Origin of the sequence: Rahnella sp. BIGb0603 (genome assembly GCF_024808755.1) — a bacterium.
GTDB lineage: Bacteria > Pseudomonadota > Gammaproteobacteria > Enterobacterales > Enterobacteriaceae > Rahnella > Rahnella contaminans.
Window position 1 is genome coordinate 461,372 of sequence record NZ_JANUEX010000001.1, and the last position, 115,343, is coordinate 576,714.

General features: G+C 51.8%; 112 protein-coding genes and 1 riboswitch (2 of these 113 running past the window's edge). Of the genes, 48 read left to right on the top strand and 64 right to left on the bottom strand.

Features of this window, described 5'->3' with window-relative positions:
* Positions 1–589 carry the final stretch of a M20 aminoacylase family protein gene (locus tag M2403_RS02110; RefSeq protein ID WP_259228493.1) on the top strand. Its footprint begins 593 nt before the window's first position, so the window shows 589 of its 1,182 coding nt (coding positions 594–1,182); its start codon lies beyond the left edge, outside the window; the stop codon is at positions 587–589.
* Here the strand turns inward: M2403_RS02110 and M2403_RS02115 are convergent, their stop codons facing one another.
* Both M2403_RS02115 and adhP read right to left on the bottom strand, forming a co-directional pair.
* Positions 590–1,288 carry an extensin family protein gene (locus M2403_RS02115; RefSeq protein ID WP_208951461.1) on the bottom strand — a complete coding sequence of 233 codons (699 nt, stop codon included), beginning with the start codon at positions 1,286–1,288 and terminating at the stop codon, positions 590–592.
* 361 nt (positions 1,289–1,649) lie between these two features.
* Complete coding sequence (gene adhP / locus M2403_RS02120; RefSeq protein ID WP_259228494.1) at positions 1,650–2,663, bottom strand: alcohol dehydrogenase AdhP; 1,014 nt, start codon at positions 2,661–2,663, stop codon at positions 1,650–1,652.
* A 262-nt stretch (positions 2,664–2,925) separates the two neighbouring features.
* Between adhP and M2403_RS02125 the strand changes: the two genes are divergently transcribed.
* The gene (locus M2403_RS02125) at positions 2,926–3,534 is read left to right on the top strand and encodes a phosphatase PAP2 family protein (RefSeq protein ID WP_259228654.1); all 609 of its coding nucleotides are present in this window, start codon (positions 2,926–2,928) and stop codon (positions 3,532–3,534) included.
* 345 nt (positions 3,535–3,879) lie between these two features.
* On the opposite strand, the gene M2403_RS02130 is transcribed toward M2403_RS02125, so the two are convergent.
* The 4 genes from M2403_RS02130 to ftnA all read right to left on the bottom strand — a co-directional run bounded on the left by M2403_RS02130 (position 3,880) and on the right by ftnA (position 6,173).
* The gene (locus M2403_RS02130; RefSeq protein WP_152325663.1) at positions 3,880–4,215 is read right to left on the bottom strand and encodes a YebY family protein; all 336 of its coding nucleotides are present in this window, start codon (positions 4,213–4,215) and stop codon (positions 3,880–3,882) included.
* 37 nt (positions 4,216–4,252) lie between these two features.
* Positions 4,253–5,137 carry a copper homeostasis membrane protein CopD gene (copD, locus tag M2403_RS02135; protein ID WP_152325662.1) on the bottom strand — a complete coding sequence of 295 codons (885 nt, stop codon included), beginning with the start codon at positions 5,135–5,137 and terminating at the stop codon, positions 4,253–4,255.
* A gap of 3 nt (positions 5,138–5,140) precedes the next feature.
* Complete coding sequence (gene copC / locus M2403_RS02140) at positions 5,141–5,527, bottom strand: copper homeostasis periplasmic binding protein CopC (RefSeq protein WP_371819742.1); 387 nt, start codon at positions 5,525–5,527, stop codon at positions 5,141–5,143.
* A 139-nt stretch (positions 5,528–5,666) separates the two neighbouring features.
* Positions 5,667–6,173: a non-heme ferritin gene (gene ftnA, locus M2403_RS02145; protein WP_095921401.1), complete on the bottom strand. Its 507-nt coding sequence runs from the start codon at positions 6,171–6,173 to the stop codon at positions 5,667–5,669.
* Positions 6,174–6,580: 407 nt separating this feature from the next.
* Between ftnA and M2403_RS02150 the strand changes: the two genes are divergently transcribed.
* Complete coding sequence (locus M2403_RS02150; protein WP_152325660.1) at positions 6,581–6,811, top strand: DNA polymerase III subunit theta; 231 nt, start codon at positions 6,581–6,583, stop codon at positions 6,809–6,811.
* A gap of 37 nt (positions 6,812–6,848) precedes the next feature.
* Here M2403_RS02150 and pip read toward each other — a convergent pair whose 3' ends face one another.
* The 4 genes from pip to dbpA all read right to left on the bottom strand — a co-directional run bounded on the left by pip (position 6,849) and on the right by dbpA (position 12,440).
* A complete protein-coding gene (gene pip / locus M2403_RS02155) occupies positions 6,849–7,805 on the bottom strand; it encodes a prolyl aminopeptidase (protein ID WP_259228495.1) in 957 nt (318 codons plus the stop codon).
* A 555-nt stretch (positions 7,806–8,360) separates the two neighbouring features.
* Positions 8,361–10,400, bottom strand: a complete 2,040-nt coding sequence (locus M2403_RS02160; RefSeq protein WP_259228496.1) for a S9 family peptidase — start codon at positions 10,398–10,400, stop codon at positions 8,361–8,363.
* 129 nt (positions 10,401–10,529) lie between these two features.
* Positions 10,530–10,895, bottom strand: coding sequence for a protein YebF (gene yebF / locus M2403_RS02165; protein ID WP_152325657.1), 366 nt, complete (start codon positions 10,893–10,895; stop codon positions 10,530–10,532).
* A gap of 162 nt (positions 10,896–11,057) precedes the next feature.
* Complete coding sequence (dbpA, locus tag M2403_RS02170; protein WP_152325656.1) at positions 11,058–12,440, bottom strand: ATP-dependent RNA helicase DbpA; 1,383 nt, start codon at positions 12,438–12,440, stop codon at positions 11,058–11,060.
* Between the two features lie 259 nt (positions 12,441–12,699).
* Here dbpA and purT point away from each other — a divergent pair, with 259 nt between their 5' ends.
* Positions 12,700–13,878 (top strand): formate-dependent phosphoribosylglycinamide formyltransferase, encoded by a 1,179-nt coding sequence (gene purT, locus M2403_RS02175; RefSeq protein ID WP_259228497.1) that lies wholly within the window; start codon positions 12,700–12,702, stop codon positions 13,876–13,878.
* Between the two features lie 83 nt (positions 13,879–13,961).
* Here the strand turns inward: purT and M2403_RS02180 are convergent, their stop codons facing one another.
* Positions 13,962–14,141, bottom strand: coding sequence for a YoaH family protein (locus tag M2403_RS02180; RefSeq protein WP_101077138.1), 180 nt, complete (start codon positions 14,139–14,141; stop codon positions 13,962–13,964).
* A gap of 160 nt (positions 14,142–14,301) precedes the next feature.
* Here M2403_RS02180 and pabB point away from each other — a divergent pair, with 160 nt between their 5' ends.
* From pabB to M2403_RS02200, 4 genes are all read left to right on the top strand, one after another.
* Positions 14,302–15,675, top strand: a complete 1,374-nt coding sequence (pabB, locus tag M2403_RS02185) for an aminodeoxychorismate synthase component 1 (protein WP_259228498.1) — start codon at positions 14,302–14,304, stop codon at positions 15,673–15,675.
* Positions 15,672–16,274, top strand: coding sequence for a CoA pyrophosphatase (locus M2403_RS02190; protein WP_208951454.1), 603 nt, complete (start codon positions 15,672–15,674; stop codon positions 16,272–16,274). The genes pabB and M2403_RS02190 overlap by 4 nt, the downstream gene beginning before the upstream one ends.
* Positions 16,275–16,442: 168 nt before the next feature.
* The gene (locus tag M2403_RS02195) at positions 16,443–17,807 is read left to right on the top strand and encodes an L-serine ammonia-lyase (RefSeq protein WP_152325652.1); all 1,365 of its coding nucleotides are present in this window, start codon (positions 16,443–16,445) and stop codon (positions 17,805–17,807) included.
* 455 nt (positions 17,808–18,262) lie between these two features.
* The gene (locus tag M2403_RS02200) at positions 18,263–19,855 is read left to right on the top strand and encodes an EAL domain-containing protein (RefSeq protein WP_152325651.1); all 1,593 of its coding nucleotides are present in this window, start codon (positions 18,263–18,265) and stop codon (positions 19,853–19,855) included.
* Between the two features lie 70 nt (positions 19,856–19,925).
* Here the strand turns inward: M2403_RS02200 and M2403_RS02205 are convergent, their stop codons facing one another.
* Positions 19,926–21,485, bottom strand: coding sequence for a TerC family protein (locus M2403_RS02205; RefSeq protein WP_259228499.1), 1,560 nt, complete (start codon positions 21,483–21,485; stop codon positions 19,926–19,928).
* A 593-nt stretch (positions 21,486–22,078) separates the two neighbouring features.
* On the opposite strand from M2403_RS02205, the gene manX reads away from it, so the two are divergent.
* From manX to mntP, 5 genes are all read left to right on the top strand, one after another.
* Positions 22,079–23,041, top strand: coding sequence for a PTS mannose transporter subunit IIAB (manX, locus tag M2403_RS02210; RefSeq protein WP_152325649.1), 963 nt, complete (start codon positions 22,079–22,081; stop codon positions 23,039–23,041).
* Positions 23,042–23,132: 91 nt separating this feature from the next.
* Entirely contained in the window at positions 23,133–23,930 is a 798-nt protein-coding gene (locus M2403_RS02215; RefSeq protein ID WP_101077145.1) for a PTS mannose/fructose/sorbose transporter subunit IIC, read from the top strand.
* A gap of 11 nt (positions 23,931–23,941) precedes the next feature.
* A complete protein-coding gene (locus M2403_RS02220; RefSeq protein ID WP_120506051.1) occupies positions 23,942–24,784 on the top strand; it encodes a PTS mannose transporter subunit IID in 843 nt (280 codons plus the stop codon).
* A gap of 108 nt (positions 24,785–24,892) precedes the next feature.
* Positions 24,893–25,351: a DUF986 family protein gene (locus M2403_RS02225; RefSeq protein ID WP_152325648.1), complete on the top strand. Its 459-nt coding sequence runs from the start codon at positions 24,893–24,895 to the stop codon at positions 25,349–25,351.
* 218 nt (positions 25,352–25,569) lie between these two features.
* A riboswitch (yybP-ykoY riboswitch) is annotated at positions 25,570–25,764 on the top strand.
* A 7-nt stretch (positions 25,765–25,771) separates the two neighbouring features.
* Positions 25,772–26,344, top strand: coding sequence for a manganese efflux pump MntP (mntP, locus tag M2403_RS02230; protein WP_165059747.1), 573 nt, complete (start codon positions 25,772–25,774; stop codon positions 26,342–26,344).
* A gap of 20 nt (positions 26,345–26,364) precedes the next feature.
* Here the strand turns inward: mntP and rlmA are convergent, their stop codons facing one another.
* Entirely contained in the window at positions 26,365–27,186 is an 822-nt protein-coding gene (gene rlmA, locus M2403_RS02235) for a 23S rRNA (guanine(745)-N(1))-methyltransferase (protein ID WP_208951217.1), read from the bottom strand.
* Between the two features lie 149 nt (positions 27,187–27,335).
* Between rlmA and pgeF the strand changes: the two genes are divergently transcribed.
* Positions 27,336–28,037, top strand: a complete 702-nt coding sequence (gene pgeF, locus M2403_RS02240; RefSeq protein ID WP_165059662.1) for a peptidoglycan editing factor PgeF — start codon at positions 27,336–27,338, stop codon at positions 28,035–28,037.
* A 72-nt stretch (positions 28,038–28,109) separates the two neighbouring features.
* On the opposite strand, the gene cspE is transcribed toward pgeF, so the two are convergent.
* From cspE to M2403_RS02255, 3 genes are all read right to left on the bottom strand, one after another.
* Positions 28,110–28,319 (bottom strand): transcription antiterminator/RNA stability regulator CspE, encoded by a 210-nt coding sequence (gene cspE / locus M2403_RS02245; RefSeq protein WP_002221949.1) that lies wholly within the window; start codon positions 28,317–28,319, stop codon positions 28,110–28,112.
* A gap of 41 nt (positions 28,320–28,360) precedes the next feature.
* A complete protein-coding gene (locus M2403_RS02250; protein ID WP_071823629.1) occupies positions 28,361–28,477 on the bottom strand; it encodes a DUF2627 domain-containing protein in 117 nt (38 codons plus the stop codon).
* A gap of 1,127 nt (positions 28,478–29,604) precedes the next feature.
* Positions 29,605–30,594 (bottom strand): MBL fold metallo-hydrolase, encoded by a 990-nt coding sequence (locus tag M2403_RS02255; RefSeq protein WP_208951215.1) that lies wholly within the window; start codon positions 30,592–30,594, stop codon positions 29,605–29,607.
* Positions 30,595–30,783: 189 nt separating this feature from the next.
* Here M2403_RS02255 and M2403_RS02260 point away from each other — a divergent pair, with 189 nt between their 5' ends.
* Entirely contained in the window at positions 30,784–31,074 is a 291-nt protein-coding gene (locus M2403_RS02260; RefSeq protein WP_152325643.1) for a hypothetical protein, read from the top strand.
* A gap of 60 nt (positions 31,075–31,134) precedes the next feature.
* On the opposite strand, the gene M2403_RS02265 is transcribed toward M2403_RS02260, so the two are convergent.
* From M2403_RS02265 to mgrB, 4 genes are all read right to left on the bottom strand, one after another.
* Positions 31,135–31,371 carry a DUF4060 family protein gene (locus M2403_RS02265; protein ID WP_104922655.1) on the bottom strand — a complete coding sequence of 79 codons (237 nt, stop codon included), beginning with the start codon at positions 31,369–31,371 and terminating at the stop codon, positions 31,135–31,137.
* Between the two features lie 135 nt (positions 31,372–31,506).
* Positions 31,507–31,809 (bottom strand): phage protein NinX family protein, encoded by a 303-nt coding sequence (locus M2403_RS02270; RefSeq protein ID WP_112291072.1) that lies wholly within the window; start codon positions 31,807–31,809, stop codon positions 31,507–31,509.
* A 114-nt stretch (positions 31,810–31,923) separates the two neighbouring features.
* Positions 31,924–32,196 carry a YebO family protein gene (locus tag M2403_RS02275; RefSeq protein WP_165059658.1) on the bottom strand — a complete coding sequence of 91 codons (273 nt, stop codon included), beginning with the start codon at positions 32,194–32,196 and terminating at the stop codon, positions 31,924–31,926.
* 137 nt (positions 32,197–32,333) lie between these two features.
* A complete protein-coding gene (mgrB, locus tag M2403_RS24910) occupies positions 32,334–32,462 on the bottom strand; it encodes a PhoP/PhoQ regulator MgrB (protein WP_370530260.1) in 129 nt (42 codons plus the stop codon).
* A 799-nt stretch (positions 32,463–33,261) separates the two neighbouring features.
* On the opposite strand from mgrB, the gene M2403_RS02285 reads away from it, so the two are divergent.
* Both M2403_RS02285 and M2403_RS02290 read left to right on the top strand, forming a co-directional pair.
* Positions 33,262–35,967: an autotransporter outer membrane beta-barrel domain-containing protein gene (locus M2403_RS02285; RefSeq protein ID WP_259228500.1), complete on the top strand. Its 2,706-nt coding sequence runs from the start codon at positions 33,262–33,264 to the stop codon at positions 35,965–35,967.
* A 185-nt stretch (positions 35,968–36,152) separates the two neighbouring features.
* Entirely contained in the window at positions 36,153–36,389 is a 237-nt protein-coding gene (locus M2403_RS02290) for a YobH family protein (RefSeq protein ID WP_152325640.1), read from the top strand.
* A gap of 52 nt (positions 36,390–36,441) precedes the next feature.
* Here M2403_RS02290 and M2403_RS02295 read toward each other — a convergent pair whose 3' ends face one another.
* Positions 36,442–36,687, bottom strand: coding sequence for a DUF2766 family protein (locus M2403_RS02295; protein WP_104922661.1), 246 nt, complete (start codon positions 36,685–36,687; stop codon positions 36,442–36,444).
* Positions 36,688–36,888: 201 nt separating this feature from the next.
* Here M2403_RS02295 and M2403_RS02300 point away from each other — a divergent pair, with 201 nt between their 5' ends.
* The 3 genes from M2403_RS02300 to M2403_RS02310 all read left to right on the top strand — a co-directional run bounded on the left by M2403_RS02300 (position 36,889) and on the right by M2403_RS02310 (position 39,201).
* Positions 36,889–37,080 carry a YebW family protein gene (locus M2403_RS02300; protein ID WP_152325639.1) on the top strand — a complete coding sequence of 64 codons (192 nt, stop codon included), beginning with the start codon at positions 36,889–36,891 and terminating at the stop codon, positions 37,078–37,080.
* A 127-nt stretch (positions 37,081–37,207) separates the two neighbouring features.
* Entirely contained in the window at positions 37,208–38,848 is a 1,641-nt protein-coding gene (locus M2403_RS02305) for an ABC transporter substrate-binding protein (RefSeq protein ID WP_259228501.1), read from the top strand.
* A gap of 137 nt (positions 38,849–38,985) precedes the next feature.
* Positions 38,986–39,201, top strand: a complete 216-nt coding sequence (locus tag M2403_RS02310) for a hypothetical protein (RefSeq protein WP_152325637.1) — start codon at positions 38,986–38,988, stop codon at positions 39,199–39,201.
* A 67-nt stretch (positions 39,202–39,268) separates the two neighbouring features.
* Here M2403_RS02310 and M2403_RS02315 read toward each other — a convergent pair whose 3' ends face one another.
* A complete protein-coding gene (locus M2403_RS02315) occupies positions 39,269–39,556 on the bottom strand; it encodes a hypothetical protein (protein WP_165059650.1) in 288 nt (95 codons plus the stop codon).
* Positions 39,557–39,877: 321 nt separating this feature from the next.
* Between M2403_RS02315 and M2403_RS02320 the strand changes: the two genes are divergently transcribed.
* On the top strand, positions 39,878–40,090 hold the full coding sequence (locus M2403_RS02320; protein ID WP_371819734.1) for a hypothetical protein: 213 nt from the start codon (positions 39,878–39,880) through the stop codon (positions 40,088–40,090).
* A 44-nt stretch (positions 40,091–40,134) separates the two neighbouring features.
* Here the strand turns inward: M2403_RS02320 and M2403_RS02325 are convergent, their stop codons facing one another.
* Positions 40,135–41,715 (bottom strand): sensor domain-containing diguanylate cyclase, encoded by a 1,581-nt coding sequence (locus M2403_RS02325; protein ID WP_244370333.1) that lies wholly within the window; start codon positions 41,713–41,715, stop codon positions 40,135–40,137.
* Positions 41,716–42,015: 300 nt separating this feature from the next.
* Between M2403_RS02325 and M2403_RS02330 the strand changes: the two genes are divergently transcribed.
* Positions 42,016–42,342 carry a DUF2623 family protein gene (locus M2403_RS02330; protein WP_152325635.1) on the top strand — a complete coding sequence of 109 codons (327 nt, stop codon included), beginning with the start codon at positions 42,016–42,018 and terminating at the stop codon, positions 42,340–42,342.
* 74 nt (positions 42,343–42,416) lie between these two features.
* Here M2403_RS02330 and icd read toward each other — a convergent pair whose 3' ends face one another.
* Entirely contained in the window at positions 42,417–43,670 is a 1,254-nt protein-coding gene (gene icd, locus M2403_RS02335; RefSeq protein ID WP_259228502.1) for an NADP-dependent isocitrate dehydrogenase, read from the bottom strand.
* 132 nt (positions 43,671–43,802) lie between these two features.
* Between icd and rluE the strand changes: the two genes are divergently transcribed.
* The 6 genes from rluE (at position 43,803) to M2403_RS02365 (ending at position 49,321) form a co-directional block, all read left to right on the top strand.
* Positions 43,803–44,429: a 23S rRNA pseudouridine(2457) synthase RluE gene (gene rluE, locus M2403_RS02340; protein ID WP_217152307.1), complete on the top strand. Its 627-nt coding sequence runs from the start codon at positions 43,803–43,805 to the stop codon at positions 44,427–44,429.
* Positions 44,422–44,868, top strand: a complete 447-nt coding sequence (locus tag M2403_RS02345; protein ID WP_259228503.1) for an NUDIX hydrolase — start codon at positions 44,422–44,424, stop codon at positions 44,866–44,868. Before rluE ends, M2403_RS02345 begins: the two co-directional genes overlap by 8 nt.
* Positions 44,869–45,089: 221 nt before the next feature.
* The gene (gene mnmA, locus M2403_RS02350; RefSeq protein ID WP_195822875.1) at positions 45,090–46,199 is read left to right on the top strand and encodes a tRNA 2-thiouridine(34) synthase MnmA; all 1,110 of its coding nucleotides are present in this window, start codon (positions 45,090–45,092) and stop codon (positions 46,197–46,199) included.
* Between the two features lie 191 nt (positions 46,200–46,390).
* Complete coding sequence (gene hflD, locus M2403_RS02355) at positions 46,391–47,017, top strand: high frequency lysogenization protein HflD (RefSeq protein WP_165059645.1); 627 nt, start codon at positions 46,391–46,393, stop codon at positions 47,015–47,017.
* Positions 47,018–47,040: 23 nt separating this feature from the next.
* Positions 47,041–48,411, top strand: a complete 1,371-nt coding sequence (purB, locus tag M2403_RS02360; RefSeq protein ID WP_217152306.1) for an adenylosuccinate lyase — start codon at positions 47,041–47,043, stop codon at positions 48,409–48,411.
* A gap of 148 nt (positions 48,412–48,559) precedes the next feature.
* Complete coding sequence (locus tag M2403_RS02365) at positions 48,560–49,321, top strand: GntR family transcriptional regulator (RefSeq protein ID WP_152325630.1); 762 nt, start codon at positions 48,560–48,562, stop codon at positions 49,319–49,321.
* Positions 49,322–49,328: 7 nt separating this feature from the next.
* Here the strand turns inward: M2403_RS02365 and M2403_RS02370 are convergent, their stop codons facing one another.
* The 3 genes from M2403_RS02370 to M2403_RS02380 all read right to left on the bottom strand — a co-directional run bounded on the left by M2403_RS02370 (position 49,329) and on the right by M2403_RS02380 (position 52,635).
* Positions 49,329–50,300, bottom strand: a complete 972-nt coding sequence (locus M2403_RS02370) for a PfkB family carbohydrate kinase (protein WP_259228504.1) — start codon at positions 50,298–50,300, stop codon at positions 49,329–49,331.
* Positions 50,297–51,316: an ADP-ribosylglycohydrolase family protein gene (locus M2403_RS02375; RefSeq protein ID WP_259228505.1), complete on the bottom strand. Its 1,020-nt coding sequence runs from the start codon at positions 51,314–51,316 to the stop codon at positions 50,297–50,299. Before M2403_RS02375 ends, M2403_RS02370 begins: the two co-directional genes overlap by 4 nt.
* A gap of 65 nt (positions 51,317–51,381) precedes the next feature.
* Positions 51,382–52,635, bottom strand: coding sequence for a nucleoside permease (locus M2403_RS02380; protein WP_259228506.1), 1,254 nt, complete (start codon positions 52,633–52,635; stop codon positions 51,382–51,384).
* Positions 52,636–52,931: 296 nt separating this feature from the next.
* On the opposite strand from M2403_RS02380, the gene phoP reads away from it, so the two are divergent.
* From phoP to M2403_RS02395, 3 genes are all read left to right on the top strand, one after another.
* Positions 52,932–53,606 (top strand): two-component system response regulator PhoP, encoded by a 675-nt coding sequence (gene phoP, locus M2403_RS02385; protein ID WP_095921366.1) that lies wholly within the window; start codon positions 52,932–52,934, stop codon positions 53,604–53,606.
* Positions 53,607–53,636: 30 nt separating this feature from the next.
* The gene (gene phoQ / locus M2403_RS02390) at positions 53,637–55,091 is read left to right on the top strand and encodes a two-component system sensor histidine kinase PhoQ (RefSeq protein ID WP_152325626.1); all 1,455 of its coding nucleotides are present in this window, start codon (positions 53,637–53,639) and stop codon (positions 55,089–55,091) included.
* 159 nt (positions 55,092–55,250) lie between these two features.
* Entirely contained in the window at positions 55,251–56,372 is a 1,122-nt protein-coding gene (locus M2403_RS02395) for a cupin domain-containing protein (RefSeq protein ID WP_152325625.1), read from the top strand.
* 95 nt (positions 56,373–56,467) lie between these two features.
* Here the strand turns inward: M2403_RS02395 and pepT are convergent, their stop codons facing one another.
* From pepT to lolC, 5 genes are all read right to left on the bottom strand, one after another.
* On the bottom strand, positions 56,468–57,703 hold the full coding sequence (gene pepT, locus M2403_RS02400) for a peptidase T (RefSeq protein ID WP_152325624.1): 1,236 nt from the start codon (positions 57,701–57,703) through the stop codon (positions 56,468–56,470).
* A 232-nt stretch (positions 57,704–57,935) separates the two neighbouring features.
* Positions 57,936–58,763 carry a Sir2 family NAD+-dependent deacetylase gene (gene cobB / locus M2403_RS02405; protein ID WP_152325623.1) on the bottom strand — a complete coding sequence of 276 codons (828 nt, stop codon included), beginning with the start codon at positions 58,761–58,763 and terminating at the stop codon, positions 57,936–57,938.
* A gap of 51 nt (positions 58,764–58,814) precedes the next feature.
* Positions 58,815–60,065 carry a lipoprotein-releasing ABC transporter permease subunit LolE gene (gene lolE, locus M2403_RS02410; protein ID WP_152325622.1) on the bottom strand — a complete coding sequence of 417 codons (1,251 nt, stop codon included), beginning with the start codon at positions 60,063–60,065 and terminating at the stop codon, positions 58,815–58,817.
* Positions 60,065–60,769, bottom strand: coding sequence for a lipoprotein-releasing ABC transporter ATP-binding protein LolD (gene lolD, locus M2403_RS02415; protein ID WP_152325621.1), 705 nt, complete (start codon positions 60,767–60,769; stop codon positions 60,065–60,067). Before lolD ends, lolE begins: the two co-directional genes overlap by 1 nt.
* Entirely contained in the window at positions 60,762–61,964 is a 1,203-nt protein-coding gene (gene lolC, locus M2403_RS02420; RefSeq protein ID WP_165059640.1) for a lipoprotein-releasing ABC transporter permease subunit LolC, read from the bottom strand. The genes lolD and lolC overlap by 8 nt, the downstream gene beginning before the upstream one ends.
* A 239-nt stretch (positions 61,965–62,203) precedes the next feature.
* Here lolC and mfd point away from each other — a divergent pair, with 239 nt between their 5' ends.
* Complete coding sequence (mfd, locus tag M2403_RS02425) at positions 62,204–65,647, top strand: transcription-repair coupling factor (protein ID WP_217153348.1); 3,444 nt, start codon at positions 62,204–62,206, stop codon at positions 65,645–65,647.
* Positions 65,648–65,719: 72 nt separating this feature from the next.
* Here the strand turns inward: mfd and M2403_RS02430 are convergent, their stop codons facing one another.
* Genes M2403_RS02430 through M2403_RS02440 form a run of 3 tightly spaced genes read right to left on the bottom strand, consistent with a single transcriptional unit; the run spans position 65,720 to position 70,295 of the window.
* Positions 65,720–66,961, bottom strand: coding sequence for a cytochrome c (locus M2403_RS02430; RefSeq protein ID WP_259228507.1), 1,242 nt, complete (start codon positions 66,959–66,961; stop codon positions 65,720–65,722).
* A complete protein-coding gene (locus M2403_RS02435; RefSeq protein WP_259228508.1) occupies positions 66,961–67,509 on the bottom strand; it encodes a (2Fe-2S)-binding protein in 549 nt (182 codons plus the stop codon). Before M2403_RS02435 ends, M2403_RS02430 begins: the two co-directional genes overlap by 1 nt.
* Positions 67,506–70,295 (bottom strand): xanthine dehydrogenase family protein molybdopterin-binding subunit, encoded by a 2,790-nt coding sequence (locus M2403_RS02440; protein WP_259228509.1) that lies wholly within the window; start codon positions 70,293–70,295, stop codon positions 67,506–67,508. The genes M2403_RS02435 and M2403_RS02440 overlap by 4 nt, the downstream gene beginning before the upstream one ends.
* Positions 70,296–70,513: 218 nt before the next feature.
* On the opposite strand from M2403_RS02440, the gene M2403_RS02445 reads away from it, so the two are divergent.
* Positions 70,514–71,122, top strand: coding sequence for an NTP transferase domain-containing protein (locus tag M2403_RS02445; protein ID WP_152325615.1), 609 nt, complete (start codon positions 70,514–70,516; stop codon positions 71,120–71,122).
* Positions 71,109–72,092: an XdhC family protein gene (locus tag M2403_RS02450; RefSeq protein ID WP_152325614.1), complete on the top strand. Its 984-nt coding sequence runs from the start codon at positions 71,109–71,111 to the stop codon at positions 72,090–72,092. The genes M2403_RS02445 and M2403_RS02450 overlap by 14 nt, the downstream gene beginning before the upstream one ends.
* Positions 72,093–72,165: 73 nt before the next feature.
* On the opposite strand, the gene M2403_RS02455 is transcribed toward M2403_RS02450, so the two are convergent.
* The 22 genes from M2403_RS02455 to yceD form a co-directional block, all read right to left on the bottom strand.
* Entirely contained in the window at positions 72,166–72,702 is a 537-nt protein-coding gene (locus M2403_RS02455; RefSeq protein ID WP_152325613.1) for a glycine zipper 2TM domain-containing protein, read from the bottom strand.
* Positions 72,703–73,042: 340 nt separating this feature from the next.
* On the bottom strand, positions 73,043–74,347 hold the full coding sequence (locus M2403_RS02460) for an NAD(P)/FAD-dependent oxidoreductase (RefSeq protein ID WP_152325612.1): 1,305 nt from the start codon (positions 74,345–74,347) through the stop codon (positions 73,043–73,045).
* 310 nt (positions 74,348–74,657) lie between these two features.
* Positions 74,658–75,200 carry an alpha/beta hydrolase YcfP gene (ycfP, locus tag M2403_RS02465; protein ID WP_152325611.1) on the bottom strand — a complete coding sequence of 181 codons (543 nt, stop codon included), beginning with the start codon at positions 75,198–75,200 and terminating at the stop codon, positions 74,658–74,660.
* Between the two features lie 51 nt (positions 75,201–75,251).
* Positions 75,252–76,280 (bottom strand): beta-N-acetylhexosaminidase, encoded by a 1,029-nt coding sequence (gene nagZ, locus M2403_RS02470; protein ID WP_208950253.1) that lies wholly within the window; start codon positions 76,278–76,280, stop codon positions 75,252–75,254.
* Positions 76,281–76,324: 44 nt separating this feature from the next.
* Complete coding sequence (locus M2403_RS02475; protein WP_405047801.1) at positions 76,325–77,227, bottom strand: phosphotransferase; 903 nt, start codon at positions 77,225–77,227, stop codon at positions 76,325–76,327.
* The gene (gene lpoB, locus M2403_RS02480) at positions 77,193–77,795 is read right to left on the bottom strand and encodes a penicillin-binding protein activator LpoB (RefSeq protein ID WP_208950236.1); all 603 of its coding nucleotides are present in this window, start codon (positions 77,793–77,795) and stop codon (positions 77,193–77,195) included. Before lpoB ends, M2403_RS02475 begins: the two co-directional genes overlap by 35 nt.
* Positions 77,796–77,816: 21 nt before the next feature.
* The gene (locus M2403_RS02485) at positions 77,817–78,185 is read right to left on the bottom strand and encodes a YcfL family protein (protein ID WP_165059627.1); all 369 of its coding nucleotides are present in this window, start codon (positions 78,183–78,185) and stop codon (positions 77,817–77,819) included.
* Between the two features lie 8 nt (positions 78,186–78,193).
* Positions 78,194–78,547 (bottom strand): purine nucleoside phosphoramidase, encoded by a 354-nt coding sequence (gene hinT, locus M2403_RS02490; protein WP_152325607.1) that lies wholly within the window; start codon positions 78,545–78,547, stop codon positions 78,194–78,196.
* Between the two features lie 200 nt (positions 78,548–78,747).
* Positions 78,748–80,181, bottom strand: a complete 1,434-nt coding sequence (ptsG, locus tag M2403_RS02495) for a PTS glucose transporter subunit IIBC (RefSeq protein ID WP_095921346.1) — start codon at positions 80,179–80,181, stop codon at positions 78,748–78,750.
* A gap of 338 nt (positions 80,182–80,519) precedes the next feature.
* Positions 80,520–81,314: a metal-dependent hydrolase gene (locus M2403_RS02500; RefSeq protein ID WP_165059624.1), complete on the bottom strand. Its 795-nt coding sequence runs from the start codon at positions 81,312–81,314 to the stop codon at positions 80,520–80,522.
* 39 nt (positions 81,315–81,353) lie between these two features.
* Positions 81,354–82,373 (bottom strand): DNA polymerase III subunit delta', encoded by a 1,020-nt coding sequence (gene holB, locus M2403_RS02505; protein ID WP_259228510.1) that lies wholly within the window; start codon positions 82,371–82,373, stop codon positions 81,354–81,356.
* Positions 82,370–83,020, bottom strand: a complete 651-nt coding sequence (gene tmk / locus M2403_RS02510) for a dTMP kinase (RefSeq protein WP_152325604.1) — start codon at positions 83,018–83,020, stop codon at positions 82,370–82,372. The genes holB and tmk overlap by 4 nt, the downstream gene beginning before the upstream one ends.
* Entirely contained in the window at positions 83,010–84,035 is a 1,026-nt protein-coding gene (mltG, locus tag M2403_RS02515) for an endolytic transglycosylase MltG (protein WP_152325603.1), read from the bottom strand. The genes tmk and mltG overlap by 11 nt, the downstream gene beginning before the upstream one ends.
* Positions 84,036–84,049: 14 nt before the next feature.
* A complete protein-coding gene (pabC, locus tag M2403_RS02520) occupies positions 84,050–84,847 on the bottom strand; it encodes an aminodeoxychorismate lyase (RefSeq protein ID WP_152325602.1) in 798 nt (265 codons plus the stop codon).
* Between the two features lie 219 nt (positions 84,848–85,066).
* A complete protein-coding gene (gene fabF, locus M2403_RS02525; protein WP_152325601.1) occupies positions 85,067–86,308 on the bottom strand; it encodes a beta-ketoacyl-ACP synthase II in 1,242 nt (413 codons plus the stop codon).
* 100 nt (positions 86,309–86,408) lie between these two features.
* Positions 86,409–86,645 (bottom strand): acyl carrier protein, encoded by a 237-nt coding sequence (gene acpP, locus M2403_RS02530; RefSeq protein ID WP_015690190.1) that lies wholly within the window; start codon positions 86,643–86,645, stop codon positions 86,409–86,411.
* 153 nt (positions 86,646–86,798) lie between these two features.
* Entirely contained in the window at positions 86,799–87,533 is a 735-nt protein-coding gene (fabG, locus tag M2403_RS02535; RefSeq protein ID WP_013576245.1) for a 3-oxoacyl-ACP reductase FabG, read from the bottom strand.
* A 14-nt stretch (positions 87,534–87,547) separates the two neighbouring features.
* Positions 87,548–88,477, bottom strand: coding sequence for an ACP S-malonyltransferase (gene fabD, locus M2403_RS02540; RefSeq protein WP_259228511.1), 930 nt, complete (start codon positions 88,475–88,477; stop codon positions 87,548–87,550).
* 18 nt (positions 88,478–88,495) lie between these two features.
* Positions 88,496–89,449 carry a beta-ketoacyl-ACP synthase III gene (locus M2403_RS02545; protein WP_259228512.1) on the bottom strand — a complete coding sequence of 318 codons (954 nt, stop codon included), beginning with the start codon at positions 89,447–89,449 and terminating at the stop codon, positions 88,496–88,498.
* A 6-nt stretch (positions 89,450–89,455) separates the two neighbouring features.
* Entirely contained in the window at positions 89,456–90,490 is a 1,035-nt protein-coding gene (plsX, locus tag M2403_RS02550) for a phosphate acyltransferase PlsX (RefSeq protein ID WP_259228513.1), read from the bottom strand.
* A 48-nt stretch (positions 90,491–90,538) separates the two neighbouring features.
* Positions 90,539–90,706, bottom strand: coding sequence for a 50S ribosomal protein L32 (rpmF, locus tag M2403_RS02555; RefSeq protein ID WP_013576249.1), 168 nt, complete (start codon positions 90,704–90,706; stop codon positions 90,539–90,541).
* Positions 90,707–90,718: 12 nt separating this feature from the next.
* Positions 90,719–91,243, bottom strand: coding sequence for a 23S rRNA accumulation protein YceD (yceD, locus tag M2403_RS02560; RefSeq protein WP_152325597.1), 525 nt, complete (start codon positions 91,241–91,243; stop codon positions 90,719–90,721).
* 149 nt (positions 91,244–91,392) lie between these two features.
* On the opposite strand from yceD, the gene M2403_RS02565 reads away from it, so the two are divergent.
* Positions 91,393–91,989: a nucleoside triphosphate pyrophosphatase gene (locus tag M2403_RS02565; RefSeq protein WP_259228514.1), complete on the top strand. Its 597-nt coding sequence runs from the start codon at positions 91,393–91,395 to the stop codon at positions 91,987–91,989.
* A 54-nt stretch (positions 91,990–92,043) separates the two neighbouring features.
* On the opposite strand, the gene rluC is transcribed toward M2403_RS02565, so the two are convergent.
* Positions 92,044–93,006 carry a 23S rRNA pseudouridine(955/2504/2580) synthase RluC gene (gene rluC / locus M2403_RS02570; protein WP_152325595.1) on the bottom strand — a complete coding sequence of 321 codons (963 nt, stop codon included), beginning with the start codon at positions 93,004–93,006 and terminating at the stop codon, positions 92,044–92,046.
* 600 nt (positions 93,007–93,606) lie between these two features.
* On the opposite strand from rluC, the gene rne reads away from it, so the two are divergent.
* Entirely contained in the window at positions 93,607–96,897 is a 3,291-nt protein-coding gene (gene rne / locus M2403_RS02575) for a ribonuclease E (RefSeq protein ID WP_259228515.1), read from the top strand.
* 85 nt (positions 96,898–96,982) lie between these two features.
* Here the strand turns inward: rne and M2403_RS02580 are convergent, their stop codons facing one another.
* The gene (locus M2403_RS02580) at positions 96,983–97,270 is read right to left on the bottom strand and encodes a putative quinol monooxygenase (RefSeq protein ID WP_152325593.1); all 288 of its coding nucleotides are present in this window, start codon (positions 97,268–97,270) and stop codon (positions 96,983–96,985) included.
* A gap of 224 nt (positions 97,271–97,494) precedes the next feature.
* Between M2403_RS02580 and pyrC the strand changes: the two genes are divergently transcribed.
* The 6 genes from pyrC to M2403_RS02610 all read left to right on the top strand — a co-directional run bounded on the left by pyrC (position 97,495) and on the right by M2403_RS02610 (position 102,251).
* Positions 97,495–98,544: a dihydroorotase gene (gene pyrC, locus M2403_RS02585; RefSeq protein WP_259228516.1), complete on the top strand. Its 1,050-nt coding sequence runs from the start codon at positions 97,495–97,497 to the stop codon at positions 98,542–98,544.
* 82 nt (positions 98,545–98,626) lie between these two features.
* Complete coding sequence (gene dinI, locus M2403_RS02590) at positions 98,627–98,881, top strand: DNA damage-inducible protein I (RefSeq protein WP_013576257.1); 255 nt, start codon at positions 98,627–98,629, stop codon at positions 98,879–98,881.
* A 346-nt stretch (positions 98,882–99,227) separates the two neighbouring features.
* Positions 99,228–99,482 carry a biofilm formation regulator BssS gene (gene bssS, locus M2403_RS02595; protein ID WP_013576258.1) on the top strand — a complete coding sequence of 85 codons (255 nt, stop codon included), beginning with the start codon at positions 99,228–99,230 and terminating at the stop codon, positions 99,480–99,482.
* A 143-nt stretch (positions 99,483–99,625) separates the two neighbouring features.
* The gene (solA, locus tag M2403_RS02600) at positions 99,626–100,741 is read left to right on the top strand and encodes an N-methyl-L-tryptophan oxidase (protein ID WP_259228517.1); all 1,116 of its coding nucleotides are present in this window, start codon (positions 99,626–99,628) and stop codon (positions 100,739–100,741) included.
* A 146-nt stretch (positions 100,742–100,887) separates the two neighbouring features.
* Positions 100,888–101,616, top strand: a complete 729-nt coding sequence (locus M2403_RS02605) for a LuxR C-terminal-related transcriptional regulator (RefSeq protein WP_235937373.1) — start codon at positions 100,888–100,890, stop codon at positions 101,614–101,616.
* A 170-nt stretch (positions 101,617–101,786) separates the two neighbouring features.
* The gene (locus M2403_RS02610; protein ID WP_152325590.1) at positions 101,787–102,251 is read left to right on the top strand and encodes a MarR family winged helix-turn-helix transcriptional regulator; all 465 of its coding nucleotides are present in this window, start codon (positions 101,787–101,789) and stop codon (positions 102,249–102,251) included.
* Here M2403_RS02610 and M2403_RS02615 read toward each other — a convergent pair.
* The 3 genes from M2403_RS02615 to M2403_RS02625 are packed head-to-tail and all read right to left on the bottom strand — an operon-like array spanning position 102,248 to position 107,563.
* Positions 102,248–103,288, bottom strand: coding sequence for an AI-2E family transporter (locus tag M2403_RS02615; RefSeq protein ID WP_259228518.1), 1,041 nt, complete (start codon positions 103,286–103,288; stop codon positions 102,248–102,250). The genes M2403_RS02610 and M2403_RS02615 overlap by 4 nt on opposite strands.
* Positions 103,289–103,315: 27 nt before the next feature.
* On the bottom strand, positions 103,316–106,411 hold the full coding sequence (locus M2403_RS02620) for an efflux RND transporter permease subunit (protein ID WP_259228519.1): 3,096 nt from the start codon (positions 106,409–106,411) through the stop codon (positions 103,316–103,318).
* A 9-nt stretch (positions 106,412–106,420) separates the two neighbouring features.
* Positions 106,421–107,563 carry an efflux RND transporter periplasmic adaptor subunit gene (locus tag M2403_RS02625; protein WP_259228520.1) on the bottom strand — a complete coding sequence of 381 codons (1,143 nt, stop codon included), beginning with the start codon at positions 107,561–107,563 and terminating at the stop codon, positions 106,421–106,423.
* Between the two features lie 554 nt (positions 107,564–108,117).
* On the opposite strand from M2403_RS02625, the gene M2403_RS02630 reads away from it, so the two are divergent.
* Positions 108,118–108,663, top strand: coding sequence for a cytochrome b (locus M2403_RS02630; RefSeq protein ID WP_101077222.1), 546 nt, complete (start codon positions 108,118–108,120; stop codon positions 108,661–108,663).
* 46 nt (positions 108,664–108,709) lie between these two features.
* Positions 108,710–109,288, top strand: coding sequence for a YceI family protein (locus M2403_RS02635; RefSeq protein WP_152325586.1), 579 nt, complete (start codon positions 108,710–108,712; stop codon positions 109,286–109,288).
* Between the two features lie 71 nt (positions 109,289–109,359).
* Here M2403_RS02635 and M2403_RS02640 read toward each other — a convergent pair whose 3' ends face one another.
* Positions 109,360–110,415 (bottom strand): rhodanese-related sulfurtransferase, encoded by a 1,056-nt coding sequence (locus M2403_RS02640; RefSeq protein WP_101077224.1) that lies wholly within the window; start codon positions 110,413–110,415, stop codon positions 109,360–109,362.
* A 231-nt stretch (positions 110,416–110,646) separates the two neighbouring features.
* Here M2403_RS02640 and M2403_RS02645 point away from each other — a divergent pair, with 231 nt between their 5' ends.
* From M2403_RS02645 to mdtG, 4 genes are all read left to right on the top strand, one after another.
* On the top strand, positions 110,647–111,744 hold the full coding sequence (locus M2403_RS02645) for an NADH:flavin oxidoreductase/NADH oxidase (RefSeq protein ID WP_259228521.1): 1,098 nt from the start codon (positions 110,647–110,649) through the stop codon (positions 111,742–111,744).
* A 350-nt stretch (positions 111,745–112,094) separates the two neighbouring features.
* Positions 112,095–113,030, top strand: a complete 936-nt coding sequence (locus tag M2403_RS02650; protein WP_259228522.1) for a Kdo(2)-lipid IV(A) acyltransferase — start codon at positions 112,095–112,097, stop codon at positions 113,028–113,030.
* A gap of 199 nt (positions 113,031–113,229) precedes the next feature.
* Positions 113,230–113,664: a DoxX family protein gene (locus M2403_RS02655; RefSeq protein ID WP_152325583.1), complete on the top strand. Its 435-nt coding sequence runs from the start codon at positions 113,230–113,232 to the stop codon at positions 113,662–113,664.
* A 290-nt stretch (positions 113,665–113,954) separates the two neighbouring features.
* Entirely contained in the window at positions 113,955–115,193 is a 1,239-nt protein-coding gene (gene mdtG / locus M2403_RS02660; protein ID WP_152325582.1) for a multidrug efflux MFS transporter MdtG, read from the top strand.
* A 23-nt stretch (positions 115,194–115,216) separates the two neighbouring features.
* Here the strand turns inward: mdtG and M2403_RS02665 are convergent, their stop codons facing one another.
* Positions 115,217–115,343: the end of a hypothetical protein gene (locus M2403_RS02665; protein ID WP_152325581.1), read on the bottom strand. The gene runs 230 nt beyond the window's last position; 127 of the gene's 357 nt are visible here — the last part of the coding sequence; its start codon lies off the right edge, out of view; its stop codon occupies positions 115,217–115,219.

Below are 115,343 nucleotides of genomic sequence, written 5' to 3' on the forward strand. Positions count from 1 at the left end.
CGGCAAAGGCGGTCATGCTGCGCGCCCTCATATGACCGTCGACCCGATTCTGGTCGCCAGCAGCCTGGTTGTGACGCTCCAATCCATTATTTCCCGGAACATAGATCCCAATGAAACAGCCGTTGTCACCATCGGCTCTTTACATTCAGGGCATGCGGCCAACGTGATCCCAGAAACAGCTCGCCTTGAAATGAGCGTTCGTTCATTTGATGCAGATGTGCGAAAAATACTGGAGGAACGTATTCGCACCCTGGTATCTAACCATGCCGCTGCCTATGGAGCACGTGCTGAGATTGAATATGTACCAGGATATCCGGTGCTGGTTAATCATGATAAAGAAACGGCGTTCGCACTGGAGGTCGCAAAAGAGCTGGTCGGTGAAGAGAATGTGGTCGAAAATCTGGTCCCTATTTCCGGCAGTGAAGATTTTGCGTATTTCCTTCAACAAAAACCCGGCTGCTTCCTGCGCCTTGGGAATGGCGACAGCGCCGTTCTCCATAACCCTGCCTACAACTTTAATGATGAAAGTTTAAGTTTCGGTGCTGCGTACTGGGCACGTCTCGCCGAACGTTATTTAGCCGATGAATAACTAGCGGCAAAAACCAAACAAGCGCATGCCAAAGTGAAAGTGATTGGCATGCGCTGCGTTATATTCGGGTCCGATGGAATTGCCAAAATATCCGCAGCTTTCAGCAAATATGGTATGCATATAGTCCGCTTCCGCGCCCTCCTTAGGCCACTGTTTCAGCACAGTCAAATGCCGTCCATCCATCAGCTGGAATCCGGAAACATCCAGTGCTTCTGCCGTAGCGTGTTCGCTCAAACGGGCATCCGGTTTGTTATACATGTTACGACAGGCATAGCTGCCCAGATGCTCGATACGAATTAACGGCGTTCCCAGTTTTTGCTGCGCCAGCGGTTTTGCGACCTGCGAGACAAACATCGCGCTACTCAGCGCAAGGCGACAACTCGCCAGAAAGCTCGAACTTAAAGCGACGCCACCCAATGCCCTAACTCTTACTGGATTATCCAAAGGGCATTTACCGCTCATCTTGCCTGGATTACTGAATATTAATCCGCCATCTTGCTGAACCCTCTCAAGTACCGCCATACAAGCCTGCGGGTTCTTGTCCAGTTTCCACATTTTATAGCGGGTAATTAACGTTGGAGGGTCATTAAGGGCAATTGGCGCGAACGGATTATATTCAGCGGGAATATGACGGTTTATCCACGGACCGTTGATTACAATAATCAGCATAATGACGACAGAACCTAACCAATATTTCATAAAGCTCCTTGTCATGCAGGGCTCTGGTGTCTGTATCTCGCTTGATGGCGCAGAAATGTCAGGGTTGAGTATAACGTTTTATGTAAACCTGTATTGGTGGGAGTTACATGTTGCAGAGTAAACTTACTCTGGTTTTACATAAATCGACATTAGGTTTGTTACCTTTATTCCCGAGGAAGACATTCCTTCTCCTGTGTCCACTATGAACTGTCCTTCATAGTGTGTAAGACCCTCGTAATACCCCTTTCAGCCCGCCCCGAGCGGGCTTTTTTTTATCTGCAGAATCACTGACATTATCACGATGATATGCCATGAGTGACGCCCTAGTATTTCCAGCAGCGCCACTCACCTGATGGAAATTTTACTTATGCGTAAAATCGATCACCATTCTGCCTTTAATTTTGCCTTGTTCCATTTCGCGGAAAATAGCATTGATATCACCCAATGGACGTTTAGTGACTTTTGGTACGACTTTACCTTCTGCGGCAAACTGGAATGCTTCCGCCAAATCCTCACGTGTGCCAACCAGCGAACCGACAACCTGAATACCGTCCAGAACCAGACGCGGAATGTTCAGACTCATGGATTCAGGAGGCAACCCCACTGCGACGATACGTCCACCGGCACGCATGGCATCAACGGCAGAATTGAATGCCGACTTCGCTGTTGCCGTGACAACTGCGGCGTGAGCACCCCCCACTTTTTCCTGAATGATCTTTGCAGCATCGTCTTTTAGCATATTGATGGTCAAATCTGCGCCCATTTCGGCAGCAAACTCTAATTGCAGATCGTTCACATCAATTGCAATAACTTTTGCATTAAACACATTCTTAGCATATTGCAATGCCAGATTTCCCAGGCCACCCAATCCATAAATGGCAATCCATTTACCCGGTTGGATACCTGAAACTTTCACAGCTTTATACGTTGTTACGCCTGCGCAAGTCACACTGCTGGCTGCAGCGGATTCCAGACCATCCGGCACTTTCACTGCATAATCTGCTGAAACGATACATTCTTCAGCCATGCCACCGTCCGCGGTATAACCCGCATTCACAACCTGACGACAGAATGTTTCATTGCCGGTGGTACAGTACTCGCAATGTCCGCAGCCTTTAAAGAACCAGGCGACGCTCGCGCGATCACCCACTTTCAGCGCAGTCACACCCGGACCAATTTTCTTAACGATACCAATGCCTTCATGGCCAAGGATCACGCCAGTCTTGTCACCAAAATCCCCATTTTTTACATGTAAATCCGTATGACAAACACCACAGCACTCCATCTGTAAAAGTGCTTCACCATGCTCCAATGCACGCAGAGTTTTCTCAACGACATCAACAGAATGGTCTTTATTGACAACAGCAGCTTTCATTTTCCTTTCCTCTCATTGTGGTGGAATATCAAAGTTAAAACGGTCACTCCCTAACTGCAATACAAACAATAATTATTTCAAGTAATACAATAAATTAGGGCTGTATTACCAGGTTTACAAAGCGTGTAATCCTGTAAAAATCGGGTTGCAGTCTGAAAATGGAGTGAGAGAAGCTAATCCCTTTTGGTTAAAAACCCTCTGCTGATACACTTTCTGATTGATTCTTTTGAAGAATTTATTATTTATCGTCGAGGGCTATGTCTTGCTTTGGAATATCCTGACCTATTTTGGCGACAGTATGCTCATTTTACCGACCGGAATAACCCTCGCTTTATTTATGCTGTGGAAAGCTGATGGCCCGGCCACGGCATTAATCTGGCTGATTACCTTGGGGATTTCGGGTCTTGCAGTGAGCATTTCAAAACTACTGTTTCTCGCCTGGGGCATTGGCAGCAGTACATTTAATTTTACAGGCTTCAGCGGACATACCACGATGTCTGCCACTTTATGGCCGGTGATGTTCTGGCTGATAAGCCAACGTTTTCAATCCGACAGACGCAGGCTGATGATTGCTGTTGGGTATTTCATTGCCATTATGGTGGGTATCAGCCGGATCGCACTGCATGCTCATTCCGTCAGTGAAGTGATCTCAGGGTTAATCCTCGGCAGTCTTTGCAGCGGAATCTTTTTGTATACACAACGCAGCCGTGACATGCGCTATTTCACATTCACTCCATTAGTTATTCTTCTTATTCTTCCTCTGTCCCTGATGAGCTTTGGCAAGAAAGCATCCACGCAGCAATTCATCGAACATATCGCCACGCAAATCACAGGTAAACAACCCTGGACGCGTGCAAAACTGCTTGAATGACTGGCGAAATCCACTGGGAATAGGCTACGGCTAAAAGAGCTCATTTGCAGTTATGGAAGAAGCAGGAAGAGGTGCAACTTACTGATTTATAAAACAGGCAAAAAAAAGACCGAATACGATTCCTATATTCGGTCTAGGGAAATGGCTCTTGGGAGAGAGCCGTGCGCTAAAAGTTGGCATTAATGCAGGCGGTTAAGCCGTACAACTTAAAGAGTAGCCGAGGCCTGACTATTTTCCACTCAGTTTGAAACATAGTGATAATAACAATGATGTATTATTCTCATTGTGTGACAACATACGCAAAACATAGGATTAACATCAGGCAGTTACCGGCTGCACGGCGATTCAGCAAAGCGTCTCGGCTTTGGCGATAAACGGCGCGAGGCTCATTTTTTGCCCCGGATTAGCCGGATCGTCTAGCCAGATTTTCTCCAGCGGCACGGCCTGAACCTGGCGGTTTTTAACCTGCTCTTTGGCGACGTCGTTCAGAGGATATTGCGCCAGTGTACTGTCGTTAATGATATATAGCGCGTTACCGGGACGGCATTGCAGCATGACTTCTTCACGCGTAAAAGCCCAGGCTTTGCCATATTGCAGGCGACTGATCGTTTCAACCTGCGGCGCCGCAAAACTGCTGGCAGATAAGGTTAGCAACACGCAGGCGAGCAGTGTTTTCCTCATGATTTTTCCTCAGTAAATAGTAAATTCTTCATGCTTTTCAGCCCGGTGCAAGTGTTGCAAACCAGCTCACCGCCAGTAAAACCAATAACGCCAGCCCCCATTCGAGCCACGTCATCATGATGAAATGGCGCTGGGCCAGCTCCGGCTGTTTACCCATTAACGGCACCAGCCGGTAACGGTTGAAAATGGCGATGCCGCACATGATCCCGACCAGCGCCACTTTAATGACCAGAAGACGCTGATAAAGCGAGGTCATATCGACCGGCCAGCGTTGCAAAATAATCGCGGTATTCAGAATACCGGTCAGGATAACCAGCGCGACGGCGGCGTGGCCCCAGACCGAAAACCGGATAAGCGTGGCAATCGCATAAGGGCGTGTCGCAGGTTGTCGCGTATATAACATGCAGGTCAGCAGCGGGTATAAGCATCCGAACCAGTAGGCCGCGCTGAGCAGATGCACGACATGATTAGTCCGATGTAACAGCCCCAGCGCGCCATCATGCATCGCCGCATGGCCGATCAGCGCCTGGCTCATCAGTAAACCGAGGGCGCACAAAAAGATGATCACGTTGCGTCCCGGCAACCAGTCCATCAGCATGACCAGTAATAATGCTGCCGTCAGTAACAGATGCCACCGCCAGACGTCACCAAACGACGTCGTGAGCACCAGCAGCCAGACGTTCAGGTTCAGCCCGTCACCCCAACCGTTTCCCATCTGCGCGGCCTGAATTGCGAGCATTCCCACCGACGTCACCGCCGCCAGAATGCCGGACCACATCATCAGAGACTGATTTTTACGCAGCAATACGGCAGAAAAGCCCTGCGGTGCCAGTAAGGAGCAAAAGACGCTCAAGCCAAAAATTTGCATCAGTGAAGCAAAGTGGACAAACCGGCACAGGACAAACATGGCAGTCAGGCTCATCGTTTATTTAACGGTGAAGCTGTACTGACCGTGTGTTTTATGACCATCAACGGAGACAACGCTCCACGTTACCAGGTATTTACCCGACTTCAGCGTTTCCGTAAGCGGGAGAACCGCCTGAGTTTTGTCATTCGCCGCGAGCGTCATAGAACCGGTTTTAACGGTTTTATTTTCTGCGTCGGTCAGCGTAATTTTGCTGAAATTAGGTTCGATGCCTTCGCTAAAGCCCAGTGACAATTCGGACGGGCTGACGGTGACAACGGTGTCGGCGGCGGGCGTTTCTGTTTTCAGGTGTGCGTGGGCAGAAGCCTGCTGTGAGATAAATCCGCCCAGCAAAACAGCTGAGACTGCCAGTGCACGGCAAAGAGAAGTGGTTTTTTTGAACACGATAATTCCTTGGCTTGCTTAACGATGAATTTATAACGCCGTCACTTTATCGCAAACCGCTCCAAAACGTTTGTCAAAAAAACATAAAAAAACGCAGAGGCCTGAGCACTCTGCGTTTTTATGAACCACAACCACAGGAAAATTAGCCTGCCGGAGCCTGTGCAACCATGTTCTTCAGGTCTTTATCCACGAAGAACAGGCCGTTACCGGTGTTGCTGACCAGAGCCAGTTTATCGAGAACGGATTTGAACAACGTTTCTTCTTCATGCTGTTCAGCAACGTACCATTGCAGGAAGTTGAAAGAAGAATAGTCTTTCAGCGTCATGGACAAATCGGCCAGTTCGTTGATTTTCTGGGTGATCAGTTGCTCATGCTCATAGGTTTGTTTGAACAAATCAGTCAGAGATTCAAACGACACCGGCGGAGCAGCAATCGCGCCCAGCAGAGGTAATGCGCCGGTATCGCTGACGTATTTGAACAGGCGATGCATGTGATCCATTTCCTCCATGGAGTGCTGTTTCAGGAACGCCGCTGCGCCTTCGTAGCCTTTATCGCTGCACCATGCACTCATCTGCAAATATAAATTGGCAGAGTAAAACTCGAGGTTCAGCTGTTCGTTCAGCTGGTCGATCATTTCTTTTTTAAGCATGATGCGGCTCCATAAAATAAATTAAGGCAGATGAATGGGGTTATTTACCCGCATTATGCCCGCATCAATACAAAATAAAAACACCCGATTCACATTATTAATCATGCAGGCAACAATATAAATTAACGCATTGAATTTAATGAAATTTATTTTCATTAAAATATGCACTAATGATAATCATTAACATAAAGGATGTTATTAAAAAGAATCATTCTTATTTAAATACCCTGCTTTACTCTTTCCGTTGAATATAATTATCACTTAGATTTCGGGAATAATTCTTATTTACTCAATAACACCAGGGTATCGCGCCAACAACACAGGGGATAATAAAATTCTAAAGACAACATTCACCCTGCGCAGGGTGTCGGGTACAATGCGGCGAAATGGTTTAGCAGGAAACAACAATGAGCATCAATCTGGCCGAAATCAGCAAAGACGAGATGGACCGCATTAACGTCGATCTCGCCGCATCAGCTGTCGCTTTTAAGGAACGTTACAATATGCCTGTTGTGGCTGAGATGGCTGAACGCGAGCAACCTGCGCATTTGCGCACTTACTTTCGTGAACGGGTCATGTTTTATCGCGGGGAATCACATAAATTTTCCCGTTTACCTTACGAACCTAAGCAAAAATAAGCGACGGCTTTGCGGGTAAACGGGAGCACAGAAAACGTTAACGCCGGGTGGCGAAACGCTGGTTAGTACGGATCAATTGATCGAGGATCCCAGGCTCGTCAAACGAATGCCCTGCCCCTTCGATGATGTGCAGTTCCGCTTCCGGCCAGATCTGTGCCAGGTCCCAGGCGTTTTGCACCTGACAGGCCATATCGTAGCGGCCGTGGACAATAACGGCGGGAATATGGCGGATGCGATCTACATTGCGCAAAAGCTGATCGTCGCTGTCCAGAAAACCCAGATGCGTGAAGTAATGGTTTTCGATGCGGGCAAACGCCAGCGCGAAGTCATCCTCGCCGAAAGATGACGAATCTTCCGCAGGCAGAAGCGTCACAGTCTCCCCTTCCCACAAGCTCCAGATTTTCGCGGCTTCCAGCTGAACGGCGAGATCTGCCGACGTCAGGCGTGCACGATAGGCGGCGATGACATCCTTGCGTTCCTCATCATCTAAAATCGACAAAATACGCTGCCATTTTTCAGGGAAGAAACGGGATGCGCCATCCTGGTAATACCAGGTCAGTTCCTGCTTACGCAGGGTAAAAATGCCGCGCAGAACCATTTCGCTGACACGTTCAGGATGCGTTTCAGCATAAGCAAGTGCGAGCGTTGATCCCCACGAACCGCCAAACACCAGCCATTTCTCGACACCCGCTAATTTACGCAAGCGTTCAATGTCTTCGACCAGATGCCAGGTCGTGTTGTTGTCAAGACTGGCGTGAGGTTTTGAACGCCCGCAGCCACGCTGGTCAAACAGCATGACGTCATAATCATTGGGATCAAAAAGTTGCCGGTGAACCGATGAGCAGCCCCCGCCCGGCCCGCCGTGCAGAAATACCGCTGGTTTACCTTCCGGGTTTCCGCTGCGTTCCCAGTAAATCTGGTGTCCATCGCCCGTATCAAGCATGCCGCTGGCATACGCTTCCAGAGGCGGATACAACCCTTTTAATTTTGGCATGACATTTCCTGTTCTATTCGGCCAGTGTATTGATTGATGTGCTCGCCTGTTAATAACAGCGCATCGGTTCCGCCGCGACAAGTTGTTATGACCAAAAATCGTTATTTCATATGCTGTTCGCATACTTATCACGCAATTTAGCTTGCAAGCTTGCTGCCCGTGAAACGAAAACGGCGAAGATGACAAAAGAAAAACGTGCAAAGCTGCTTGCAACTGACACGAAATAGGCAGTAAATAGCTGAGCAACCCAATCCACCAGCTTTAAAGAGAGGCGATTATGAGTAAAGGAATGGATAGCAAAAAAAATGCGAAGAAAAAGCCACTGAAGACCCCTGCTGAGAAGAAGGCTGAGAAAAAAGCCAAGAAAGCAGCTGCCTGATAAAGTTCCTTCGTAGAATAAACCCGCTGAACGCGGGTTTTTTTATTCCCCCGTCATACTTCAAGCCGCAGATGCGTTAGCTGCGCTCACTCATCCGAATCACTGACCCACGTCAGCTCATCGGGATTCGCTCACTTGCCGCCTTCCTGCGACTTGAATTATTTCGGGGGAACCTGTTATTTTTTCGCTGCCAGCGACAGAACAAAGGCATATTCCAGCGCGATATCTTCGTAAGCCTTGAAGCGCCCAGATTTACCTCCGTGGCCGGAATCCATATCCGTGTGCATCAGCAGCTGATTGTCGTCAGTTTTGACATCACGCAGTTTCGCAACCCACTTCGCCGGTTCCCAGTATTGCACCTGTGAATCATGCAAACCGGTAGTCACCAGCATGTGCGGATAAGCCTGCGCACGCACCTGATCATACGGGCTGTATTGCAACATATAGTCGTAATACGCTTTGTCGTTAGGATTACCCCACTCGTCATACTCGCCGGTCGTCAGCGGAATTGACTCATCGAGCATGGTGGTGACAACGTCGACAAAAGGAACCTGTGCAACGATGCCGTGGAATAAATCTGGAGCCTGATTAATTACCGCGCCCATCAGCAAACCACCGGCGCTGCCGCCCATCGCGTAAACCTGCCCTGCATCGCCGTAACCTTCAGCCACCAGTTCTTTTGTTACATCGATGAAATCGTGGAACGTGTTGAGTTTGTTAAACAGTTTGCCATCGTCATACCATTGCTGGCCCAGTTCTGCGCCGCCACGGATATGGGCCAGTGCGAAAACAAAGCCTCTGTCGAGAAGGCTCAGGCGGCTGCCGCTGAAAGCCGGATCCATGCTGCTGCCGTAGGAGCCGTAGCCGTAAACCAGTAACGGATTTGTGTTTGGCTTGAACAATTCACGGCGGTAAACCAGTGAAACCGGGACTTTCACGCCGTCGCGCGCTGTGACCCAGACGCGTTCGCTGCGGTAATTCGTCGCATCAAAATCTTTCACTTCCTGCTGTTTGAGCAACGTACGGTCATGCGTGTCAAGATCCAGCTCAAAGAGCGAACTTGGCATGGTCATCGACGAGTAGCCGTAACGCAGCAACGATGTATCCGGTTCCGGGTTGTACGCCAACCAGGTGGTATACGTAGGGTCATCAAATGCCAGTGATTTTTCCTCACCGCTGGTCCAGTGGATCTGGCGTAGCTGCGTCAGCCCCTGATGGCGTTCTTCTACCACCAGCCAGTCGCGGAACAAACTAAAACCTTCGAGCATGACTTCAATGCGCGGTGCAATCAGCGTCTGCCACTGCGCCTCGGTGGCGTTTACACTTTTATAGAGACCAAAGTTTTTACCGTCTTTGTTCGAACGGATATAGAAGTGGCCCAGATAATGATCGAGCGCGTATTCATGATCTTTACGGCGCGACAGGAACACTTTCGGCGTCGCCTGCGGATCATCGGCATCCAGCAGCAGGATCTCGGACGTCGTGGTGCTGTCGAGGTGGATCAGGATGTATTTTTCTGAGGTGGTTTTATCCAGCCCGACGTAAAACGTGTCGTCTTTTTCTTCGTAAACCAGTTTGTCCGTTTTCGGATCTGTGCCGACGACGTGGCGGTAAACCTGATACGGCAGCAACGTTTTCTTATGCTTACGAACGTAATACAGCGTCTGAGAATCGTTTGCCCATTCGCTGCTGCCGGAAGTGTTTTTCAGCAGATCGTCAGTCCAGGTTTCATCATCCAGATTTTTAATGCGAATGTCGTACTGGCGGCGGGACAGGAAATCTTCGGCCACGGCCATGAGTTTATTGTCCGGGCTGATGTCTAAGCCGCCCAGCGTATAAAACTCGCCATCGCTGGCACGTTCATTTCCGTCGATCAGCGTCTGCCATTGTTCATGTTCGGCGGCGGGCTGACGCAGATAAATTGCGTATTCGTTGCCCGGCTCGTAGCGGGTCTGATAACGGTAGCCGTGTTTGACGTAAGGAACGGAGTGATCCTGCTGCGCAATGCGCGCGACCATTTCCCCGTAAAGCGTTTCACGCAGCGCCTGATGGGGCTGCATCGCCTGATCGGTGTATTCGTTTTCTGCCGTCAGATACGCCAGAACCTGAGGATCGGCGCGGTCATCGTCACGCAGCCAATAGTAATTATCGACACGGTCGTCCCCGTGTACGCTCAGTGTTTGCGGGCGTTTTTCAGCCTTTGGAGGTGTCATCATCTCGGATCTCTTTGTCCTCTTTGTGGTGTGACAAGAGTGACAGGTTTAGACGGGGAAACCAAGAGACGGAATGTGGGGGAATTAGCGGGAATGTGCGCCCGTCAGGGGTTTCGGGCGCAGGGGAAAAACTCAGACCGGCGTGCTGTAACTGATTTCACCGAGCTGGCAGTTAAGCGTGACGTCGTAGGTCTTGTCGGCATGATCACCGCGGACTTTCAGCGGGATATCCCATTTCTTGTTATCACCGGTGATGCTGCCGGCATCAACCCATGCAACCGGCGTTGAGGTGCCGAGCGCTTTTTTATCAGCATCCCAGCGCGGAATGCGGTTTTGCAGAAAATCGCGTTTCACCAGCGCCGCGAGTTCATCTTTCGTCGCATTCGCGCAAGGTGTGACCGTCGCCGTTCTCACTTCAGGCTCATCGGCCTGAGCAGTCTGGACCAGACCGCTCATTCCTGCGACTGCCATTACCGCGCTCAAGATTATCTTTTTCATCGTTCGTCTTCCCAGTCTTTGTCTTTTATTACGCTGACCTTGCCGGAACAATAACCACACACACCGAAAGGTCATCACTTGTGTCAGACAATATAATCATCAACAAGCCAATAACACAACATTAACAATCAGACGAACAATGTAAAACGCGACATAACTCTTTTAGCGTAAAATAATCGCTTTGCAGTTTTTGCCTTTAATTTTCCCTTCCAGCAGGCGTTGCAGGGCTTTCTTCGCACTCTTCTGACGGATAGCAACGTAAGCGTGGATCGGGAACATATCAATTTTACCGACTTCTGCCGCGGTCAGCCCGGCATCGCCGGTCAGCGCGCCGAGAATATCGCCGGGACGGATTTTGGCTTTACGACCACCGTCGATACACAGCGTGGCCATTTCAGCATCCAGCGCCACCGGCGTTGCCGCTAGCGCCTGCGCGGCAGGTTGCCAGGTGAACCGCTGACGGGTGTAATCTTCCAGCGCCGTCACGCGTGGCATTTCCTGCGGAGTCACCAGACTGACCGCCAGACCGCTGGTTCCCGCACGCCCTGTACGGCCTACACGGTGAACGTGAACTTCCGGGTCGAAAGACAGTTCATAGTTGATGACCAGACCTAACTGTTTGATGTCCAGCCCGCGCGCCGCAACGTCGGTTGCGACCAGCACACGGCAGCTGCCATTGGAGAAACGCACCAGTACGCGGTCACGGTCACGCTGCTCGAGGTCGCCGTTCAGCGCCAGCGCACTGATCCCTTTGGCCGCCAGCGCGTCACACACTTCCTGGCAGTCACGCTTGGTATTGCAGAACACCACGCACGATGTCGGCTGATGCTGGTACAATACCGCCGCCAGCAGGGATAAACGCTGATGTTTATCCGCTTCGATAAACACCTGCTTGATGTCTGCCACATCATCTTCGCCTTCAATTTCCACTTTCAGCGGTTCGCGCTGGAATTTGGAGCTGATGCGTTCAATGCCGTCCGGATACGTCGCGGAGAACAGCAGCGTCTGGCGGGTTTGCGGCGTATAGCTGACCACATCTTCGATATCTTCACTAAAACCCATGTCCAGCATGCGGTCGGCTTCATCGAGTACCAGCACTTTCAGATCATCCAGCTTCAGCGTGCCTTTGCGCAGGTGTTCCTGAATACGGCCCGGCGTGCCGACCACGATGTGTGGCTGACGGACCAGCGATTCGTTCTGAGGGCCGATTGACTGGCCACCGCAAAGGGTCAGGATTTTGATGTTCTGGGTAAAACGCGCCAGACGACGTAATTCTTTACTGACCTGATCGGCCAGTTCGCGCGTCGGACAAAGCACCAGCGCCTGCGCCACAAACTGTGAAACGGTGATGCTGTTCAGCAAACCAATGCCGAAAGCGGCTGTTTTACCACTGCCGGTTTTGGCTTTGGCGCGGACGTCCTGACCTTGCAGGATAGCGGGCAAAGAGGCTTCCTGAATCGGGGTCATTTCGGTGTAACCCAGTTCATTCAGGTTGGAAAGTTGCTCAGCGGGCAATGTCAGGACAGAAAAGGAATGCGTGCTCAAGGCGATAACTCTTTATGTGAGGCAAAAATCGGGGCAGCGGCAGAAGATCTGGCGCCATGGTTTGCTAAATGATAACAGAGACGCCCGCAGACTGCCTTAAACAGCAGAAAACCGGCTTAAAAAATCCTGTAAATCCCCTTCTGACGTACGCAGGGAATTTTTCAAACACACTGCGCAATCGTTTTCGTCCCCGATAATTTCAGATATACTGCGGCCCGAAATTCTTACTTTCCTTCATCAAAGATCTGGGTACGAAGCTATGTTAACCATTGGTACTGCACTGCGCACCGGCGCCACCCGCGTCATGTTGTTAGGCTCTGGCGAGCTGGGTAAGGAAGTGGCGATCGAATGTCAGCGCCTGGGTCTGGAAGTGATCGCTGTCGATCGCTACGCGGATGCACCCGCCATGCAGGTCGCTCACCGCAGCCATGTTATTAACATGCTCGATGGCGATGCGTTGAAAGCCGTTATTGAAAACGAACGCCCTGATTTTATCGTGCCGGAAATTGAAGCTATTGCCACCAGCATGCTGGTCGAGCTGGAAAAACAGGGCCATAACGTAGTGCCGTGCGCCGAAGCGACGCGTCTGACCATGAACCGTGAAGGCATCCGTCGTCTGGCCGCGGAAACCCTCAAACTTCCGACATCGACGTATCAGTTTGCTGACGACGAAGCGTCTTTCCGTCAGGCCGTAGACGCAATCGGTTACCCGTGCATCATCAAACCGGTGATGAGTTCATCCGGTAAAGGCCAGAGCCTGATCCGCAGCGCTGAGCAGTTACAGACAGCCTGGGATTATGCCCAGCAAGGTGGCCGTGCCGGTGGCGGACGCGTCATTGTTGAAGGTCTGGTGAAGTTTGATTTTGAAATTACGCTGCTGACTATCAGCGCCATTGACGGCATTCATTTCTGCGCGCCAATCGGGCACCGTCAGGAAGATGGCGATTACCGTGAATCCTGGCAGCCACAGCAAATGACCGAACTGGCATTGCAGCGCGCGAAAGATATCGCAGAAAAAGTGGTGAAGGCGCTGGGCGGCAAAGGGCTGTTTGGCGTTGAGCTGTTTGTCTGTGGCGATGAAGTGATTTTCAGCGAAGTGTCACCGCGTCCGCACGACACCGGAATGGTCACACTGATTTCTCAGGATCTGTCCGAGTTCGCCCTGCACGTTCGCGCATTCTTAGGTCTGCCGGTCGGGAAAATCCGCCAGTTCGGCCCGTCGGCTTCCGCGGTTATCCTGCCGGAACTGACCAGCAACAACGTTTCTTTCAGCGGGCTGGAAAACGCGCTGACGGGTTTCAATCAGATCCGTCTGTTCGGTAAACCGGAAATCAGCGGCAAACGCCGTCTGGGCGTGGCGCTGGCGATTGCCGAGAACGTTGAAGACGCGGTTGAGCAGGCGAAACAAGCCGCAGCGGCGGTTACAGTTCAAGGTTGATGCCTGAATAAAGATGAAAAAAAACCGGACTCCGCAAAGGGTCCGGTTTTTTATGCCTGATATGTGCTTATCAGAGCGGAAATTTACTCGTCTTCGTCATCAAAGATAACGGTCACACGATCGCCTTTGTGCGTTTCACGGATTTCTTCCGCAACGGTTGCAATGGCTTCGCCGCTGCTCATTCCGGTTTCCATTAACTGGCGGATACGATCGGCGGCCTGTTCTTGTTCGGAATGTGATAATGAAGGCATACCTGTCAGCATGGGAGATTCCTGTTGTACGTTAAATCGGCCCGCAGGCTGCGGGGTTGCACAGTATACGCCTTATTGCTGCAAATCGCCTGTGCTGCTTTCAGGCAGCCGAATCTATGTTAGGATCGGCGCTATAATACGTTTTAATTGCGCCCGGAAGCTCTTACCTGCCATGCAACCCACCCGTTCCGTAAATTTTCATACTTTGCCTTATCATCCCGATGCGCTGTCCGAACAATTTTCTGCGCTCTCAGTTTTGCCGTGGGCCATGCTTTTGCATTCCGGCTCTGCGCAGCATCAGCATAACCGCTTTGATATTCTGGTGGCGGATCCGCTGATCACACTGACGACGCGCGATGAGATCACGCAGGTTGAGCAAAACGGTGAAGTGACGTCACGGAAAGACGATCCGTTTGCCCTGCTGGAGGAATACCTATCGGCATCCGGTTTGCAGGCGGAAAGCTCGCCTGATTTTCCTTTTCTGGGCGGCGCGCTCGGGTTGTTTGGCTATGATTTAGGACGGCGTATTGAGGCACTGCCCGACACGGCAGAACAGGACATCGCCCTGCCGGATATGGCGGTGGGTATTTATGACTGGGCGCTGATCGCCGATCACCATCTGCAACGTGTGACGCTGATTTGCCACCATGACGTTTCCGTCCGCCTGCACTGGCTGGCTCAACAGAAGGCCACGGCCGCGCAACCTTTCCGGCTGAAAGCGCCGTGGCAGTCCAACATGAGCCGCGGGGCATACGGTGAAAAATTCCGCCAGATTCAGGAATACATTCACAGTGGTGATTGCTATCAGATTAACCTCGCGCAGCGATTTTCGACACACTATTCCGGCGACGAGTGGCAGGCATTTTTGCAGCTGAATAGTGCAAATCGAGCCCCCTTCTCGGCGTTTCTGCGTTTACCTGAAAATACGGTGATCAGTCTGTCGCCTGAACGCTTCATCTGGCTGAAAGACCATCAGATCCAGACGCGCCCGATTAAAGGGACGTTGCCGCGCAGCGAGGATCCCGCAGAAGATGTGCGTCAGGCTGAGCGTCTGGCGGCATCGGAAAAAGATCGTGCGGAAAATCTGATGATCGTCGATTTATTGCGAAATGACATTGGCCGCGTTGCAACGCCGGGCAGCGTGCGCGTTCCCGAATTATTCATAGTCGAGCCTTTCCCTGCGGTTCATCATCTTGTAAGTACCATCACCGCAGAACTGCCGGAAGCGTGCCACGCCAGTGCGTTGCTGCGCGCCTGTTTTCCTGGCGGCTCAATTACCGGTGCACCGAAAGTCCGCGCAATGGAAATCATCGAAGAGCTTGAGCCACAGCGACGCAACGGTTACTGCGGCAGCATTGCATACATCAGTTGCTGCGGCACGATGGACAGTAATATCACCATCCGCACGCTGCTGACGGCGAAAGGGAAAATTTACTGCTGGGCAGGCGGCGGGATTGTGGCTGACAGCCAGGAACAGGCAGAATATCAGGAAACGTTCGATAAAATTGCCCGCATACTGCCTCAGTTAGGAGACGTTCAGCCGTGACTTTGCTGGAACAACACGCACCCGTGCAGACTTTTTCCCCCGCGGTGGAAGATTTCATCCTGCGTTTTCAGTTGCAGCAACCGCGTATGCCTGCCCCCGCATTGCGCGGAACCCGTCACGCCGCCGTCTTAATTCCGATTATCTGCCGGAAAGAGCCGACAATCTTACTGACGCGCCGTTCCGATCAGCTGCGCAAACACCCCGGTCAGGTCGCCTTTCCCGGCGGCGCAGCCGATGCAACGGATACCTCAATTATTGCCACCGCGCTGCGGGAAGCTCAGGAAGAAGTCGCCATTGAGCCGGAACAGGTACACGTTTTAGGCACGCTTTCACCGCAGGACAGCAGCAGCGGTTTCCAGGTGACGCCGGTTGTCGGACTGTTGCCGGTCGATGTAACGTTCCATCCGGCTGAGGATGAAGTCGCCGAGCTGTTTGAAATGCCCTTGCAGGAAGCGTTTGATCTTGCCCGCTATCACACTCTGGATATTCATCGCAGAGGCATCCATCACCGGGTGTATTTATCCTGGTATCAGCAGCAATTTGTCTGGGGACTCACGGCGGCGATCATCCGCCAGCTCGCCCGGCAGGTTGAAGCCTGAGCCCGCTGATTACATTCCGATCACACTTTTGCATCAAATAAGTTTATTTCATGCGAAAAATGAAACTTTTGCCCCTCAGGCCTTTTAAACTATAGATTGAGCCACAAGTTGAGTTGTGGCTGTCAGGGATCCCGTTCCCTGCCGTAATTCATTACAGGAGTATTCGACGTGATTAGCGTTTTCGACATGTTCAAGGTCGGGATTGGCCCTTCCAGTTCCCATACTTTGGGCCCGATGAAAGCCGGGAAACAGTTCGCTGATGACCTGCTCGAAAAGGGCATGATGCCTGCCGTTACGCGTGTCGCCGTGGACGTTTTTGGTTCCCTGTCTCTCACAGGCAAGGGCCACCACACAGATATCGCCATTATTTTAGGTCTGGCGGGTAACCAGCCAGATACCGTCGACATCGACGGCATTCCCCATTTTATTCGCGACGTTGAGCAGCGTCAGCGCCTGCCGCTGGGTGAAACTCAGCATGAAGTCGATTTCCCCCGTGACACCGGCATGGTGTTTCGCGGTGAGAATTTACCGCGCCATGAAAATGCGATGCAAATTCATGCCTTTGCGGGCGACAAAATGATTTACAGCAAAACCTACTACTCCGTCGGTGGGGGTTTTATTGTCGATGACGAGCATTTCGGTCAGCCGGTGCTTGATGAAGTGACGGTCCCTTACAGCTTCAATTCCGCCAGCGAAATGCTGGCCAAATGCAAGGAAACCGGCCTTTCGTTGTCAGGTTTGATGATGAAAAATGAGCTCGCCCAGCACAGCAAACAGGACATCGAACAGTATTTCGAGAAAATCTGGCACACCATGCAGGCCTGTATCGACCGTGGCCTGAATACGGAAGGCGTTCTGCCTGGCCCGCTTCGCGTTCCGCGTCGAGCGTCTGCCTTGCGCAGAATGCTGGTGTCCAACGATAAACTGTCTAATGACCCGATGAACGTGATCGACTGGGTGAACATGTTTGCCCTGGCCGTGAACGAAGAAAATGCGGCCGGCGGGCGTGTGGTGACGGCGCCGACGAACGGCGCCTGCGGGATTGTTCCGGCGGTGCTGGCGTATTATGACCAGTTTATTCAGTCAGTCAGCCCGGATATTTACCTGCGTTATTTCCTGACCTCCGGCGCGATTGGCATTCTTTACAAGATGAATGCGTCGATTTCGGGTGCGGAAGTCGGCTGTCAGGGCGAAGTCGGCGTGGCCTGTTCTATGGCCGCGGCGGGCCTGACAGAACTGCTGGGCGGCAGCCCGGAGCAGGTGTGCGTGGCAGCGGAAATTGGCATGGAACACAATCTGGGCTTAACCTGCGACCCGGTTGCCGGGCAGGTTCAGGTTCCGTGCATCGAACGTAACGCGATTGCTTCCGTAAAAGCCATCAACGCCGCACGCATGGCCTTGCGCCGGACCAGTGAGCCACGCGTTTCGCTGGATAAAGTGATCGAGACCATGTACGAAACGGGCAAAGATATGAACTCGAAGTACCGCGAAACGTCCCGCGGCGGTTTAGCCATTAAGGTTCAGTGCGACTAATCATTTGCAGGATTTTTCGTCTCCAGGCGGCTGGCGGGTTGCATCATTTTTGGCCCGCTTGCCGCAGGAAATACCACTCCGGTGGGAGCCGGTAGCAATAAAACCTTCGCTAACAACAACCTGTTGTATTATCAATACATAATGGTAGTGACACTTGCATTATACCCTGCAGGTACGGCATGCTGATTTCCGCCTGATTTTCCCGTTCAGAGAACCTCTCTATACACTGAAGATACATGCAAAAAATGTACAGAAAAACATACGTGACAACGTCACCGATACGGATTTTCTTTGATTTTTGCCGGGAAAATTAGGGAGTTTTCCATAACTCAGGGAGAGCGTCCGGCGATTTACAGCTACTATCAATAATAACAACACGGCTGTTACGCATCGGTAAACCTTTAATAATAATAATTTTGAGCCTGCATTTAACACGGGATAAAAGGATTAGAACGATGCTGTTCTCCCAGACCGGTCTTGCGAAGTATCGTTACTATCGCATTGCGCTTGCCTGCGCAATGGGGATATGTACATTGCTTCTGACTCTTGGCATTCGCATTTACGAACAAGCTCAGGTCATCGCAGAAGATCAACAACGCGTGGCTATCCACACCGTTGAAAAATTGGAGAAATTACTTGAACCTGCGTCACCCGCAGGAAGAGCGATTCCTATCGACCAGACGCTAAGCTGCAACGCGCTGCAACCGGTCATGCAACAAACTGTCGCCCGTATGCAAACGCTGCGATCCATCAGCCTGGTCAGTAATGGCACCATCATCTGTTCGAGCCTGATCGGGGCTTTAGATCTTAATTTCAACAAAACACTGCCTAATCTGGCACAGGGTAAAACTCAGCTAGATCTGCGTGCGTCAAAATGGAGCAAGGTGGATGCGCCGACGCTGGTTCTCTGGCAACCGACCACGCCGGATAATCTCAACGGCGAGCTGTTTGTTTATAACATCGGTGTCCTTTCGAACTTTCTGCTTGAGCCGCAACCCCCCTACGCCAGCCACATCGTATTAAATGTCGGAAGACAAAATCTCGAATACGGCAGTGACGAGATTGTGGAAAGCAGTCACCTCCCGCAGCCAGCATTGCTGAGCGTCAGTTCTGATAAATACGATTTTTCCGTATCGCTTTATGGCGAAGAAGCCAGCGATTTAGCCTGGAGTGAACTGTTATCTCATCTGCCCCTTTCTGTATTAATCAGCCTGCTGACCGCCACCGCGGTTTATCTGCTTTCCGGCAGCCGGATCAGTCTGGCTTATCCGATCAGTCACGGGATTTCGCACCGCGAATTTAAGGTCTACTGCCAGCCCATCATTAACAGTACCGATGGCCGCTGTATCGGCGTAGAAACCCTGATGCGCTGGAAAAATCGCCGTCAGGAATGGGTGTCGCCCGATGTCTTTATTCCGCTTGCTGAACAGCACGGGTTGATCATTTCGCTTACGCGATATCTGATTCAGACGGTTGCGAATAACCTGGAAGTGTTCCCTGCCACACCCGGTTTTTACGTCAGTATTAATGTCGCAGCGCAGCATTTTAATAACATGGAAATTGTGGATGACATCCGCAAAATCTGGCTTCCGGCGCAGCCTTCGGTATCCCTGATGCTGGAACTGACCGAACGAACACGTTTGCAGGAATTACGCGCGGCAGAAATTTCACAGCTGAAAGAAATGGGGATCCTGCTGGCCATTGACGATTTCGGCACCGGTCACAGTTCGCTGAGTTATCTCAAGACACTGAACCCTGACGTACTCAAAATTGATCAGGCCTTCACAGCGTCGATTGGTACGGACGCGATTAACGCGACGGTCACCGACACCATCATTACGCTGGCGCAACGCCTGAATCTGAAGCTGATTGCCGAAGGGGTGGAAACGCGTGAACAGGTGGAATACCTGCGGCAGCGCAAGGTTGATTCTTTGCAGGGTTACTATTTTGCCCGGCCAATGCCGATTGAAGTGTTCCCTGTCTGGCTTGAGCGCTATAAAAAATCGACTCAAATCATCACGCCGCCGAACGAAACCAAACCGGCCTGATAGCCTGCCACTGAATTCAAACCATAAAAAACGGCGACCGGAGTCGCCGTTTTCACTGAAGCAGAACCGGTTACTGTTCCTGTTCCCAGTCATTCTCTGACTTCAACCGTGTAATGCGAACGCGCTCGATGCGGTATTCCGACACGTCCAGAATTTCAAAGCGCAGCGAAGCCATTTCAATCACCTCACCCGCCACCGGCATCTGCCCGGACTTCGACAGCAGTAACCCCGCCAGCGAAGCGAAATCATCGTCAGTGCTGACCAGCGTGTTCACGTCGAGAATTTGCTGTAGCAAATGCAAATCCGTCCCGCCTTTGGCTATCCATGATTCACCGTCAGCAATAACGTCCGGCGTTTCATCTTCGTCCGGGAACTCGCCTGCAATGGCTTCGAGCACGTCGAGCGGCGTCACCAGCCCCTGAATCACACCAAATTCATTACTCACCACGACCAGGCGGCCTTTCGCTTTACGCAGAACGGCAAGCAGATTGATGACGTCCATGGTTTCAGGCACCACAATCGGCGGCGTTTTTTCTGCAAACGCCACGATGTTTTCACCGTTTTCCAGCGCAACCAGCAGGTCCTTCGCACGAACGACCCCGATGACATCATCCAGAGAGTGGCGGCAGATAGGGAATAAACTGTGCGGCGTGTCGAGCAGCTGGCTGCGAATTTCGGCGGGTGACTTTTCACAATCGACCCAAGAAATTTCAGTTCGCGGCGTCATTACACTGCGCAGCGTACGCGAGGCCAGCGTCAGTACGCCGGTGATCATATGCCGTTCTTCTTCAGCAAACGTCTCACCCGCCGGTAACACATCGCCCGTCGGTTCATCTTCATTCTGACTCTGACGTTTCCCGCCCATCAGACGCTGAATCGCCTCGGCGGTACGTTCACGCATAGGACGGTTCGACTGGCTTTTCAGGAAGTTGCGGCGCGCAATCTGGTTGAACAACTCAATCAGAATCGAGAAACCAATCGCAGCGTACAGATAGCCTTTCGGAATATGGAAGCCAAATCCTTCTGCAATCAGGCTCAGGCCGATCATCAGCAGGAAGCTCAGACACAGGACGACCACCGTCGGATGGTTATTCACGAAACGCGTCAGCGATTTAGACGCCAGCAACATCACACCCATGGCGATCACCACCGCCGTCATCATGACAGCCAGGTTGTTCACCATGCCGACTGCCGTAATCACCGCATCGAGCGAGAATACCGCATCAAGTACAACAATCTGCGCCACTACTGACCAGAAACTGGCGTAGCCACGGTTTGGCGTTCCCTGTTCATCGTGCCCTTCCAGCCTTTCATGCAGCTCGGTTGTGGCTTTAAACAGCAGGAACAGGCCACCGACCAGCAGGATCAGGTCACGCCCCGAGAAACTGAACTGTGCGATGCTAAACAGCGGCGTGGTCAGTTTGACCATCCACGAGATCAACGACAGCAGGCCTAAACGCATAATCAGTGCCAGCGACAGGCCGATGATTCGGGCTTTATCTCGCTGTTTAGGCGGCAGTTTATCGGCAAGGATGGCGATAAAAACAAGGTTGTCGATACCCAGAACAATTTCCAGGACAACAAGCGTCAATAAACCGACCCATATTGAAGGGTCCATCAGAAATTCCATGTCAGACTCCGCAATGAGTTAAAGAAAAAAGACGCAAAGAAACGCATTTCGCTGAGCTTTCAGAGGCCCGGCAAACTTTTTTTACTGCAAAATTAACAGATGAAAGCGGTTTCAGTGCGGCAAAAATCAGGCCCATTGGGGCGGATTTGCCGGTGATCATGAGGTGAAAAAGCGAAGAATAGTGACGTCGGTGACAGTCCATAGGGAGGGCTGAGGCCCGGTACTCCTGTTCAATTATTGGGAAAATTACTCTATCAGGAATGATTATATGAAGAAAGTATGATTTTTTACCTTCAGCATCATCCTGTAACAACTATGCTGTTTTATTGCCCACGTGAAAGCGTATTCACATTACGTCGTTGAATAACGGACAGTCGTCACAAAAATTATTTTTTCGCACACTAAAATAAATCACGTCGCACAACCTGTTGAGGTTCTGCTGTTTTACTGTTTAGCAGTCTTATCAGAAATTAAGGAAAGATTAGTTACGCAGGGAGTGCCCTGTTCGCCTCAGGAATAAAAACGGGCGGACATCATCAGCACCATTACTTATGTGCATAACTCTTTCCCAGAGTTAACAGAGGAGGTAGCGAGTGAGTATTGCTATTATCATCGGCACGCACGGGTCAGCAGCTGAGCAGTTGCTGAAAACAGCGGAAATGATTTTAGGTGAACAGGATAATGTCGCCTTCATTGATTTCGTTCCCGGCGAAAACGCCGAAACCCTGATCGAAAAGTACACGGCAAAGTTGGGTGGTTTAGACACCAGCAGCGGCGTTCTTTTCCTGGTCGATACATGGGGCGGCAGCCCGTTCAACGCCGCCAGCCGCATTGTTGTCGATAAAGAAAATTACGAAGTTGTCACCGGTGTTAACATCCCGATGCTGGCAGAGACTTTCATGGCACGTGATGATAACCCCTCTTTCGCAGAGTTGGTTGCCATCGCAGTAGAAACTGGCCGAATCGGTGTGAAAGCACTGAAAGCGCCGGAAGCTGCGCCTCAAGCCCCTGCTGCCGCGCCTGTGCCAAAAGCAGCAGCCCCGGCGAAACCTGCCGGTCCGAACGACCATATGAAAATCGGCCTTGCCCGTATCGATGACCGTTTGATTCATGGCCAGGTAGCGACCCGCTGGACCAAAGAAACCAACGTAACCCGCATTATTGTTGTCAGCGATGAAGTCGCTGCCGATACCGTGCGTAAAACGCTACTGACTCAGGTTGCTCCTCCTGGTGTTACCGCACACGTTGTCGACGTCGCGAAAGCCATTCGCGTCTGGGACAACCCGAAATATGCCAACGACCGCGTCATGCTGTTGTTCACCAACCCAACTGACGTGTTGCGTCTGGTTGAGGCTGGCGTGAAAATCACGACCGTAAACATCGGTGGTATGGCTTTCCGTCAGGGCAAAACGCAGGTGAATAACGCCGTGTCCGTCGACGAAAAAGATATCGAAGCATTCAAGAAATTGAATGAAAAAGGTATCGAGCTTGAAGTGCGTAAAGTCTCTACAGACTCGCGCCTCAAGATGATGGATCTCATTAATAAGATGAATTAATAAGCACATCGAATTTGTGCAGATTCCCTCAACGTTATCTGCCTGATGCGCCTGTTTATACTCAGCGTCCTTTGGTCATAGGAGAAGTGCAATGGAGATCACCACACTACAAATTGTGCTGATATTTATTGTTGCATGTATTGCGGGGATGGGTTCGATCCTGGATGAATTCCAGTTTCACCGTCCGTTAGTAGCTTGTACCTTAATCGGTTTTGTTCTGGGTGATGTTAAAACCGGGATCATCATCGGGGGTACTCTGGAAATGATCGCTCTGGGTTGGATGAACATCGGTGCTGCTGTTGCACCCGATGCCGCTCTGGCTTCGATTATTTCCACCATTCTGGTTATCGCAGGCGGACAGTCTGTTGGTGCAGGTATCGCACTGGCAATCCCGCTGGCTGCGGCCGGCCAGGTATTAACTATCATCGTTCGTACCATCACCGTTGCCTTCCAGCATGCTGCCGATAAGGCCGCTGAAAAAGGTAACCTGAACGCGATCAGCTGGATCCACGTTTCAGCGCTGGTTCTGCAGGCAATGCGTATCGCAATCCCTGCCGTCATCGTTGCGGTTTCTGTGGGCACTGCCATCGTTCATGATTTGCTGGCGTCTATCCCTGAAGTGGTCACCAACGGCCTGAACATCGCCGGCGGTATGATCGTCGTTGTCGGTTACGCCATGGTCATCAACATGATGCGCGCTGGCTACCTGATGCCGTTCTTCTACCTTGGTTTCGTTACTGCTGCATTCACCAACTTCAACCTGGTTGCACTGGGTGTGATTGGTGTGGTGATGGCGGTTCTTTACATCCAGTTGAGCCCGAAATACAACAAGTCTGCGCAAGCAGCGGCTGCACCGGGTGTTAACGATCTCGACAACGAATTGGATTAAGGGTGAAGGACATGGTTGATCAAACTGCAGTTAAAAAACTCACGGCCAGCGATATTCGCGGTGTGTTTATGCGCTCCAACCTTTTCCAGGGGTCATGGAACTTCGAACGTATGCAGGCTCTGGGCTTCTGCTTCTGTATGGTGCCTGCAATTCGTCGTCTCTATCCTGAAAATAACGACGATCGCAAAGCGGCTATCAAACGCCACCTGGAATTCTTCAACACTCATCCTTACGTTGCAGCGCCTGTTCTGGGTGTAACGCTGGCGATGGAAGAACAGCGTGCTAACGGCGCACCTATCGACGACGCGGCCATCAACGGCCTGAAAGTCGGTCTGATGGGGCCGCTGGCCGGTGTGGGTGACCCGATTTTCTGGGGTACTGTTCGTCCTGTATTTGCGGCACTTGGCGCAGGTATCGCGATGACCGGCAGCCTGCTGGGGCCACTGCTGTTTTTCGTTCTGTTTAACCTTGTACGTCTGCTGACCCGTTACTACGGCGTGTCTTATGGCTACAAAAAAGGTGTCGATATCGTTAACGATATGGGCGGCGGCTTCCTGCAAAAACTGACTGAGGGGGCGTCAATTCTCGGCCTCTTTGTCATGGGGGCCCTGGTTAACAAGTGGACGCACGTAAACATTCCGCTGGTGGTCTCCAAAATCACCGACCAGACGGGCCATACCACGGTCACCACGGTACAGACGATTCTGGATCAGCTGATGCCAGGCCTGGTGCCCTTACTGCTGACCTTCGGCTGTATGTGGCTGCTGCGTAAGAAAGTGAATGCCTTGTGGATTATCGTTGGCTTCTTCGCCATCGGTATCTTCGGTTACTGGATTGGTCTGTTAGGTCTCTGATAACCTTGAAAACCGGGGGAGCAATCCCCCGGTTTTTTTATCGCTGTCGTTTGCCGGTTTCTGTGTTTCTATCTTGTTTTGCCTGATGGCTGTTTGCTGGAGTTTTTCATGTCTGTCACCGATATTGTCCTCGCCCTGTTTACCCTTCTGTTGCTTGCCTACGCCATCTACGACGAATTCATCATGGGTACCCGGAATGGCAAAACACAGCTGCGGGTGAACCTGCGACGCCGCAACAGACTGGATTCCATCATTTTCATTGGCCTGCTGGCGATCCTTCTGTACAACAATATCCATTCAAACGGCACGGTGATAACGAATTATCTGTTAATTGGTTTAGGCCTGGTTGCCTTCTATTTGTCGTTTATTCGCTGGCCAAAAATGCTGTTCAAACCGCAGGGGTTTTATTTCGCCAATACATTCATCACCTACGACAGGATCAGAAGCATGAATCTTTCCGAAGATGGGGTACTGGTATTTGAGTTAGAGCAGAAAAAGTTACTCATTCGCGTCAATGAACTGGACGATCTTGAAAGAATTTATAATTTAATGGTTAATAATCAGTAGGTTGACCTTTGACACTCGTATATTAGTTATAGCCTGATGCATATTAACGATAACATTGCTTAACCTTATTAATAACAATGTTGTTTAATTCCACATCAACGCCGTTGTTATTTTAGTCAGTTTGATAATTATTTATTCTTTGTGGGAATAATTCTCGGCTCCATTTGAAACCCTTATTTTATTTGTTGTTGTCCCGAATAAAAATATTATGATAAGGTTGCGCCGTCATTTGGGGAGTAGCCGGTTTTTGAATCAGTTTTAATAATGTGTATTCAAAAACGCCCGTATCAACATACTCGTTTTATATTCTGAAACGTGGTGCGGGCATCCGTAAGGTTGGCGAGACCATAGACACGTAGCGCTGCCGGGAGGTTGGGGGTGGGTTACGTGTATATGGAATACCCGGCCGGGACTCTTCTCGTGAACTTATCCGCCACACTGATTCTTGCTTTCGGCATGTCTATGGACGCTTTTGCCGCATCCATCGGTAAAGGGGCAACCCTTCATCGCCCGCGCTTTCGCGAAGCCTTGCGTACCGGTCTCATTTTCGGTGTCATTGAAGCCATCACCCCGCTTATTGGCTGGTGTCTGGGCTTACTTGCCACCCGATACATCATGGAATGGGACCACTGGGTCGCCTTTATTCTGCTGTTCATTCTCGGCTCACGAATGATTATTCAGTGCCTGAAAAAAAAACCTGAAGAAGAGACCACTTTGGCCAGCCGCCACAGTTTCTGGATCCTCGCAGCCACGGCCGTAGGCACCAGTCTGGACGCGTTAGCCATCGGGGTCGGTCTTGCGTTTCTGGAAGTGAACATCATCCATACCGCGATCTTTATAGGTATGGCGACGATGATCATGTCTACGCTGGGAATGATGCTGGGGCGGTTTATCGGCCCGTTGCTGGGTAAATGGGCCGAAGTGCTGGGAGGCGTAGTGTTGATCGGTATTGGCCTAAGTATCCTGCTAGAACATCTCGGTTACTTAGGCTGATATAGCAAAAACCGGCTCTGTTAGTCAGACTGGCGCTGGTGCAGTCTGATCACAAAATCAGTCTCACATTCGAACGCAGGCTGAGATTTTAAATTCGCCATCACCTCTTCCGTCGCCCGCCATGCAAACGGCGTCATTTGCAGCAAATCAAACGCTTCAGCGCCTGACAGGCGCATATTGTAAGCCAGCGTTTCTGTACTGACGCGCTCAAAACCTTCAAGCTGTTCATCCAGTTCAGCATGGAGCTGAACATCCTGATAAATCATGCCCTTCATCTGATATAAATGACGCGGACCAGGTGCGACGGTCAGCACCACGCCACCGGGCTTAATAGCACGGTAAAGCTCCTGCGCTTTGCATGGCGCATAGATGCGTACCACCGCGTCCAGAGAGTTATCGGCGAACGGCAAACGATGGCTGGAGGCGACGCAAAATGACGCATTGTGATAGCGTTTTGCCGCGTAGCGGATCGCCACTTTCGCCACGTCCAGCCCGAAGACATTCATCTTGCGATGATGAGACAGGCGTTCCGCCAGCGCGGTTGTGTAATACCCTTCTCCGCAGCCGATATCAAGTAGCGTTTCCGCGGTTTCCGGCAGCGCGTTATCCAGAATGTCCGCCAGCCGGTCACGTAATGGCTGGTAATGCCCGGCGTCGAGAAATGCACGGCGCGAAACCATCATTTCTGTGCTGTCCCCGGGCTGTTTCGAGCGTTTATGCTGCACCGGCATCAGATTAACGTAGCCTTCTCTGGCGTTATCAAACTGATGATTCGCGGCACACCGCCATTGCTGGCCTGTCAGCTCAAGCGGCTGGAAACAAAGTGGACATTGATAAGTCATGCGGAAAACCTGCAAGGAAAGTCTGAAAAGGGCGAAAATTCGCAACAAGGCTAAGTCTAAAGAAGGCGTACTGTTGTTGCAACTGCTGGAAAATCCGGTTCAAAGACGGCTACACTGAGTCGATAACATTTTTCTAACCGAGAAACGAGATGAGTGACAACTCAGCTTTACTCAGCCCTATCCCCGGGATCCTGCATGGATTCGGCGACAAAGAAAATCTGCTCCCTGTACACCTGCAAGCTTATGAATCTACCCGCCCTGAAAAGAAACAGGTTCACGGCACACATATTGTAGATGTCGTACAGCCCGGACAAGACTGCGGCGAGGCCGATGGTTTTATCACGTCAACGCCCGGAATTCTGCTGGCGGTTTTCACGGCTGACTGTTTACCGGTTATTTTTTGCCGCAAGGATGGTAAGCAAGTCGCGGCGATACATGCCGGCTGGCGCGGGCTTATCGACGGCATTCTTGAAAAAATGGCTGAGCGGATTAATGAGAACGGCGATACGTCAGACTGGTTTGCGGCGATTGGTCCGGCGGCAGGAAACTGCTGTTATGAAGTCAGCCAGGAATTGGTCGATGATTTTATGCAACGCCTCGATTTGCCTGCTTCACTGATTTCGCCCCGGCACCGGCATCTCGATCTGGCGGCAATCGCCAGTACCAAACTATATTCCCTCGGCTTTGCGGGCATTGATCATGCCGGTAGTTGTACAATCTGTACCGAAGCGCCTGGCGGAAACGGGTTCAAATACACCAGTTTTCGACGCAACAGTCATCAGCGCGCGAAAGACCCGAGGCATCCGGGGATCAGTGGCCGCAACCAACAATCGGGCATTATGATCTTATAAACCTGAGAAACACCGGATATACAGGCACAAAAAAACCCGCGCATGGCGGGTTTTTTTACAGCTAAGCGCTGCTTAGATTGCAGTTACGTTAACTGCTGACGGGCCTTTCTGGCCGTCTTGGATTTCGAACTCTACGTTCTGGCCTTCAGCCAGAGTTTTGAAGCCGTTACCCTGGATTGCAGAGAAGTGTACGAACACGTCTTTGCTGCCGTCAGCAGGAGTAATGAAACCGAAACCTTTAGACTCGTTGAACCACTTAACTTGACCTTTGATCTTTGCCATCTTGAGTATTTCCTTTGGATTGTTTAAACCGCCCGAGGGCGTTACATAGACAAACTAGAGTCGTTACTGCTTGAGGCACTAAGATTAGAATCGGCAGAGAAGCGGTATTCAACGTGAACGTCTTTACTCAGAACTTCTATACTGAAAATGCCACACATATACAGAACTGTACCTCGTTTTACCCAGATGCGTTATCACATACTCTGAATTCGATGGCAAGCCATTTTTAATCAGTGATGGACATGTCGCACATATTTGAGCCGGTTAAAGGCACTTCGTGTTCAGTTATGCTGAAATATGTTGATAGACATGCTTTTTTCTGCTTTGCAGTTTTACCTGCATATCAAACAAAACAATAACGACCTGTTTCGATTATTGATCATTTAATGCAGAACCGTAAGCGTAAAACACATGTTTATTTGAATTTTTATTGCGGTGCGCATTCCAGACTTCTTCAGGAAGCAGGGATTCTTCGTGACAGTCGGGCATCTCCCGGCAGGCAATACTTGGGTGATAGCCTGTCTGGCGGGTGAGTTGCACACTTGTCAGACAGAACGGGCACCCCGACAAGAACATATCCGAACGGTATGACTGGTTATGCAATAATCAATTACGCCATAGACGGATAAAATGGTGCAAAACAAAGGAGGATAAAGGAATAAATGCACCTAAACTGTGCGCCTTTATCTCCGGGAGATAATACAACGAAACACAGCAGCCCGGGAGAATTCAATTCCACACCGGTACCTATATAAAGCCATTTTTTCGACATTCCGGATTTTGACATTATAATGAATTAAAGTTTGCGAGTTGGTTAAACCGAGATAACAGTTAATAAACATCCGCCCCCAGCCTTATTCAAATATTAAATATCGATATAAAAAATAAATATTAAATTCCGTGATCGAAATCTCATCTTAGATTTATCACTTAAAGATATGAGTCACATAACTCTTCCGATCTTTCATCGGGAAAACGACAAAAAGGGTTACTGATTCCTGCACGCGGGTCTCTGGTATAGCGCCCTATAATCCACTGTATAACCTGAAAAAATTGCAGTTAACGCTCAAAACAGCGCATTTGGGATATTCTTACGAGCCATTATTCTGAACAAATGCACGCTGCTGACAGGAGAATTAAGCGTCAGCGGGATTGTAATTAACAACTTTATAACCCCTCATCTTTGTGAGTGTTAAGAGGGGTTATTCACTTTAACTGATAATACTTCTCATTTAATGGCGTGCCATTTACTTTCACCACCTGTTCGCGCCCTGAAAAATGAAATTCAACCTTTAGATATGCTTGCACCTATTTTTAAAGGTTTGAATTCCATTTCAGGCAAGTCGCTCTGACTCACAGCCTGAGATAATTCGCGTAAAGGCTCATCGAGTGATTCATCCGCTAATTCAAAAACGCCCCAGTGAATGGGCACCGCTTTGTGACAACGCAATTCTTTAAACACTTCGACAGCCTGCTGCGGGTCCATGTGCTGCGCACTCATGAACCATCTTGGTGCATACGCGCCAACCGGAATCGCTGCCAAATCAAATGGCCCCAGACGCTGCCCAATTTTTTCAAACTGGTCGCTGTAACCACTGTCCCCGGAGAAGTAGAATTTTAATAAAGGATGGGCCACCACCCAACCGCACCACAGAGACCGGTTGCGATCCCATAGCGTGCGCATACTCCAGTGACGCGCCGGTACTGCAGAAATCGTGATTTCACCGAACGTTCGTTCTTCCCACCAGTCGAGTTCCTCAACATGCTTTGCGCCACGCCGCGTCAGCCAGGATTTCATTCCCAGCGGCACCATAAATTGCACATCGGGGAAGCGGCGCAGGAGACGACGAACCGTCATACGATCCAGATGATCGTAGTGGTTGTGCGAAAACAGCACGACGTCTATTTTTGGCAGCTTATCGACGGAGGCCGCGACGGGCGTTTTCCTTTTCGGTCCGTAAAAACTCAGAGGCGAAGCACGGTCAGAAAGCGCCGGATCGGTCAGAATGTAACGACCCGACACCCTAAGCAACAGGCAGGCGTGGCCTAAAAACCATAACCGGTCATCGGTTCCACTGAAATCAGCCGCCTGCCACCACTGGCTGACAAAATGTTCATACCCTTTTTCAGGAGGAACCGGCAAACCCTGCTCTTTGCGTTCTTTCCTCCAGCGTTTTAGGTCGCCTTCCTGCCGGTTTTGCGGTTCGGCATTGGTGAACCCCTCAGGCGTATGATGTGCTTTTGAAGGATCGTAATAGGGATTTTTACCTGGCATAAGGCTCCTGTGAGATGACGACGGTTCCGGAGAGCAGTTCAGGCCTGCAATATTGAATAATTATCATAATTGCCGGTCACACCACAGACAGAAAGTGCAAAATAATGTGGCAAATGAACGTTTAGCGGACATTAAGAAAATCTTAATAACTCTATGTTGTACTAAAGATGTTCTGAAAGGAGACGCTTTATGACAATGAACACAACGAAAAACCGCAAGTCGTTTACTGCGCGGCTGACGCACATTATGCAGATCCAAACACAATATGGACGTCTATGGCTGCGCTCTCGCTTTCGCCGGTTCACTCTGCCACCGGCGCTAAAACTCATCATCCTGACATTGGCCGGGTTTATGATTCTGGCTATTACGGGCACATTGCTGCTGATGATGGATCTTATCTCCCTGATGCTCAGGCTGATAAAACGCCCCTTCCCTCGCGGCAGCTTGCATCAGGTTCGCCTGCCAGCGAAGGCGGTATAAAGAAAAACCGTGTCGGAGAATCCGGCACGGTTTTAAGTTTGAGACTCGTCGCTCTGCTTATCAGGCAGGCATACCACAAAGTTTGGTCAGATTTCTGGCGCCGATCATGAGAGTTGCCACATAGGATTGTCTGCGGGTCACGACTTCGACCGCAACACGCGCATCTTTGTATTTAATGAGGTAGGTAGAAGGCCAGCCCTGACGACGTTTGCCGTAGGCTTTTTCATGACTGTCGATAGCTGCATGAGCAACCACCAGATGGGAAAGATTTTTATCACCTTTAATGATGCGCTTCATAATGGACTCCGCCTTAGACACAACTGTCAAAATGAGGAAACATTAATCACTTGATACGCATCGCTTTATGCGATGCTTATTCGAATCACTTCTCTGCAAAACCTTGTCACAATCTGAGTATCTCTGCGCTTTTAATTATGCGCAAGTTTTACTAAGCAGGAAACATACCATTGCTGCACGAAGCGGCCGTTTGCTCTGCGCCTGCCACTGACCGTGCGGGCTGCTGATTTCTGCCAGCCAGAGGGGATCGCTCTGCAACTCTTTAAAATTTATGCTGATTTTGTTGGCGCAAATAATCGGCCACGCATCGGAGGGGTTGTTGCAATAATCTTTGCCTTTCATGCCGCCATAGGGATACCACTTCTCAGGCTCCTCTCCGGTCAATAAGGCAATGTTGTGGTTTACTTCACTGTCGTTTTCTTCAGACCATTTGATCATCTGTTCTTCCATCCTGCAGGGCACATGCGTGGAGACTACCGGAAGAATAAGACACTTTTGTGAATGAATGGCGTAAATGAAAAACCCGCCAATTGGCGGGTTAACAAAACGGAATTATCGTTCAGGAATAAATCCGCGCAGGCTGAGAGCAGAATCATCGTCTGCCTCAACGGAGGGCGCATTGCCTCTTGCCTGTGCAGCCAGAACCTTGAGCAACTCGGTTTGCTGGCGTTGCAGCTCAGCTATCTCGTGCAACAAAGCAATTTGCTCATTTGCCCTGACGCTGGCGCGGCTGACGAAAAACCAGACCAGAAGGAATAACAGCACTGAGAGTGCACACAGCACCAATGAAGCCAGGCTGCTTTGGCCCACTGCGAAATCAAACATTGACTACCCTACCACTGAATGTTCAGAGCAAGCATCTTACCATCCCCGGCAGGTCAGGGAAGCCATTCACAAAAAAACAGGGTTTTCTTACCGGTTTGCAAATCCCAAAGCTCGCAGATTCGTCTGGCGGGCATTACTCAGAAAGGAATAAAGGAGGTGATAGAGCAAACACCAAGGTCAAAGTTGCCGCCCTGATCGCAATAGCTGTTGAGGGCAAGCAAGTACAGACCGATACAGATGAGCAGGAAAAGGACGAACATCACGATCCTCCTGACACTGAAAACAGGCTTTTTCAATTTGATGGCAGGTCTCTTTTGGTTTAAAAAGCGTCTATCAGGGCTCAAAGGGATAGTCCAAACATAGCAGAACAGAAACCCATAGTACGACGTAAATCCTAAACAACGATATAACGAAGTATCGCCTTTTACTCTCAGCGCGCCCCGCAATTATCACATACAGAAATCATACACGATAATGCATAATTCTTATCAATGAATATCGAATAACTCCCGTTGATCTGCATCAAATAAATAAACATTTGGTGCATGCCTATTCCCCCTGTTATCCATCAAAACAGTTTCCGATAAATAAATATTTTTAACCAACACATTGCATAATGTAAGAAACTAAACCACTAAGTAATATATTCACCCTAAAAATGCACCTTAGCGATTTTCACAAAAATAAATATGGCCAATATCCTGAAAAACCCTTCACCACGTGGGATTTAGCGGATTACCACGCATTAAAACTCCGCTGCAGAGCCTGCCAGGCAAGGGTCTGCACAGAATCATAAGTTCTAATATGTCGTCATCATTCAGAAACCATAAAGGAAAACATTATTTAAAAGATTCCAAATAAATTAAATTCAGAACTTTAAATCACAAAAATAATTCAGCTTTCTTTCAGATTTGTGTGAACTTCTTTGTTGAATAACACCATGCATTAAAATATCATCCCGCCGTCGAACAGTTCTTCTGTCTCTTCTGTAATATAAATCAAAGCATAGTAACTGGAATATTTCAGTTGATTCATGCTGACTATTTTTTGTTGAGGGATTAATAAATGCATGCATGGAATAAAAAGTTCTTCGTTTCTAAAATAGCGCTGGCCTGCGCTGTTGCAGTAACAGCACCTGCGGCGATGTCAGCAGACATCTCCGGCACCGTATACGATACTTTCTACAGTGACTCGATTCAGTCTGGTTATATTGGCTATCACGGCTATGTTGATAATGATGGTGCCAATAACAGTTACACTGGCGGAGACATCTACTCTTCAATCAATAATGCAGTCGTAAACGGCGTTATCTCTACGCATTACCTGGGTTTTGATAGCAATGCCAACAATGTCCTGAATATCACCAATACCACCGTGAATGGCATGATCACTTCCCGTTGCGTGGGTTCTACGGATTCTACTTGTGGCTCTACAGCCCGCAATGAATACGACCAGTCACCATTGCAGCTTACCATTGATAATTCCACCATCAATGATACTTACGAAAACTTCGGTTATGACGTCGTTGGCGCAGACAATAAAACTACGCATCAGCAATACCCAACTTCTGCTTTGGGTGTTGCCGTAACACTTGAGCAAGAAAGCAACATCGTTATCCAGAACAATTCCCATGTTGCTGGCATTGCGCTGACGCAAGGTTATGGTTGGGCTGATACCACTGTTAATAATGGTAATACCTACGATACGAATATCACCGTTAATGATTCTGTTCTGACTTCAGGTTCATACAGTGAACTGAATAGTAATAGTTTTTATGGTCAGTCAGATAAACCTAGCGATTACGGTTCAAGAACCGACGGCGCAACAAATCCTGGCGATGATGTTGCGCTATCTGTAGCAGCAACTGCGCAAGATAACTCAATGAAGACTAACGCCGTCTTTAATAATTCCACGATTAAAGGCGATGTGACTTTCGCAAGCACATTTGACAATAATTATTATAAGGGTGGCCATGACAGCAATGGCGACGGCAATCTTGATACTAATGGTTGGGATGACACCGACGAACTGAATTTGACCCTGGATAATGGCAGTAAATGGGTTGGTGCAGCGACTTCAAACGTCGACAAAGATTATACTTTGTATGACCGCTCGGCTAACAGCATCTGGCCGGATTCACTTTACAGCAACACAACCAACCTTTTAATCGGCGACAGCGTCTATCAGAGCGGTCTGTTCAATGTTGCTCTGAACAATGGTTCTGAGTGGGATACCACAAAGGTATCCAACATTGACAATCTGACCCTGAATAACCAGTCACAGCTGAATGTTGTTGATTCGACTCTGCTTGCAGACAACATCTCTCTGACAAATCAGTCAAGCCTGAAAATTGCAGCACACGGCGGCGTTGCAACTGACGCACTGAACCTGAACTCAGGCAGTAAAGCCACTCTGACTGAAGAAACCGCTTCTTTGTACGCGAACACCATTACCGTAGGTAATGGTTCTCAGCTGAACTTAGGCGCTGGTGAGGTTGATACTCACAATATGGTGCTGACTGATGACGGTACCTTCAACGTTGGCAGCCGTGAATATGTTCTGAACTCCGACATGAACAACGCCCGCGACAAAACTGCTGCGGATTACGTTTACGATCGCGGTACTATCGGTATGAATTCCGATGGCCACCTGGCGGTTAACGGCGTGACTAACGGTAACTATCAGGTTCGTATTGATAACGCAACCGGCGCAGGCCGCGTTGCAGATTATCAAAACAAAGAACTGATCCGAACTTACGGTGGCAACGCATCCTTCACTCACGCAAATACCGCTGATCTGGGTGCTTATAAGTATCAGGCAGAACAAGTTGGCGATACCGTTGTTCTGGCTAAACAAGGCATCACTTCTACCGCTAACGCGGCGCTGAGCCTGCCTTCTTCTAACGCTGCAACCTGGCATATGGAACAGGATACTCTGAGCAACCGTATGGATAGCTCGCGTCACACCCAGGGTGATGACAAAGGCGGCGTATGGGTTAACTACTTTGGCGGTCAACAAAACGGCGACAATGGCGTTGTTGATTACGATCAGGACGTTAACGGCATCATGGTTGGTTTGGATAAAGTCACTGAAGGGGGTGGCGATCGTCAATGGCTGGTCGGTATGGCGGCGAGCTTCGCGAAATCCAGTCTGTCTATGGATAACGCAGATGCGGATACTGACAGCCAGTCAGCACGCGTTTACTCCAGCCTGGACTTCAAAAACGGCGTATTCTTTGATACCTCTCTGAGCTACAGCCACTTTAGCAACTCCACTGACAGCACCATGAGCGATGATCAGCAGGTGTCGGGTGATAACTCAACAGATGCATGGGGCTTCGGTCTGAAAGCCGGTTACGACTGGAAATTCGCACCACAAGCTTACCTGACGCCGTATGCAAGCATCACCGGCGTCTTCATTGGCGATGATGACTACAGCATGAGCAACAACATGCGCGTCAGCGATCAGGCTTATGACAGCATGCGTTACGAGCTGGGTACCAACATCGGTTACACCTTCGACCTGGGTGCCGATCAGGCCATCAGCCCTTACGCAACACTGGCATACGTTTATGAAGATGCCAACAATGATGCAGATATCAACGGCGACCGTATCGATAACGGCATCGACGGTTCAGCAGTTCGCGTTGGTTTAGGCGGTCAGTTCGATATGAGCAAAAACTTCACCGTTTACGCGGGTGCTAACTACCTGGGCGGCAGCGATGTTGACCAGCCGTGGGCAGCAAACGTGGGTATGAAATACCGCTGGTAATTTCTGCCTGATCTCTGTCTGACGCAGAGTTAAGTAATCAAATGGCCCCTTTTCAGGGGCTATTTTTTTGCTTTCAGCCCGAATGCCGCGATTCAGAATTGGCTGGAATGACATTTACCCGGAAATAACTTCTACTAGACTTATCAATATCCTGAAGCGTCAGGATGAACATGGGGAGTTGTGGGATGAGTGTGATTAAAACGATTATTGTTTTGGCCGTTATTTACGCCGTTTTTCTTTTTTCCGGCTATGGTGTGACCGTCGGCAGCAGTGAAAATGCAGCGGGTCTTGGACTGAAATGCCAGTATCTCACCGCGCGCGGCATTGTCAGCTCGCAGTATATCCATTCCGACAGCGGCGTAATTGGCGTGGCTAACTGCCCGATTTTCAAGCAGGTCGGCGAAGTGGTTGATAATAAGTAGAGAAAAAATGTGGGTTGTTATGCCCGTCCCGGCGGCGGGCATAACAAAAGCATCAACTGTCGTGTCGGGTGAATTTCAGCTCAATGAGTGAAATAGCCTTTTCGATAGCGCGCTTAGTGACCGGATCCGCTCCGGCAGGATGTTTACTGAAATCAATGCTCTTCAGTTGGTGAGACATTTTCTCGCGAACTTCCGCTGGCGCAATAATTTCGATCACATCCAGAATTTGTTTGATAACCAGCTGGCACGCCACCAAATCAGATTCAATTTCCTGTTCTCTGTTTAAAGAATCGGACATCAGATACTCCTCCCACAAAAGCCATTCGTAAAAATTATGGTCGCGAGAATATCACGCACATGGATGAAATTCTCTATCCTCGCCTTTCTTGTATTTCGCCTCGCTATAACTGGACAAAGAATCAGCAAACGAATCCCGTTTTGTGTCGCTACCCGGACATTCCTTCTATGCTTAATCAGGTGACAACAAAGGAGGAGCACGATGTTCGCACTTGTTTTGACCATCTGTTATCTCGGCGGTGGATGCGAAGATTTGGTCGTGGATGCCTTTAATACGAAGGCGCAATGCACTGTCGCCATGCACCAGCAAGGTTTGCGCCAGGCCGGCTGTTACCCTATTGAAGATTTTATTGATGGTTACTGGATCCCGGCACATGAGAATGCCGGATATTAACCCTTGTGCCCGCTTTCACAACGTGGCAATAAAATATTTCATAAAGATTGCTAAAGTGTCAGAAGAGCGGTATCAATACCCTGTTACTCATTGATATTTAACCATATTGACAGGGCAGGAAATGGCAATGACGATACGTAAAACTTATGGCTGCTTTCAGAAACTTCCCCTCGCAGTCCTTCTTTCCAGTGCCTTTCTGGCACCGTTTACCAGCTACGCTGCGACCGTTCCCGCAGGAGTTGAGCTGGCAGCAAAACAAGAAATCGTGCGCAATAACGGAAGTGAACCCGCCTCTCTCGATCCGCATAAAGTGGAAAGCGATGTTGAATTCAATATTCTGAGTGATCTGTTTGCGGGCCTGATTACCATTGATAACAAGGGCGATGCACAACCCTCGCTGGCCGCAAGCTGGGAAACGAAAGATCAGAAAACCTGGGTATTCCATTTACGCCCCGGCATTGTCTGGTCTGACGGTTCTCCGATTACCGCACAAGATGTTGTTTTCAGCTGGCGTCGTTTGATCGACCCTAAAACCGCTTCACCTTACGAAAGTTATCTGGGCAGCATGCACGTCCTCAATGCCAGTGAAATCATCGCGGGCAAAAAAGCGGCTGACCAGTTAGGGATCAAAGCGCTGGATAAAAATACGCTGGAAGTCACCCTCGACCAGCCGCTTTCTTACTTCCTCGGCATGCTGGCGCACCCTTCACTTTCGCCAATCAGTCAGGCAGATGTCGAAAAATTCGGCGATAAATGGACTCAGCCCGGCAACCTCACCAGCAGCGGTCCTTTTAAACTGGATACCTGGACGGTTAACGAACGTATAACAGCAGTCCGTAATGCAACCTACTGGGATAACGCGCATACCGTCATCAATAAAGTGACCTATCTGCCAATTGCTTCCGGCACGGCGGATGTTAACCGTTACAAAGCCGGTGAAATAGACATTACCAATACCATTCCGGCACCCTTGTTTGCCTCGCTGAAAAAAGAACTGGGTTCACAGGTTCATGTCAGCCCGTATCTCGCGGTTTATTACTACGCGATGAACACACAGAAACCGCCATTTAACGATGTCCGCGTGCGTAAGGCGCTGAATCTGGCAATTGATAAATCAATTATTGCCGACAAAGTGCTGGGTCAGGGACAGACGCCAGCCTGGCATCTGACACCGGATAACACCGGTGGATTTACATTTACCAAACCGAAAGATGCCAGCCTGACGCAGGACCAGCGTAACGAAGAAGCGAAGAAATTGCTGAAAGAAGCCGGTTTTGGTCCGGATCATCCGCTGAAATTCAATCTTCTGTACAACACGTCAGAAGCCCATCAGCGTATTGCCATCGCGGCGGCGTCTATGTGGAAAAAAAATCTCGGCGTGGATGCCGTTTTGCAGAATCAGGAATGGAAAACCATGCTGGATACCATGCATCAGGGGACCTACGAAGTGGTTCGTTACGCCTGGATTGCGGACTACAACGAGCCGTCCACGTTCCTGAATACGCTGCGTACCGGCAACAGCGAAAATACACCTAAATTCAGCAATGCCACTTACGATCAGGCGCTGAACGATGCATTAAAAGCGACGGATAAAGCGGATGTTGGCAAAGCGTATCAGCAGGCAGAGCAGGTTCTGACGGACCAATCTCCGGTCATCCCGCTGTACCATTATGTAAGCACCCGTCTGGTGAAACCTTACGTCGGCGGCTTCAACGACAGCCTGCTCAATTACGTCTACACCAAAGATTTGTATGTGATTAAGCACTAACGCATTGCGCTACCCCCCTTCCGGCCCACGTGCCGGAAGGAACTCATTTTCGCCCTGCCACCCGATCTCAGCCCGCGCACTTGCCACACGCCACTCAGATGGTAGATTGTACGTAAATCACACAAACGGGAGCTGTCATGAAATTCTCGCAAAGTGAGATCCAACCGCTTTGGGATGAAGTGGCGCGTATTATCGGTGATGGCGTGATTCAGATGCGTCACAGAGGGGAGCCTCTGAGTGCCGATGCGCTGATTGGTTATCTCGACGAGCAACTGGCCTGCGCCACCGGCGTTCAGCGTCGTATTTTACTTGGCGCGGCCATCAATATGTTAAAAGCCGACCGCCGTTCCTGAACAGGGGATAAACAAACCCTCGTCGCCTTTTCAGGAAACGAGTCACGAATAAATCCTGCAATTGCGTTCACTTAGGCTGCGATGCACGCCCCTGCGCGAATAAGAAAATGCGCTGAGTGATGTCATCCGCGCCGAGAATATTCCCTTTCTGCTCCAGATTTGCTTTGGCATAAGCCACATCGTGAGCCTGGTCTACCATGCTGATCACCCGATCGCGCGTAGGTTTATCCAGAATGCCCAGTAACGTGGTCAAAATTGCCTGATAAGCATTTGAAGCATAAGTCAGTTGTCTTTCACGTTGTTCCAGCGCGTCAATGCGAACCATCAGGGCCTGCAATTGTTCTTGATGCGTCATAGCGGCATCCTTCTTCACGGGGGAAAATAACCGGATACAGCGAAGAAAGGGATCTTCGCCGGTTACTGATATTAAGTTTAGCAGACTTAAAAAAAGTGAAGACCCCGACCAGCGGGATGCAAAGTAAACCGTTGTTCAATGAGCCGTTAACCGCTTCAGCAGTTGTAACCCGTCCTTATCCCAAACTCCCTCACGCCAGCAGGATTTTGCAGCACAAGGCGTAACATCAGCAGCACCTGCTTACAGATAGAAAAATGACAAACCAGCACCTGTTATGACATTTTCTGCCACAGCACTAATTGTTCATTCAGGGGAAATCAGGTGAAAAAAACAATCTTCGGCGCGGTCATGTGCAGCATATTACTGATGAGCTCATTTGCCCATGCAGCAGGTTGCCTTAAGGGCGCAGTCGTGGGAGGCGTTGCAGGGCATTTGAAACACCACGCGGTCATCGGCGCGGTGGCAGGTTGCGCTATCGGGCACCATCTTGCCGCGCAGGAAAAGAAACAGCAGGCCGCCGCTGCTGCGAAATAACCGGTAAAAACCAGGGCAGTTAATGCCCTGATATCACGTAGAAATTACGGCTCAGAGACCACCACGCGGTTACGTCCATCCTGTTTCGCTTTATACAGCGCTTCATCGGCTCTTTTCAACGACGTATCAGGATCGCCCTGCAAATAGTGCCAGTGCGCCACGCCCAGCGAAATCGTGATTGGCCGGATACCCGGCAGTTCCAGACTTTCAACATTTTCGCGAAGACGTTCAGCAATCATTTCCGCTTCAGCCAGCGCCGTGCGCGGCAATAGGACAAGAAACTCCTCTCCGCCAACCCTGCATAAAATGTCTGTTTCGCGCGCGTTATGGCGGATCTGCTCCGCCATTGATTTAATCACTTCATCGCCAACATCGTGGCCATAAGAATCGTTGATAGATTTGAAGTGATCGATATCCAGCGCAATGACTGAAAACTGCTGGCGCAGCTGCGCCACGGATTCCAGCGTCATGGCCAGCCCGCGCCGGTTAAACAGGCCGGTCATCGGGTCGGTTTGCGCTTCAAATTTCAGCTTACCGATTTTTTTCTGCAACAGACTGATACCAATCAGCAGCGCACGTTTCAGCTGGTTGGATTCAAAGTACCACGACGGAATTTCGCGGATATTAACCGAAACATCCGGGTTATCCATTTCGTTCGCATTGCGCGCCAGCAGCCACAGCGGACGGGCGATCAGCCGCGAGAACAACCAGACGGCAAGCAGTGTCAGGACGGCCAGCGGTGTCAGATGTTTAAGCACTTTAACCATCAGCCCTTCCAGCGGTTTCAGCGTGGCGTCGGTCGGACGAAGCGTCACAATCTCCCAGCCGGAAGAAGGCACAACCGCGTAACCGGCCAGCATCTGATCCCCGCCGACGCCTTCCACCATCAGGCTGCCGTTGGTCGCCGTTCGGACAATTTCTGTCATCGGATGTGGCTTCATCACCTCGCCGATACGGCTGGCGTCACGGTGATAAAGGATGCGCCGGTCTTCGTCGAGCACCGTGATGTAGGAACCGTCACGATAGAAATGCTCGCCCAGCAGTTCATTCAAAATGCTTTTTTGCTTCAGGTAAATGGTGCCGCCGATATACCCAAGGTACTTTCCGTCGGCGGTAAAAACCGGCGTCGAGATAATGATGACCAGGTTCTGCGCCGCAGAAATATAAGGTTTGCTGATCAGCGGGCGCCGTTCTTTCAGGGCTTCCACCGCGCCTGGCGTCGTCAGCACATGTCCGACAAGCTGTAAGCTGTCCGGCGATGTCGCCAGCACTTTTCCACGGGCATTGGTGATCACCACTGAATTGAAGCTGTCCGTCTGGTATTTGAGGCGAGCGGTTTCGGACTGAAGAATGGCAGGATCGTCAAAGTGGCCTGCCGCAATCACTGCGCTGTAGGCCAGTTGCTTTTGCATGCTTTTGATAAACTGTTCGGTGCTGGACGCAAGCTTCGTCGCATAAACGCGATTTTCTTCAAGCGTATTGTCGATCAGCAACTGGCGCTGTACGCGATAGCTGGCATAAAAGCTGTTTGCAAGCGTCACGAAGGCGCTCATTACGGCTAAGATCAGAATCAGACGTCGCAGATCGATGCGAAACAGTGAGCTGGAGAGGAGTGAACGTAACAAAAGGTCCGTCCTGTGGCAAAAAGTCGCTCATATTTAACACCGCTGCCTGCGATGCACAATAAGACCGGTGAAATAAACCCTTATCCTGCTGAATCTCCGGTGAAAAAATTCAAAGCGCCGACAAAACTTAACGCAAATTAATTCTCTCTTTCTCTTCTAACTGAAATTCTTTTTTCTTAAACATGCCCGCTTTGCCCGGGAGCGACCTTTTCACAAACCTCAATTCTCTTGCTGTAAGTCATTGCCTGAATAATCGCTATATGATTTATTATACAGCGCTTGTTCGACGAGGATTTTGAAATGCAAAACCATTTTGGGAAAGGGCTAAAAGCGGGCCTGACCGCCGAAAGCGCGTGGCCTGCTGCGCAAGTATCAGGCTATTGCAAAGAGTATTTACGGGGCTTTGTGCTGGGATTTGCACACACCCGGGCACAGATCACCGGTGATGATAACAATGCCGCATTCGAGGCGGGCGTTTTGTCGCGTAAATACAGTCTGGATAAAGATCTGGTGGCCGAGTTCTTTTCCGCCAGTGCGAAACATCCGTCCAGGGCATTTTTTCTGGTGGGCTACGAAGGCAAGCTGCAGGACAAGGACGATAATCAGCCGCAAAACCCGCTCAGCTAAACTGCCCCTCATACCCGTCAGCCATAAAAAACGGGAGCACCAGGCTCCCGTTATTCTGTTTCAGCGAACTGAAATTACATATTTGCGATCATGTCGGCGGCAAACTCGCTACATTTGCGCAGCTTAGCGCCTTCCATCAGACGTTCAAAATCGTAAGTCACAGTTTTGTTGGCGATAGCGCCTTCCATGCCTTTGACGATCAGGTCTGCGGCTTCGAACCATTCCATATGACGCAGCATCATTTCTGCGGACAGAATGATTGAGCCCGGGTTCACTTTGTCCTGACCGGCATATTTCGGTGCAGTACCGTGAGTGGCTTCGAACAGTGCGCAATCAGAACCGATGTTTGCGCCCGGTGCGATACCGATGCCGCCAACCTGCGCCGCCAGGGCGTCAGAGATGTAGTCACCGTTAAGGTTCATACACGCGATAACATCGTATTCAGCCGGACGCAGCAGGATTTGTTGCAGGAATGCATCAGCAATAACGTCTTTAATGATGATGTCTTTGCCGTTGTTCGGGTTCTTAATTTTCACCCAAGGCCCGCCGTCGATCAGCTCACCGCCGAACTCTTCACGCGCCAGCTGGTAGCCCCAATCCTTGAAGGCACCTTCGGTGAACTTCATGATGTTGCCTTTATGAACCAGCGTCAGGGAGTCACGATCATTGGTAATGGTGTATTCAATCGCCGCACGAACCAGACGTTTGGTGCCTTCTTCGGAGCAAGGTTTGATACCGATACCACATTCCTGTGGGAAACGGATTTTCTTCACGCCCATTTCGTCTTGCAGGAATTTGATGACTTTGTCCGCTTCAGCAGAACCGGCTTTCCACTCGATACCTGCGTAGATATCTTCGGAGTTCTCACGGAAGATCACCATGTCGGTATCTTCAGGACGTTTTACCGGGCTTGGTGTGCCGGTGTAATAACGAACCGGACGCAGACAGATGTACAGGTCGAGTTGCTGGCGAAGTGCCACGTTCAGGGAGCGAATGCCGCCGCCAACCGGAGTGGTCAGCGGGCCTTTGATGGCAACACGGTAATCACGGATCAGGTCGAGAGTTTCTTCTGGCAGCCATACGTCCTTGCCGTACAGTTCTACGGATTTCTCGCCGGTGTAGATTTCCATCCAGGAGATTTTACGCTCGCCTTTGTAGGCTTTCTGAACAGCCGCATCAACGACTTTGATCATGGCAGGCGTCACGTCAACACCGATACCATCACCTTCAATGAATGGGATAACAGGATTATTAGGAATGACCAGTTTACCCTGAGCGTCTACTGTAATCTTTTTACCTTCAGCCGGAACAACTACTTTGCTTTCCATTAACCTCTCCTTCGAGCGCATTTTTGTTAAAAATTTGTAAGATGCCGGTCGATATTACTCGAATATTTCTCGCTAGCCAATCCGAAACATTTTTCAAGTATAATGCGCTAATTCTCTCTAACTTCAATGCCTATGAACCCGCTATCTTTTAAAAATCACAACGTTAAACGTTTCAGCAAAAGGCCAGCCAAAGAACAATCTGCCCCAAAAGGGCCGGGAAAGGTGATTCTTTTCAATAAACCGTTTGATGTACTGCCACAATTCACTGATGAGGCGGGTCGGGCCACACTTAAAGATTACATTTCATTAACAGATGTTTATGCTGCCGGGCGCCTCGACCGGGACAGCGAAGGTTTACTGGTGCTGACCAACGATGGCAAACTGCAAGCTGCACTGACACAGCCAGGTAAACGCACCGGCAAGATTTACTACGTGCAGGTCGAGGGAGTGCCGGATACCGCCGCCGTCGAAGCATTGCGCCACGGTATCACGCTGAAAGATGGCCCCACCCTGCCCGCCGGTGCTGAAATTGTCGGTGAGCCGGAATGGCTCTGGCCGCGCAATCCGCCAATTCGCGAACGTAAAGCGATCCCGACGACCTGGCTGAAAATCACTTTGTACGAGGGAAGGAACCGTCAGGTTCGTCGCATGACGGCACATGTCGGGTTCCCGACGTTACGCCTGATCCGCTACAGCATGGGCGAATTTTCCCTCGGCGACTTACAACCCGGCCAATGGAAGGAGATCCCGCATGTATAAACCGCACGTCACCGTCGCCTGCGTCGTTCAGGCGCAGGGAAAGTTTCTGGTCGTTGAAGAAACCATTCACGGGAAAGTGACCTGGAATCAACCGGCTGGCCATCTCGAAGCTGACGAAACGCTGGTCAGCGCAGCAAAACGCGAGCTGTACGAAGAAACGGGTATTCACGCCGAACCGCAGTCTTTTCTCGGATTGCATCAGTGGCAGGCGCCGGACGGCACGCCGTTTCTGCGCTTCGCGTTTGTGATTGATTTACCGGAAATTCTGGACACCGCGCCACAGGATGACGATATCGATCAGTGCCGCTGGGTCAGTGCCGAAGACATTATCGGGTCGTCTCAGTTACGCTCACCGCTGGTGGCGGAAAGCATCCGCTGTTATCAGAAATCCCCGCGTTACCCTCTGGAAATTCTGCACAATTTTAATCTGCCGGAGTAAGCGCGCAGAAAAAGTCTTTCGCACCGGTTGTTGCCTCCTGTGAATCAGCAATGCAGCAACCGGCCTGACGTGATAAAATTTCGCGCTTCAGTATTTACGTAGTACCTCTCTGTTCGGGTTTCTGTGGTGTTTTTGTTGCGCGCGGCCTTCATCCTCGTGGGACAAGCATCAGAAAAACACCGTCAGTACCGGACAATTAATTCATGTGTTTCGGGACAATTATGTCTGACAACAGCCAGAAAAAAGTGATCGTCGGGATGTCCGGCGGTGTCGATTCCTCAGTCTCTGCGTACCTTCTGCAACAGCAGGGTTACCAGGTTGAGGGCCTCTTCATGAAAAATTGGGAAGAGGATGACGACGAAGAATATTGCACAGCAGCCACCGATCTTGCCGATGCGCAGGCCGTGTGTGACAAGCTGGGTATCGAACTGCACACCGTGAATTTCGCGGCGGAATATTGGGACAACGTGTTCGAATTATTCCTCGAGGAATATAAAGCCGGACGCACGCCAAACCCGGATATCCTGTGCAATAAAGAGATCAAATTCAAAGCCTTCCTGGAATTTGCCGCAGAAGATTTGGGCGCGGATTACATCGCGACCGGTCACTACGTGCGCCGCCAGGATATCGACGGCATCAGCCACCTGCTGCGCGGTGTCGATGGCAATAAAGATCAAAGCTATTTCCTCTACACGCTGGGTCATGAGCAGGTTGCACAGAGCCTGTTCCCGGTCGGTGAGCTGGAAAAACCGGAAGTGCGCCGCATTGCCGAAGAGCTCGATCTCATCACCGCGAAGAAAAAAGACTCCACCGGCATTTGTTTTATCGGTGAGCGTAAATTCCGCGATTTCCTTGGCCGCTATCTGCCGGCGCAGCCTGGCGTGATTAAAAGCGTTGATGGTCAGGTGATGGGGCAACATCAGGGGCTGATGTACCACACGCTCGGCCAGCGCAAAGGTCTGGGCATCGGCGGCCAGAAAGAAGGCAGCGAAGAGCCGTGGTACACCGTTGAAAAGGATGTGGAAAACAACATTCTGTACGTTGCTCAGGGCCATGAACATCCGCGTCTGATGTCCGTCGGGCTGATTGCGCAACAGCTTCACTGGGTTGATCGCAAACCGCTGACCGCACCGCTGACGTGCACCGTCAAAACCCGTTACCGTCAGGAAGACATTCCGTGCGTCGTCACACCGCTGGGCGAAGACCGCATTGAAGTGCGCTTTGACGCGCCGGTTGCTGCCGTCACACCGGGCCAGTCTGCCGTGTTTTACCTTGGCGAAATCTGCCTCGGCGGCGGCGTCATTGAACAGCGCCTGCCGCTTCAGGCCTGATACAGCGCCAACAGGTGTATGAAATCGGGACGCTTTCGGGCGTCCCGCTTTTTTTCTGCCCGCCTGTGACGATCTGCACTGATTCCGAACTGTGTTTAGGGTCAGTTTTATGGCATGATCTGTCGCCATTAGTTTGGGCTATCTTCTTTGTCACTGCGTCTCATCGTTTCAAAACGCTTACAGGAGTAAACGTGGCTAAAAATTATTATGACATTACGCTGGCGTTGGCGGGGATCTGTCAGGCAGCGCGCCTGGTCCAGCAACTTGCCCATGAAGGCAATTGCGCTCAGGAAGAAATGTCAGTGTCACTGCGCAGCCTGCTGGAGATGAATCCGGCATCCACGCTGGCGGTATACGGTAATAATGAAGCTAACTTGAAGATGGGGCTGGAAACGCTGCTGGGCGTGCTGAACGCCAACCGTCAGGGGCCGGGCGCTGAGTTAACGCGTTACGCATTAAGCCTGATGGTGCTTGAGCGTAAGCTCTACGCCAATAAAGCCGCCATGAATCAGCTCGGTGAACGTATCGATCAGCTCGACCGCCAGCTGGCGCATTTCGAGCTCGAATCCGACACGATGATTAGCTCGCTGGCCTCAATTTATGTCGACGTCGTCAGCCCGGCAGGCCCGCGCATTCAGGTCACCGGTTCACCGGCAATTTTGCAAAATCCGCAGGTTCAGGCGAAGGTCCGCGCCATTTTACTGGCTGGCATCCGTTCCGCCGTGCTGTGGCACCAGGTGGGCGGTGGACGCCTGCAACTGATGTTTTCCCGTAATCGCTTGTTTGAACAGGCGAAAAGTATTCTCGCTCATTGTTAATAAGACCCCAGGAGTTGCTACCGATGGAATTATCCTCACTGACCGCCGTTTCCCCCGTTGATGGACGCTACGGTGATAAAGTCAGCGCGCTGCGTACTATTTTCAGCGAATTTGGCCTGCTGAAATTCCGTGTGCAGGTTGAAGTACGTTGGCTGCAAAAACTGGCAGCCTGTGCAGAAATCAAGGAAGTTCCTGCTTTTGATGCCGACGCAAACGCTTTCCTCGACCAGTTAGTGGCCAATTTTGATGTGAATGACGCTCAGCGCATTAAAGACATCGAAAAAACCACCAACCATGACGTCAAAGCGGTTGAGTATTTCCTGAAAGAAAAAGTGGCCGGTATCCCTGCCCTTCACGCGGTGTCCGAGTTCATTCACTTTGCCTGTACGTCTGAAGACATCAACAACCTTTCCCACGCGCTGATGTTGCAAACCGCGCGTCAGGACGTGGTGCTGCCGTACTGGAAACAGATCATTGATGGGATTAAAGATCTGGCGCACAAACACCGTGACATTCCGCTGCTGTCGCGCACCCACGGTCAGCCTGCTACGCCATCTACTATCGGTAAAGAGCTGGCTAACGTCGCCTACCGTATGGCTCGCCAGTTCAGACAACTGCAAAACGTCGAAATCCTCGGCAAAATCAACGGTGCCGTTGGCAACTACAATGCCCACATCGTGGCGTACCCGGAAGTGGACTGGCATAAATTCAGCGAAGAGTTCGTGACTTCTCTGGGCATTAACTGGAACCCGTACACCACACAGATCGAGCCGCACGACTACATCGCTGAGCTGTTTGACTGCGTGGCGCGTTTCAACACTATCCTGATCGACTTCGACCGCGACATCTGGGGTTACATCGCCCTGAACCATTTCAAACAGCGCACTATTGCTGGCGAAATCGGTTCTTCTACCATGCCGCACAAAGTGAATCCGATTGACTTCGAAAACTCCGAAGGCAACCTTGGCTTGTCCAACGCGGTGTTGCAGCACCTGGCCAGCAAACTGCCGGTTTCCCGCTGGCAGCGTGACCTGACCGACTCCACCGTGCTACGCAACCTCGGCGTGGGTCTGGGTTATGCGCTGATTGCGTATCAGGCCACCCTGAAAGGCGTCAGCAAGCTGGAAGTGAACGAAGCAAATCTGGCGAACGAACTGGATCACAACTGGGAAGTGCTGGCGGAACCAATCCAGACCGTGATGCGTCGTTATGGCATCGAAAAGCCATACGAGAAGCTGAAAGAGCTGACCCGTGGTAAACGTGTTGATGCGGCAGGTATGCAGGCCTTTATCGATTCTCTGGAATTACCGGAAGAAGAGAAAGTCCGTCTGAAAGCCATGACGCCGGGCAATTACATTGGGCGCGCCACCACCATGGTTGATGAGCTGAAGTAAGTCTTTGCTCAGGCATTACATGTGGCCAATCTCAGGCGACCTCCGGGTCGCCTTTTTTTATGTGACTGCGGCGCGCAAAATGTCACTGCAAAAAATCTCTGTCCTTCTAAAATAGAGCCCATTCCCTCCGCATTGGAAGACCGACTTCATGAGCATGGACACCAACCAGCAGGTACTGGAAAAACTGAAAACCGATCTGGCTCAGGCGGGCACAATGCCCCTGTATTTGTGCTTTAACGAATCGGTGCGCCATGCACTGGAAACCGGAATTTTACAGGACGGCGACTTTCTGCCGAGCGAACGCCAGTTCACTGAAATTCTGGGCATTTCGCGTATCACCGTGCGAAAGGCGCTCGCCAGGCTGGAAGAAGACGGCCATATCGGGCGCTCGCGGGGTTACGGCACCTTTATCAAAAAAGCGACCGATGCCCGTCTGGCTTATTCGCTGGCCGGAGTGAAAGGGTTTTCCCGCGAAGTCATGCTTCAGGGGCGCAAGCCTGATACGCTGTGGATCAGCCGCGATCAGGTGCCCGCTTCGGCGCTGATTGCCAGCAAACTGGCGATCACCGAAAACACACCGGTCTACATGCTCAAACGTATTCACTACATTGATACGCGCCCGATGTCGGTAGCAGTTTCCTACGTCATCATGGACGCCATCCGCGACGTCGGGGAAATCGGCGTTTCGCTCTATGACTATTTCGGTCGCAATAATATTGAGCTCGGCGCGCTGCAAAGCCGCGTCAGTGCGGCGATGAGCGACGCGGAAACCTTGCAGGCATTGCAGCTGAAAGAGGCGATGCCACTGCTTATCATCAAACAAACGCTGTTCGACGGGCAAAACCGCCCGATTGAGTACAGCGAAAGTTTTTGCCGCAGTGACATGTACGAATTCGTCAGCGAAGACTGACTGTTTTCTAACTGACGCTGTCGAGTGAAGAAATCAGCTGCGACAGCGTTGGCGCACAATCTCCGCCTGGTTTTGAAACCACGTAAGCCGCCACACAGTTCGCCAGCATCATGCTTTGCCAGTGCGTCAGCCCCAGCGAAAGCCCGGCCAGTAAACCGGCGCAGTGGCTGTCGCCCGCCCCGATGCTGTCGGCCACGGTAATTTTCCGCGGCGCAATCCACCCGCAATCATCCGCTGAACCATAATAATAACTGCCTTGCTCGCCGCAGCGTAAAACCACCAGTTCACGGGTTTTCTCGTGCAACTGACGGCAGAAACTTTCTGCGTCACCAGCAAAACCGAGCATGGCCGCTTCGCGCTGATTCAGCGTCAGGATCACACCGGGGCGGATCAGACGTTCGACGCGCTCTTTGGGCATAACATCCAGACGCGGGCCAAAATCCACCAGCACGCGCACGGCGTCCGGTAAAGTATCGAGCCAGTCCGTCAGCACCGTGCCCTGCTTTGCGCCCAACTGATAACCGGAAACATACACCAGCCCGTTTTGCGGTGTTGCCTGCGCCAGCCATCCAGGCTGCCACTGATTTTCGATACCGTCGACGGAGATAAACGTGCGCTCGCCGTCGGGTTCCACCAGCGCCAGACACCAGCCGTTGTCCGCCCCTTTCACCTGCAAATCAGACACAATTTCGCGTGCAGCCATCTCCTTGCGCAGACGGTCGCTCCACATCCCTTCGCCGACGGGCAAAAGATTCTGGCTGTGAATCCCCAGCTGTTTCAGCCCCAGCGCGATATTCAGTGCGCAGCCGCCGAGATGAAACCCGGTCACATCGGCGGCAATGTCACCACCGCGCTCCGGCAACGTATCGGCGCGCGCAACCATATCCATCACGGCCGCACCGATGACGAGAACCGGCGATTGCTGGTGCCAGTCGCCCTGCGTCAGGGTCAGCAAAAGTTCACGGTGCGTCTGGCTCATCCAGCCTCCTGTGCATTGCGGCGAAAACGCTGAAATGCGTCGCTGTAGCGGGTCATGTCCTGCGGATTCACCCGTTTCAGTTCATCCAGCCACTCTTTTTTGAATGCTTCAATGCCGTTTAACGCACCGCAAATGGCCGTCGCCATCGCACCGATGGTATCGGTGTCGCCGCCAAGATTGGCGCATAAAATAGCGCATTGATTCGGGCAGGTTCCCGCCAGTTCCACCATCGCCAGCGCCGCAGGTACAGACTCAATGGTGCTGACGCCCGCCCCAACCCGCTGATACACCGCTTCCGATGCCTGTTCCGTGCCTTCGGCTTTCGCCACCGTATCAAACGCCAGTTCGATACGCGCCGCCAGCGACGCGCTGAACGTGGTGGATTCCCGTGTCTGTGCGTATTTAGCGATGTCCGGCAGCGCCAGACGGATTTCCGCCCAGCTCGCCCCTTCAATGGCGCGTGACACCGCCCAGGCAATCACCACCGCACCGGCAACGGCAATATCCGATTTGTGCGTCGGGCTGGAGGCCAGCCAGACCTGCTCACAGAAATGTTTTAGCGGAGCCGAAGGCAGCACGCAGCCCAGCGGAGAAACGCGCATTGCCGCGCCGTTAGTCACGCCGTTGTTTTCCAGTGCGCCGATCGCCACGCTTTTCTTCTGCTCCGCCAGCGCCAGCCTGGAACTCGGGCCAAGGATGTTTTTATTGAACGCATCGAAACTGTCGACCCAGCGGATAACGTTGCGGGCAATCAGTTCCGGCACCACTTTACCGTCGGCTTCCAGCAAAGCGTCGGCCAGCGCCAGCGCCATCGAGGTGTCGTCGGTAAACTGCGCGGCTTTGAAATAACAGGCCGCATTGTTTTCCGCCGGACCATCCAGAAAACGGTCGATCCAGCCGAAATGCTTTTTGACGCGCTCACGCGGCCACAGTTCCGACGGCATGCCCAGCGCATCGCCCAGCATTTGTCCGTACAACGCCCCGAGCATGCGGCTCTCAAGTCCTGGTTGTGTCATCGTTAAATCTCCCGATATAAAAATTGCGGCGGGCTGCCTGCCCGCCAGAAATGAAAATGTGTCGTTTAAGAAGAGGCGCTCAGGCTGACCGGCGTAATCGTTTTACTGCGTTCACGGAAGAACAGCAGGAACAGCAGCATCACGCCCGCCACCATAATCGCGCCGACGCCCCAGACAGCAAACCAGTCGAAGGTCATGCCATTTTTTGGCGCACTCAGCGCAAAGGTGGTCATCGCCCGGCCACCAAGCCAGTTACCGATAAAGCTGCCTAGTCCCTGACAAATCAGCGTGATCAGACCCTGCGCGGCGGTGCGCATATGCGGCGGCGCTTTTTTATCGACGTAGATATAGCCGGTGACGAAATAGAAATCGTAACTGACGCCGTGCAGCAAAATGCCGAGGAATAGCATGCTGTAGGCCCAGACGTCAGCCGTGCCGCCGTAGATGAAGAAGACGTAACGGATGGCGGCGGTGATGAAGCCCAGCATCAGCACTTTTTTGATGCCAAAGCGTTTAAGCAGGAACGGCAGCGCCAGCATTGCAAAGATTTCCGACACCTGCCCGAGCGTCATCCAGCCGGTAGCATTTGGCAAGCCAACCTGTGTCAGATAGCCGTTGGCAAACTGGTAATAGAACGCCAGCGGCATGCAAAACAGAAATGAACATAAGGCGAAAATGGCGAACGACCGGTCTTTCAGCAAACCCAGCGCATTCAGGCCAAACAGGGCTTTGATGTCCACCGGCCCTTTGCCTTTTGCCGGTGTATCCGGCAGCCAGAAGCTGTAAATCCCCAGTGCAAATGATGCAATCGCCGTGATCCACAGCGGCTGGCTGGTATCAGAAATATTGCCCATGCCAAGCATCGGCGGCAGTACAAAACCAATCACCAGACCGGATGCAATCCACCCCAGCGTGCCGAGCACACGAATACGCGGGAAATCCTTTTCGGTGTCATTGATGTTGGCGAACGCAATGCTGTTGGTCAGTGCGACCGTCGGCATATAAGTAATCGCGTACACCACCAGCAGCGGGAAGAACGTCGAAAATTCGGTTTGCAGCGCGATGAATCCCATCAGCACGCCACCGGCCAGCAACAGCCAGGCCAGAACTTTTTGCGCAGCAAAGTAGCGGTCAGCGATGACCCCGACCAGCACCGGCGAGAGAATGGCGGCAATCGCGGTACTGCTGTAAGACCATGCTATTTCCGACGGACTAAAACCTAATTTATTGAGGTATTGCCAGAGCGGCACAAACCAGGCGCCCCAGATAAACCACTCAATAAACATCATAACGGACAGCTTCAGATGGGTACGTTTCATTATTATATCCTTGCTGAGTAAGGGATCCGCGCGGTGCCCTGGCACCGGAAGCAACGGATGAAATCAGGCATTCAAGATACCTTTAAAATACCTTAATGATACCTTTGATATTAATCAGCGATCTGCCTCACAATTTATGTTTCTCCCGGCTCAGGGCGTTTATAATTCGTTTATGTTTTGTTGAGGTTTCTCTACCCGGCGTTGAGCTAGGGTTGATTAAAATATTTCAGGATCATTTAGACTTAAGCGCATCAAATTAGTCATCATTTTCCGCGTACTGAGAACAAGGAATCACCATGCGAATTTTAGTCATTGAAGATAACGCACTGCTACGCCACCACCTCTCGGTACAACTGCGGGAAATGGGTCATCAGGTTGATGCAGCGGAAGACGCCAAAGAGGCGGATTACTTCCTCCACGAACATGCGCCTGATATCGCGATTGTCGATCTCGGTCTGCCGGGCGAAGACGGCCTGAGCCTGATCCGCCGCTGGCGTAGTCATCAGACCAATCTGCCGATTCTGGTGCTGACCGCCCGTGAAAGCTGGCAGGACAAAGTCGCGGTGCTGGAAGCCGGTGCCGACGATTACGTGACCAAACCTTTCCACCTCGAAGAAGTGCTGGCCCGCATGCAGGCGCTGATGCGCCGTAACAGCGGTCTGGCCTCGCAGGTCATCACCCTTCAGCCGTTCCAGATTGACCTGTCGCGTCGCGAGCTGACCGTCAACGAGCAGCCGATCAAACTGACCGCTTTCGAATACACCATTATTGAAACCCTGATCCGCAACGCCGGTAAAGTCGTCAGCAAAGATTCCCTGATGCTTCAGCTTTACCCGGACGCCGAGCTGCGCGAAAGCCACACCGTCGACGTGCTGATGGGACGCCTGCGTAAAAAGCTGCAAGCCGAACATCCGGTTGATGTTATTACCACCGTGCGCGGCCAGGGTTATCGTTTCGATATCCGCCCATAATTGTCTGTTTTCCCTTCAAAAGGACGCGCCATGAAAGGACGTACCAAGAACCCTTTTTCTCTTCGCGTCCGCTTTATGATGGCGACCGCTGCGGTCGTGCTCGCACTGTCACTGGCTTACGGGCTGGTGGCGGTGGTGGGTTATATGGTGAGTTTCGACAAAACGGCTTACCGCCTCCTGCGCGGTGAAAGTAACTTATTCTTCAGTCTGGCGCAGTGGCGTGACAACAAACTGAGCATTAACGTGCCGCCCGATCTGGATCTTAATTCCCCAACGTTGGTGTTTATTTACGACGGCGAGGGCAATCTGCTGTGGGCAGAACGCCGGATCCCCGAACTCGAAGCGCATATCGATAAAGCCTGGATGAATAAACCGGGCTTTTATGAACTGGATACCGATACGCAAATCAGCAGCGAAGTGCTGGGCAATAACCCGAAAGCACAGGACAAGCTGAAAAGTTACGACGACACCGACGCCAACGCGATGACCCACTCCATTGCAGTCAACACCTACAACGCCACGTCGCGTTTACCGGCACTCAATATCGTGGTGGTCGATACGATTCCGCAGGAATTACAGCGTTCAGATCTGGTCTGGGAATGGTTCAGCTATGTGCTGCTGGCGAACCTTTTGCTGGTGGTTCCGCTGCTGTGGCTGGCAGCGTACTGGAGCCTGCGGCCAATCAAACAGCTGATTCATCAGGTCGCCGAGCTGGAGACTCATGAGCGTGAATCACTCGATGAAAATCCTCCGCGGGAATTGCGCGGGCTGGTGCGAAACCTCAATATTTTGCTGCACGGCGAGCGCGGACGATATGACCGTTACCGCACCACGCTGGCCGATCTGACACACAGTCTGAAAACGCCGCTGGCGGTGTTGCAGTCCACGCTGCGCGCGCTGCGAAATGGCAAACAGATGACCATCGAAGAAGCCGAGCCGGTCATGCTGGAACAAATCAGCCGCATTTCTCAGCAGATTGGCTATTACCTGCACCGCGCCACGCTGCGCTCGGAACAGAATTTACTGATCCGCGAAGTGCATTCCGTACCCGCAATTCTTGACGGATTATGTTCTGCCCTCAACAAAGTTTATCAGCGCAAAGGCGTGGTGATTACGGTCGATATCTCGCCGGAAATTACCTTTGTCGGCGAGAAAAATGACTTCATGGAAGTCATGGGCAACGTCATCGATAACGCCTGTAAATACTGCCTTGAGTTCGTGGAAATCAGCGCCGTTCATACCGAGAACGAACTGGTGATATTGATTGAAGACGACGGCCCCGGCATTCCGGAAAGCAAGCGTGAAGTCATCTTCCAGCGCGGCCAGCGTGCTGATACCTTACGTCCGGGACAAGGTCTGGGGCTTTCACTGGCCAACGACATTATCGAGCAATACGACGGTAAAATTGTCATCGGCGACAGTCCGCTTGGCGGCGCCAGTATGCGTGTCTGCTTCGGCCTGCAACAAGGCATCGAACTCGAGTAACCTTTACCCGACCATTTCGCCAGCACATTTCGACGCAATCTTAACCATAGTGCGAAATTTGCTGGCAATTGCCCAACTCAGCCGCAACACCTTCCGTTATAATCATTTACAGACCGTCCTCTTCTTTATCCACCCTCCATTTAATGCAAGGGAAATACTATGGATTACCAACTCGACCTCGACTGGAACGATTTCCTTCAGCGTTACTGGCAAAAACGTCCTGTCGTGTTAAAACGCGGCTTTAAAAATTTCGTCGATCCTATCTCGCCTGACGAACTGGCAGGACTGGCGATGGAAAATGAGGTGGACAGCCGTCTGGTGAGTAATCACGACGGTAAATGGAACGTCAGCCACGGGCCATTTGAAAGCTACGATCATCTGGGAGAAAACGGCTGGTCAGTGCTGGTTCAGGCGGTTGATCACTGGCACGAGCCATCTTCCCACCTGATGACACCCTTCCGCCATATTCCTGACTGGCGGATGGATGATCTGATGATTTCCTTCTCTGTTCCCGGCGGCGGCGTTGGCCCGCATCTGGATCAGTACGACGTCTTTATCATTCAGGGTACGGGCCGTCGCCGCTGGCGCGTGGGCGAGAAAGTCGCCATGAAACAGCATTGCCCGCATCCTGATCTTCTTCAGGTTGAGCCGTTTGAAGCTATTATCGATGAAGAACTGGAACCGGGCGATATCGTATATATTCCGCCGGGTTTCCCGCACGACGGCTATTCACTGGAAAATTCCCTCAACTATTCTGTCGGATTCCGCGCGCCAAATGCGCGTGAAATGGTCAGCGGTTTCGCCGACTTCGTGCTTTCCCGTGAACTGGGCAGTCACCGTTACAGCGATCCGGAACTGACTGAACGTGAACATCCGGCGGAAATTCAGCCTGCCGAACTGGATAAACTGCGCGGCATGATGCTGGATCTGATTGGCAACCCGACGCACTTCAACAGCTGGTTTGGTGAGTTTATTTCCCAGTCGCGCCACGAGCTGGATCTGGCCCCGCCGGAACCGCCATATCAGGCCGGTGAAATTTACGAACTGCTCGACTCCGGCGAAACGCTGGAACGTCTGGGCGGGCTGCGCGTATTGCGCGTCGGCGATGTTTGTTATGTCAACGGTGAAGCGATGACTACCGAACATATCGGTGCGGTGGACGCGATTGCCCGCCACAAAACCGTGACCAAAGAAATGCTCGGTGATGCGCTGGATGACCCGTCATTCCTGGCGTTACTTTCCGCGCTGGTGAACAGCGGCTACTGGTACTTTAACGATTAACCGTCGCGGCTGATTCAAATACAAAAGGGGCAATGTCATCAGACATCGCCCCTTTTTTTGCCGCCAGTTTTACCCGATTTTTGTTTGCGGGATTTTTAGTGTTTCAGCGCTTCTTTCGCCGTTAACTCGGCGATACGCATGATCACGGATACCGCTTTTTCCATGCCTTCCAGCGTCACAAACTCATGTTTGCCGTGGAAGTTATAGCCGCCGGTAAAAATGTTCGGGCACGGTAAGCCGCGGAAAGATAACTGCGCGCCGTCGGTTCCGCCGCGGATCGGCTTCATGATCGGTTCAATATCGCAGTCTTTCATCGCCTGCTGCGCCAGCGCAATAATGTGCGGATGCTGGGCCACTTTCTCGCGCATGTTGTAGTAGTGATCGTCGAGCGTCACTTCGATATAGCAATCACGATGCAACCCTTTGCCGACCACATGGGCGATATCAATAATTTTTTGCTTACGGGCTTCGAACTGCGTTTTATCGAAATCACGGATGATGTAGTGCATTTCCGCACGTTCAACGTTGCCCTTGATGGTGGTCAGGTGATAGAAACCTTCGTAACCATCAGTATGTTCAGGTGTTTCTTCCACCGGCAGTTCATTGTGGAAACGCGTCGCCAGTGACAAGGCATTCACCATCACGCCTTTCGCGCTGCCAGGGTGAACGTTGTTGCCGACAATCTTAATGGTCGCCGAGGCGGCATTAAAGTTTTCAAACTCCAGCTCACCCACGCCACCGCCGTCCACGGTATACGCCCATTCCGCGCCAAAGGCCGGAATATCAAAACTCTGCGCGCCCTTGCCGATTTCTTCATCCGGCGTAAAGGCAATACGCACCGGACCGTGCGCGATATTGCTGTTTTTCAGCCGCACCATCGCGGTAATAATTTCGGCAATGCCAGACTTATCGTCAGACCCCAGCAGCGTTTTGCCATCGGTGGTAATGATCGTATGGCCAAGCAACTGGTGCAGAACCGGGAACATCACCGGAGATAAAATTTCATCGCCATTTCCCAGTGCAATATCGCCACCACGGTAATTTTCCACAATCTGCGGATTAACGTGTTTCGCGGTGAAATCGGGGGCGGTATCCAGATGAGAGATGAAGCCAATGACCGGCACTTTCCAGGCCACATTGCCCGGTAACGTCGCCATCACACAGCCTTTATCGCTGAGCGTAACTTGTGAAAATCCCAGTTCAGTCAGTTCATTACGCAGTGCCTGCGCCAGCTTCAGCTGACCGTCGGTGCTCGGCGTATGTTTAACATTGGGCTTAGATTGGGTATCGAAAGAAACATAATTCAGAAAACGATCAAGCAACTTATCCATATAGGTATCCTCTGGCGGCTGGGTTTTATTATGCGCAGCATGAAAACCGTGAATATTGCGTCAGGTCATTTTTCACCAAGTTTAACGGGATAACTCTTCGGGGCGGGCGCAATTTTAGCGATAAAGATGAATAACGCTTAAGTTACCGGCGTTGCAACTGGCGATGAACTCCCGATGAATACGGGAAACAGGCATCGCCAGTTCGGCTGCAACGTCAGTTCTGGCGGGTTTATTACCAGGCTTCATCTTTTTTGGTCAGGAATTTATGCACAAATTCGGGCACCACTTCACTTGCCAGCCCGTAATGCTTCATGTCGAATTCACTTTCAACCTGGCTCGGTTCCAGATTCAGCTCAACGGCACAGGCACCGCCAATCCGTGCTTCATGTACAAATCCGGCAGCCGGATAAACATGCCCGGACGTGCCGATAGCCACAAAGAAATCAGCTTTCGCCAGCGCGTCATAAATTTCGTCCATGCCCAGCGGCATTTCGCCAAACCAGACAATGTGCGGACGCAGCGGCGCAGGAAACTGGCAGCAATGGCACCGGTCATCGACGGTTAAATCGCCCGGCCAGTCCAGAATCTGCCCTGACTGCGTACAGCGCACTTTCAGCAATTCGCCGTGCATGTGGATCACGCGGGAGCTGCCTGCGCGTTCATGCAGGTTGTCGATATTCTGTGTCACCAGCAGGAAGTTATCGCCGAGCGCTTCTTCCAGCGTCGCCAGCGCATAGTGCGCGGCGTTCGGTTTGAGATCTTCCGACTGCAACTGGCGGCGGCGTTCATTATAAAAACGCTGCACCAGTTCCGGATCACGGCGATACCCTTCCGGCGTAGCCACATCTTCCACGCGGTGTTCTTCCCACAAACCATCGGCGGCGCGGAAAGTGCGGATCCCCGATTCAGCGGAAATCCCGGCACCGGTCAGCACCACCACAAACGGCTTTTTCAGTGAAGCTGCCGCCATTGAATCACGGTGGAAAATATTCGACCGGAAACGCTGATGCCGGATACGTTTGTTTTTGCGAAACCGACACAGACGATGACGTGTGCGCATAAAGTGCTCCTTACTCTCTGTGTCTGAAAGATTGTGTTGCGTAAACCATGGTTACTGGCCGCCGCTGAGTACGCGGGCGGGATCAATACGGCTGGCGCGGCGTGCCGGATACCAGCTCGCCAGCAAACTCAGCACCAGCGCGGTTAACAGTACGCCGCCGACGTCCAGCCAGTGAACTTCAGAAGGCAGGAAGTCGATGAAATAAATGTCCCCGGACAGGAACTGATGGCCGGTAAGTTTCTGCAAACCGTTGACGATATTGGTGAGCTGGAACGACGCAATCACACCAATTACCACGCCCGCGACGCTGCCGACCAGCCCCGCCAGTAAACCGTACCAGATGAAGACAGCGCGGATAAGCCCATCTTTCGCGCCCAGTGTGCGCAAAATCGCAATATCGCTGCTTTTATCTTTTACCGCCATCACCAGCGTCGACACGATGTTGAAGCAGGCCACGCCGATCACCAGTACCATCGCCATGTACATAATGGCGCGGACCATCTGGATATCGCGGTACATGTAGCCGTAAGTACCAATCCAGCTACTAATGTAGACGTAAGCGTGGGTGACTTCACCGGCGTCGTGCACCAGTTTTTGTGCGGCAAAGACATCATTCACTTTGATATCAATGCCCGTTACGCTGGTTCCCATATCCTGATATTGCTGCGCATCGGCCAGCGGCACCATGCCGAGACTGTGATCAAGCTGTCCGCTGAGTTGTAATATCCCGGCGACCTGTAAACGGATGCGTTTTGGCTGCAACAGTTTCATTTCAGGGTCACTGTTAGGGATCATCACGGTCACCCAGTCACCCTGTTTTACCCCTACCGCGTCCGCCACGCCCTTGCCGAGGATCAGCTGTTGCTGCCCGGCTTTAAAGTTTTGCCAGGCGTTATTCTGCACAAATTTCGGCGCGGCGCTGACACGCGGTTCGCTCTGCGGATCCACGCCTTTCAGCTGGATTGCACGCAGTTTGGCACCGTGTTCAATCAGTCCGTTGAACTGAATGTACGGCGCAGCGGCCACAATTCCCGGCACTTTTTCAACACGGTCGAGCACGCCCTGCCAGTCGTTAAACGGCTGATTCACCGGACGGATTTCACCGTGCGGCACGACGGCCAGCACACGCTCTTTCAGCTCGCGCTCAAAGCCGTTCATCGCACTCAGCCCGACGATCAGCACGGCCACGCCCAGCGCGATACCCAACGTTGAAATCACTGAAATCAGTGAAACCATGCCGCTGCGACGACGGCCACGGCTGAACCGCAGGCCAATCAGTAAAGAAAATGGAATGCCTGACATTACTTCGCTCCCAGCAACATCGAATCCTGCTGCAGCTTGCCGTCACGCATTTCCAGCTGACGTGTCAGACGGTTCGCCAGATGCAAATCATGCGTCACTACCAGAAATGCCGTGCCCTGACGCACATTCAGCTCACCCAGCAGTTCAAAAATACTGTCGGCGTTGCGCTGATCCAGGTTACCGGTCGGTTCATCCGCCAGCACCAGAGAAGGATTATTGACCAATGCGCGGGCAATCGCCACACGCTGACGTTCGCCGCCGGAAAGCTCAGAAGGACGGTGATTGCTGCGATGTTGTAAACCCACGGCTTCCAGCATCGCCATCGCGCGTTCCTGCACTTCAGCAGATTTCTTTTTGCCGATCAGCAGCGGCATCGCCACGTTTTCCAGCGCGGTGAAATCCGGCAGCAAATGGTGAAACTGATAAATGAAGCCCAGTTCGCGGTTGCGCAGTTCTGATTTCGCCGAAGAAGACATCGCGTTCAGCGACTTGCCTTTAAAAATCACTTCGCCAGACGTCGGGGAATCCAGGCCACCCAGCAAATGCAGCAACGTACTTTTGCCGGAACCGGACGTCCCGACAATCGCCATCATCTCACCCGGTTGCATCGCGAAACTCACGTCACGCAATACATCGGTGTGCATTTTGCCTTCCTGATAAGTCTTACAGAGGTTGTCACACTGCAATAATAAAGAATTACTCATAACGTAAAGCCTCTGCGGGGTGGGTGGCAGCAGCGCGCCAGGAAGGGTAAAGCGTTGACAATAAAGCGATAGCCATCGCAACAATCGCGATGACCACCACCTGAACCGGTTCAATATCGACCGGCAGCGAACCGCCATCCAGCATTAGACCGAGGGCTGGCATAATCGAGTTGAGCTGCGTGGCGAGCAGCACGCCGAGCAAGGCACCGAGCAGTGCGCCAATCACACCGGCACTCGCGCCCTGCACCATAAACAGCGCCATAATCTGGCGGCGGCTCAGGCCCTGCGTTTGTAAAATCGCCACTTCGGCCTGTTTCTCCATCACCAGCAAACCCAGCGACGTAATAATGTTAAACGCGGCAACGGCAACAATCAGGCTGAGCAGCAGGCCCATCATATTTTTTTCCATGCGCACGGCCTGAAACAGCTCGCCGCGGCGCTCGCGCCAGTCTTTCCAGCTGGCACCGTCCGGCAGTTTTTGCTGGCTCAGGGTATCGACGTCCAGCGGTTTATCGAGGAATAAACGCCAGCCTGTGACGTTACCTTTCGGGTACAACATCAGCCGCGATGCGTCCTGAATATTGACCAGCATCTGGTAACCATCGACTTCGCTGTTGGCGGAAAAAGTTCCGATCACAGTAAACAGGCGCTGGCTTGGCACACGCCCGACCGGTGTGAACTGGCTGACGCTGGTCACCATCAGACGCAACTGATCGCCCCGACGGACTTTAAGCTGTTGTGCCAGCTGGTCACCGAGGATGATGTTGTATTTGCCCGGTTGCAGTTCCTGCTGGGCGACGCCAATCAGGTATTTCGCCAGCGGATCTTTCTGGTCAGGATCGACGCCGAGCATGACGCCCACTGCCACGCTGCCGGGGCTTTGCAGCACCACATCACCGGTGGTCAGCGGCACGGCGCGGTTCACGCTTTTCAGCGCGGAAACCTGATCGTGGGTGATTTTCTGCGGGTCGACTGAACCGTTCGGTGCCGTGATCAGCGCCTGAGGCATCAGACCCAGAATGTTACCTTCCAGATCCTTCTCAAAACCGTTCATCACTGACAAGACGGTTACCAGCGCCATCACCCCGAGAGTGATGCCAATGGTGGATAACCAGGAGACAAACCGCCCAAAGCGGTCCGAAGCACGCCCGCGCATGTAGCGCAGGCCTATAAATAACGCGACAGGTTGATACATGACTTCCGTTTTAAGTGCTTGGCCGCAAATAAGTGCATGGCGCAGACTAAAGTGATCAAGGATAATAAAGGCTAGCACCGCTTTATGGAACCACTAACCCAAAGTAATCGGTTTAAGTTTGTGACGCCGTTGACCATTTTATACAGACAACGGGTTGACCCCGGTTACCCCTGCAAAGCAAGATACGGTCTGCTAATTGGCCTCCGACAGCCGCCAAAAACGAGAACGCAAAACAGCCTATGTCTCAAGATTATCGTTATTCGCTGCCTGAACGCCCGGGCGATACCCGCCAGTTAGGGCAGCTTACCGGCTCCGCCTGCGCGCTTGAATGCGCCCAAATCAGTGAACGCCACACGGGCCCGATCCTGCTGATTGCGCCGGATATGCAAAATGCCCTGCGCCTGCGCGATGAAATTCAACAATTTACCGATCATAAAGTCCTGAGTATTTCGGACTGGGAAACGCTGCCTTACGACAGTTTTTCACCGCATCAGGAAATCATTTCGTCGCGTCTTTCCAGTTTGTATCAGCTTCCAACGATGGAACGCGGCATTATCATTCTGCCGGTGAATACGCTGATGCAGCGCGTCTGCCCGCATGAGTTCCTGCACGGCCATGCGCTGGTGATGAAAAAAGGCCAGCAGCTTTCGCGCGACAAACTGCGCTCACAGCTGGAACAGGCGGGTTACCGCAGCGTCGATCAGGTGATGGAACACGGTGAGTTTGCCACCCGTGGCGCCCTGCTAGACTTATACCCGATGGGCAGCGAAGAGCCGTACCGCATCGATTTCTTCGACGATGAAATCGACAGCCTGCGTATTTTTGACGTGGATACCCAGCGTACGCTGACCGAAGTGGACCATATCAATCTGCTGCCTGCGCACGAATTTCCGACCGATAAAAACGCCATCGAACTGTTCCGCAGCCAGTGGCGCGAGAAATTCGAAGTGCGCCGCGATGCCGAGCACGTTTACCAGCAGGTCAGCAAAGGCACCTTCCCCGCCGGTATCGAATACTGGCAGCCACTGTTTTTCAGCCAGCCGCTGACCACGCTCTTCAGCTATTTGCCGGAAAACACGCTGGTGCTCAATACCGGCGATCTGGAAGCCGCAGCCGAGCGTTTCTGGCAGGATGCCTGTCAGCGTTATGAAAGCCGCCGCGTGGATCCGATGCGTCCGCTGCTCGAACCGGAAAATCTCTGGTTGCGCGTCGACTCGCTGCACGCCGAACTGAAAGCCTGGCCTCGCGTTCAGCTGCGTACAGATTCACTTCCCAAGAAAGCCGCCAACACCAACCTGAGCTACGAAAAACTGCCGGATTTATCCGTTCAGCCGCAAAATAAAGCGCCGATGGATAACCTGCGCCGGTTCAATGAATCTTTCGCGGGCAGCCTGGTGTTCTCGGTGGAAAGTGAAGGCCGCCGCGAAACGCTGCAAGATTTGCTGGCGCGCATTAAACTGATGCCCGCTTTGATTACCCGTATTGAAGAAGCCGAAACGGCCGGTCGCTACATCATGATCGGTGCGTGTGAACGTGGTTTTCTTGATGCGGATAAACAGCTGGCGCTGATTTGTGAAAGTGATTTGCTCGGTGAGCGTGTGGCGCGTCGTCGTCAGGACACCCGCCGCTCGATTAACACCGATACGCTGATCCGCAATCTTGCAGAGCTGCGCCCCGGTCAGCCGGTGGTCCACGTTGAGCACGGCGTAGGCCGTTACCTTGGCCTGACCACGCTGGAAACAGGCGGGATTACCGCTGAATACCTGATACTGACCTACGCCGGTGAAGACAAACTTTACGTGCCGGTGTCATCCCTGCATCTGATCAGCCGTTATGCCGGAGGCGCGGATGAAAGTGCGCCGCTGCATAAACTGGGCGGTGAAGCCTGGTCGAAAGCCCGTCAGAAAGCCGCTGAGAAAGTGCGCGACGTGGCCGCCGAACTGCTGGATATCTACGCCCAGCGCGAAGCGAAAGCCGGTTTTGCCTTTAAGCATGATAAAGAGCAGTACCAGTTGTTCTGCCAGGCATTCCCGTTTGAAACCACGCCGGATCAGGCGCAGGCCATCAACGCCGTTCTCACCGACATGACGCAGCCGCTGGCGATGGATCGTCTGGTGTGCGGCGACGTCGGCTTTGGCAAAACCGAAGTGGCGATGCGCGCGGCGTTTCTCGCAGTCTCCAACAATAAACAGGTCGCGGTTCTTGTACCCACCACGCTGCTGGCGCAACAGCATTTCGATAACTTCCGCGATCGTTTCGCCAGCTGGCCGGTGCGCATTGAAATGATGTCCCGTTTCCGCAGCGCCAAAGAGCAAAACGCGGTGCTGGAAGATGCAGTCGAAGGCAAGGTCGATATCATTATCGGAACGCATAAATTGCTGCAAAGTGATTTGCGCTGGAAAGACCTCGGCCTGCTGATTGTCGATGAAGAACACCGCTTCGGCGTGCGTCATAAAGAACGCATCAAAGCGATGCGTGCGGACGTCGATATTCTCACCCTCACCGCCACGCCAATTCCGCGCACGCTGAATATGGCGATGAGCGGGATGCGCGATTTGTCGATTATTGCCACGCCACCGGCGCGACGTATGGCCGTCAAAACGTTCGTGCGTGAGTACGACAGCCTGGTGGTTCGCGAGGCCATTCTGCGTGAAATCCTGCGCGGCGGGCAGGTTTACTACTTATTCAACGATGTCGAAAATATCGAGAAAGCCACGCAGCGTCTGGCGGAGCTGGTGCCGGAAGCGCGTATTGCCATCGGCCACGGCCAGATGCGCGAACGCGACCTCGAACGCGTGATGAATGATTTCCACCATCAGCGTTTCAACGTGCTGGTGTGTACCACCATCATTGAAACCGGTATCGATATTCCGACGGCGAACACCATTATTATTGAACGCGCGGATCACTTCGGGCTGGCGCAGTTGCATCAGCTGCGTGGCCGCGTCGGGCGTTCGCATCATCAGGCGTATGCTTATCTGCTGACGCCGCCGCCGAAAGCGATGTCAACGGATGCGCACAAACGTCTGGAAGCCATCGCGTCGCTCGAAGACCTGGGTGCCGGTTTTGCGCTGGCAACACACGACCTTGAAATCCGCGGGGCCGGTGAACTGCTCGGCGAAGGCCAGAGCGGCCAGATGACCAGCATCGGTTTCTCGCTGTATATGGAACTGCTGGAAAACGCCGTCGAAGCGCTGAAAGAAGGCCGCGAGCCGTCGCTGGAAGATCTGACCACCAGCCAGACCGAAGTTGAAATGCGCATGCCTGCGCTGTTGCCGGAGGACTTCATTCCTGACGTCAATACGCGTCTGTCACTCTACAAGCGTATCGCCAGTGCTAAAACTGAAGGCGAGCTGGATGAACTGCGCGTCGAGCTGATTGACCGGTTCGGCACGCTGCCGGACGGTGCGCGTAATTTGTTGCAGATTGCCGTGCTGCGCCTGAACGCGAAAACGCTGGGCATCAAGCGTATTGAAGGCAATGAACGTGGCGGATTCATTGAATTTGGCGATAAAAACCGCGTGGATCCGGGCTTCCTGATTGGGCTGCTGCAAAAACAGCCGCAGGTTTACCGCCTTGATGGCCCGACCAAACTGAAGTTTACGCTCGATCTCACCGACCGGCCAAAACGCCTGAAGTTTGTCGGCGACATGCTCGGGGAGTTTGCAGAACATCTAATCTGACGGCTATCGTCATAAAATAAAAAGCCCGGTGAATATCTCATTCACCGGGCTTTTTTATGCTTTATCAGCACGCTACGGTTTACGCAGCGCCTTCACCTGCTCGGGCGTGATATCGCCCGGCAAACCGCCGAATGTCACACGCAGGTAATTCACCATTTCGGCAATCTGCGCGTCGTTCAGGCGCTCCGCAAAGCCCGGCATCGGCTGCATGCTTTCTCCGGCCGGAAAGCCCTGCGCCGGTAAACCATCCAGCACTGAGACAATCAGATTACGGCCATCCGGCTGGCGCAGGGTGGCGTTGTTCTGCATCGCCACCGCAACGTGCGGTTTGCCGGACCCGTCCGCCATATGACATCCGGAACACTGATCCAGATAAGTGATGCGACCGGCATCATTACCGCCCTGCCCGATGCTCACCGGCACGGCCGCTGGCGGTTTGTCGCCCAGCAAATACGTGACGATCGCACGGTGATCGGCTTCGGTCAGATGACGGGTACTGAGATCAATAACTTTGTGCATTTCATCAAACGCCGATCCCTGCGGTGCAATGCCGGTCGCGAGGAAACGGCTGAGATCTGCCGGGTTCCAGCCGCGCTGCGCCAGCGCCTGCGGCGAAATGTCCGGCGCAGTGATACGCCCCAGCGTTCCGCCTTTCAGGTTGCTGCCGGTATCCATCTGCCCCAGTTTGCCGCGCGGCGTATGACACTCGCCGCAGTGACCGAGCACATCCGTCAGGTACTGACCACGCTGCCAGTCAGCAGAATTTCCCTGAGAACTGGCGGGCATAGGATCACTGGTGCGGAACAACAGGTTCCAGCCAATCATCGCCATGCGCTGGTTGAACGGGAACGGCATTTCGTTTTCCGGCACCGGCTGATTCACCGCCGGACGCGTCATCAGAAACGCATACATATCGTCAGAATCTTTGCGGGTCACGCCTTTGTATGACGTGTAGGGCATCGCCGGATACAGATGACGTCCGCCCGGCGCAACGCCCTGGGTCAGCGCCAGATAGAAATCATCCGACGTCCAGCGGCCAATACCGTCGTCAGCAGACGGCGTCAGATTGCTGCCAAAGATTTTGCCAAACGGCGTTTCCAGCGGATAACCGCCCGCCAGCGGTGCGCCGCCGGATGCGGTATGGCACGCGGCGCAGTCGGAGGCCTGAACCAGATAACGGCCACGTTCGATCTGTGTGGTATCCGCCGTGACCTTTTGAACCGGCTCGTCCGGCGTGCGGTTTTCTCGCCACCAGAGCACCGCCACGACGATGATAATTACCGCCAGCAGCAGGAGAAAAAGACGTTTCTTCATCACGCGTGCTCCCGGATCAGACCTGGGGTTTTCATCACAACATCACGCACCGCTTCGTAATACCCCACGTAACCGGTACAGCGGCAGATGTGATTTTCCAGCGCCGCTTCAATCGCGCCTTCCAGTTCATTCAGCGCAATTGGATTTTTTTCCAGACGCTCAAGCAGCAGCGTTGCCGCATTCACAAAACCCGGCGTGCAGTAACCGCACTGGAAACTGTAATGCTCCAGAAACGCCTGTTGAACCGGAGACAGCTGGACTTCGCCTTTGTCATCGGTTTTGGCGTGGCCTTCGACGGTTCGCACTTTTTTGCCGTTAAAGAAATGTGCGCCGGTAATACAGGTGCGCACTTCTTCGCTGGTGCCGCTTTCATGATCGACAATCGCCACACAGGCATGACAAATCCCCTGCCCGCAGCCAAGGCGGGAACCGGTCAGCGCCACATATTCGTGAAGAAAGTCGATCATCATCAGACCTTCGGGAACGTCCAGCGGGCCGTAATGTTGATTGTTGATGGTCAGCTCTAAAGGCTGCGTTTTGATGCTCATTGTAAAACCTCACGAATATTTTCAGCACGGACGGGCAAATCACGGAAACGGTGGCCGGTGGCATCGGCGATGGCGTTTACCAGCGCGGCGACGACCGGGATCATCACGACTTCGGCCATGCCTTTCGGCGGATCGGTTTCCGACAGCGCAGGCAGAATGTCGCTGGTCTGTTTCCAGACCGCCACATCACTGGCGCGCGGCAAATGGTAGCGGTTGAAATTCCACGTTCCGTTGCCCGGCCCGTCTTCATACAGTGGCAAATACTCGTGCAATGCGTGGCCGATGCCCATCGCCAGCCCGCCCTGCAACTGGCCGGAAACCAGCTCAGGGACGATAAGATTGCCGCACTCCATAATCGAATGGTGCGTCAGCAATTCAACTTTACCGGTCGCGATTTCCACCGTAATTTCGGCCAGCGTGCCGACTGCGCTGTAATAGGTCACCGACGCGTTATTGCGCTGTGTTGGCGGGTAATACACCGCGTCACGCGCCAGAGTCTGGAATGGATCCGCACCGTGGCGCACAGACATGCCATCCACCGGAATGCGCTGACGCACGTTGTTCAGCGTGAAATCAGCTTCTGCCCACTGCCAGCGGTTGAAGACGTGAACCGCTGCGCCGGTCATGCCTTTCATTTCGTAGACTTTTTTTGCCAGCATTTCGAGGCTGAGAATCTGCATGCCGTTGGCGGTCAGACCGCCTTCCACCCAGCGGGCATCTTCTTTGCGCACAACATAAGGGGCAGCCTGTCCGCCACCGATGCCGGTTTGCCAGATAGCCATCGCCGCCGGCCAGATTCCGTTGTCGAAGATCAGGCGCGCCGCTTCGCGGGTGCTGTGAGAGAAGTAATAAGCCGAGTTACTGGCGCTCGATGGCGAGCAGTAAGATGGTGACCAGCGGGGATTGGTTTGCAGTTTGTCCTGCTCTTCCTGCGACATAATGTACGGGTCGCCGCTGGTTTCCACCGGCAGCACTGACCAGTCTGTCACTGAGAAATGCGCCTGTTCAGCCGGTTTTCCCAGCCATTCGGCGCACAAAACGGACTGGGACGTGGACATTCCCGTACCCATTTCTGCGCCGCTGTGCCACAGGCTGATTTCGCCTTTTTCACTGAGCTCCACGCGGGCGAAAGAGGTTTCCGCACCGGTGCCGAAGTCTTTCTGCACACACCCAAAACCGACGCCATAGCGTTTGCCCGGATTCTGGCTTTCATATTCAGCTTTGCGCTTCTTACGCTCTGTCCATAACGGGTGAACGGCGGCTTTTTCCAGCACTTCATCCGCACGGATTGCGCCGGCAGGAATGGCACCTTGTGTGTTTTTCATGCCCGATTTCAGGACGTTGCGCATGCGAAACGCAATCGGATCCAGCTTCAGTTCAGCGGCCAGCTCATCCATCATCATTTCGGTAGCAGCCATACTTTGCAGCGTGCCGTAACCGCGTGCGGATCCGGCGTCGAGCGCGCGCGAGGCCAGCCCGACCGCGGATAGATCACTTTTCGGGAAATAGTAAATCGACTGCGCCGCTGTTGCGCCCACCATCACCACCGACGGCGTAAAGTTGCTGCGCCCGCCGCCGTCTGCGGTCATTGCTGCATGGAAAGACTGCAACATCCCGGTTTCGCGGTTCACGGCGATGTCGTAATTCATATCAAACGCATGGCGTTTCAGCGCGGACTGGAACTGTTCGAAGCGGTCATTCGCCAGACGCACCGGCAAACCGTCGCCGTACATCGCCGCGACTGCGCCGTAATACGGGAAGTTGTAGTGATCTTTCGAGCCGTAACCGACGGTATAACACGGATGCAGGATCAGCGTTTTCACCGTGCGGTGACCTTTTGCCATCATGCGCGGCATTTCGTCCGCCACTTCCTGCGGCGACTGCGTTGGCACCACCATATGCAACGTTTGCGTCGCGGCGTCGTACCAGCCGTTGGCGTTATCCGGCTCAAGCGCGGAAGTATCCACGGATTGCGTGGTGAAACGGCGTGACATCACCAGCCAGTCCTGCGGTGGCGATTTCATTTCATCCGCCATTTCGCCCGCATAGAACATGCCCTGCTGATCGAGCTTCCCGCCTTCACGCCCTTCCGGCCAGACTGGCAGGTGTTTGCGCATGCCGACGGGGAAGACTGGCATATCTTTCAGGCTGGAGAACTTATCGTCTTCATAGGCGGTTTCGCCGCCGACGCGAACGAAGCGGAACGTTCCCCACGGATCGCGTTCCAGCGGCCCGGTGGTTTCACCGTAACGCAACACACCGTCTTTAAATTTCAGTGCATTTTTAGCAAAACGGAATTTGGCAAAATCCTGATAGACCAGGATGGCGACCGCTTGTCCAAGATAGGCTGGCGTTTTGCCTGCCGGCAGCAACATGTCTTCGCCATAGAATGCCGGGAAAGCCAGACCGTCGCGCGCCAGCACGTCGGCAGTGACCAGCTGATCCGGCTGTAAATCGTCGCCGAGCAGCGATAAATCCAGCCCGGAATAAACACGGTCAGCCTGCGTTACGCGCAGGATAAAAGCATGGGCCTGTTTTTGCGGCCAGTGCGGCATGTCTTTGGCGCGGATATCGCGGGCAAAGACTTTCTGTCCCATAACCTTCGCTTTGCCATCGATACGGAAACGGACGCGTTTGTTTTGCGCATCCCATTGTGGTGACTGGAGAATTTTCTCTTCAAACAGCGCGGCGTAGGCCTTGCTGTGTAACGGGGCGAGATAAACAGAGACGCCAGCGATCACAGCGCCTTTGACAAAGCGCCGCCTGGACGGGTTGAAATTGCTCATAAATTTCCTTGCTTCTTAATGTCTTTCTTATTTTTCGGCACATTTACAGCTTGCAGTAAATGCTGTAAATACCGCTTATCGCGGGCGATTATAGGTTTTCAGTTCGAATTAAGTAATGATCGAATACACATTTTTAATATTTCGTTCACAAACTTGCGCAAAAAGATGGGATAATTATTTATGTTGCGCAAACAATGTACAAAAGGGACAGACGCAAAATGGCAGGCATTCTTCTTCTCGCAGCGGGTTCAGGAAACCGGTTTATCGCAGCGGGCGGCACGGGCAATAAACTCAATGCGGTAATGGCTAAAACAGCAGAAAACTCTGTCACGGTTTTCGACGCTACGCTGGCGCAGACCATAGCCAGCGGACTGCGGGTTCACGTCGTTACCCGTCCGGATAATGTGCCGGTTCAGGACAGTTGCGCACGCGCGAAGGTGCCGGTGACGCTGGCCGAAACGGGCGGAACCGGTGAATCCATTGCCGCTGGCGTGCGGGATACGCCGGACTGGGACGGATGGTTAATTCATCTTGCGGACATGCCTTTTGTGACACCGGATATTTTTATCGCCGTGGCTGATACCTTGCGCAGCGCTTTGGTTGTTCGCCCTTACTGGCAAAACGCACCGGGGCATCCGGTAGGATTTGCCTGCCCGCTCAGGGAAAAGTTGCTGCAATTGCGCGGCGACCAGGGCGCGCGGGAACTGATCTACAGTCATGAAATTCTGCGCGTAGATTTCAATAATCCTGCGGTGATCCGCGATATCGATCTGCCTTCCCAACTTTCAGCGCGCGTTTCGAACGGAAATATGTATGCAACATCTTGATAATCAGGTCATTGCACAGGCCAGCGACTGGCTGGCACACCATCCGGTCTGGCTGTGTACCGTGCTGACCACTTACGGTTCTTCCCCGCGTGCGCCTGGCGCGTTGATGGTGGCCAATGCCAGCGGTCATTTTTGTGGTTCGCTTTCCGGCGGCTGTGTGGAAGAGGATTTTCTGCAACGCATTGCTGCGGGTGAATATCAGCAGGCCAGTCAGATTGTGCGTTACGGAGAAGGCGGTCTGACGCCGAATATTGCCCTGCCGTGCGGCGGTTCGCTGGATGTGCTGATCGAGTATTTACCGGCGACACAAAACAATATGGATTATCTGCAAAGAATGGGGATGGCGCTGGCCGGGCATTACGCGCTCACCAAGTCACTTACCCTGCCCGCAGCCTGCGACCATCTGGAACTGACAAATTATCATAATGCGACTCAGGTGATGCGTAACGACGATTGCATTACCCTGCATCTGGCCGCCCCGCCGCGTCTGCTGATTGCCGGATTGTCGAGTGTCGCACTGTATTGCGCTGATTTTGCCTGCGCGCTGGGATTTGAAGTAGTGGTGTGTGAATGCCGCGAGGACGTGCTGGAAAACTTTCTGCCGGTGCTGAAAGCGGATATCCGGCTGGAAAAACAATTTCCTGCCAGATATCTCGAAGAGAACAGTTGTCACGCAAATACCGCCATTGTCGCACTGACTCATGACCCGAGAATGGATGATCTGACCCTGATGGAAGCGGTCAATACACCGGCATTTTACATTGGTGCGATGGGGTCGCAGCGTAACAGCGCACGCCGCCGTGAGCGTCTGCAAACCATCGCGGATTTTACGACAGAAGATTTTTCCCGCCTGCACGCCCCGGTTGGATTACCGATTGGCAGCAAAACGCCGGCAGAAATCGCGCTGGCGGTGATGGCTGACATTGTGAAACACAAGAACGGAATAGCGCAGGAAAACGCCGCAGCCTGAAACCAGGGCTGATTCCATTACACAAAAAAGCCTGAGGAAAACCTCAGGCTTTTTTATCCGGCTTACCGGGGAATTACGAACGGGTAAGCTGCAGCTGACCGCTTTTATCCAGCGGAATTTGAGTGCCCGGATCGTGGTCCATACGAACTTTCCCTTGCTGATCGCCTATTTTGTAGGTCACATCATACCCGAGCGTTTTGTCCTCTTTGTCGTACACGGTTTTACAGCGCTGCTGCTGAGTCGTGTACGTATCATTTTCCTGCATGCTGCTCTGCACACGGTTACCGGCGTAACCGCCACCCAGCGCACCGGCTACCGTCGCAACATCACGTCCGCGGCCACCGCCAAACTGGTGTCCCAGTACGCCACCGGCAACGGCACCCAGCACGGAACCGGTGATCTGATGTTCATCCTGTACAGGACGACGATGAGTCACCGTCACGTTGCGGCATTCCTGACGCGGGGTTTTGGTGGTCTCTTTGATCGGCGTCGCGCTGACTACCTGCGCGTACTCCGGACCCGATGAAAAAACGTTCATGCTCGCAACGCCAGCAATGCCCAACGCCGCAGCCACACCAATACCGACCCCAGCTAACATTGACTTGTTCACAGAACTTCCTCCGAAAATGTTACCACGCAATTGTCCCGGTTTCGGGGACACCTCAGTGGACAGCAACACATCTGAGGAGCGGCGTGCGTGAATCGCCTTCTGTAAACTTATTGTTAAGTCTGCACAAGGAAATGTCAGTGAACAATAAGACGAACTCTGTAAGTGAGAGGAATGACGGGTGTAACGGGGTGTTTCAGAGAATTCTTAGCTGACAAAGTAAAAAAGCAGAATCTTATGCTTTTCGTGTGGAGAATGTGAAAAATGAAAAAAGCCTGTAAGAAACAGGCTTTTAGGTATGAAACGATTCAGCCCGCTCAGAAAAAAAGCCGGCTGTTCAGTATCAGTGCAGTTTCAGGCGCGGACGGATCACACGGTTGATCCCGCCGACCAGCATCATCAGGCCGGTTTTAATGTAACCGTGCAGCGCAATCTGGTGCATGCGGTACAGGGAAACATAAACCAGACGCGCCATACGCCCTTCAATCATCATGGATCCGCGCATCAGATTCCCCATCAGGCTGCCGACAGTACTGAAGCGTGAAAGGGAAACCAATGAGCCGTGATCTTTATAAACGTAAGGTTTCAGGCTCTGCCCTTTGCGCTGCGCCATGATATTGGCGAAGCAGCGGGACGCCATCTGGTGCGCTGACTGAGCACGCGGTGGCACAAAGCCGCCGGACGGCTGCGGGCAGGATGCACAGTCGCCGATCGCATAAATGTTCGGATCACGCGTGGTTTGCAGCGTAGGCTCGACCACTAACTGGTTGATACGGTTAGTTTCCAGGCCTGCGATATCTTTCATGAAATCAGGTGCTTTGATTCCGGCAGCCCAGACCATCAGGTCAGCATCAATGAATTCGCCTGACTTGGTGTTCAGGCCATTTTTATCGGCGCTGGTCACCATGGTTTGCGTGAGCACACGAACGCCCAGCTTGGTCAGTTCCTGATGCGCAGCCCCGGAAATACGCGGAGGCAACGCAGGCAAAATACGCTCACCCGCTTCCACCAGCGTGACGTTCAGCGCATCGCTGTCCAGCCCTTCAAAACCGTAGCTGTGCAGCTGTTTCACCGCATTATGCAGCTCGGCAGACAGCTCAACGCCGGTCGCACCGCCGCCCACAATCGCGATATTCACTTTTTTCTGCTTGTCATCGCTTGCAGAGAATTTAAGGAACAGGTTCAGCATTTCGTTATGGAAACGGTGTGCCTGATGCGGGTTGTCCAGGAAAATGCAGTTGTCTTTCACGCCCGGCGTACCGAAGTCGTTCGACGTACTGCCCAGCGCCATAACCAGTGTGTCGTACGCGATGTCGCGAACGGGCACCAGAACTTCGCCGCTTTCGTCACGGATTTCAGCCAGTTTAATGGTCTGATTTTCGCGATCGATATCGGTCAGCGAGCCAATCTGGAAAGTGAAACCGTGGTTGCGGGCATGCGCCAGATAGCTCAGCGCGTCCACGCCGTCATCCAGGCTGCCGGTTGCCACTTCGTGCAACAGCGGTTTCCATAAATGGCTGTGGTTACGATCGACCAGAATGATTTCCGCTTTTTTCTTGCGGCCAAGTTTATGGCCCAGGCTGGTAGCCAGTTCCAGACCGCCGGCGCCACCGCCGATAATCACAATTTTCTTCATTGGTGATGTCAAAATGACCCCCTCAAATGTGAACCAATTGTTATATAAGAGTAAAAATTTTATCCTTATATTACATAGGGTTGCTTAAGTTAAATCGGTATCTGACACGGAGGATATCATGCGTGGTGATTTGGTCATACCAAAATTGATATAGGTCAATTTAAATTCATTTGAATAATTTGACTTAGTGAAATGGCATGTATTTTGACTTCTTTAAATCAGGGAGTTAGGACACGGCGTGCGGGAAAAAAACGTTTTGGCGGGAGATTCAGACATAAAAAACCACCGCACAATGGCAGTGGTTTTCAGCGGTAAATGTTAATCAAATGATATTTTTAAAGGCTTTGATACGTTGCAGATGGGTCGAGATATCCTTGAATTTATGGGTCTGATGTTCGTCCCATTCAACAGGATAGTAATGATGAAGCTTTTCAGCGGTTTTCTTGCTGTCGAGCACGCCGTCTTCGCGCGATAAAATCACCAGACAACGGTCGCGGTTTTTCTCGCGAAAATCACTGATGCATTTCGTGGCGATATCTTCGTATTCTTCGGGACGGTCAATTTTACCGGCCATATTATCCTGGGGCGATAAGTTCGGGTTGAACATCACCTGACGGATGCCGCACAGAAAACCGATGCGTTCAGCCCAGAATCCGCCGAGCCCTACTCCGCAGATCAGCGGCAGTTTGTCGGTGGTTTCATGCAGCACTTTATCGACCTCTTTCAGCAAATGTTGCATGTCATGACGCGGGTGCAGCGTGCTGTAACTGATGAAACGGACGTCGGGATCAATAAACTGCAACTGCAACACTTTCTCGTGGTTACCGGGACTGGTTGAATCGAAGCCATGCAAATAGATAATCATCGTTTACCTCATCCTGAATGTGCGTTGAAACCCTCACGCGGTCTAAAAACGTTACCGGGCAGTTTCTTTATGTTCCTGCCAGCGTGCGTCGAGCGCGGTCAGTTCACGGTTTGCGTCTTTCCAGCGACTGGAATTTTGCAGGTCCTGACGGGCCTGTTTTCCACTGTACAGTCCGCGATGATACAACTGCGCAACACGCTCAGCTTTGACCGGAGACAGGTTATCCAGCACGCTTACCGCGCCCTGACGGTTATTGCAGGCCAGGATCATATCGCAACCGGCATCCAGAGAGGCCTGAGCACGTTCCGGATAGCTGCCCATAATCGCAGCCCCTTCCATCGAAATATCATCGGAGAAAATCACGCCGTTGAAGTTCAGCTCTTTGCGCAGAATGTCCTGAAGCCAGTATGGCGAACCGCTGGCCGGGCGTGGATCTGCCTGGGTGTAAATCACATGCGCCGGCATGACGGCATCGAGCAATTTACGCGCATTCAGCTGGCGGAAAATTGCCATGTCGTGCTCGCGGATAACGTCCAGCGGACGGTCGTCTCTCGGAGTTTCTTTGTGGGAATCCGCACTGACCGCGCCGTGTCCCGGAAAATGCTTACCGGTAGTTTTCATCCCTGCTGCATGCATACCGAGAATGAACTGTTCCGCCATCTCCAGCGCTTTCTGCGGTTCGGCGTTAAACGAACGCTCACCAATGGCAGCGCTGATATGCCCGATATCCAGAACCGGCGCAAAGCTGATGTCGATATCCATGGTAATCATTTCTGACGCCATCAGCCAGCCGCCCTCCTGTGCCAGGCGCTTCGCTTCATGCGGCGCATTCAGCGCAGCAAAAGACTGCGCGGCTGGCAGACGGGTAAAGCCTTCACGAAAGCGCTGCACGCGTCCGCCTTCCTGATCCACCGCGAGCACCAGCCGGTCGTGAGACGTGGTGCGGATCTGACGGATCAGTTCATGCAGCTGATCAACATCATGATAGTTTCGGGTGAATAAAATCAGTCCGCCCACCAGCGGATGCTGCAAAATTTCACGTTCTTCGGCATCCAGCTCGTAGCCAGCCACATCCAGCATTACAGGTCCCAGCAAAATGGACGCTCCTTTTAAGTTTTCACATGTTAACCATGGACGCGGCCAAACAGCCTCACCCGCAGCGGCTGCGCCCATTCACTGTATTTCTTATCAGCGGTTTGCGCCCAGCGGACTTCAAACCACAGCAGCATCAGATAATCCACCCACGGCAGCCAGCGTTTAATCTGATGGCGGAAAAGCGGGAGATCCTGATAACCGCCCGCCTCAGCATATCCACGAAGAAACCCGTCCTGCTGAAGCGGATCTAAATCATTGCCGCGAAACAGCGCCGCAAATTCGAGCGCGATATCGCCGTCGGCGGCATATTCCCAGTCAATGATCCGCATACCCTTATCCGTCTCCAGCAGGTTTCCCGCGTGGATATCCATATGAAGAAGTGCCATTTTCAGTGGCACGGGCAATTTGCGTCGTATCATTTTCTGGTGTAACGCCAGCCAGCGCGGCGTGAGCCTGCGCCGGTCAACATGTTGCCAGTAACGGGCAAACTGACGGCGTAAATCCAGCGGATAACCGGAACATGCCAGCCGGTGCAGTTTTGCCAGGCTCTGGCTGACGGGTTTCTGCCCCTGTGCGGAGACAAACGCCGCCTCACTGAGCGGCGCACCTGCAATCCATTCCACCAGTAACCACGGCGGTGAACTGAGTCTGACACAAGGCCCCAAAGTCTGCCGCGCAATATGCCGCAAAATGGCATGTTCACGCTGTCTTTCCACACCGGCGTTCCGGCGTTCACCTGACTGATGACGCGCCAGCATATCGCCTGCCGGAGAAGTAATTTTCCAGCTTTCGCCCGTCAGACCGGCCACGGGTGATAAATGAAAACCGGCGGTTTTCACCGCCGGATAATGTTGCTCAATCAGTTGCTGTAGCTGATTTTCAGGGCTGAGTTCAGCCTTAATTTTGAACCGCACCGCGACCTGACCAGACAATTTCGCCGCTCGGCGCTGTCAGTAAACGCATCGACATTGTCGGCGCTTTCACATCGCCGCTCACCGTGCTGTAAAGCACGTACTGCGCTTTTACGATGTTGGCCAGCCCTATGGCTTTGCTCACAGACGACAGGCTGTCATCCGGCGATAAGCCGAGAGACTGCTTGGCGGAAGCCAGTTGATCCGCAGGCACCAGCTGGAACGTTGTGTTATTAGCCAGCGCACTGCGTAAAGCATCGGTCGCTTTGGAGGTTTGCAGTGTGCCATTGGTACTGTTTTTCACGCCATCCACCAGCAGCACGCTGCCAGCCTGAACGCCATTGGCTTTGAGCATTTTCGCCAGCATCGGCTCAACGGTGGAGGTCCAGTCAATGCTGGCCAGTTTCGGCGGCTGCGGAACCGGCTGAATCTGCGGCTGCTCAGGAACCGGCGGATTGACCGGCGGCAGGGGTTGTTGCGGCTGCTGAGGTTGTTCAGGCTGCTGTGGCTGCGTTTGTTGTTGGTTTGGCAGAGTACAACCGCCCAGGATCAGTGCGGCCATCGCCACAATGAGAAAATACTTTTTCATCAACCTTCTCCGTACGGGAATTTAGAGATAAAGGTACAAACGCACACTGTGCGCATCAAGATTGCCATTGGTCGAACTGATTTCCACACTGCTGTTCGCAGGAACAGTGACAGTGCGGGATTCCGCGATCGGCAATAAATCCAGCCCCTGTTTATCATACCAATAGAACCGGTAATGCAGTGTGACAGGATGTGGCTGGTTATTATCCAGCGTACTGGTGGCTTTTTTCTGCCCGCCGGAGTCAGACACGGATGGCGAACCCGGGATGATCCCTGCCGTCAGCACGGGAGATTCCATCACCACCCGTTGCTGATTGTTCAGTGCAATGCCCGGCTTGCTGCTACAACCTATCAGCAAAACGACCGGCAATAACGCCATCAATAAACGCATGTTTACCCTTACTGACGTGACAACAATGGACCGAGCGCCCGGCCACCGACCAGATGCATGTGGATATGATAAACCTCCTGCCCTGCGTCACGGTTACAGTTGACGATCAGACGGTAGCCGCTTTCAGCAATCCCTTCCTGTTCGGCGATTTTCGCCGCGACAGTCATCATGCGCCCGAGAGCGGCTTCATGACTGGCATCAACATCGTTCATCGTGGGGATCAGGACATTCGGGATAATCAGAATATGGCTTGGCGCCTGGGGAGAAATATCGCGGAACGCCGTGACTAATTCATCCTGGTAAACCACATCGGCAGGGATTTCACGGCGAATAATTTTGCTGAAAATTGTCTCTTCGGCCATCTTAACTGTCCTTAACAAAGTAAAAAGCGTTGTACGCAGTATGGGTTAGAATTTCCATTCCTTTCAACCTGATTACACTTTTTGATGCTTAATTGACGCAGAAAACGCCACCCGAAGGCGGCGCTGTCTTTATCCACAAACCGCAGGCATGAAAAAAGGAGGCCGGAGCCTCCTTTCTCAGAACCAGACAACGTTCACCATTAATGGTTACGCATGTACTCGTCCATGTCTGTTTTCAGGTTATCGGACTTGGTGCCGAAAATTGCCTGAACACCAGAACCTGCCACAACCACACCTGCCGCACCCAGTTTTTTCAGGCCCGCCTGATCCACTTTAGAGACGTCGGCTACGCTGACGCGCAGACGCGTGATACAGGCATCGAGGTTAGTGATGTTTTCTTTACCGCCGAAAGCCTGAACCAGAGATGCTGACATTTCAGAACCACCCTGAGCAGAAGTTTCGCTGGTAGCGTCTTCACGGCCAGGAGTTTTCAGATCCAGTTTAGCAATCAGGAATCGGAAGATGCTGTAGTAAATCACCGCATACACCGCACCAACAATTGGGAACAGCCAGATTTTGCTGCTGTTGCCGCTCAGTACGATGAAGTCGATCAGACCGTGGGAGAAGCTGGTACCGTCACGCATGCCCAACAGGATACAAATTGGGAATGCCAGACCGGCCAGAATCGCGTGGATCACATACAGGATCGGCGCCACGAACATGAAGGAGAATTCGATTGGCTCGGTAATACCGGTCAGGAACGCGGTCAGAGCAGCGGAGATCATGATGCCGCCGACTTTGGCACGGTTCTCAGGTTTCGCTGAGTGCCAGATAGCAACAGCCGCTGCTGGCAGACCGTACATTTTGAACAGGAAGCCGCCTGACAGTTTGCCTGCCGTTGGGTCACCCGCCATGTAACGTGGGATATCGCCGTGGAAGACCTGACCGGCAGAGTTCACATACTCACCGATTTGCATCTGGAATGGAACGTTCCAGATGTGGTGCAGACCAAACGGAACCAGCGCACGTTCAACCACACCGTAGATACCGAACGCAACAACCGGGTTCTGATAAGCAGCCCATTGTGAGAAGGTCTGGATACCTGTACCGATTGGCGGCCAGATGAAGGACAGAACTACACCCAGAATGATGGCAGCCAGACCAGAAATGATCGGAACAAAACGTTTACCCGCGAAGAAGCCCAGATATTCAGGCAGCTTGATGCGATAGAAACGATTGAACATGTATGCCGCGATCGCACCGGAGATGATACCGCCCAGTACGCCGGTATCCGCCAAATGCTTAGCTGCGATTTCTTCAGCCGGCAAATGCAGAACCAGAGGTGCGACAACCGCCATGGTTTTCACCATGATGCCGTACGCAACAACCGATGCCAGTGCAGATACACCGTCGTTATTGGTAAAGCCTAACGCTACACCAATAGCGAAAATCAGAGGCATGTTAGCGAAGACTGAACCACCGGCTTCGGCCATAACATGGGAAACGATCATTGGCAGCCAGCTAAAGTTTGCAGAACCGACGCCCAGCAGGATACCTGCGATTGGGAGTACGGAAACTGGCAGCATTAGCGATTTACCGACCTTTTGAAGGTTTGCAAACGCGTTCTTAAACATAATTGAGTGTGCTCCTGAGTAATGATGCTTTTTGATACTTCATGCGATTTCGCTTAGTGGCAAACCGCTTTGCAAAGGCTCTGAAAGCCTTTTGCAGTCGGGTGTCTAAGCACCCCTTTTAATTTTTACGCAGGGTAAAATAATTCCCTTTGTTAATGTTTGATGGCAGTCACGTTTTTCTGAAAAATGCAGTAAGAGCGTATTAAAAACCCGCACTTACCCACACAAAATCCGAAAAACGCGGCCCTGGCACCGTGAAAAACGGTGCCAAGATACCTCAATATGGCGATTAATTACGAGATGAAAAATAAATCTGGAATATATGACTTAGCGAAAGCTTAGGTGAGAGAGGATGCATCGATGTGAAATAATCGTGAAAAGTTTGCTGTTGTCACTTCAGCCAGCTGTTCGACGCTGACGCCTTTCAAAACAGCCATGTAATCGGCCACATCGCGCACGTAGGCAGGCTGGTTTTCTTTACCACGATGCGGAACCGGTGCCAGATACGGAGAATCGGTCTCTACCAAAAGACGATCTAATGGCACATAACGGGCGACTTCGCGTAAGGATTCAGCATTTCGGAAAGTCAGAATGCCGGAAAAAGAGATGTAGAAACCGAGATCTAACAGGAATTCTGCGGTCGGAATATCTTCGGTGAAGCAGTGCAGAACGCCACCGCATTCGCCAGCTTTCTCTTCTTTCAGAATATCGAGCGTATCCTGACGCGCATCGCGTGTATGGACGATCACCGGTTTGTTCAGCTCGCGGCCAGTGCGGATGTGCTCGCGGAAGGAATCTTGTTGCAGTTTCAGCTGATGTGCTTCTTTCTGATAAAAATAATCCAGGCCGGTTTCACCCATCGCCACCACTTTCGGGCTGGCGGCGAGACGGCGCAGCTCGGCAAAATCGTAGCCGTCATCAATGTTCAGAGGATGTACGCCGCAGGAAAAAGCCACTTCAGGACGATCGCCAATTAACTGCGCCATGGCCTCATATCCTGGTAATGTGGTCGCAACGGCCAGCATAAATTTCACATCACGCTCGCGGGCTTTTTCCAGCACGTTATCAACGCCGGAGTGCAGCTCGTTGTAATCCAGGCTGTCGAGATGGCAGTGGGAATCGACTAAAAACATAGTATTAACTCGTTACGGTCTGTTGATGATAATTCGGTTTCAGCGTGTCAGTGACGAACTGAAAAATGAGGAAGGAACGGAGCCGCGCAACATTTGCTCCCATTCCAGCAATTGCTCGGTCAGCAGCAGTTCGCGATTCACGCCCACGATGGAAAGTAACTGCTGGCGGCAGTGCATCCACGCGCTGACGGATTGTTGCAACGAAGCATTGGATTGCGTACTGGCAAGCAAGCTTACCAGGGGCTGCTGATCGTGATTAATGATGAAATGCCCGGCCTGTTGTTGCCATTTGATGGCATCAAGCAACAGCGTTGCCAGCCAGTACAGCCGGTCAGCGGCGTCGTCATGATTCAATTGCGGCAGCAACGAGAGCATATCCTGCTGCTGGCATTGGGAATAAAGCTGCTGGCACAGCGCCACACGTTGTTTCCAGCGCTCCGGCTGTAATAATTCCAGCGCAGAAAGCGGCGCGCCATTAGCCAACCGCAATGCGGTCTTAATTGCCACCGAATCCGCGCTGAGCTGGCGATTGATCCACTGTACGGATAACGCCTCTTCCGGCACCGGCAGATGCCAGTAGAAACAGCGGCTGCGGATAGTTGCCAGCAGCGCAGAAGGCTCACGGCAGCCCAGCAGGAAATAAGTCCCGGAAGGCGGCTCTTCCAGCGTTTTGAGCAAGGCGTTGGCCGCGGCTTCCGTCAGCAATTCCATCTGCGGGATCCACACAACTTTCGCACCACCCTGCTGCGAGTAATTGTAGAGCGTTTCAATGAGCTGACGAACCGGGTCGATGCCCAGCGAATTTTTGCCTTTTTCAGGCAGCAAGGTATGCCAGTCAGGATGGTTTCCGGCGATCATCAGCTGGCAGCTGTGGCATTTACCGCAACTCTTTTCCCCCTCTTTATGCTGGCAAAGCAACCAGCGGCTCAGACCATAGACCAGTGCGTCATCGCCCATTCCCGCCGCAACGTGCATCAGCAGAGAATGATGACCACGCCCGGTCTGATATTGCCCGATTAACTGGCGGTAAGGGCCGCTGAGCCACGGATACCAGCTCATGACATCAGGCCTTTTGCTGCCTGTTCGTCGAACCAGTTTTTCAGCGTCAGTTCGATGGAAGCTTTAACCTGTTCAATGGTCTGCGACGCATCAATGGTTTTGATGCGTCTGTCGGCGGCGGCAAGTTCAAGGTAACGCGCACGCGTACGCTCAAAAAATGGCAGCGCTTCCTGTTCGATACGATCCAGCTCACCGCGCGCTCGGGCGCGTTGCAGGCCAATAGCCGGTGGCAGATCGAGATAAAGCGTGAGATCAGGACGGAAATCACCCAGCACGGTGTCGCGTAATGAACTCATCAGTTTTGCATCAATACCGCGTCCGCCGCCCTGGTAGGCTTGCGACGAAAGATCATGCCGATCGCCGACAACCCAGGCACCACGCGCCAGAGCAGGCAAGATTACCGTTTCAACCAGCTGGACGCGTGCGGCATAAAGCATCAGCACTTCAGCTTTCACTGTCGGCTTTTCACCCCCGACGCCGCGCTTGAATAAATCGCGCAATTTCTCCGCCAGCGGTGTACCGCCAGGCTCGCGGGTAAACACAATTTCTTCCACACCGTGCTGGCGCAATGCATCCACCACCACGTTATGAGCGGTGGTTTTTCCCGCCCCTTCAAGGCCTTCAATCACAATGAAGTTACTTTTCATTCTTATTCTTAAGAGCCTCTATATACACACGAACCGCCTTGTTATGGTTCTCAAGGTTAGTGCTGAAAGTATGCCCGCCTTTGCCGTCAGCGACAAAATAAAGATAAGGGGTTTTTGCAGGATGTGCCGCAGCCTGGAGCGAAGCTTCGCTCGGCATCGCGATTGGCGATGGCGGCAAACCGGTAATGACGTAAGTATTGTAAGGCGTCGGCGTTTCCAAATCTTTTTTGGTGATATTACCGGTGTATTTTTCGCCCATACCGTAGATGACCGTCGGATCAGTTTGCAGACGCATGCCGATACGAAGACGGTTAATAAAGACAGAAGCCACTTCCGGGCGTTCATCTTTTACAGCGGTTTCTTTTTCGATAATCGACGCCATCGTCACCATATCGGCGGGCGTTTTATACGGCAGTGAGTCCGCGCGCCCTTTCCAGATGTCGGCAACGGTTTTTTCCATCCTCACATGCGCACGTTTGAGCAGCGAAATGTCGGTCATCCCGGCGGTGTAATGATAAGTATCGGGATAGAGCCAGCCTTCAGCATTTTTAGTGTCGGTAATACCTAATGCCGCCGCAATCTCTTCGCCACTCTTGCCGTTCAGCTCATGCTTCAGATATTCCGACTTCTCCAGCACTTTCATCCAGTCACTCAGTTTGAAACCTTCTACAAAGCGGATGCTGAACTGCGCTTCTTTGCCACTTTTCAGTAATTCCAGCATCTGCCGAACGGTCATTCCCTTCTCGAGACGATACGTCCCCGCTTTGAACTCGCTCAGTTCAGGCTCAAGACGTAATAACCACGGGAACCAGTGACTTGATTTAATCAGTTTTTTATCAATGAGCAGTGTTTCCAGCGCCACACGTCCCGTACCGGCTGGCAGGGTGAAAATGGTTTCGCTGCTGACGTTGATCGGGCGGTCGGCGAACTGCTTCACTTTATGGTAACTCAACGCCGCCAGTCCAAGCAGGATCAGGACAATCAGGGCGAAAAATTTCGTTTTTTTGTTCGTCATTGTTTATTCACTTTTTAAAAGCTCTGGTGCAGGAAATTGTACAAGTGCCGCCCGGTATAATGACGGTCACAGGCTTCTGTCACCGGTAAAATGGGCATCAGTGCATTACAAATCAGGATTTCGTCAGCATCCGATAGCGTTTCGGGCGTTTCACAGACCTGATGTAAAACCCAGGGAGAGGCTGATTCAATCACGCGGATAAGATGCTGACGCATAATCCCGTCGACGCCAGACTGCGATAAATCCGGCGTAAAGACCTGATTTCCTTTGCGCCAGAATAAATTGGCCGCACAGCATTCCACCAGGCAACCTGAGGTGTCAACCACCAGCGCCTCATTGGCGTCTGTCTGGTCAAGATGCATGCGGATCATGATCTGCTCAAGACGGTTGAGATGTTTAATTCCTGCCAGCAGGGGATTTTTGCTCAGCATCACCGGGTTTAACGCAAGTTTCACGCCGCGCTCGCGCCATTTGTGATACTGCGCCGGATAAGCCGATACCGACACAATACGGGTCGGGCCGCTGCATCCGGCAGTGCTGTAACCACGCCCGCCCTGCCCGCGCGTCAAAATGGCTTTCACTACCCCTTCTTGCTCAGACTGCGCGGCCCCAACAATTTCGCGCTCCAGCGCCTGCCAGTCCACGCCCTCAATTCGTAATACGGCAACCGCACGCTGCAAACGTTGCAGATGGGCATCCAGAAACTGGATTTCTCCGTTCATCACTCTGGCCGTCGTAAAACAGCCATCGCCAAATTGCACCGAACGATCTCCTGCCGGCAATGCAGCTTGCGCCACACCGTTAATCCACATGGTTACTTCCTCCGGGCGTTAATATTCTCTGACAGAAGAGCCTGCGCGAGCGGCCCAGCTGCATCAAGTGGAGCATTCCTACTTTATCGTACCGGGCCAGGCAGAGGGCTGGAACACGCACTTTGTTGAACTGCCGTTTGGCACAAACCGGACCTTTTATACAGACAGCAAAAAGGCCCAATAACGGGCCTTTTTCAGACGGACAGGTTTTTACCGGATTCAGATCTTGCGGAATACCAGCGAACCGTTGGTACCGCCAAACCCGAACGAATTGCACAGTGAGTAATTCAGCGCTTTTACCTGACGCGCTTCATGCGCCACAAAGTCCAGGTCGCAACCTTCATCCGGATTATCCAGATTGATGGTCGGTGGAACGGCCTGATCGCGTAAAGCAAGCAAAGTAAAGATAGATTCCACTGCGCCAGCCGCGCCCAGTAGATGTCCGGTCATGGATTTGGTCGAGCTGACCAGCACTTTCTTCGCATCTGCGCCAAAGACAGACTTAACTGCCTGCGCTTCAGCTTTATCGCCAGCAGCGGTAGATGTTCCGTGCGCGTTGATATAACCAATTTCTGAAGCAGAAATACCCGCATCGCGAAGTGCATTTTCCATAGCCAGCGCTGCACCCGCGCCATCTTCCGGCGGTGAAGTCATATGGAATGCATCGCTGCTCATGCCGAAACCAACAATCTCAGCATAAATTTTTGCACCGCGTTTGCGGGCGTGTTCGTACTCTTCCAGCACCATAATACCTGCGCCATCGCCGAGGACGAAACCATCACGATCTTTATCCCACGGACGGCTTGCCGCCTGAGGATTATCGTTACGTGTGGATAACGCGCGTGCAGCACCGAAACCACCGACACCCAGAGGCGTACTGGCTTTCTCTGCGCCGCCAGCCAGCATCACATCTGCATCGTTATAAGCAATGATACGTGCTGCATGACCAATATTGTGCACCCCTGAAGTACAGGCTGTAGCAATAGAAATACTCGGCCCACGCAACCCAAACATAATGCTCAGATGACCGGCAATCATGTTAACGATGGTTGAGGGAACGAAGAAAGGACTAATTTTACGAGGTCCGCCGTTAACCAATGAGGAATGGTTTTCTTCAATCAGACCAAGACCGCCAATACCAGAACCAATCGCCGCACCAATACGCGTTGCATTCTCAGCATTTACTTCAAGCCCGGAGTCTTGCATCGCCTGAATACCGGCAGTAATACCATACTGTATAAAGGCGTCCATCTTGCGTGCATCTTTGCGGGAGATGAAGTCTTCACAGTTAAAATCTTTAACTAAGCCAGCAAAACGCGTTGCATAGGCACTAGTATCAAAATGGTCGATTAGGCTAATGCCACTCTGACCGGCAAGGAGAGCGTTCCAAGTGGACTCTACAGTATTGCCGACAGGAGACAGCATGCCCAGTCCAGTCACTACAACTCGACGCTTAGACACGTGTGTCCTCCAGGGAGGGAAAAAGTAGTTATACCGTGGGATATAAAAAACTTAGGCGGTCAAATGACCGCCTAACTATCTAAACTTAAAGCATGTACGCTTACTGTTGGCTAGCGTTGATAAAATCAATAGCTGCCTGAACAGTAGTGATTTTTTCAGCTTCTTCGTCAGGGATCTCGGTATCAAACTCTTCTTCCAGAGCCATAACCAGCTCAACGGTGTCGAGAGAATCAGCGCCAAGGTCGTCTACGAAAGATGCAGCATTCACTACTTCTTCCTGTTTAACACCCAGCTGTTCAACGATGATTTTCTTAACGCGTTCTTCGATAGTGCTCATACTCTTAAATTTCCTATCAAAACTCGCTTTCGCGATGGTTTTCGTAGTGTATAAAATGTTGAAAAAGATGCAACTAAATCCAGGCTGGTCAAACCACGAATTTGCTCTATTTTGCGGTTTTTACCGCAAAAAACGCAAATAATTTCGTAATTTTTAAATCATGTACATGCCGCCATTGACATGTAATGTTTCACCCGTGATGTAGCTGGCCTCGTCAGAGGCTAAAAAAGCAACGGCGCTGGCAATTTCTTTGGCATCGCCCAACCGGTTGGCTGGAACTGATGACAAAATGCCTGCGCGTTGATCATCTGTCAACGCCCTTGTCATATCCGTCTCAATAAAGCCGGGAGCGACGACGTTGACAGTAATGCCACGTGAAGCGACTTCACGTGCCAAAGACTTACTAAAACCAATCAAGCCAGCTTTAGCCGCCGCGTAGTTCGCCTGCCCTGCGTTACCCATGGTGCCAACAACGGAACCAATTGTAATAATCCGTCCACACCGTTTCTTCATCATAGCCCGCATGACAGCTTTTGACAGCCGAAACACTGAAGTCAGATTCGTGTCCAGAATATCCTGCCACTCATCATCCTTCATTCGCATGAGAAGGTTATCACGGGTAATGCCGGCATTATTAACTAAAATATCAATTTCGCCAAATTCAGCTCGAATCGTCGCCAATACTTGCTCAATAGATGCAGAATCAACCACATTGAGCATAATACCTTTGCCGTTTTCGCCTAAATATTCGCCGATTGCTTCAGCGCCTTTTTCGCTGGTCGCGGTGCCGATCACTTTTGCGCCGCCAGCAACCAGCTTTTCAGCGATTGCGCGACCAATGCCACGGCTCGCACCCGTTACCAGTGCAATTTTGCCTTCGAAGCTCATACTCATCCTCTTAATTACTGCTCAAGCGCCGCTGTCAGGCTTGCCGTGTCGTTTACCGCGGCGGCCGTCAGGGTGTCTACAATACGTTTAGTCAGACCGGTCAGAACTTTACCCGGCCCCACTTCTAATAACTGTTCAACGCCTTGTGCTGCCATAAATTCGACAGATTCAGTCCAGCGAACCGGGCTGTATAACTGACGAACCAGCGCACTGCTGATCGCTTCCGGAGACGTTTCAACTTTCACGTCTACGTTGTTCACAACGGAATATTGTGGCGCATTGAAAGTAACATTTTCCAGCGCAACGGCGAGTTTATCAGCAGCAGGCTTCATTAATGCGCAGTGTGAAGGCACGCTGACAGGCAGCGGCAGAGCACGTTTTGCGCCTGCGGCTTTACAAGCAGCACCGGCACGCTCAACGGCTTCTTTGTTACCGGCAATAACGACCTGACCCGGTGAGTTAAAGTTTACCGGCGAAACAACCTGGCCTTGCGCAGATTCTTCACACGCTTTAGCGATTGCATCGTTGTCCAGACCGATAATGGCGTACATTGCGCCGGTACCCGCAGGTACGGCTTCCTGCATCAGTTTGCCACGCAGTTCAACTAGGGAAATAGCCTGTTTGAAATCCAGCACACCCGCGCAAACAAGCGCTGAGTATTCGCCCAGGCTGTGGCCGGCCATCAGAACAGGCTGAGTGCCGTTCTGCTGCTGCCAGACACGCCAGATAGCGACGGACGCTGCCAGCAAGGCAGGCTGTGTCTGCCAGGTTTTATTCAATTCTTCAGCTGGCCCCTGCTGCACCAACTGCCATAAATCATACCCCAGCGCCGAAGAAGCTTCGGCAAATGTTTCTTCAACCACCGGATGTGCAGCGGCTAAATCAGCCAGCATACCGAGCGTCTGAGAACCCTGACCAGGGAAAACAACTGCAATTTTTGTCATTTTTATCTTCCTGTTAAATCAGAAACGTACCAGCGCCGAGCCCCAGGTAAAGCCACCGCCAAATGCTTCGAGCAGCACTAACTGCCCGCGCTGAATTCTGCCGTCACGCACAGCTTCGTCAAATGCTGCTGGCACAGAAGCCGCAGAAGTATTGCCATGACGATCGAGCGTAACCACGACTTTGTCCATTCCCATACCCAGCTTTTTCGCTGTCGCACTGATAATACGCAGATTCGCCTGATGCGGAACCAGCCAGTCAAGTGCAGTACGGTCAAGATTATTTGCCGTCAGGGTTTCATCCACAATGTGCGCCAGTTCAGTCACAGCCACTTTGAAGACTTCATTACCGGCCATGGTGACATAAGCAGGTTTTTCCGGCTCAGACTGACTTGGGTAAGCCAGCGTCAGCAGGTTGCCGTAATGACCATCTGCATGCATGTGCGTGGAAATAATGCCCTGCTCTTCGGATGCCCCCAGCAGTACGGCGCCAGCACCATCGCCAAAGAGGATCACCGTACCGCGATCTGCAGGATCGAGTTTACGGGACAACACGTCAGAGCCGATCACCAGCGCATATTTCACGGCACCGTTTTTAATGTATTGATCGGCAACGCTTAGTGCGTAGGTGAAACCTGCACAAGCGGCGGCCAAATCGAAAGCTGCAGAATCCTTGATGCCCAGCATATTCTGCACCTGGCAGGCTGAACTCGGGAATGCATGTGAAGATGAGGTTGTTGCAACAATGATCAGACCCACGTCGCTTGCGCTAACGCCGGCCATTTCAAGTGCTTTCTCTGCTGCGTGCAGGCCCATTGTGGCCACAGTCTCATCCGGTGCAGCGATACGACGTTCACGAATACCTGTGCGGGTGACAATCCACTCGTCGGAGGTATCCACCATTTTTTCTAAGTCGGCATTAGTCCGAACTTGCACGGGCAAATAGCTCCCCGTACCGAGAATTTTTGTATACATGTACGATCAGTCACTCTTGGGTAATACAGCTTCAAGGCGCGCGGCAATCCGCTGAGGGACCTGCCGCTGCACCGCCTGCACAGCCTGTTCGATAGCAACAGCAAACGCACGCTGGTTTGCTCCGCCGTGGCTTTTAATAACGATGCCCCGTAATCCTAACAAACATGCGCCATTATACTGGTCGGGGTTGAGGTGGCTAAAACGCTTTAGCAACTTCTTCTGAACTATCCGTCCCAACCATTTCAACCACCAGGCCTTCTTGCCACCCTCACCGGAGGATTTTAACAGTGACAAAAACATCCTTATTACACCTTCCATGGTCTTGAGCGTAACATTCCCGACGAAGCCGTCACACACCATCACATCTGTCTTACCGGTCAGAAGGTCATTGCCTTCAAGATAGCCGATATAGTTGATTAGTGCGGTATTTTTTAAAATGGCAGCGGCTTCACGGATGTTATCCAGCCCTTTACTTTCCTCTTCACCGATATTCAGCAAGGCAACACGGGGGTTATTAATACCTACCACCTGTTCGGCCATCACTGCACCCATAACGGCAAACTGGACCAGCATTGTGCTGTCGCACTCAACGTTGGCCCCCAGATCAAGTACCACGGTTTTACTGCGCTGCTGATTGGGCAATACACTCATCAGCGCCGGGCGCTCAATGCCATCCAGAGGCTTTACAACCAGTTTGGCTAATCCCATCAGCGCTCCGGTATTCCCGGCACTGACGCACGCCTGCGCGTCACCACTCTTGATCAGTTCCAACGCCACACGCATTGAGCTTCCTTTACTGGCACGTATAGCTTGCGATGCGCGCATATCGCTGGCTATCACTGATTCAGCAGGAATTATCCGAATTCGTTCTGTTAAAGAAGGATCGGCTTTGGCTAAGAAAGGTGTGATTGCGTCGGGATCACCGACCAGAAGAAGGTCTAATTCAGAATTAGAAATCAGTGCCTGCAATGAAGCAGGCACTGTGACGGAAGGACCGAAATCCCCGCCCATTACATCTAACGCGAGGGTTAGACGAGTCAAGGTATCGCCTTGCCAGCACTTATCACGTGAATAAGTTGCAGGCAAATATCAGCCGATTACCTTGCGACCGCGGTAGAAACCGTCGGCAGTGATGTGGTGACGCAGGTGAGTTTCACCAGAAGTCTTGTCCACAGACAGAGTGGAAGTGGTCAGAGCGTCATGTGAGCGACGCATGCCACGTTTAGAACGGGTTGGTTTATTCTGTTGTACGGCCATGGACCTTACTCCTTAAGTACTTTTCTTTAAACTCGCTAATACGGCAAATGGATTTGGTTTCTCCGCCTCTGCAGGCAGTTTACCAAACACCATGTCCGCGTCGGACACTTCACAGTGTTCAGATTCATGTACCGGAACGACAGGCAGAGAAAGAATAATTTCGTCTTCAATCATTGCCAGCAAATCAACTTCGCCAAAATCATCGACTTCGATCGGCTCGTACGCTTCCGGTAATGCCTCAGCCTGCTCATCATTTTGGACAGGACTAAAACAATATGTTGTGTGAACCTGATGTTCAAACGTCTTACCGCATCTCTGGCATTCCAGAGTTACAGCAACATCAGAGTGGCCGGTAATCACCGCCAGACGCTGATTGTCGATATTAAACGACAATGAGGTTTGTATATCAGAATCCACACTGACCACTGATTGGGCAACGCGCGTAACCTGATCTGCAGTATAGACACCTGTATAGTCTAAACGCTTCTGGGCAGTGCGGACCGCATCAAGGGTCAGGGGTAATTTTACTTTTTGCATAGGGCGCGCATATTAACTTTGTAACGACAGAGAGTCAAAGAAAAAGGCCTCAAAACCGCACCTTTCACCAATATTCGCTTCCACAGCGGCCGACAGTTTAAAATGTGCGATTCAATAACGCTACGCTTTGTGAAAAAAAAATTATGATTATGTCTTCACCAAAATTACTTTTAGCCTCGACCTCGGTCTACCGCAGAGCGTTGCTGGAGAAAACCGGCCTGACGTTTACCTGTGCGTCACCCAATATTGATGAAACTCCAGCTCCCGGTGAGAACCCGGCTGAACTGGTGAAACGCCTGGCACAATCGAAAGCCACTGCGCTGGCCACTGCCCATCCGCATCATCTGATTATTGGCTCCGATCAGGTTTGCGTGATTAATGGAAATATCACGGGTAAACCGTACACATTTGATAATGCCTTCAAACAGTTGCAGGCAGCCAGTGGCAAAACCGTCACCTTTTATACGGGCCTGAGTGTTTATGACAGCGATACAAAATCAGCGCAGACGTTATGTGAAACGTTTGACGTCACCTTTCGTTCTTTAACCGATGAAGAAATTACCGGATATTTGCATCGTGAAAAGCCCTACGACTGTGCGGGCAGCTTTAAATGCGAAGGATTGGGGATCACGCTCTTTGACAGTCTGACGGGGCGCGACCCAAATACGTTAATCGGATTGCCATTGATCGCCCTGCTCTCCTTACTGCGAAGACACGGCATCAATCCGTTACTTGAAAACCGTTAACTGAGAGGCATAAAAAAAGGCGCAACCCGTGCGCCTCTTTACAGGCTGATTTTTTTAACGGGCGGTCGTTTTGCCGCGTAAAATTTTCAGGCAATTACGCAGTTTGGCATCCATAGGCGCTTCAATACGCAGTGTTTCACCGGTATTCGGATGTTCAAATCGCAAAGCCGCAGCGTGCAGGAATAAACGATTCAATCCCGTGCCTGCCAGTTTTGCGTCAAAATCACGCTCGCCATAGCGGTCATCAAAAGCGATCGGATGACCTGCATGCAGGGCGTGAACACGAATCTGGTGCGTTCTGCCGGTTACCGGGCTGGCTTTTACCAGTGTCGCGAATTCATAACGCTCTTCAATTTTGAATCGCGTTTCAGAGGGTTTACCTTCTGCATTAACACGCACAACACGCTCGCCGCTTTGCAAAATGTTTTTCAGCAATGGGGCCTGCACGACTTTACAATGTGACGGCCATTCACCGCGCACCAGCGCCAGATAATCCTTCTGCATGCTTTTCACGCGCAGTTGTTCGTGCAGGGAACGCAATGCTGAACGTTTCTTCGCAACAAGCAATACGCCTGAGGTATCACGGTCCAGACGATGGACTAATTCCAGAAAACGCGCTTCAGGGCGAAGTGCGCGTAATCCTTCGATAACACCAAAGCTCAGGCCGCTGCCACCGTGAACAGCGGTACCAGACGGCTTATTCAGAATTAATAAGTAATCATCTTCATACAATATGCAGTCGGTTAGTGCGGCAACTTTATCCAGTTTGGCAGAAACTGGCGCTTCATCCCTTTCGGCTACGCGAACAGGTGGCACACGCACTTCGTCGCCAGCTAATAATTTATATTCTGGCTTAATTCTTTTCTTATTAACCCGGACTTCGCCCTTACGCACGATGCGATAGATCATGCTTTTCGGCACGCCTTTCAGGATTTTGAGTAAGAAGTTGTCGATGCGCTGACCGGCTTCATCTTCAGAAATGGGGATTAATTGTACAGTTGGGTTCTCAGTTTTCATGGCTCGCGATTCTAAATATCCGGCACGGTTCGCGCCACTGATTTTTATGTGCTTAACTCTTACTTTACCAGTAACCGCCGAGGAAAACCTGCCTGCTGCACCCGTTTTTTAAGAATACAAATGTTAAGACAATGCGGCACATATCTCATTGAGGTAAATATCTTACCCGCATGGGAAAAGTCACCTTGCTATCAGAGTGCCTGCAATGGAATAATGAAGTCACTTTCGGCGTTGTTTCTCTTAAGTTAGGGAAAACGCAGGAATTATAGATTTGCCTGATCGCACAAAAACGCAGCAATGGCGTAAGACGTAATGTGAAATCAAGCAATTAGCGGGCTGCGGGTTGCAGCTTGGCCGGCGAACGGAATGAGATCTGTTAACGTAAATTCAGAAGCTATTCCCCTAATAAAAGTGCTGCTTTCATAACGCTGGTGTCTTTAATACAGCAAAAGCAGACTTACCGAAATAATGCGCCCCTATGCAAGCGACAGCCGTGAGGTTGACGATTTGCGAGAAGACTCGGGGCCAACGGTTTATCCGGTCATGAGGTCATTTTGCCCGCAGCTCTGTCAATAATGGAATAATAATGAGTAAGTTAAGATGAAAAGAATGTTGATCAACGCGACTCAGCAAGAAGAGTTGCGCGTTGCCTTGGTAGATGGACAGCGACTGTATGATTTGGATATTGAAAGTCCGGGCCATGAGCAGAAAAAAGCGAACATTTACAAAGGTAAAATCACCCGCATTGAACCAAGTCTGGAAGCGGCATTCGTAGATTACGGTGCGGAAAGGCATGGTTTCCTCCCTCTGAAAGAAATTTCCCGCGAATATTTCCCAAGTAACTATTCCTCTCATGGCCGCCCGAACATCAAAGATGTTTTGCGCGAAGGCCAGGAAGTGATCGTTCAGGTTGATAAAGAAGAGCGTGGAAATAAAGGCGCAGCGCTGACGACGTTTATCAGCCTGGCCGGTAGTTACCTGGTACTGATGCCAAACAATCCACGTGCTGGGGGAATTTCCCGCCGTATTGAAGGCGACGACCGTACAGAATTGAAAGAAGCCTTGTCTTCACTGCAATTACCTGATGGCATGGGTCTGATTGTTCGTACCGCAGGCGTTGGCAAATCTGCTGAAGCTCTGCAGTGGGACCTCACTTTCCGCCTCAAGCACTGGGATGCCATCAAGAAAGCCGCTGAAGGCCGCCCTGCTCCTTTCCTGATCCATCAGGAAAGTAATGTTATCGTCCGCGCATTTCGTGATTACCTGCGCCCGGACATCGGTGAAATCCTCATCGATAACCCTAAAATTCTCGATCTGGCAAAAGAGCACATTGCTGCACTTGGCCGTCCTGATTTCAGCAGCAAAATCAAACCTTACGTTGGTGAGATCCCGCTGTTCAGCCATTATCAGATTGAATCCCAGATTGAATCTGCTTTCCAGCGTGAAGTGCGCCTGCCTTCCGGCGGTTCGATTGTTATCGACAGCACAGAAGCCCTGACGGCTATCGACATCAACTCCGCACGTGCAACCCGCGGCGGCGATATCGAAGAAACCGCATTCAATACCAACCTTGAAGCCGCCGATGAAATTGCCCGTCAGTTACGTCTGCGTGACCTCGGTGGTTTGATTGTTATCGACTTCATCGATATGACGCCAGTTCGCCACCAGCGCGAAGTGGAAAACCGTCTGCGTGATGCCGTTCGTCAGGATCGCGCGCGAATTCAAATTGGTCGCATTTCCCGCTTTGGTTTGCTGGAAATGTCCCGTCAGCGCCTCAGCCCGTCACTGGGTGAATCAACACACCACATCTGCCCACGTTGCGCAGGTACAGGTACCGTTCGTGATAACGAGTCCCTGTCGCTGTCGATTCTGCGTCTGATTGAAGAAGAAGCGCTGAAAGAAAATACCAAAGAAGTTCATGCGATCGTTCCGGTTCCTATCGCTTCTTACCTGCTGAACGAAAAACGTGAATCGGTGAATGCCATCGAAAAACGTCAGGGCGGTGTTCGTGCAGTGATCGTTCCAAACGATCAGATGCAAACCCCGCACTACCATGTTCTGCGCGTACGCAAAGGCGAAGAAATCTCTGCACTGAGCTATCTGTTGCCACAAATTCACGAAGCAGAAATGCTGCAACCTTCTGAAGAGTTGCCGACTGAGCGTCGTCGCCCTGAGCAACCGGCACTGGCTGCGTTTGCCCTGCAAAGTGAAGCGCCTCCGTCCAGCTTTGAGCAGGAAACAGCGGTTGAAGAACCGGTTAAAACCCGTACCACAACGGTTAATGCGCCAGCCGCACCAGCAACTGAGAAATCCGGCTTTGTCAGCCGTCTGCTGAGCGGGCTGAAAAGCTTGTTCGCACCGCAGCCACAGCAGGAAGTTAAACCTGTTGAAGCGCCGAAAGAAGCTGAAGCCACTGAAACAGAAAATCGTCGTAACAACGAACGCCGTAACCAGCGTCGTCAGGGCGGACGTCGTGATCGCAACGGTGAACGTGGCGAACGCAATGACCGTGGCAACCGTGGTGAGGGTCGTGAGAATAATCGTGATAATCGTGGCGAAAGCCGTGACAACCGCGAAAATAATCGCGAGCAGCGTGATGATCAACGCCGCAACCGTCGTAACCAGGAGCCTGTAGTTAGCGAAAGCCGCAACGAAGACGTTGAAACTGCACCGCGTGAAGAGCAGCAGCAACAACCTCGTCGTGAGCGTTCGCGTCGCCGTTCTGAAGATAAGCGCAAAACACAGACTGAAGAAAAAATTCAGGATGCTGTTGTTGTAGAGCAAATCGCCGCGCCGGTCATTGATGAAACGGAACAAGAAGATCGTCAGCCAGCTCAGCGTCGTCAGCGTCGCCAGTTAACGCAGAAAGTTCGCTTCGAATCAGAAGAAGTTGATCACGAAGCAGAAGCTGCTGCACAGTTACTGATTACCGGTACACGCCCTGCGGCTCCGGTATTTACTGAACAGGCACCTTCTGAAGCGGAAACAGTTAATACAACTGAAGGCGAAGAAAACCTGAATGACAACAACCGTGAAAACGGTATGCCACGTCGCTCACGTCGTTCTCCGCGCCACCTGCGTGTAAGCGGTCAGCGTCGTCGCCGTTACCGTGATGAGCGTTACCCGACTCAGTCGCCAATGCCTCTGACCGGTGCGTTTGTTTCTCCGGAAATGGCGTCAGGTAAGGTCTGGATCACTTACCCGGTTGCGCAGTCATCTGAACAACAGTTTGCAGAAACTGAAGCGCCAGAAGTGCTGACACAACAGGTTGAAACCGCTCAGGTCAATACGCCGGTTCTGAATGAAACAACTGAAGTTGAAGCCGCGCCGGTTGAGCAAACTCTTGCGGTTGAAGCACTTCCGGTTACTGAAGCAGTACAGCCGGAAGCACCAGCGGAAGAAAGTGTTGTGCCTGAAATTGCACAACCTGTTGCCGAAGAACCTGTTCTGGTTGAACCTGAAACTGCAGAGCCAGTTGAAGAGACACCGCGCGTAGAAGTTGCACCACAAGCTCACGAACCGGTTGTTGTTGAACCAGTGCCTGTTGTTGCTGAACCTGAAGTTCAGGCTCCGGTAGCCGCAGAACCTGAAGTTAACGCCGAGCCTGTTGCTCCGGTACAGCACGCCGCAGAAACAACGCCAGAGGTGAAAGCCCCTGCTAATGTTGAAACTGTTGTCTCTCAAGCTGTCGTTGCTGAACCACGCTTTAAACATCATGCCACTGCACCGATGACCAAAGCGCCAGCCCCTCAGTACGTTCAGGAACCTGCCCGTCACAGCGACTGGGTTCGTCCTGAATTCGGCTTCGAAGGTAAAGGTTCTGCAGGCGGGCATGCAGCAGTAAGCACTGCAACGGCACCAGCAACCAAACCTGAAATGCCTTCTGAGTGATGCGTTGAAAATGCTCTAAAAAAACCCGCCCCGGCGGGTTTTTTATTATTAAACAATAATGACGGACTGATTGATTGAGACGTTTTCAGGCCAGGGTTTTCAGACGGCGAATAGTCAGTTCTTCCAGTTTACCTTCGAGACTTTTGGCGAAATGCTGAAAATGCTCTGTTTTGTTGTGCTGCTTCAGTGCATCTTCAGAAGCCCAGCGCTCGTAAAACACGAACGTCCCTTCCTTATCAAGATCTCCGTGCAGTTCATACTGCAGGCACCCAACCTCCTGACGGCTGGGTTCAATAACGTCAAGCAAAGCCTCTGTTACCTGTTTTTTAAACTCTGGTTTAGCAACAATTGTGGCAACAACTCTGATTTCCATACTGGTTCTCCTGTCGTTTTTTGTCTTGCTTCCCCGGTGTCTGGAAGCACTTTGACTAAAATCTGCGTTCACTATGAACCTTTCGATACATTGATTTCAATACGAACTTTATTTAACAGATGCAACACAACGGTTTTACGCTTATTCTTGTTCCCCGCCGTTAATGCTCCCATTACCGCACCTGATTCCCAACATCTTGTCTCTCAATGCCGGAGTTTTGCCTGATGACCGCCACACAGCAAGTTTTGAAAATCCGCCGCCCAGATGACTGGCATATTCACCTTCGTGACGATGAAATGCTCAGCACGGTGCTGCCTTTCACCAGTGAAGTCTTTGGCCGCGCGATTGTCATGCCCAACCTGACGCCTCCGGTGACGACCGTCGCAGCGGCAATTGCCTACCGCGAACGGATTATGGTTGCACTGCCGAAAGAACATAACTTCACCCCATTGCTGACCTGCTACCTGACGGATTCTCTGGATCCTGATGAGATCTCTCAGGGTTTCGAGCAAGGTGTATTCACTGCCGCAAAACTCTATCCTGCCAATGCAACAACCAACTCTCAGCACGGTGTCTCCGATGTTAAGGCAATCTATCCGGTGCTGGAGCGCATGCAAAAAATTGGCATGCCTTTGCTTATCCACGGTGAAGTTACTCACAGCGATGTGGACATTTTTGACCGTGAAGCGCGCTTTATTGATGAAGTGATGGATCCGGTACGCCGCCAGTTTCCTGAACTGAAAATCGTGTTCGAACACATCACGACCAAAGAAGCGGCGCAATACGTTCTGTCCGGCAATCAGTACCTCGGCGCGACCATTACACCTCAGCACCTGATGTTTAACCGTAACCACATGCTGGTCGGTGGCGTACGTCCTCACCTGTTCTGCCTGCCAATCCTGAAACGTAATGTTCATCAGCAAGCCCTGCGTGACGTTATTGCCAGCGGCGCTGATCGTTTCTTCCTGGGCACTGATTCTGCGCCACATACCAAAGGCCGCAAAGAATCGAGCTGCGGCTGCGCAGGCTGCTTCAACGCACCACTGGCACTTTCCGCTTACGCGACCGTTTTCGAAGAAATGGATGCACTTCAACATTTTGAAGCTTTCTGTTCCCTGAATGGCCCGCGCTTCTACGGCTTGCCGCTCAATGAAGACTTCATTGAACTGACGCGTACGCCAGTCACTCAGCCAGAAGAAATTGCGCTGGGCGATGAATGCGTTGTGCCATTCCTTGCAGGACAGACGCTCAACTGGAAAGTGACTTCGTACTAAAATACGATTCTCTTCAACTCTGTATTGCACCGCTCGCGATTTGACTGTATAAATATACAGTCAAATCTATTCAGGAGGTCCTATGCGTGTTGAAGTCACAATCGATAAAACCAAGCCTCTGCCTGCGGGTGCCTTAGACGCCTTATCGGGTGAATTGAGTAAAAGAATTAACAAACAGTTTTCTGATCGCGAAAATAAAATTCAGGTTCGCTACGCCGGCGCAAATAGCTTGTCCGTGCTGGGTGGAGCCAAAACAGATCGTGATCTTATCGAAGAAATTCTCCAGGAAACCTGGGAAAGTGCAGATGACTGGTTTTCAAATCAGAATGATGAGTAACTGCATGAATTTTCTCAGAACGTGCTCAGATTCAATACCTTATTAATAATAATCAGGTTTATTAAAACCCGCCGTAAGGCTATTTGCGTATTTCACCGGGCGTCGCAGTCCGGTTTTTTCATTCTTTTCGCTCGTATAAAAATTACCCAAATTAAAAAGTAATTTTGGTTAAACTCCAGATTATTCTGACTCCCGGATAATCAATACAAATTATTTACAATTAAAACCCCTTAAACCTCTCCATAAATTGCATTAACTGTTTATACTGAAATAGCTCACCTGATAATGAGCCGCATTGATCCTCAGATAGTCACTCACGTCAGTCACTACAATATAAGGGGTCTATATGGACAGAAATGATGAAGTTATTCAGACACACCCGCTTGTTGGTTGGGATATCAGTACCGTCGACTCTTATGACGCCATGATGATACGTCTTCATTACCTGTCTTCAAAAGACCAGACACCCGAGGATGCTCAGGTAGACAGAACTTTATGGTTAACTACCGACGTTGCCAGGCAGCTGATCAACATTCTCGAAGCCGGTATCGAAAAGATAGAATCTAACGAGTACGAATACAGTGATCACCGAAAACACTAAGCTATACCTGCCAGTCTGAGGCACCAGCGATTTCATCCTGGTGCCTTTTTCTTTGCCTCCGCTCCCTTGCCTTCCCAGCCGTAAACTCACTATCATGCCCGTAGTGAATATGTTAAAAAATTTCGACAGTGGAGCATTTGGTTATGGATTATGATCTCATCATCGTTGGCAGCGGTTCAGTCGGGTCGGCTGCGGGCTTTTACGCCACGTGTGCCGGGCTGAAAGTACTGATGATAGACAGCGCAATACCTCCTCATCAGGCAGGCAGCCATCACGGCGAAACGCGGCTTATTCGACACGCGTATGGTGAAGGTGCCCGGTACGTTCCAATGCTGCTGAGAGCACAAATACTCTGGAATGAGTTGGCAGAGCTAAGCGGTGATAAAGTATTTCACCGCAGCGGCGTGTTGAATATGGGTCCTGAAGGTTCCGAATTCATCGGCAATGTGAAAGCTAGTGCAGAAACCTACAACCTGAACACACAGTCTCTCAGCGCGGCTGAAATCCGTGAAAAATGGCCGCTGTTTACTTTGCCAGACGGCTATTGCGGCGTTTTCGAACCTGACTCTGGTTATCTGCAAAGCGAAATAGCCATCAGCGCCTACATCCGCCTTGCGCGCGAAGCGGGTTGCGCGCAACTGTTCAACTGCCCGGTCGACGATATCCGTTGGGTTGATGGCGGCGTTGAGGTCTCCACAATCGATGGCGTTTATCATGGCAAAAAACTGGCAGTGACCGCCGGAACCTGGGTGACAAAAATCCTTCCGGAGTTGCCAGTGAAACCTTTACGCAAAGTTTTTGCCTGGTTTCATGCCGATGGGCGCTACAGCGAGGAGAATCACTTCCCGGCCTTCACGCTCGAAACCCAGCAAGGTGATCAGTATTACGGCTTCCCTTCCGTAAAAGATTCCTTAAAGCTCGGAAAACATAATGGTGGTCAGTGGATCACAGAGCCGCAAGAGCGCAAACCTTTCGGCGGATTTAGCCAGGACGGTACAGAATCCTTCAACTTTTTCCGCCACTTTTTGCCGGGTGTTGGAGTGAGTTTACGCGGCGCGTCATGCACTTACGACATGACCGCAGATGAAGATTTCATTATCGATACATTGCCGGGCAGAGAAAATACACTGGTCATTTCAGGTTTGAGCGGCCACGGATTTAAATTTGCCAGCGTATTAGGTGAAATAGTGACTCATTTCGCTAACAATCATCCTATTCCTTTCGAGCTTGAGCCTTTCTCCCTTTCCCGATTCAATTAATGTAAAGATGTTTCAACCGTCGTTTATATTCTTTCGACGGTTGTCATTTTATTTCCTCGAAGAGTCATTTTTAAGTTTCACTTTGAACGAGATCAATAGACCGGTATTTCCGAATTGACAGCATTATAGAAAAAAACCTATGCTAGATGCAGAAATCACAGGAGTGGTTTCCACGCGTAAATGATACGCCTGAACAAGGACGTCGAATGAAACTCTCTATTATTGAACCCTGTGGATTCACCCGGTTAGGAATTTTCTCTTATCTTGTTGAGAATAATAATCTCGACATTATTGATACTGTGAATATTTCTCAGGCACTCAATTCACTGACAGAATTTCAGCCTGACGTTATTCTCGTGAATATGACGCAGCATTGTCATAACGCTGAATTATCATTGGAATTGAAGGCTTTCTTTGAGTTCCGCCATACCGCCAGAATATACTGTTATATCGATGCGAATTATCCGGACAGTGATGCGCCGATTGCCATCACCCGCGAAGTTTTCGTTCTCAATAAACAGTCATTAACGCAGTTATTACAAGAGATTGCCGCAGACCCTGAATCCTTTATGCCTGAAAATAACTTCGGCATTCCAAGAACCCTGTTCAGCGATCAGGAAATTCTTGTGATGGGATACTGGATGTCAGAAATGCCGAACTACCGGATTGCCAGAAAATTAAATATCAGCAGCCGTACCGTGTATGTTCATAAGCGCCATCTGGCTCAGAAAATTAAAGTCCGGAACCGGCTTGAATTCTGTTTTATTTACAATCTGATCAAGTATTTATTCTGGCCGATAGATGACATTTCCGCGACACCCATTAGCCGTCAGATTAAAGACGATCTTTTAATGATTTACAAAGCACACAGCTAAATCATTCACATAATGCCCTGAACAATCAGGGCATTTTTATATTATCGCCTTCCTGCTTTTCCATTAAGTTTCACTCACTCAGACATCCGCGGATTACGCGGTTGCACTCTGACGACAGAGGCATACAATAAGTTTAAAATTAGCAGCCTTATCTTGAGCAGCCTCATAAAATGAAACACTCCGCTTCTGAAGATGTCACCCCAACAGAAATTACAGAAACGTTGCTTTCCGTAATCCGTCTGATGCGCAAACAAGTGGACGCGGCAATGTCCGCGCAGGGCCTTTCCCTGGCTCGCGGAAAACTATTGTCGGCCATCGCGCATGAAGGTACCTGCCGCCCCGCAGAACTGGCTCAGGTGCTTCAACAATCTCCCCGAACCATTACCGATGCGATTGATGCCATGGACCGGGACGGTTTGCTGGTGCGCAAACGTCATCCGACAGATCGCCGTTCACAATTGCTGGAATTAACGGAAGCGGGAAAACAGGCGTTAGAGCAGACTAAAAAACCGAAGAAGGATGCCATCGACCGGTTATTTCACGGGCTGGATTTACCCGCCCGTCAGCAACTCATGGCCTCTTTGAAAAGCATTGAAACGCACGCAGTGCGCATTGAAGAGTTAAACAAACTTTAGCGTTTTTGTGCGGCGCCATCGCCCAACAGTACAGCAATCTTATGCCCGGCAGCCGTCGGTTCCAGCGCTATTTTCAGTACAATAGTCAGCGGCACGGAGAGCAGCATTCCGACCGGGCCCATCAGCCATCCCCAGAAAATCAGGGACATAAAGACCACCAGCGTCGAAAGCCCCAACCCGCGCCCCAGAATTTTGGGGTCGATAATGCTGCCAAAAACAAGGTTGATCAGCACATATCCGCCTGCCACGATAATCCCTTCACTGAAGCCGTTGAACAAGAACGCCTGAATAACCGGCGGGATTGCCGCCAGAAAAGAACCGATATTGGGAATGTAATTCAGCGCAAACGCCAGCATTCCCCACAAAAACGCAAACCGGATCCCCGTCGCTGCCAGCAGCGCCCAGACCGCCAGCCCGGTGACCACGCTGATTAACGTTTTGATCACCAGATAACGCGTCACGCTGTCGAGCGCACGCTGAACATTTGCCATGCCCTTTCCCGGTTCATCCGACATCTGTTCAATTTTGTACGGCAGCTGCGGCACTTCGAGCAACATAAAAGCCACCGTCATTAGTAACAGAAACAAACCCGCCATCGCGTTAGATAAATAGCTGATGAGTTTGCTGACCAGGTTCAACGTCGCTGCCGGGTCGATATAACTGGCCAGCTGTTCAGGCGATAACGTCAGGTCGCTTTGCCCGGACAGCTCTTCGAGATAACTCAGCTTCTCAACAATCAGCCCGCGATACTGTGGCAACGTGCGGGCAAATTCATTAAGCGTCACCAGCAGTTTAGTGGTCATGATAACCATCAGGCAAATCACCAGCGTCGCCACCAGCAAAACGGCAAGTGCGCGCGGCACCCGACATTTCCCCAGCAGCACAATCAGCGGATTCAAAACAAAAGCCAAAAACAGCGCCAGAATGAACGGTACGATGATGTCCGCCGCAGATTTAATTCCCGCGAAAATCACCACCAGCATCGCCATCATTACGACGATTTTGAGTCCCTGAGTCGTCACGATCGTTTTACGCAAATCTTCCTCCTGATGCGGCCCGTTTTCTTAACGGGATTTCACCCATTCCCGCAGACGCTGAACATGCACATACAGCGACGGGATAAACAGGATCCCCACGGTCGTGGACAACAACATTCCGCTAAACACCGTGACACCAATGATGTGCCTGCTCATGGCGCCAGCACCCGACGCCAGTACCAGCGGCAAGACGCCCAGAATGAACGAAATTGCGGTCATCATGACAGCGCGGAATCGTTGCTTCGCACCGTCCTGCGCCGCTTCGCGGATAGTGGCGCCCCCTTCCCTTCTGGCTTTCGAAAACTCGACAATTAGTATGGCATTTTTCGCCGCCAGCCCGATGAGCAACACCATACCAATCTGAGCATATACGTCGTTGCTGAGGCCTGCCAGATGCAGGCCTCCGACTGCGCCAAACACCGCGAAGATCACCGAAATCATCACCACCAGCGGTATGCTCCAGCTTTCATACTGGGCGACCAGGAACAGATAGGCGAAAAGCAGCGCCGCGGCATAAATCACAATAGCCTGACCGCCCGCCTGAATCTCCTGCAACGACATCCCGGTCCACTGGTAACCATAACCGGCGGGCAGTTTCTCGTTCAGGATATGTTCCATTTGCGTCATCGCTTCCCCGGAACTCACGCCTGGCGCAGCAGAACCGCTGATCGCCAGTGACGGGAACTGGTTATATTGCGTAATAAACGGTGCGCCGAGAGACGGCGTCAGGCTGACCATTTTCCCCAGGCTGACGAGAGAACCATTATCGCTGCGCACGGTCAGCGTCGAGATTTGATCCGCACGCTGGCGATCTTCCATCTCATTTTGCATCTGCACGTTGAACAAACGGTTGTTGATAATGAAATCGCTGACGTTAATCCCGCCGAGCGATGTCTGCAACGTACCGAAAATCCTGCTGACTGGAACCTGCAATTGCGCAGCACGCTCGCGATCCACGCTGAGTGCAATTTCAGGAACGGACGCACTGAATGTTGTGAAGACGCGGCTCAGTTGCGGATCCTGATTTGCCGCCTGAATCAGCGCCTGTCCGGTCGCCGCCAGTTCCTGCGGTGATTGTCCGCGTAACGCCTGTAAGCGCAAATCCAGCCCGGAAGCCGTACCCAGCCCGGAAATGGCTGGCGGGTTTATCGCCATAATCATCGCAGAAGGAATGCCTGCCATCGCAGGTTGCAACCGTCCGATGACCTGATCCACACTGCTGCGCTCACCCCAGGGTTTCAGCAAAACAATACCAAAGGCAGAATTCGGTGAGCTCCCGCCGCTCAGCAGGCTGAATCCGCTGATCGCGATGACATCTTCAACCGCGTCATCTTTGCCAAGAATTGCCTTCATCTGCCCGAGAACCGTATCGGTACGGTTAAGGGACGCGCCGTCCGGTAGCTGCACATTCACGAAGAAATACCCCTGATCCTCATCCGGCAGGAAAGATTTCGGCAAACTGCTGTAACCCCATGCGCACAAACCGGCGATCACAATCACGCTCACAATACTGGTCAGCACATTTCTGCTGATCCCACGCGCGGCTTTGACATAGGTATCGCGCACACTGTCCAGCCCGTTATTGAAGAGCTGGAAGAAGCGCGCAGGTTTCTCCGGACGGGGCTTGAGTAATGTTGCGCACAGCGCCGGAGTCAGCGTTAATGCGTTAATACTGGAAAGCACTACCGCCGCAGAAAGCGTCACCGCAAACTGACGATACAGCGCACCGGTAATACCCGGCAGCACGGCAATAGGAACGAATACCGCCAGCAGAACCACGGTAGTGGCAATAACCGGTCCGGCAATTTGTTTCAGTGCCAGACGGGTTGCAGCTACCCGCCCGAGCGACGGGTCTTCGACCATCAGCCTTTCGACATTTTCGACCACGACAATCGCATCATCGACCACAACCGTCAGCGCCAGAATAATAGCGAACAGACTCAGTGTATTGGCCGAATAGCCAAAGATGTAAAGCACGGCAAATGTGCCGAGCAAAGAGACAGGAATGGTCAGCGCAACAATGAACGTCGCGCGCAAACTTTGCAGGAACAGGAAAACAATGGTCAGAACGACGATGAACGTCAGCACCAAGGATACGACGATTTCATCCAGCGTCGCGCTGACAAACCGTGTGGAGTCGAATTTGATTTCATAAGTCAGATCGTCCGGGAAGTAACCCGCCTGACGTTCCATTTCCGCGCGCACCGCATTGGCCACATTCAGCGCATTGGCACCCGGTGCCGGATAAACTGACAGAAAGGCGGACGGCGTCTGATTCAGCGTAGCGTTTACCTGATAATCCTGCGCACCCAGCTCAATGCGGGCGACGTCATGCAAACGCACCGTGCCGCCGTTGGCATTTTTACGCACAATAATATTGCCGAACTCTTCCGGCGTACTCAAACGTCCGGCCCCGCTGATGGTGAGCGTTTGTTGCTGCATGGACGGACTTGGCGAAGCGCCAATCTGACCGGCCGCCGCCTGCACGTTCTGGCTCTGGATTGCCGAACTGATTTCCATGCTGCTGACATCCAGCGCTTCCATTTTGCGGGGATCGAGCCAGATTCGCATGCTGTAATCGCGAGAACCAAACACGCGGACATCGCCGACGCCGTCGATACGCGCTAAAGCATCGCGCAGCTGAATGCTGGCGAAGTTACTGATAAACAGCATGTCGTGAGTATGTTTCGGGGATAACAGGCTGATCCCGAGTAAAATATTGGATGCCTGCTTACGCACGGAAACGCCAGTATTCAGCACTTCCGGCGGGAGCTGAGAGCTGACCTGAGAGATACGGTTTTGCACTTCAACCGCCGCAGTATCAGGATCCGTTCCGCTGGCAAACGTAATCGTCAGCGAGTAACTGCCGTTATTGCCGCTGTTAGAGGACATATACAGCATATTGCTGACGCCGTTGACCTGCGCTTCAATGGGCGCAGCAACAGATTCCGCCACGTCACGCGCACTGGCGCCGGGGTAAACCGCGCTGACAGAAACAACGGGCGGCGTGATGTCCGGATATTGTTCCACCGGGATCACCTTGAGCGCCACGGCACCAATCAGTGCCGTGACCAGCGCGATGACCACCGCAAAGCGCGGTCTTTTAATGAATTGCTCGAGCATAGTTATTCCTTAACCTTTTTTTGCCGGCGTCGCCGGAGCACCCGAGGCGTCCCGCGTCTTCACTTTCATCCCTGGCTGGATCCACTGCAGCCCTTCGGTGACCACTTTTTCTCCTCCCTGCAAACCGTCCAGAACGAAATATCCCTGTCCGGTCTGCGCCCCCAAGCGGACTGGCCGTTTCTCAACCTGCTGCTCAGCATTCACCAGCAAAACAAAGTGGCCGGTGGCATCCTGCTGTAAAGCCGCGGCTGGCAGAACCGGAAGTTTCTGTCCGGAGCGCGGTGCTGCCAGCACGTTAACTGAGCCACCCGGTAATAAACGGTGATCCGGATTCTCAACGGTCAGCCTGACGGGCAACGTGCCGGTTTGCGTATCAATGCGGTTTCCCAGGGATTCAAACTTCGGTGTTTTCAGGTACGGCGAACCATCTGATAAACGCAGCGAAAGCGTCATGTTATCCGCCGCGAAAGCGTCCTCAAGCGAACCGCTGCTCTGGCTGGCACTGAGTACGTCGCGCTCGTTAACGGAAATCACCACACGAACCGGATCGAGCTGAACAATTTCAGTCAGCGCGCCACTCGCCGGATTCACCAGACTGCCGGTGTGATAATGGCTCACGCCAATCCGCCCGGAAATAGGTGCGGTAATGCGGGTAAAGCCCAGCTGTAATTCCTGAGTTTTCAGGGCGGCCTGAGCCTGCGCGACGGCGGCCCGGGCGGTATCGCGTGCGGCAAGTGCGGTATCGACATCGGACTGGCTGACTGTCCGCGCATCGCCCAGACGCTGAATGCGGTTCAGATGCGTCTGCGCATGTCGGGCCGTGGCGTTCGCACTGTCGAGCTGCGCTTTCGCCTGCGCGACTGCGGAGTGATGCAGCGCGGGGTCGATTTCGTAAAGGACATCCCCCTCTTTAACCAGCTGACCTTCCTGGAAAACTCTCCTGGAAATAAAACCTTCCGTGCGGCTGACAACATTCACCGCCTGAACAGCCTCAAGGCGGCCGAGATAAGTGCGGCTGACGCCATCAGTTTGCGTTGCGATAGTCGATGTTGTAACCGTCGGAACAGATTGCGCTGTTGCGACAACCGGAAGGGATAAAAACAGAGCCAGCAGTGGGGATAAAACTGCATGACGGCATACTGCAGGAAACATAGTGTCACTCTCCGTGTCAGGTCGGATGCCGGTTATGTTGGGTCAGGAAAGTGCACGCACCGGCTCATATCCATTTTAGTAGATAAAAAAATTCCTAATCAGAATTTTCGGAGATTATAGAGGTGATAACTTTCCATAAACTGATCCCGATCAGTTTGCATAATATCCCGTGATTTCTTTACGTTATATTTAAGGAATATTTAGAATTAATATTCCGAAGAGTCTTATCTGCTAAATCAGATAACGTTTTTCATTTTAGTCATTATCCAAAAATAACAATCACGGATGAAATCAATTTTTTTACTCAAATTTTTAGTAATAAAACAAACTTTACCGTCGATGACAAAACCTGACAAACCCGCATCCAGACTGAACCCCAGCCCATCCCAGCCTTCCTGACGAATCAAAAACGAATAAGCTGAACAAGATAACCATAATCAGTTCAAAAATAGTGAACAAGTTAAATTAATCATCTATTTTGCAAATAATAGTTTGCCAGAATGTTTCCAAATGTTTACTTTCCAAAAATAACTCTCACAATGAGCGGCCAAATTATGTTTTGGAAAAATACGACTGTGCGCTTCGGGCATATTTCAATTCTGATCCACTGGATTGTTGCGCTGGCCGTTTATGGCCTTTTCGCCCTGGGATTATGGATGGTCGGACTGGGCTATTACGACACCTGGTATCACCGGGCGCCGGAAATTCATAAAAGCATTGGCGTGCTGGTTTTCGCGGCCATGGTATTCCGGCTGGCCTGGCGCTTTATTTCGCCGCCACCAAAACCGCTGGACAGCTACAGCGCCAAAACCCGGCTCGGGGCGTGGCTCGCGCATGTTCTGCTCTTTGCCGGTCTGTTCGGGATCCTGCTCAGCGGCTATCTCATTTCGACCGCCGAAGGCCAGCCGGTCAGCGTTTTCGGTTGGTTTGATATCCCGGCCACGCTGTTCGGGCTGGAGCAACAGGCGGACATCGCCGGCACCGTACATCTGTGGATGGCGTGGGGAATTGTGATTATCTCTGCGTTCCACGCGCTGGCCGCACTCAAACATCATTTCATCGACCGCGACAGCACGCTGACACGCATGCTGGGGCGCTGAACTGTTTCACCTTGCGATTCACTTAACGGATAAATGGAGAATAACCATGCTGAAAAAAACCACTCTGGGCCTGACACTGGCATCCCTGTTGTTAGCCGCAGGCACAGCAAGTGCGGCGAATTACAAAATCGACAAAGAAGGACAGCACGCGTTTATTGAGTTTCGCATCAAGCATCTGGGCTACAGCTGGCTTTACGGCAGTTTTAACGATTTTGACGGCGGCTTTACCTTTGACGAGAAAGACCCGGCAGCGGATAAAGTGAACGTGAGCATCAACACCACCAGCGTGTTCACGAACCATGCCGAGCGTGATAAACACCTGCGCAGCGCGGAATTCCTCAATGTGAGCAAGCATCCGCAGGCCACGTTTAAATCCACGTCGGTGAAAAAAGAGGGGGATAACCTGGCCGTTACCGGTGATTTCACCCTGAATGGCGTGACGAAACCGTTAACCCTTCAGGCGAAATTGCTGGGTCAGGGTAAGGATCCGTGGGGCGGTTATCGCGCCGGGTTTGAAGCCGCAGGCACGATTGCGCTGAAAGATTACGGGATCACTACCGATCTCGGCCCTGCTTCGCAGGATGTTGAGCTGATCATTTCCGTGGAAGGCGTGCAGGAGAAGTAATCCGCATCGCCAAAACAAAAGGCCCTGACGGTATTAAATCGTCAGGGCCTTTGTTACGACGGATCGGCAGTTCAGTCGTTTTCCGGTGCCGGAATGTGCATGGTTGTTTGCAACAGCCCTTTGGACTTGTTGAAAATCTTGATCCCATTTTCACGGCCAGCACGCAGCGCACGCTGTTCTTCAACCGGCAGTTTCAGCTCAGTCATACAGATTTCGCTGCAACAACCGTCGAACTTCGCCGCACAGGTCGGGCACTGAATGAACAGCAAATGGCAGCCGTCATTTTTACAGTTGGTATGGTTATCACACGCCGCACCACACTGGTGACAATGCGCGATCACATCGTCAGAAATGCGTTCGCCCATGCGCTCATCAAAGACGAAGTTTTTACCTTTGAATTTAACCGGCAAACCCTGCTCTTTCGCTCGGCGCGCATATTCGATAATGCCGCCTTCCACGTGATACACGTTTTTAAAACCGTTATGCAGCATGTAGGCGCTGGCTTTTTCACAGCGAATACCGCCGGTGCAGTACATGACGATTTTCTTGTCTTTGTCTTCTTTCAGCATATCAACGGCCATGGGCAGCTGATCGCGGAAAGTGTCAGACGGGACTTCAATCGCTTTATCGAAATGTCCCACTTCATATTCGTAGTGGTTACGCATATCGACAAACAGCGTGTCCGGGTCGTCAATCATGGCGTTGACCTGCTCGGCTTTCAGGTACTCACCGATATTCGACGGATCGAACGACTCATCATCGATGCCGTCCGCCACAATACGGTCACGCACTTTCAGACGCAGAACCCAGAAGGATTTGCCGTCATCTTCCAGCGCCACGTTCAGGCGGATGTTATCCAGCGCCGGATGGCTGGAAAACAGCTCGGTTTTGAACGCGTCAAACTGGCTTTGCGGAACGCTGATCTGCGCGTTAATCCCTTCTTTTGCCACGTAAATACGGCCAAACACATTCAGGCGAGTCAGGCTGATATACAGGGCATCGCGAAAAGCTTTCGGGTCTTCGAGCTGGAAATACTTATAAAAAGAAACAGTCGTGCGGGGCTCGGTTTCAGCCAACATACGCGCTCTGAGTTCCTCATTAGAAATACGGTTATGTAACACTGGCATGGTGTACGTTCCTGTCTTTCAGGGGGATTTAATTATTGGAAACCAATTAGCTACTTTTGAAGCGGCAAGATTATACATTAAAGCAACACGGACGACATCTTCCGTTGCAAATTCATGATAAGAAAAACACCTGCTGCGTCTTGCCTTTTCTCTAAATGCGGTAACCTATTCTCAGATGTTATCCATACTTGTGATCTATCCACCACACTGATTTTTTAAAGGGCAGGAAACATGAGCAAGCTTTTTGAACCGATTTCTCTGGGCGGCCTGACGCTCCCTAACCGCATTGTTATCGCACCAATGTGCCAGTATTCCTCCGACGAGGGGAAAGCGACTTCGTGGCACCACGCGCATCTCGGGCAATTGTCATTTTCCGGTGCCGGTTTGCTGATCCTCGAAGCCACAGCGGTGGAAGCCGTCGGGCGCATTTCTGCGCAGGATTTAGGGCTGTGGGATGATGAAACCGAAGCCGCGCTGAAAGGACTGGTCGACGGCCTGCGCGAAAACAGCAACATTCCTCTCGGTTTACAGCTCGGCCACGCAGGACGCAAAGCCTCTCACGCCGCACCGTGGAAAGGGGGTGCGCAAATACCTCAGTCCGCCGGTGGCTGGCAAACCGTCGCACCTTCCGCTCTTCCTTTTGCCGAAGGAACGGAAGCGCCCGTCGCGCTTTCTGCTGAACGTATCAGCGAACTGAAAAAAGCGTACGTGGATAGCGTACGGCGCGCCGACCGCCTCGGGTTCGATCTGCTGGAACTGCACGGTGCGCACGGTTATCTCCTGCACCAGTTCCTGTCCCCGCTTTCCAACCAGCGCACCGATCAGTACGGCGGTTCACTGGAAAACCGTATGCGCCTGCTGCTGGAAATCTTCCAGGAAATTCGCGCGGCCTTCCCGGCTGATAAACCCATCGGCGTGCGTATTTCCGCCACCGACTGGGTAGAAGGAGGTTGGGATCTGGAGCAATCTGTCGAACTCGCCAAAGCACTGGATAAGCTGGGTTGCAGCTATATTCATGTGTCCAGCGGCGGCCTGAGCCAGCACCAGAAAATCACCGTGGGGCCAAATTATCAGGTGCCCTTCGCTGACAGCATTAAACAGCACGTCAAAATGCCGGTGATCGCCGTTGGCTTAATCACTGAACCGGAACAGGCCGAAGCCATTGTCGGCACCGGACAGGCAGACATGATCGCACTGGCGCGCGGTATTTTGTATAACCCACGCTGGCCGTGGCACGCCGCTGCCAAACTCGGGGCAAAAGTTTACGCACCGAAACAATACTGGCGCAGCGAGCCTCATAGCGTGAAAGGATTATTCCTGCCGGATTAATACCGGGCAGTTTAATAAACGTGATCACGGACAGCCCCCGGGCTGTCCGTTTCATTGACAAAAAGCCATTCTCTGCGGATATTTGATTCGAAGACTCATGGAGAAAACAGCTGAATTGTTCATAAATAAATCACATTGTTTTTCATTCATACAGTCCATAAGTTAAATGAGGTATTAGTGCCGTGAATTTTCACCTAATACCAAAAAAGTGCCACAATATGTCACTTTGCTACTAAAAATAACGGATAACACGCGCTCCATATCGGAATGTGGACGTATTTCTGTAGCGGGCTGCTGCATTAGACAGAGCTTATAAACTTTCTACTTCGATCCATTGACGCAGAGATTCTATGACTCAGGTACCTACCTTTAATCGTTCGTTATTGCATCCACGCTACTGGATCACCTGGATAGGTCTGGGGTTGTTGTACGCGCTGGTCTTATTACCTTATCCGGTCATTTACCGCATCGGTACCGGGCTTGGGCGCTTCTCAATGCGCTTTCTGAAACGTCGCTACAAAATCGCCCAGCGTAATATCGAACTGTGTTTCCCCGACATGTACCCTGAACAGCGGGAAGACATGGTCGTGAAAAATTTCGAATCAGTTGGCATGGGTTTATTTGAAACCGGCATGGCCTGGTTCTGGCCTGACTGGCGTATTGAACGCTGGTTTAAAGTCAGCGGTCTGGAACACATACAGCGCGCCCGCGATAACAAACAAGGCGTGCTGCTAATTGGCGTTCATTTCCTGACGCTGGAACTGGGTGCGCGTATTTTCGGTATTCATAATCCGGGCGTCGGTGTTTATCGCCCGCATGACAATAAGCTGATGGACTGGATCCAGACCAAAGGCCGCATGCGTTCAAATAAAGGGATGCTGGATCGCAAAGACCTGAAAGGAATGATCCGCAGCCTGAAACAAGGCGACATTATCTGGTACGCGCCGGATCACGACTACGGCCCGCGCGCCAGCGTGTTTGTACCCTTCTTTGCCGTGGATAAAGCCGCGACAACCACCGGCACCTATCTGCTGGCACGAATGGGCAAACCGGCCATCATTCCGTTTACACCGCGCCGTCTGGCTGGCGGAAAAGGCTACGAGATGATTATTCATCCGCAGGTCGCTGATTTCCCGCTGGATGATGAAGTGGTTGCTGCCGCGTACATGAACAAAGTGGTAGAAGACGAAATTCGTCAGGCGCCCGAGCAATACATGTGGCTGCATCGACGCTTCAAAACGCGTCCCCAGGGCGAGCCTTCGCTGTACAAAGCCCTCAGCGAATAAACTTAAAGGCCGGCTCAGCGCATCCTGAACCGGTTTTATTGATTTGCTTCAACAATTTTTTTGACAGACTTCTTCAAAGTTATCAGATTTTATCCTATCCGGTTTAGGCCAATACTCTCCCCATGATTTCTCCACGTGATTACCCCCTCACTTCTTGGGAGCCGCGTGGCCACTTTGTGACCTTCAAAAGGAATACATTATGTTGGCTAAAATGAACACTGCTTTTACCCGCGTTACCGATCACCCTGACTTTGGTAAATTACTGTTACGTCTCACTTTCGGGATTTTGATTTTATTCCACGGCGTGGCGAAAATGGAAAATGGCGTGGGCTGGATTGCCAAAATGTTGCAGGCTGCCGGCTTACCGGGATTCATCGCTTATGGCGCATACATCGGTGAAGTGATTGCACCGGTTCTGATTATTCTGGGTATTTTTACCCGCCCTGCCGCGCTGGTGATGGCATTCAACATTTTAGTGGCAGTTTTGCTGGTGGTTGCGGGTAAATTCTTCACCGTGACCGACGTCGGCGCCTGGGGTCTGGAAGGCGAAGCACTGTACTTCTTTGGCGGGCTGGTGATTATGTTCCTGGGCAGTGGCCGTTATTCTGTGATGAAAAACGCAGCCCTGCGGTAAACCCTGTTTTTTGCTGTGTCTGTCTTTTGGTTTTTATTTTAATTCTGTGTCTGACGCGGCCGGCCTCATCGCTGGCCGTATTTTTTTGCATTTTCGCTCCTCAGTTGATCTCCTTCACCACACCTCTCGCGATAAAACGGTATTTTACTTTCGTTGTTACAGTTCATTAACATCATTGAAGTGGATGATAATTAGGCGCATAATTATCCAGCCAATTGATTGTTACTTGTGCTCTGCCTTGCTCCCATCTGTCATTCCAGAGCTAATCTGACCTCTTTTTTCGGTAATTTATGACTTCGGCATCTGAATCTGAAACCGCACCAGAACCCATAAACTGGAAACGAAATCTGTATGTTGCCTGGATTGGCTGCTTCCTTACCGGTGCCGCGTTCAGCCTGATCATGCCTTTCCTGCCGCTTTACGTCGAAACTCTGGGTGTCACCGGCCATGAATCCCTGAACATGTGGTCGGGTTTGGTTTTCAGTATTACCTTCCTGTTTTCCGCGATTGCTTCGCCCTTCTGGGGCGGCCTGGCTGACCGTAAAGGCCGTAAAATCATGCTGCTGCGCTCGGCGTTGGGCATGGCGATTGTCATGATGCTCATGGGCTTTGCGCAAAACATCTGGCAATTCTTAGTCCTTCGCGCGCTGCTGGGTTTGCTCGGCGGCTTTGTGCCGAATGCCAATGCGCTGATTGCCACACAAATTCCCCGCAATAAAAGCGGCTGGGCGCTGGGAACACTCTCCACAGGCGGCGTCAGCGGCGCACTGCTTGGCCCGCTGGTCGGCGGGTTACTGGCAGATAACTACGGTTTACGCCCGGTATTCTTCATCACCGCAGCCGTACTTTTTCTCTGTTTTGTGATGACGTTGTACTGCATCCGCGAACAGTTTGTCCCTGTAAATAAGAAAGACATGCTCAACCGCAAACAGGTTTTTGCCTCGCTGAAAAATCCCAAGCTGGTATTGTGCCTGTTCGTCACCACAATGATTATTCAGGTGGCGACCGGATCGATTGCGCCGATACTCACGCTTTACGTGCGTGAACTGGCCGGTAATACGCAGAATCTGGCGTTTATCAGCGGGATGATTGCGTCGGTGCCCGGCGTGGCAGCACTGATGAGTGCGCCGAGGCTGGGAAAACTGGGGGACAGAATCGGGCCTGAAAGGATTTTGGTGGCCATGATGGGGTTATCCGTCCTCTTGCTAATCCCGATGGCATTCGTGCAAACGCCGCTTCAGTTAGGCATTTTACGTTTTCTTTTGGGGGCAACAGACGGCGCGCTGCTCCCGGCGGTGCAAACGCTGCTGATTTATAACTGCACCAATCAGGTGGCGGGAAGGGTCTTCAGCTATAACCAATCGTTCCGTGATGTCGGGAATGTCACCGGCCCTCTGCTGGGTGCGGCAGTTTCGGCAAGCTACGGGTTCCGAACGGTATTTTGCGTCACGGCGCTGGTGGTGATGTTTAATGCCGTTTATTCCTGGTGGTGTTTGCAACGCCGGCCGCGTCAGGCGATGGTCGATTAATTCCGGCCAGCGTGTAAAACACTTTACTTGGCTTTTTCTGCCTGCGGAGGCATCGGCAGATGGTCAGGCACTTCGACAACCGCCAGACGGACTTCATAATGTTTGCCCGCCGTTGTCGCCGGAAGCACCGAAGTCAGTTTCTGAATTGTT

Excerpts from the sequence above, each read along its gene's own strand:
- M2403_RS02115 (WP_208951461.1), bottom strand. The coding sequence starts at position 1,288 with ATGAAATATTGGTTAGGTTCTGTCGTCATTATGCTGATTATTGTAATC.
- adhP (WP_259228494.1), bottom strand. The coding sequence starts at position 2,663 with ATGAAAGCTGCTGTTGTCAATAAAGACCATTCTGTTGATGTCGTTGAG.
- M2403_RS02130 (WP_152325663.1), bottom strand. The coding sequence starts at position 4,215 with ATGAGGAAAACACTGCTCGCCTGCGTGTTGCTAACCTTATCTGCCAGC.
- copD (WP_152325662.1), bottom strand. The coding sequence starts at position 5,137 with ATGAGCCTGACTGCCATGTTTGTCCTGTGCCGGTTTGTCCACTTTGCT.
- ftnA (WP_095921401.1), bottom strand. The coding sequence starts at position 6,173 with ATGCTTAAAAAAGAAATGATCGACCAGCTGAACGAACAGCTGAACCTC.
- M2403_RS02150 (WP_152325660.1), top strand. The coding sequence starts at position 6,581 with ATGAGCATCAATCTGGCCGAAATCAGCAAAGACGAGATGGACCGCATT.
- pip (WP_259228495.1), bottom strand. The coding sequence starts at position 7,805 with ATGCCAAAATTAAAAGGGTTGTATCCGCCTCTGGAAGCGTATGCCAGC.
- M2403_RS02160 (WP_259228496.1), bottom strand. The coding sequence starts at position 10,400 with ATGATGACACCTCCAAAGGCTGAAAAACGCCCGCAAACACTGAGCGTA.
- yebF (WP_152325657.1), bottom strand. The coding sequence starts at position 10,895 with ATGAAAAAGATAATCTTGAGCGCGGTAATGGCAGTCGCAGGAATGAGC.
- purT (WP_259228497.1), top strand. The coding sequence starts at position 12,700 with ATGTTAACCATTGGTACTGCACTGCGCACCGGCGCCACCCGCGTCATG.
- M2403_RS02180 (WP_101077138.1), bottom strand. The coding sequence starts at position 14,141 with ATGCTGACAGGTATGCCTTCATTATCACATTCCGAACAAGAACAGGCC.
- pabB (WP_259228498.1), top strand. The coding sequence starts at position 14,302 with ATGCAACCCACCCGTTCCGTAAATTTTCATACTTTGCCTTATCATCCC.
- M2403_RS02200 (WP_152325651.1), top strand. The coding sequence starts at position 18,263 with ATGCTGTTCTCCCAGACCGGTCTTGCGAAGTATCGTTACTATCGCATT.
- M2403_RS02205 (WP_259228499.1), bottom strand. The coding sequence starts at position 21,485 with ATGGAATTTCTGATGGACCCTTCAATATGGGTCGGTTTATTGACGCTT.
- M2403_RS02215 (WP_101077145.1), top strand. The coding sequence starts at position 23,133 with ATGGAGATCACCACACTACAAATTGTGCTGATATTTATTGTTGCATGT.
- M2403_RS02220 (WP_120506051.1), top strand. The coding sequence starts at position 23,942 with ATGGTTGATCAAACTGCAGTTAAAAAACTCACGGCCAGCGATATTCGC.
- M2403_RS02225 (WP_152325648.1), top strand. The coding sequence starts at position 24,893 with ATGTCTGTCACCGATATTGTCCTCGCCCTGTTTACCCTTCTGTTGCTT.
- rlmA (WP_208951217.1), bottom strand. The coding sequence starts at position 27,186 with ATGACTTATCAATGTCCACTTTGTTTCCAGCCGCTTGAGCTGACAGGC.
- pgeF (WP_165059662.1), top strand. The coding sequence starts at position 27,336 with ATGAGTGACAACTCAGCTTTACTCAGCCCTATCCCCGGGATCCTGCAT.
- cspE (WP_002221949.1), bottom strand. The coding sequence starts at position 28,319 with ATGGCAAAGATCAAAGGTCAAGTTAAGTGGTTCAACGAGTCTAAAGGT.
- M2403_RS02250 (WP_071823629.1), bottom strand. The coding sequence starts at position 28,477 with ATGTGTGGCATTTTCAGTATAGAAGTTCTGAGTAAAGACGTTCACGTT.
- M2403_RS02255 (WP_208951215.1), bottom strand. The coding sequence starts at position 30,594 with ATGCCAGGTAAAAATCCCTATTACGATCCTTCAAAAGCACATCATACG.
- M2403_RS02260 (WP_152325643.1), top strand. The coding sequence starts at position 30,784 with ATGACAATGAACACAACGAAAAACCGCAAGTCGTTTACTGCGCGGCTG.
- M2403_RS02265 (WP_104922655.1), bottom strand. The coding sequence starts at position 31,371 with ATGAAGCGCATCATTAAAGGTGATAAAAATCTTTCCCATCTGGTGGTT.
- M2403_RS02270 (WP_112291072.1), bottom strand. The coding sequence starts at position 31,809 with ATGATCAAATGGTCTGAAGAAAACGACAGTGAAGTAAACCACAACATT.
- M2403_RS02275 (WP_165059658.1), bottom strand. The coding sequence starts at position 32,196 with ATGTTTGATTTCGCAGTGGGCCAAAGCAGCCTGGCTTCATTGGTGCTG.
- M2403_RS02285 (WP_259228500.1), top strand. The coding sequence starts at position 33,262 with ATGCATGCATGGAATAAAAAGTTCTTCGTTTCTAAAATAGCGCTGGCC.
- M2403_RS02290 (WP_152325640.1), top strand. The coding sequence starts at position 36,153 with ATGAGTGTGATTAAAACGATTATTGTTTTGGCCGTTATTTACGCCGTT.
- M2403_RS02295 (WP_104922661.1), bottom strand. The coding sequence starts at position 36,687 with ATGTCCGATTCTTTAAACAGAGAACAGGAAATTGAATCTGATTTGGTG.
- M2403_RS02300 (WP_152325639.1), top strand. The coding sequence starts at position 36,889 with ATGTTCGCACTTGTTTTGACCATCTGTTATCTCGGCGGTGGATGCGAA.
- M2403_RS02305 (WP_259228501.1), top strand. The coding sequence starts at position 37,208 with ATGACGATACGTAAAACTTATGGCTGCTTTCAGAAACTTCCCCTCGCA.
- M2403_RS02310 (WP_152325637.1), top strand. The coding sequence starts at position 38,986 with ATGAAATTCTCGCAAAGTGAGATCCAACCGCTTTGGGATGAAGTGGCG.
- M2403_RS02315 (WP_165059650.1), bottom strand. The coding sequence starts at position 39,556 with ATGACGCATCAAGAACAATTGCAGGCCCTGATGGTTCGCATTGACGCG.
- M2403_RS02330 (WP_152325635.1), top strand. The coding sequence starts at position 42,016 with ATGCAAAACCATTTTGGGAAAGGGCTAAAAGCGGGCCTGACCGCCGAA.
- icd (WP_259228502.1), bottom strand. The coding sequence starts at position 43,670 with ATGGAAAGCAAAGTAGTTGTTCCGGCTGAAGGTAAAAAGATTACAGTA.
- rluE (WP_217152307.1), top strand. The coding sequence starts at position 43,803 with ATGAACCCGCTATCTTTTAAAAATCACAACGTTAAACGTTTCAGCAAA.
- M2403_RS02345 (WP_259228503.1), top strand. The coding sequence starts at position 44,422 with ATGTATAAACCGCACGTCACCGTCGCCTGCGTCGTTCAGGCGCAGGGA.
- mnmA (WP_195822875.1), top strand. The coding sequence starts at position 45,090 with ATGTCTGACAACAGCCAGAAAAAAGTGATCGTCGGGATGTCCGGCGGT.
- purB (WP_217152306.1), top strand. The coding sequence starts at position 47,041 with ATGGAATTATCCTCACTGACCGCCGTTTCCCCCGTTGATGGACGCTAC.
- M2403_RS02365 (WP_152325630.1), top strand. The coding sequence starts at position 48,560 with ATGAGCATGGACACCAACCAGCAGGTACTGGAAAAACTGAAAACCGAT.
- M2403_RS02370 (WP_259228504.1), bottom strand. The coding sequence starts at position 50,300 with ATGAGCCAGACGCACCGTGAACTTTTGCTGACCCTGACGCAGGGCGAC.
- M2403_RS02375 (WP_259228505.1), bottom strand. The coding sequence starts at position 51,316 with ATGACACAACCAGGACTTGAGAGCCGCATGCTCGGGGCGTTGTACGGA.
- M2403_RS02380 (WP_259228506.1), bottom strand. The coding sequence starts at position 52,635 with ATGAAACGTACCCATCTGAAGCTGTCCGTTATGATGTTTATTGAGTGG.
- phoP (WP_095921366.1), top strand. The coding sequence starts at position 52,932 with ATGCGAATTTTAGTCATTGAAGATAACGCACTGCTACGCCACCACCTC.
- phoQ (WP_152325626.1), top strand. The coding sequence starts at position 53,637 with ATGAAAGGACGTACCAAGAACCCTTTTTCTCTTCGCGTCCGCTTTATG.
- M2403_RS02395 (WP_152325625.1), top strand. The coding sequence starts at position 55,251 with ATGGATTACCAACTCGACCTCGACTGGAACGATTTCCTTCAGCGTTAC.
- pepT (WP_152325624.1), bottom strand. The coding sequence starts at position 57,703 with ATGGATAAGTTGCTTGATCGTTTTCTGAATTATGTTTCTTTCGATACC.
- cobB (WP_152325623.1), bottom strand. The coding sequence starts at position 58,763 with ATGCGCACACGTCATCGTCTGTGTCGGTTTCGCAAAAACAAACGTATC.
- lolE (WP_152325622.1), bottom strand. The coding sequence starts at position 60,065 with ATGTCAGGCATTCCATTTTCTTTACTGATTGGCCTGCGGTTCAGCCGT.
- lolD (WP_152325621.1), bottom strand. The coding sequence starts at position 60,769 with ATGAGTAATTCTTTATTATTGCAGTGTGACAACCTCTGTAAGACTTAT.
- lolC (WP_165059640.1), bottom strand. The coding sequence starts at position 61,964 with ATGTATCAACCTGTCGCGTTATTTATAGGCCTGCGCTACATGCGCGGG.
- mfd (WP_217153348.1), top strand. The coding sequence starts at position 62,204 with ATGTCTCAAGATTATCGTTATTCGCTGCCTGAACGCCCGGGCGATACC.
- M2403_RS02430 (WP_259228507.1), bottom strand. The coding sequence starts at position 66,961 with ATGAAGAAACGTCTTTTTCTCCTGCTGCTGGCGGTAATTATCATCGTC.
- M2403_RS02435 (WP_259228508.1), bottom strand. The coding sequence starts at position 67,509 with ATGAGCATCAAAACGCAGCCTTTAGAGCTGACCATCAACAATCAACAT.
- M2403_RS02440 (WP_259228509.1), bottom strand. The coding sequence starts at position 70,295 with ATGAGCAATTTCAACCCGTCCAGGCGGCGCTTTGTCAAAGGCGCTGTG.
- M2403_RS02445 (WP_152325615.1), top strand. The coding sequence starts at position 70,514 with ATGGCAGGCATTCTTCTTCTCGCAGCGGGTTCAGGAAACCGGTTTATC.
- M2403_RS02450 (WP_152325614.1), top strand. The coding sequence starts at position 71,109 with ATGCAACATCTTGATAATCAGGTCATTGCACAGGCCAGCGACTGGCTG.
- ycfP (WP_152325611.1), bottom strand. The coding sequence starts at position 75,200 with ATGATTATCTATTTGCATGGCTTCGATTCAACCAGTCCCGGTAACCAC.
- nagZ (WP_208950253.1), bottom strand. The coding sequence starts at position 76,280 with ATGCTGGATGTGGCTGGCTACGAGCTGGATGCCGAAGAACGTGAAATT.
- lpoB (WP_208950236.1), bottom strand. The coding sequence starts at position 77,795 with ATGAAAAAGTATTTTCTCATTGTGGCGATGGCCGCACTGATCCTGGGC.
- M2403_RS02485 (WP_165059627.1), bottom strand. The coding sequence starts at position 78,185 with ATGCGTTTATTGATGGCGTTATTGCCGGTCGTTTTGCTGATAGGTTGT.
- hinT (WP_152325607.1), bottom strand. The coding sequence starts at position 78,547 with ATGGCCGAAGAGACAATTTTCAGCAAAATTATTCGCCGTGAAATCCCT.
- ptsG (WP_095921346.1), bottom strand. The coding sequence starts at position 80,181 with ATGTTTAAGAACGCGTTTGCAAACCTTCAAAAGGTCGGTAAATCGCTA.
- M2403_RS02500 (WP_165059624.1), bottom strand. The coding sequence starts at position 81,314 with ATGTTTTTAGTCGATTCCCACTGCCATCTCGACAGCCTGGATTACAAC.
- holB (WP_259228510.1), bottom strand. The coding sequence starts at position 82,373 with ATGAGCTGGTATCCGTGGCTCAGCGGCCCTTACCGCCAGTTAATCGGG.
- tmk (WP_152325604.1), bottom strand. The coding sequence starts at position 83,020 with ATGAAAAGTAACTTCATTGTGATTGAAGGCCTTGAAGGGGCGGGAAAA.
- mltG (WP_152325603.1), bottom strand. The coding sequence starts at position 84,035 with ATGACGAACAAAAAAACGAAATTTTTCGCCCTGATTGTCCTGATCCTG.
- pabC (WP_152325602.1), bottom strand. The coding sequence starts at position 84,847 with ATGTGGATTAACGGTGTGGCGCAAGCTGCATTGCCGGCAGGAGATCGT.
- acpP (WP_015690190.1), bottom strand. The coding sequence starts at position 86,645 with ATGAGCACTATCGAAGAACGCGTTAAGAAAATCATCGTTGAACAGCTG.
- fabG (WP_013576245.1), bottom strand. The coding sequence starts at position 87,533 with ATGAGCTTCGAAGGCAAAATTGCACTGGTAACGGGTGCGAGCCGTGGC.
- fabD (WP_259228511.1), bottom strand. The coding sequence starts at position 88,477 with ATGACAAAAATTGCAGTTGTTTTCCCTGGTCAGGGTTCTCAGACGCTC.
- M2403_RS02545 (WP_259228512.1), bottom strand. The coding sequence starts at position 89,449 with ATGTATACAAAAATTCTCGGTACGGGGAGCTATTTGCCCGTGCAAGTT.
- rpmF (WP_013576249.1), bottom strand. The coding sequence starts at position 90,706 with ATGGCCGTACAACAGAATAAACCAACCCGTTCTAAACGTGGCATGCGT.
- yceD (WP_152325597.1), bottom strand. The coding sequence starts at position 91,243 with ATGCAAAAAGTAAAATTACCCCTGACCCTTGATGCGGTCCGCACTGCC.
- M2403_RS02565 (WP_259228514.1), top strand. The coding sequence starts at position 91,393 with ATGTCTTCACCAAAATTACTTTTAGCCTCGACCTCGGTCTACCGCAGA.
- rluC (WP_152325595.1), bottom strand. The coding sequence starts at position 93,006 with ATGAAAACTGAGAACCCAACTGTACAATTAATCCCCATTTCTGAAGAT.
- rne (WP_259228515.1), top strand. The coding sequence starts at position 93,607 with ATGAAAAGAATGTTGATCAACGCGACTCAGCAAGAAGAGTTGCGCGTT.
- M2403_RS02580 (WP_152325593.1), bottom strand. The coding sequence starts at position 97,270 with ATGGAAATCAGAGTTGTTGCCACAATTGTTGCTAAACCAGAGTTTAAA.
- pyrC (WP_259228516.1), top strand. The coding sequence starts at position 97,495 with ATGACCGCCACACAGCAAGTTTTGAAAATCCGCCGCCCAGATGACTGG.
- dinI (WP_013576257.1), top strand. The coding sequence starts at position 98,627 with ATGCGTGTTGAAGTCACAATCGATAAAACCAAGCCTCTGCCTGCGGGT.
- bssS (WP_013576258.1), top strand. The coding sequence starts at position 99,228 with ATGGACAGAAATGATGAAGTTATTCAGACACACCCGCTTGTTGGTTGG.
- solA (WP_259228517.1), top strand. The coding sequence starts at position 99,626 with ATGGATTATGATCTCATCATCGTTGGCAGCGGTTCAGTCGGGTCGGCT.
- M2403_RS02605 (WP_235937373.1), top strand. The coding sequence starts at position 100,888 with ATGCAGAAATCACAGGAGTGGTTTCCACGCGTAAATGATACGCCTGAA.
- M2403_RS02610 (WP_152325590.1), top strand. The coding sequence starts at position 101,787 with ATGAAACACTCCGCTTCTGAAGATGTCACCCCAACAGAAATTACAGAA.
- M2403_RS02620 (WP_259228519.1), bottom strand. The coding sequence starts at position 106,411 with ATGCTCGAGCAATTCATTAAAAGACCGCGCTTTGCGGTGGTCATCGCG.
- M2403_RS02625 (WP_259228520.1), bottom strand. The coding sequence starts at position 107,563 with ATGTTTCCTGCAGTATGCCGTCATGCAGTTTTATCCCCACTGCTGGCT.
- M2403_RS02630 (WP_101077222.1), top strand. The coding sequence starts at position 108,118 with ATGTTTTGGAAAAATACGACTGTGCGCTTCGGGCATATTTCAATTCTG.
- M2403_RS02635 (WP_152325586.1), top strand. The coding sequence starts at position 108,710 with ATGCTGAAAAAAACCACTCTGGGCCTGACACTGGCATCCCTGTTGTTA.
- M2403_RS02640 (WP_101077224.1), bottom strand. The coding sequence starts at position 110,415 with ATGCCAGTGTTACATAACCGTATTTCTAATGAGGAACTCAGAGCGCGT.
- M2403_RS02645 (WP_259228521.1), top strand. The coding sequence starts at position 110,647 with ATGAGCAAGCTTTTTGAACCGATTTCTCTGGGCGGCCTGACGCTCCCT.
- M2403_RS02650 (WP_259228522.1), top strand. The coding sequence starts at position 112,095 with ATGACTCAGGTACCTACCTTTAATCGTTCGTTATTGCATCCACGCTAC.
- M2403_RS02655 (WP_152325583.1), top strand. The coding sequence starts at position 113,230 with ATGTTGGCTAAAATGAACACTGCTTTTACCCGCGTTACCGATCACCCT.
- mdtG (WP_152325582.1), top strand. The coding sequence starts at position 113,955 with ATGACTTCGGCATCTGAATCTGAAACCGCACCAGAACCCATAAACTGG.